Origin of the sequence: Streptomyces sp. NBC_00057, from assembly GCF_045041165.1 — a bacterium.
GTDB lineage: Bacteria > Actinomycetota > Actinomycetes > Streptomycetales > Streptomycetaceae > Streptomyces.
This window is the reverse complement of record NZ_CP108256.1, coordinates 5,151,516-5,264,816: the sequence shown is the minus strand read 5'-3', so window position 1 is coordinate 5,264,816 and position 113,301 is coordinate 5,151,516. Positions and strand designations below refer to the sequence as shown.

Genomic DNA, 113,301 nt, shown 5'->3' with positions numbered 1-113,301 from the left:
CAGGCAGAAGGGGAGCTTGACGAGGAAGACGGCATGCCAGCCGAAGTGGTCGAGGAGCAGGCCGCCGACGGCCGGTCCGGTCACCGCGCCCAGTGGGCCCAGGGTCGCCGGCACGCTCATCGCCCGCCCCCGTAGCTGGGGTCGCACCGAGCGCATGGCGAGTACGGGCATCAGAACGAAGAGGGCTGCCCCGAACGCACCCTGCACGAGCCGGGCGGCGATGAGCCAGGCCGCCCAGGGTGCGGCGGCGGCCAGTGCGCTGGACAGACCGAAGCCGGCGGTGGAGACAAGCACGGCGGAACGCATCCCGCCGCCGTCCAGCCATCGGCCGACGGGCAACAGCAATGCGACAACGGGGAGTTGGTAGCCCAACACGGCCCACTGGGCGATCGCGGCGGACACGTGCAGCCCGTCGGCGATGTCGGCCAGGGCCACATTGACGATGTTCATGTCGAGCATCGCCACGAACGACAGCAGGCCCGCCACGGCCACCAGCAGCCAGCGATCCTCACCGAGAGATATGTGACCGGGCCGTTCCGAGCCGGAATCATGATGCGTCATCCATCCGCCCCTCACCGTCGCGGGTGGGCTGCCGGTCGGCAGCCTCGTCCCACAAGTCGGAGGGATGCCGGGATGAGTTCCCGATCCTGTCCACAAACGTGGCGGGTGAGGGGAGTTACCTGTGTTGGCGGCGGGGCGGACTGCCGCTCATGGCCGTTTCCACCGCCCAGTACAGCAGGACGCTCGTCACGGCTCCAGCGGCACAGCCGATCAGGGTGCCGGTCACATCACCGGCGACGGAACCCAGCCGGCCGTACCCGCCGACCGGAACAGCCGCCGTGGCCACCAGCAGCGGGTTGATGTGGACGTGCCGAATCTGCCAGGCGCCTGCGCACCGCGATCGTCGAGGCCGGGTTCGGCGTCGACGGCACGGTCGCCGCCTGAGTACGCGAAGAGGCCGGCAGGACACATAACCATCCCGCCCAGCCTCTTCGTCATCCGCCCGCGTGAGTCTCCGCGGCCGCGGGCGGCCCCGCCTGGGCCGGTGTCCGGTGGTCGAAGGCGATCAGCGGCTCCCCGGTCAGGGGGTGGTCGACCACCGCCGCCCGCACCCCGAACACCTCTGCCATCAGAGCGGGCGTGAGGACTTCGCGGGGCGGACCGGAAGCCACCACGGCTCCGGCATGCAGCACGTGCAGCCGGTCGCACACGGAGGCGGCGGCGTTGAGGTCGTGCAGCGACACGAGTGTCGTACGGCGCTGGGCGCGCAGCAGGGCGAGCAACTCGACCTGGTGGCGGACGTCGAGGTGGTTGGTCGGTTCGTCCAGGACCAGGACGTCGGGGTCCTGCGCGAACGCCCGTGCCAGCAAAACGCGTTGGCGCTCGCCACCGGACAGGGCCGTGAAGCGGCGTCCGGCGTACCCGTCCATGCCGACGTCGGTGAGGGCACGGGCGACAACGTTGCGGTCGGTGGCGTCCTCCCCGGCGAAGGCCCGCTTGTAGGGCGTACGGCCCATGGCGACGACCTCGCGCACGGTCAGCTCGAAATCGCTGCCCCGTTCCTGCGGAAGCGCGGCCACATGGCGGGCCGACCGGGCCGGGGTCATCTCCTGGATGTCGGTCCCGTCCAGCAGCACCCGCCCGGCCGCCGGCTTCAGATGCCGGTAGACCGTCCGCAGGAGCGTGGACTTGCCGCTGCCGTTGGGCCCGACCAGGCCCGCGATCTCGCCCTCGGCCGCGATCAGGTGGGCGCCGGACACGACCGTGCGGCCGGCGTAGGCGACGTGCAGGTCCTCGATGTCGATTCTCAACTGCCGCTCCCCAAGCGCCGGTCCAGCAGATACAGCAGGGTCGGAGCCCCGATGAGCGAGGTGACCACGCCGACCGGCAGCTCCTGCGTGTCCATTGCCGTACGGCAGACGATGTCGACCGCGACCAGCAGCAGGGCGCCGAACAGTGCCGAGATGGGCAGCAGGCGGCGGTGGTCGCCGCCGATGACCAGGCGGCAGACATGCGGCACCATCAGCGCGACGAAGGCGATCGCGCCCGAGACCGCGACCAGGACACCAGTCAGCACGCTGGTCACCGTGAACAGTTCGCGGCGCAACCGCGTCACATCGATCCCGACGCCGGCCGCCGTCTCGTCGCCCATCAGCAGTGCGTTCAGGCCGCGGGCGCGGGCCTGGAGCCAGAACCCGGCTGCCGGAACCACGACCGCGGGCACCGCGAGCAGCTCCCAGTTCGCCCCGCTGAGGCTGCCCATGAGCCAGAACAGCACGCTGTGGGTCTGCTGCTCGTCCCCGGCCTGGAGCACCAAGTAGCTGGTGAAGCCGGACAAGAACTGCCCGATCGCCACCCCGGCCAGGACCAGCCGGAGCGGGGCGAAGCCTCCGCCGCGGCGAGCGACCGCCCACACCAGTGCGAAGGTGGCCAGTGCGCCCGCAAAGGCGGCACCGGACAGGCCCAGCCCCAGCGCCCCGCCCGCCCCGAGGCCGAGCACGATGGCGGCGACCGCCCCGAGGGAGGCACCGTTGGAGATACCCAGCAGGTAGGGGTCGGCCAGCGGGTTGCGCACCAGCGCCTGCACCGCCGTACCGACCAGCCCGAGTCCCGCGCCGACGAGCGCGGCCAACAGGGCACGGGGCACACGGAGTTGCCACACGATGAGGTCGTCCGTGCCGGGGCGTGGCGCCTCTCCGGACAGCCGACGCCACACCACGCTCCACACCTCGCCGGGCGGGATGGACGTCGAGCCCCAGGCCACGGCAGCCGTCAGCGCGGCCAGGAGTGCCACGCCCAGGACGGCCGCCAGCGGTCCGGCGGGCAGACCGGCACGCGCCTCTGCCGTGGTGGCCTTCCGGCGCACCGGCGTGAAGGCCACGGTCAGCCGACCTTGCCCGGGTGGAGCGTCTTGGCGATCGTCTCCACGGTGTGGGCGTTCTCGACGCCCGCGATGGTGGTCTGCTCGGAGCCGATGCGCAGGAAATGGCCCTCCTTGACCGCCTTCAGCCCCTTGGTGGCCGCGTTGGACTTCAGCCACTTCTCGGCCTCGTCGAACGCCTTGTCGTTCGCCGCCTCGCTGCCCCGGTTGCGGACCCCGAGCTGGATCCAGTCCGGGTTCTTGGCGATGACGTCCTCCCAGCCGACCTGCTTGTAGTCGCCGTCGCAGTCGGCGAAGACGTTGCGGGCGCCGGCCAGGGTGATGACCGCGTTGGCGACCTGGCGGTTGCAGACGACGGTGGGCTGCTTGGTGCCGGCGTCGTAGTCGAAGAAGAAGTACGTGGGCCGCGCGCTCTGCGCCGTACCGCCGACCGCCTGCTGGACGGCGTCCGTCTTCTCCTTCATCCCTGCGACGAGTTCCTTGGCCTTGGCGCTGGTGCCGGTGACCGCGCCGAGGGTGGTGATGTCGGCCTCGACCGCCGACAGGTCGGTCACGGCGCTCTTGCTCGTCGCGGCGCAGGCGGTGGACTTGAGGTAGATGTGCCTGATCCCGGCGGCCTTGAACTCCTCCTCCGTCGGCGCGTCCCCCATCCCGCCGCCCATGTTCATGTTGGCGAAGGTGTCGATGTAGAGGTCGGCGCCGGAGCCGAGCAGCTTCTCCTTCGGGATGACGGTGTCGCTGAGCACCTTCACCTTCTGCGCCTGCGCGTCCAGGTCGTCGGGCAGGGTCCCCTTGCCCGGCGGGAAGCCGGTGCCGATCACCTCGTCACCGGCCCCGAGACGGAGCAGCAGCTCCAGGCTGGATGCGTTGCTGGTGACGATCCTTTTCGGAGCGCTGGAGAAGGTGGTTCTGGCGCCCATGCAGTCGGTGGCGGAAACGGGGTAGTCGCCAGAGACGGCCTTCCCGGCACTCTCGTCCGCCGTGTCCTTCTCCCCGCCGCCGCAGCCGGCTGCCAGCAGGCCGCCCAGCACGACGGCCGCCGTACCGCCCCACACACGAGAACGCATCGAACAACTCCCGGATCCACTCGGCACGCGGGCGAACCTCCGTCACCCGGTCCAGTAGTCGGGACGAACGCGCCCTGAGTTCCCGGCCAGTTGAAGATCGGACTCAGTTGAACCGCTCGCGGTGACTCGCGCGGCGAGACACGCAGCACCCGCAGGAAGGCGTGGCGCCCCAGAACCTCCGTTCCCACCCCCCGCACACCCACCGACAGGACCCACTCCCGCTCACCACGACTCACTTCAACGCAGCAAACCGGCAGCAGCTCGCAACCCCGTCAAAGAGTGGGATCACCACGACGTGCCGCTGTCCGCTCGCATGTGAATGTGCCGTCGGCCCTCGCTTCTGGATCAGGTGCTGACGAGGGTGCCGGTTCCGGCTGCTTCCCGCCGACGCCGACACCCTCGTACGGGTTGGGCTCAGGCCGCCGCCAGCGCGGTGGGCTCCTCCGCCTCGTCCAGCAGGCCCATCAGGGTCGCCCGGGCGCGGGCCACGCGGGAGCGGACCGTGCCGACCGGGCAGTCGCTGACCTCGGCCGCCTCCGCGTAGGGGAGACCGACCAGCTGAGTGAGGATGAACGCCTCCCGGCGTTCGTCGGGCAGAGCGGCCAGCAGGTCCAGAAGGGCGATGCCTTCGTCGAAGCCCGGCAGATCCTGGGGCTGGGCCAGTTCGACGGCCAGCTGCCAGTCCGGTGCGTCGGACAGCCGGGGCCGGGCGGCGGCGTACCGGTAGCTGTCGATGACGGCCCGGCGGGCGATGGACAGCAGCCACGCACGCGCCGAGGAACGGCCCTCGAACCGGTGCAGACTGCCGAGCGCGCGCAGGAACGTGTCCTGGGCGAGGTCGTCGACAGCCTGGGGGTCGCCGCACAGGTGGGCGACGAAACGCTGAACGTCGCGCTGCAGGGCGCGCACGAACTGCTCGACGGCGTCCGCGTCACCGCCTCGGGCGGCCAGCGCCCACGCGGTTATCGATTCGTCAATTGATGCCGCTTTATCCGTTTTGCTATGCAAATCAAGCGGGGCAGAGGTGATCACGTGGCGTCCTTCTCGGAATCCGTGATCCGGACCGGGGCGCGCAAGGGCGCGAGCGGTCCGGTGAGTGGGGAGACGGCCCTACAACGCGCGGGCGCGACGGCGTGATGACGCTACGGCGCCTGTGCGGGCGTACGGCCGAGGCCCGAGGCGCGCACGGGCAGCCTCGGGAAACCAGTTGTCTTTAGACGACAACCGTCCCCACAGGAGGACCCCGAGAAGAGATCGCGTAGGCGAGAAGGAGAAGGCTCGGTGCCCGGTCCGAGCGAGGACACGCGAGACGGACGCGAGGGCCACCCGGGGCGGCGGGCAGAGCAAGCAGCAGCCGAAGTGGTGCCGCCAGCCATCCGGCCACGGCCCGCAGGATGCGGAAGGCGGCCTTCTCCCCACACGCCAGCCACAAGCCGCTCAGAAGCGCGGCGAGGAGGTGGGCGGCGAGCATCCCGAACGACGACGAGCCGCCGCCACCGTCCATGGAGTGCCCCATGTGGGTCATGTGATCCATGGGGCCCATGCCCATGTGGGTCATGTCCATGGAGTCCATCTGCATCGACCCCATGCCCATGCCCATGTGCATGGACCCCATGTCGCTCATGTCCGTGGAGGCACTGCCGCCGGATGCCGACTGGGCCAGTGAGAACGCCCAGTGCAGCGCCGTCTGTGCGGCGACCACGACGGCCACGACCATCGGCAGCCCGCGCTCACGACCCGCCAGGCACCAGCCGACGGCACCGGTCACGGCAACACCGGCGGCCAGTGCCCACGCGGGCACGTAGGAGCCGGACATCATGACGTGGCCCAGGGCGGCAAGCAGCACACATACGGCCGCGAACACCGCGGCCCGTATCGTGCGAGAACACCACCCAGCGCTCATAGCGCCTCATCCTCGCATCCGGGCATCGCTCGTCATGTGTGGGTAGGGATATTGCCCCGCCCTCCGCATTCAACCGACCGGATGTGATCCAAGCCACTTCAGTGCGCTGGAACTGGCCGGCATTCCCATCCGACTTCTCTTGCTGACCAGGTCTGCGACCGGAGCCCGCGCACGCTCCGGTCAGGCCGCCCGCACGCCTCCCCGCTGGACCAGGTCTGCGCCGACGTCACCGCCGCCACCCGCCGTGTCCTCACCCGAGGCAGCAGCCCCGACCCAGCGCTCCTCACCGGCCCAGGCGCAGGCATGCCTGATCGCCTGCCGACGCAGCCGCGACCTGTGTGAGCAGCACGCCCAGCACCACGAGCACTGCCGCCTCTGCGCCGACGCGACCGGCCGGGCCGCCGATGCGTGCCGGGAGGTGCTGGTGGCCCTCGGTAGCTGACCGACCGGCCTGATGTTCAGGAGGCTCGGCCGCTCGGGCGGACCACGACTGCGAGGGTCTTGATCGCCCCGCTGCGCTCGAAGTGGAGTGTGAACGGGACGAGGCTGCCCGCCCGCCACCCCTCCTTGGGCCGCAGAGTGACGGCCGGCCCCTGGGGTGACATGGAGAGCTCGCTGCCCGCGCGGACAGTGGCCGAGGCCATGCTTTCCCGGTAGGCGGCTCCGCTTCCGGTCATGCGGTGGCGGCTGAGCTCGATCTCGCCTCCCGTCCCGGAGGACGTCACCCCGACCAGCCGGTCGTCGGCGCCGCCGGTGTTGGTGATGTCGAAGAAGGCAGCGGTCTGCGTGCTGTCGCCATACGGCAGGAAGACCCGCCCGGACGTGACGGCGATGCGGGCCGGGCTGCCCGCCTTCCCGGCCGTGGCCCAGGTCGTCAGTCCCCCGAGGGCGAGGCTGAACGCGGCGATGGGCGCGATGGCAGCGAGCAGGCTGTCGATGAGCCGGCGGCGGGTGGGCCGCCAGAGGTTCTGTCCGTTCATCGGGTACGCCTCCGGGCGGGCGAGGGCTGCCAGGCACGCAACCGCAGGCTGTTGGCGACCACCAGCACCGAGCTGGCCGACATCGCCGCCCCTGCGAGCATCGGATTCAACAGGCCGACCATGGCCAGCGGGACGGTGACGGCGTTGTAGCCGAACGCCCAGACCAGGTTGGCGCGGATCGTGCCCAGTGTGCGCCGGGCGAGACGGACCGCGTCCGCGAGCGCCTCGATGTCGCCGCGTACGAGCGTGACGTCGGCGGCCCCGATCGCCACGTCCGTGCCGCTGCCCATGGCGATGCCGAGGTCGGCAACGGCCAGGGCTGCGGCGTCGTTCACGCCGTCGCCGATGACCGCGACGCGGTAGCCCTCCTCCTGGAGATCCCGTACGAGGTCGGCCTTGTCCACCGGGGTGCAGCGGGCGTGCACCTCGTCGATGCCCAGGGCTTTCGCGACGGCCTGGGCAGGTGCCTCCCGGTCACCGGTGGCCAGCACGGGGCGTACGCCGAGACGCCGCAGCCGGTCGACCGCACGGTAGCTGCCGGGCCGTACGACGTCTCCGACCTCGATCAGGGCCTCCGTCACGCCGTCCACGAGGACGATCACGGGCGTGTGTGCGGCGGCTTCGGCGACCGCCATCGCGTCGACGAGCGCGGCGGGCAACTCGTCGTCCGGGGCGAGGACTTCGACCAGCCTCCCCTCGACCCGGCCGCGCACGCCTCGCCCCGGCAGCGCACGGAACCCGCCCACATCAGGCAGCTGCTCGTCCGACTCCCGCCGCGCATACGCGGTGATGGCCCGGCCCAACGGGTGTTCCGAGCCCTGCTCGACGGCTCCCGCCAGCCGCAGTACGACATCACGACCGAGCCCGTCCGACACAGCGGTGGCCCGGGCGACGTTCATGTGACCGGAGGTGAGCGTGCCGGTCTTGTCGAGGACCACGGCGTCGAGGTGCTGGAGTCCCTCCAGGGCCTGCGGACCGGTGACGAGCACGCCCAGTTGGGCCCCGCGCCCGGTCGCGGCCATCAGTGCGGTCGGGGTCGCCAGGCCGAGCGCGCACGGACAGGCCACGACCAGGACAGCCACGCACGCGGTGATCGCCGCCTGCGGATCGGCCCCTGCGCCCAGCCAGAACCCGAGCGTCGTGACGGCCAGCGCCAGCACGACGGGCACGAAGACACCGGCCACCGAGTCGGCCAGTCGCTGCGCCCGCGCCTTGCCCGCCTGCGCCTCGGTCACCAGCCGGGTGATCCGGGCCAGCTGCGTGTCCGCGCCGACCGCGGTGGCCCGCACGAGCAGCAGCCCGCCGGCATTCACGGCCCCACCGACCACGGCCGAGCCCGGCCCGACCTCGACGGGTTCGCTCTCCCCGGTGACAAGGGACAGGTCGACCGCTGAACTGCCCTCGGCCACCTGCCCGTCGGTGGCGACCCGCTCCCCGGGACGCACGACGAAGACCTGCCCGACGCCCAACTCCTCAATGGCGATGCGTCGTTCGTGGCCGCTCTCCCGTACGGAGACTTCCTTGGCGGCGAGCCCGGCGAGCGACCGCAGCGCCGACCCGGTCCCACGCCGGGCCCGTGCCTCCAGAAAACGGCCCGCCAGCACGAACAGCGTTACGCCGACGGCCGCTTCGAGGTAGATGTGCGCGACGCCCTCCGCAGCGGAGGGCACGAGGCTGAACGGCATCCGCATGCCGGGATCGCCGGCCCCGCCGAGGAACAGCGCGTACACCGACCAGGAGAAGGAGGCGGCCACGCCGAGCGAGACCAGGGTGTCCATGGTGGCCGCCGAGTGCCGCAACCCCCGGACCGCGCGCACATGGAAGGGCCAGGCGCCCCACACGGCGACGGGCGCGGCGAGAACGAAGCACAGCCACTGCCAGTTACGGAACTGCAGACCGGTCACCATCGACAGCACGAGCACCGGTAGCGCGAGCAACGCGGTGATCAGCAGCCGGTCGCGCTCCTGCCTGACGCCCTCGGACTCGTCACCGTCCTCGCCCTGTCGCTTCTTGGGCGGCTGGGGGAGCGCGGCCGTGTAGCCGGCCTTCTCCACGGTCTCGACGAGTTCCTGAACGCTGATCTCCACCGGATGGCTCACCCGGGCGCGCCCGGTGGCGAGATTGACCGTCGCCGTGACGCCGTCCAGCTTGCCGAGCTTCTTCTCGACGCGCTTCACACAGGCCGCACAGGTCATGCCGCCCACGGTCAGGTCGGTCGTCACCGGAGCGGTCACGGATTCCGCGCCCATCAGTGGCCTCCCCCGTGCGTGCCACCCATGTCCATGTCGTCCATGTCCGCGCCGCCGCCCCCGCCGCCGTCGCCCCGACCTCCGCCGGTGCTCGTTCCGGTGCCGTGCATGCCGGGCGCCACCGGACCGGCGACCGCCCCGACGGCGTACGACACCATGAACATCAGCGCCAGCAGCAGGAGGAAGCCGCAGAGCGCGGGCGGGGGCGCGAACCTGTGCAGCACCGCACCCGCGCCGGAAGAGGATTGCCGGGACTCGTCCATCAACCGCGTCTCCAGGTGACGTGGCACGGCGTCGGCCGATTCGAGCCGTGCTGTTTCAGGAGTCGGACGAGGCTGGAGGGAGGTTCCCGGGAACGGCATGTGGGGCGCATCACATGCCACTCCACGTTCGTGTGCGCACCGAACGGACCGGTGTCCTGCCGACGGGGCGTCGCTGCCGCCATGCACCGCCATCGCGGCGTGCGTCCGAACGGCATCGAAAGCAGTGGGTCAGCCGGCCCATCGTCCGGAGAGGAAGGTGACGGCGAAGACGGTCATCAGGGGTGCTGCGATGACGAGGTAGGCGGTCTTGACGCGGGCGTTTCGCAGGCTCCAGGCAGCGAGGCCGGTCCACAGGGGCCACCACAGGAGGGTCGCGCGGGGGATGGAGGTGTACCAGTAGGAAGTGCCAAGGGCCCACAGGCTGAGGCCGATGTACACGGCTTCCGGCCAGCGTCGCTGTCGGATCAGCAGGCCGCACAGGCCGATGCCGACCAGCATGGCGAGGAGTTCGGCCTGGCTCATCAGGGCGTACCCGGTGCTCTGGGAGTGCCCGAAGGCGGCGTGCCAGGTGTTCTGCCAGGCTTCCCAGGGGGCGTGGAAGTCGCGGTACCAACCGCGTTCCTCGGCGTGTTTCCAGGCCATCCAGTCGCCGGTGTGCGTGTGCAGGTACCAGCTGTAGAGAAACGGCGGGAGGGCGGGCAGGGTCAGCCAGGGAAGACGTCGCCAGTGGGCGGGGGTGCGGGCGGTGACCAGGAAGTGGACCGCGAGAGCCGCGGCGAGGAAGAGGCCGCTGACACGGACGGTGGTGGCCAGGCACGTCAGGACGGCTGCGAGCGGCCAGTTGAGGCGCTGGGCGGCCAGCCAGGCCGGCAGGGCCAGGGCGAGGAAGAGCGCTTCGGTGTACCCGGCGGCCAGGAAGACCGCGCACGGGGAGAGCAGGAAGAACAGGGCCGCGCGCTGGCCCGCGTCGTCCTGCGGCAGGTGCAGCCGGGCGATCCGGCCCAGGGCCAGCACGGCGACGCCTCCGGCAACGAGGGAGATCAGCGCACCGGCCGCGGGCCAGCTCGGAATGATGGTGTGGACGGCCCGCAGCACGAGGGGGAAGCCGGGGAAGAAGGCTTCCCTGTTGTCCCAGCCGGATATCCAGGGGCCGGACTGTCCCGGGAAGTAGCCGTCCTGGGCTATATGCAGGTAGTGCCACCAGTCCCACCGCTGCCACGGTGAGAAGAACGAGGCGGCGTGGCGGGTCTGGCGGTCGTCGGCGAACAGCCAGCGAGTGCAGTAAGCAATGATCCAGATGCCCACGCGCGTCAGCAGGTACAGCCACAGCACCTCGCGGTCGGCCGGCTTGAGCCGGAGAAACAGCCGCCGGAGAAACAGCCGGCCGAAGGATGTCGTGCTCGGTGACGGCGTATCGCGCGGCGGCCCGGGAGCGGGCCTGGTCCGGGCGGGCGGACGCTCACGCTGCCGGTGGGAGGATGAAAGGCTCACAACAAAATCTCCTGGGTCGGATGTGCGCGTGCCGAACAGCCCCGGGCAGGCGTCACCCGGGGCACGGGAGGCGGAGGTCAGCGGGGCGGGTCGCTCTGGCTGCGGGTGGGAGTGGCCAATGCCCCCGATGCGCTCCGACCGGGGGAAGGGCTCCCCATCGGCGGCAGGCTGGTGCGGGGCGAGGAGGGCAGGGAGGACGCAGGAGAGGGCCGGGGGGAGGAAGGGGTGGTGGCCGGGACGGTGGTGCTGGTGCTGGTGCTGTCGGGCAGGAGCGCGGCCACGGCCGCACCCGTGCCGGAGAAAACCAAACAGACTCCGACAGCCAGCGCAAGGATCCGGCGCCTGCGCACTTGCTCCGCGCGCTCGGTGATGATCGAGAGCGGAGCGGAACGGGCGCGGGACTGGCCGGTGGCGGCCGCCTCCTTGAACAGGGACCGCAGCGGGTCTTGGGGTTCAGACACGGGGCCCCTCCTCTGTACGCGGATCCTGCAGACGATGTGAGAGCGTGGCCCGGCCCCGGGCCAGATGCGTCTTGACGGTGCTGGCCGCCAGACCGGTCTCCGCGGCGATCTGCTCGACAGTCAGATCGCATACGTAGTGCAGGGCCAGCGTGCGGCGCTGTTTGGGCGGCAGATCCCGCAGCACTTCCACCAAGGCCACCGACTCCGGTCCGGGAGCCTCCACATGGGGCGGGGCACCACTGCGCTGCCAGGCATCCGCCATACGGCGCCGCCCGCGCCACCGGCTCACCGCCAGTCGCCAGGCGACCGTACGGATCCACGCCTCGGGCTGCCTGTCACGGTCGAGCTGACGCCGTCGGCTCCAGCCCTTGACGAAAGCTTCCTGCACCACGTCCTGCGCCTCGTGCTGGTCGCCGAGCATCACAAACAACTGCCCCGTCAGCCGGGCGGCCGTCTGCGCATAGAACTCTTCGAACTCCTCGACGGTCAACAATCAGCTCCTGGATCTCCTCGTTCTCACCGGGCATACGCCCGGCACCCCGCATCCGGACGACACCGAAACCGAAATGGTCAGCGTGACGGTCATCACACAGACCCGACGGTCCGGGGCATCGGATTGCGGTTCACTCAGCCGGCTCCCACAAATGATCGCCTGTGAGCGTTCCGTGAAGAACCCGGAACCCGCCCCGTTTCCGCAGGTGAGCGCATGCAGAAGTCCCCCGGAGCCCGCGCGTTGCGCGACGGGGTTCCGAGGGACTGCCGCCTTTCGAGGCCCTGGAAGCCCACTCCATGCCAGGCAGACGCCAAAGGGTCGTCGCAACACTCGAGTGTTGCGACGACCCTTTGGTGAGCCAGGGAAGTCCAGGGCTTCCGCCCCGGCGTCGGTCCGCACGGCGGTGACGGTGACGCCCCGACCGGCGCGGCCGGCCTTCGTCGGCGCCTCGACGAGGCGCACGCGGGGGTCAGACAGCCGCGGAAGCGGCCTGCGAGGTCACCTGCTGGATGACCTCGGTGAGCGCGGTGACGACCTCGGCGTCGTCGGCGGGGTGGGTGTCGGCGAAGCGCGTCACGGAGCCCGGGATGGACAGCTTGACGTCCTCCAGGACCACACCGCCCGCGATCCCGGCGGACTTGCGGGCGTCGTCCTGCGCCCATACGCCGCCGTACTGACCGAAGGCGGTGCCGACCACGGCGACCGGCTTGCCGGAGATGGCACCGGCACCGTACGGGCGGGACAGCCAGTCGATGACGTTCTTCAGGACGGCCGGCATGGTGCCGTTGTACTCGGGCGAGAACAGCAGGAACGCGTCGGCCCGGCCCGCCACCTCGCGCAGCCGGGCGGCAGCGGCCGGGACGCTTCCCTCGACGTCGACGTCCTCGTTGTAGAAGGGCACGTCGGCCAGGCCCTCGTACAGCTCGATGTCGGCACCCGCGGGGGCGTGCTTGACGGCGGCTTCGGCGAGCTGACGGTTGTGCGAGCCGACGCGGAGGCTGCCGACGAGCGCGAGGATGCGTACAGACATGAAGAACTCCCGGAAGGCGGAATCTGCGGAACAAGCGGACCGTGGTCCGTTGAAAGTTGTACCACTTAAGCGGACCGAGGTCCACTTAAGTCTTCCGGGCGCTACCCTGAGCCCATGACCGGTCACGTTCCCCCGCCGCTCAGGCCGCCCGACCCCGGCGAGGCGCGGACGAGTCTCCCGCTCGCCCCGACCGGTGAGCCGCCGCAGCTACGGGCGGACGCGGCACGCAATCGCACACGCCTGCTGGACGCCGCTTCCCGGCTTCTGACCGAGTGCGGAGCAGCGAACCTGACCATGGAGTCGGTGGCCGCCGCCGCAGGGGTGGGCAAAGGCACCGTCTTCCGGCGCTTCGGCGACCGAGCCGGACTCCTGCTCGCGCTCCTGGACCATCGGGAAGAGCAGCTCCAGGCCGCCTTCCTCTCGGGTCCGCCGCCCCTGGGCCCCGGCGCCCCCGCGGCGGAGCGTCTGCACGCCTTCGGGCCCGCCGTCCTGCGCCACGAACACGATCACCACCCCCTGATCCTGGCCAGCCGGACCGACCCGCTGCGCAACTACACCGTCCCGGCCCACCATCTGCGGCTCAGCCACATCACGATGCTGCTGCGTCGGGCGGACGTGGCCGGCGACCCGGAGCTGCTCGCACACACCCTGCTCGGATCCATCGACACCGCCCTGGTCCACCACCTCACCCAGGAGCGCGACATTCCGCTGGAGCGCCTGGAGGAGGGCTGGCACCACCTGGTCACGCGACTCGGGGCGACCCGGTAGGACGGCAGCGGCAGGTCTCCGAGCGACGCCTCACGGGCGCCCCGGTCCGCCGCAGCCAGGCTTGCGGGCGTACCGTTCGGGCCGACGGTCACGGGGCGGGGCACGATGCACCTCCGGTGAGCGACGTACCGCCTTCTTCCTCCACGGTCCCGCCTGTTCCTCGGCCGGGCGAGGGAGTGCTTCCGTGGCCGGGCGGGGGAGCGCCGTGCCGGACCGGGGGCAGATCGAGCCATCGGGCCGTACCGGGTGTGATCACATGGGTATGGCCTCCCAGGACGACCCGGACGGCCGGGTGGTGCGAGTCCGGTACGGCGATCCGTAGGCGCTGGGCACGGATGCGCAGGTCCACGTCCCAGTGGCGGCGGAATCTGATGCGTACCCCGAGTTTCGAGAGCTGTGGCAGCGTGGCCGGCGCGAGCCACAGTGCGTCGTCGCGGGTCTCCAGCCCCGTCATCCCGCGCTGTACGAAGTCGAGGGTGCCCGCCATCGCACCCAGATGGATGCCTTCCTCGGTGGTGCCGCCCTGGATGTCGGCCACGTCCCCGGTCAGCGCCTCCTCGCAGTACTTCCACGCCACCTCGCGGCGCACGCGGGCCAGCACCCAGGCATGGACCAGGGAGCTGAGCGTGGAGCCGTGGCTCGTACGGGCGAGGTAGTAGTCGACGGTGGCGCGCCAGATGTCTTCGTCCAGCACATGCCCGAGCTGCCGGAAGAGGCCTGTGAGTTCCTCCGGCGAGAAGAGGTAGCCGAGCATCAGTACATCGGCCTGTTTGGACGCCTGGTAACGATTGACGGTGTCGCCCTCCGCCTCCAGGATCCGGTCCAGCCGCCGGATGTCCCCGTACCGCCTCCGGTACCCCTCCCAGTCGAGCTCGGCCAGCTCCCCGTAACCGGCGAACTGGCTGATGACACCCCGGTGATACGGCACATGCAGCCGGTGGGAGATGTCCTCCCAGCGTTCCGGTTCATCGGGATCGAGCCGGATCCGGTCGAGGAGCTGCCGGCGTCGTGTCTCGGACAGGGCGCGGTACAGCTCCGTCGAACGTGACAGAACCCAGGCCGCTGTCACGTTCGTGTACGCGTTGTCGTCGAGGCCTGCCGCCTCGGTTCCCGGATAGGCGTCGTGGTACTCGTCCGGTCCGACGACACCGCGGATGCGATACCGGGCCAGGGACGCGTCCCATTCGGCGCTGTCCGCCCAGAACCTGGCGATCTGCAGCAGCATTTCCGCGCCCTTGGAGTGCAGGTACTCCGTGTCGCCGGTGGCCTGGCAGTACTGCCAGACGTTGTATGCGACGGCCGAGCCGACATGGTGCTGCAGCCGGGAGCGGTCGGGCAGCCAGCGCCCCGAGCGCGGGTTGAGATGGAGTTCCTGGGTCTCCTCACGTCCGTTGTCGGCGCTCTGCCAGGGATACATCGCCCCGGCCCTGCCCGCCTCGCTCGCCGCTCGGCAGGCTGCGGGCAGCCGCCTGTGGCGGTAGTCGAGAAGTCCTCGGGAGACTTCCGGGAGATGCAGATTCAGGAACGGCATCACGAACAGCTCGTCCCAGAAGACATGGCCCCGGTACGCCTCACCGTGCAGCCCTCTCGCCGGTACCCCCACATCGAGTCCGGCGGTGTGCGGGGAGAGCGTCTGCAGTACGTGGAAGAGGTGCAGCCGGAGAATGCGACCCGCTTCGCCCGGGACCTCCAGCCGGACCTGCTGCCACAGATCCGCCCAGGCCCGCTGGTGCGAGGAGAGCAGATGCGAGAAGTCCGGGGCTCTTCGAACCTCGGCCACGGCTGCCCGCAGGGGGCTGCCGATCGCCAGGTCGCGCGAGGTGTACAGCGCCACCGTCTTATCGACGACGGCGTCGGAGTCCGGGCTCAGCGGGAGCATCAGCCGTTGGAAGACCGCCTTCGCCGTGTGCCGGAAACCCGGGCCGACCGACTGTTCCTCCCCTTCACCGCCGCACCCGGCCAGTGTGCGGGCCGCCAGCGCGACACCGATGCCCGACTCCACCGTGCGGCACCTCAGCGACACCGCACCGTCCTCCTCCGCCGCGGTCACCCAGCCGGTCAGGTGCCGGTTCGACAGATCCCGGTACCGCGCGACGCCGGAGTTGCGGACGTCGCCGTCGATCCCCGCCTCCACCTCGATCGCGCCCTCCCATCCCTCCGCCCGGAACACCGTGTGCAGGGCGGCGAGATGCGGATCACCCATGTGCACCAAGCGGCACTGCTCCACATGCAGCCGCCGGCCCGCCCCGTCCTCGTAGACGGATCGGCGGGTCAGCGTGCCCCCGCGCAGATCGAGTGACTGGCGGTGTTCCACGAGGTGCTCGTGATCCGGGGAGAGCCATGGTCCCGGGGCGGTACCGGCGGGGTGGATGCGGTAGCGCAGCGGCAGCCAGTTCGGCAGGTTGACCAGGTCCTCGTTCTCCACCCGGCGGCCCCGGACCGAGGAGGTCAGCCGGTTGTAGCAGCCCGCCGCATAGGTGCCGGGGTAGTGCGACCGGCCCTCGGACGTCTCGGACGCGGCTCCGCGGGTGGCGAAGTATCCGTTGCCGAGCGTGCACAGCGCCTCGCGCAACCGTTCCTTCTGCGGGTCGTACCCCTCGTACGACCAGGTCCAGGCCCGCGCCATCAGTCGTCCCCGGCCGTCAGCAGGTCCCCCGGATCGGGCACCACGATGTCGGCACCGTGGCGGCGCAGCTCGGCGGCGCCGGCGGGGGTGCCTGTGCGGTTCACGCCGACCACGAGTCCGAAGCCGCCGCGGCGCCCGGCCTCGACCCCGGCCAGCGCGTCCTCCACCACGGCGGTGTCCCGGGCCGGGGTCCGCAGACGCCTCGCCGCTTCGACGAAGAGCGAGGGGTCCGGTTTCCCGGGCAGCCGCAGCCGACGCGCCTCGTTTCCGTCGACCACGGCGTCGAACCGGTCGATGAGGCCGGCCCGCGCCAGCAGTTCCGTCGCGTGCCGGGACGCGGAGACGGCGGCACAGGGCACCCGCTCGCCGCGCAGCACGCCGAGGAGACGGACCGTGCCGGGCCAGACGTCGACCGGGTCGGTGCGCAGGCTCTGCGTGAACAGCTCGTCCTTGCGGGCGGCGATCGCCCATATCGTCGCGGTTCCCGGTGGGTCGTCGGGGCTGCCTTCGGGAAGATCCAGTCCCCTCGATGCCAGGAAGGCCGCCGCGCCGTCCTTCCGCGACCGGCCGTCGACGTGGCGCAGATAGTCGTCGGCGGCGTCGAACGGCCGCTGCCCCTCGACGGCCGACAGACAGTCGTCGAACGCCTTCTTCCAGGCTGCGGCGTGTCTCCGGGCGGAGTCGGTGATCACTCCGTCGGTATCGAAGACCACGGCCCGCACGGAGCGCAGGCACGGTGCCAGGGACGGTGCGGCTGCCATGACCGGGGCGGTCCCTTCGTCAGGGGCTCCTCTTCATGGCACCACGGTTCCGGTGCACGGGCGCGTCGTGGACTCCGTACGGCATCGCGACCGAGCGGCCCCCCAAAACCGCGCATATCGTTCACAACAGGCAGTCGCGGCCGGGCACGTGCGGCCGCCGCAGCCCTCCGGGGACCCGCCACGGACGGAGGATTCCATGTCAACGACCAGGAGTCTGCTCGACGTGCTCCCGCCCGACGGCCGGACACGCCTGCTCGACGAGGCGGCCCGCGAAGTGCCTCTGGCCCTCGACGAACGCCTCTTCGAAGAGGGCAGACGGGCCGACCACTTCTGGATCATCCGCTCCGGACAGGTCGAGGTCGACATCCATGTGCCCGGCCGTCGTGCGGCGGTCATCGAGACGCTGGGCCAGGACGATCTGCTGGGCTGGTCCTGGCTGTTCACCCCGCACGTGTGGCACATGGGTGCGCACGTGATCCGGGCGGGACAGGCCGTGGAATTCGATGCCGCTGCCGTCCGCTCGTTGTGCGAGGCCGATGCGAAGCTGGGCCGGGCGGTGTACAAGTACGTCGCCGAGACGGTGGCGGAGCGCCTGTACGGAACACGGACAAGACTGCTGCAGCTGTACGGTCCCCGGAGCGAGGCCCTTGAGGACTGAAACGGTCCGAGGCGTGGGACCCTCCGGGGTGCGGGACCCTCCGGGGTGCGGGACCCTCCGGGGTGCGGGACCGTCCGGGAGCGGGACCCTCCGCGGCGTGACCGAGGGATGAAAGGCCCATACCACCCGGCCGGTATCTGTTCCATGCTGAAGAGACCATCGACCGTTCCCGATCTCCGGGAGTTCCGATGCTCAGCCAGACACTCGACGACGCAACGCTGGCCGGCCTCGTCGCCGATGCCACCGCCGCCCCGTCCATGCACAACGCCCAGCCCTGGCAGTTCCGCTACACACGCGCCGGCCGGACCCTCACCCTCGTGGCGGACCTCGACCGCGCGATGCCCGAGGCCGACCCCGCCACCCGTGCACTGCACGTGGGCTGCGGCGCGGCCCTGCTGAACCTGCGGGTGTCCGCCGCCCACCACGGCCTGGACGCGGTCACCGCACCGCTGCCCGACCCATCGGCCCCGGCCGTACTGGCCACCGTCCGTCTCGGCGTCCGCCCCGACGCTCCGCGGGAACCTGCGGATGAAGCGCTCGCCGCTCTCCACCCTGCGATCCGGGACCGGCACACCAGCCGCTATCCGTTCGACGAGCAGCCGATCCCCGAGGACATCCGTACGCAGTTCGCCGACGCGGCCCGTATCGAGGGCGCGGACTTCGCGTTCCTGGCCCCGCCGCATCTGCAGACCGTGCTCGAACTGATCCGGGACGCCGAGGGGTACGACCGCGGGGATCCGGCACGGGAGGCGGAGCAGGAGCACTGGACCCGGAACACGAAGACCGAGGCGCCCGTCGACGGAATCCCGGATTACGCCTTCGGCCCCCGCGACGCCTCCGAACGAGCGACCACCCGCGATTTCGCGGGAACCGGCGTCCTCCCGGGCCGGGCACGCGTCCGGTTCGAGAAGGAGCCGCAACTGGCCCTGCTGAGCACCCCGGGCGACCACCCCATGGACTGGCTGAGCGCAGGACAGGCGCTGGAGCGCGTACTGCTCACCGCCACGCTCCACCATGTGTCCACCTCGTTCGCGACCCAGCCCATCGAATGGCCGGACCTGCGGTGGCTCCTGCGCGACCCGGTCTTCGGCACGGGGCACGCCCAGATGATCCTCCGCCTGGGATACGGGCCCACGGGACCGCGCACACCACGCCGTCCCTTGGACCAGGTGCTGACGATCGAACCGTAGAAACATCCGGACATACGCCCGGACACGCGCCCGAGCAATTCGCCCGAGTCCGAGGTGGACCGAGCACGGAAGGCGGTGGGAGCGATGCAGCTCCCCGTAGTCGTCGGAGTGGACGGATCTCAGGGCAGTCTCCGTGCCCTGGACTGGGCAGCGGCGGAAGCGGCACGCTCGGGGCTTCCCCTGCGCGTCGTCCACGCGTCGCTGTGGGAGCGCTACGAAGGCATACGCCCCGCCTCCGACACCGAGCGTCCCACCGAACAGGTCCTCGCCGAGCATCTCGTCGCCGCCGCCCAAGAACGCGCGCAACGGCTCGGCCCCGAGGTGCGCGCGGTGGCTTCCGTGCAGCCCGAGGACCCGGTGGCCGCACTCGTCAGGGAGAGCCACGAGGCAGCCCTCGTCGTCCTCGGCTCCCGCGGCCGGGGCCGGATCGCCGGGATGCTCCTGGGGTCCGTCAGCCTCTCGCTCGCCGGCCGGTCCCACTGCCCGGTCGTGGTGGTCCAGGCAACGGCGCCGGGCATCCCGCCGAAATCCGGCCGCGTCGTCGTCGGGATCGGCGACGCCGCAGGGCCCTCGGCAGCCGCCGCCTTCGCACTCGCCCAGGCGGCATCGCGCCACGGTGAGCTGATCGCCGTGCGCGCCTGGCGCCGCCCCGCCCACGAGGCCATGACCCATCCGCTCCTCTCGGGTTCCCAGGCTTCCGCACACCACCAACAGGCCGAGGAACACCTCGAAGAGGTACTGGCGGTGCTGGACCGCACCGGTTCCTCCGACGTCACCATCCACAGGTCGGTGGTGCAGGGACCGACACACCAGGAATTGATCGAAGCCGCCGCAGGTGCCGAACTGCTGGTCGTCGGCGCCCGGCGGACCGGCGGATGGCACGGATTCCATCTGGGCCCGGTGAACCACGCGATGCTGCACTACGCGCCCTGCCCGGTCGCTGTCGTCCCCGATGCGTACCTTTCGTCCCGAGCCTGAGATGTACCGGACCTGACGCCGGTCGGGGAAGCGCTGCGGTCAGCAGTCGAGGAGTTCGGGCACGGCATGACCGACCCCATGGGCGCGAGCGAGTGTCGGTCCCCGGCCGTACGGTTCTCCTCGTACCGATGCACTCATGTACGAGTCGATGTACTCGTGTACGAGGGGGAGGGGCGATCCATGGCCAACAATGCCGCCGCACGTCTTGTCACCACGCTCACCGCACCGCTGGACAGCAATCAGGGCGCTGCGGACGCCCCGCACCTCCTGCAGTGGCCCGCGCATCAGGAGGACATGCGGCCCGCATCCGGCGACGAGCAGCCCGCCCCCGGCCGGCGTCTGCTCCTCCGGCGCAACGACACCGAGTTGGTCGCCGTCGACCCGGACACCGAGGGCGCCCCGGCGATCCGTTTCCCCGCGCCCTGGCCCCGCCGCTTCGGTACCTGCACGGTGGCGCCGAGCGGTGATCTCGCGGTCTTCGCCGGGGTGCACGCGCTGCGCGCGGTGGACCCGACGGGCGCGGTGCGCTGGGAGGTCCGGCACGGCTGCTGGGACGGCAGCTGCCGCACGCTCCACACCACGTACGAGGAGTACGCGGCCGGCCGTTCGCATCTGCACGCGGACAGCGGCTCGGCCGTGTTCTCGGCGGACGGGACACTGGTGTGGGCCCACATCCGCGGCCCCGTCGCGGCGGCCGGACCCGACCCGGAGGCCCTGGACGAGTGGCTGGTCGTCGACGCCGCCGACGGGCGGGTGCTCGGCCGGACGGACGCGGAGACCGTGGCTGCGGGTTCGGACCATGTCCCGCATCCGGACCCCTCCCGGATGGGGCTGAGCGTCGGCGAGGGCCAGGACGGGGTGCCGATGCTGTGGGGCCGGTGGGACGGCGAGAAGCTCTCCGTCGAGCGGTTCTGCGACGACAAGCGGATCCTGATGGCGGTGAGCCCGTCGGGCGAGCGCTTCCTGACGGTGACTCATTACGAGGAGACGCTCGGCGTGCACAGGGTCGACGACGGTTCCGTGCTGTGCGAACTCGACATCGAGAACGCCGTTCCCCGCCACCCCGGGGCCGATCCCGACGACCAGGACGCCAATGAGACGCTCTGGGACTACGAGTGCGGCTTCCTCGACGAAAAGACCGTCATCGCCGGTACGTCGGAGAGCGACGAGGAGTACGGCGAGCAGCGCCACTGGCTGGTGAGCACGGACGCGGCGCAGATGCGGGTGACCGCGCAGATCACGTACCCCTTCCCGATATCCGGCAGGGTCACGGCCCTCGGCGACGGCACCTGGTACACGGTGTCGGAGGCGGGCGACGCCGTGCATGTGTGGAGACGGTAGGCCGGGCCGGAGGCATCGGCCCAAGGCCCCCGCCCGCAATCACCCGCATTCGGCCATTCATTGGCCGAAGAATGATCTTCAGCTGACCTGCCGATCCTGCCGATGCAGAAGACATCTATGTTGTTCCGCGCCGTGAGGAGGCCTGCCATGGACGACACTCTGCTGGCCCTGTCCATCCCCGTGCTGGTCTTCGCCGGCGGTATCTACGCGGCGTGCGAGAGCTGGTGGCGGCGTCGGCACCCCGCGCCGCCGTCCCCGTACACACATCAGGCGGCGCGGCTGGCAGAGCGCGCGATGCTGGTGGACGCCGAGGACGTCGTCGACGGCGCTTACACGAGGCTGGGCGGCCTCTACGACAGCCCGGGTTCGCCGGACACGCACCCTCCGGCCCTCGGCGTCACGCGCCGGGAGGCCGCCGGCCCGGATCCCGGCCGGTCAGCGCCGGCACCTGCTCGAAGGGGCTGGCCCCGTCCGGTCGCCCCTGCATGCCGGAGCTGACCGGCGCTTGAAGAAACACGACACTGCCCCCACGGAGTTCCGCGCATCATAGGATCGCCGCCATGGCAGGTCCTCGACGCGACACCCGGGGCATCGTCGACGCCCCCGAACTCTTCGCGCAGGTACGTTTCCGCCGCCGCGAGCCCGCCCCCGCGCTGCGGCCGTACCTGGAGCACTACTGGCTCATCGACTGGGATCTGCCGAAGCCGTACGCCTCCCATCTGGTGCCGCACCCGTCCGTGAATCTGGTCTTCCAGCAGTACGGGACCGGCGAGGACCACGGCGCCGGGTTCGCAGAGGTCTCGGGCATCGGTCTGGAGCTCTTCACGCAGAAGCTGGAGGGCCGGGGTCGGGTCTGCGGGGTGCAGTTCCGGCCCGGCGGTTTCCGCCCCTTCGCACCGGACCGGCCGGTGTCTCAGTGGACGGGGCGGCGGCTCCCCGCGGACGAGGTGTTCGCCCCGCCCGCCCCGCCGTCGGCCGTGCTGGATCCGGCGGACGAGGGCGCGCGGGTGGCGGCACTCGACGCGTATCTGCTGGCGCTCGGCCCAAAACCGGACCCGCAGGCCGAACGTGCGATGGCCCTGGTCGACCTGGTACGCACTGACCGCACGGTGCGCCGCGTCGACGAGCTCGCCCGCATCGAAGGGCTGTCGTCGCGCTCGCTCCAGCGGCTCTTCGCCGCGTACGTCGGCGTCGGCCCCAAGTGGGTCATCCTTCGCTATCGCATCCACGAGGCGCTGGAGCGGGCCGAGTCGGACCCGGAGGTGGACTGGGCGGCACTCGCCGCGGAGCTCGGTTACAGCGACCAGGCCCACCTGATCAGAGACTTCACGGCCACGGTCGGTGTCCCGCCGACGGCGTTCGCCCCACGCTGACTGCCGGAGGGGCCCCTCTGATCACCCGAGCCCCATCCGGCTGTCAGTGCCGCGTCCTACAGTTTCGGCATGGAACGCACCGCTTCATCGTCCGTACGGATCGAGCCCTGGTCGGACGCCGACCTGGAGCTGCTCCGCCGTGCCAACGCACCGGAGCTGATGGACCATCTGGGCGGCCCCGAGACGGAGGAGCAGCTCATAGCGCGTCACGAGCGCTACGCGGCGATGAGCGCGGACCGGACGGGCAGGGGCAGGATGTTCCGCATCGCCCTGGCCGGCGGGGACGAGGCCGTGGGCACGATCGGTTTCTGGGAGCGGATCTGGCAGGGCCGGGAGGTGTACGAGACGGGATGGGCCGTCCTTCCCGGATACCAGGGCCTGGGCATCGCGACGGCCGCCACGACGGCCGTCGCCGAACAGGCCCGCGCCGAGCACAAGCACCGCTATCTGCACGCCTATCCGTCCGTCGACAACGGCGCGTCGAACGCGGTGTGCCGCAAGGCGGGCTTCACCCTGATCGGCACGTGCGACTTCGAGTACCCGCCCGGCAATGTGCTGCTGACGAACGACTGGCAGCTGGGCCTCACCCCGGACGCCCCGGACGCGGGACGCTGAACCTCGGCCCACGCCGAGGCCCACGCGGGGCCCGAGCCATGAGCTCAGTCCAGATCAAGGACCTTGTCGAAGTTGAACGCGACGATGCCCAGCCGCTCCCGCAGATAGAAACGGTGGGCGTCGGTGCGCTGCGTGCCCGAGTCCAGATTGAGGTGCAGACAGCCGGCCTCCCTGGCCCGCCCTTCGAGATGCCCGAGGAGCCGGCGGCCCACACCGGTGGAACGGGCGCCTTCGGCGGTGACCAGGTCGTCCACGTACAGCATCCGGATCTGGCTGGTGTTGTCGACGATGCGCCAGCCGGCCGCGCCCACGCAGGCGCCCTCGCCGTCGTAGGCGGCGCTGAACCTCAGTCCCTGTGCGTGCCCCTTCTCGTACACCTCCCGGAAGAGGTCCTCGGTGAGGTGCGGGCGGAGTTCGCGCAGGACGGGAAGCAGGTCGGCGGCCAGTCGGGCATCGCCGGGTTCGAGGTCGAGGATCTTCATGCGGGAACTGTAGGCGCCGGGCCGCCCGGTGCCGCCTTCCACGTCCTGGACGAGGACGACAGGGGCGTGGGCGGGCGCATCACCGCGCACTACCGCTTCGTGCCGTAGCCGCCCACGGCCCGCCCTCCGGAGCCCTGCCCCCGGGCCCGCCCGAAACCGTTTGACGGACCGGCGACGCGGAGAAGCTGACCGGCCACCCGGCCCGCACCTTCGCCACCAGGGCCGAGGAACACACGGCCGCCTTCCGCCCCTGACCGTGCACCCCGGCGCCGAAACCCCTGGCTGACGCACCCCGCGCGATGACATCCTGACGAGGTGAACGGACCGGAGATCCACCTCGAAGTCGACCCCGAACTGCGGCTCTTCGTCGCCCATGAACGCCGCAGGGGACGCTCTGCCGTGACCACCGACGGCTCCTCCACTCTCGGCCATGTCGTGGAGTCGCTCGGCATCCCGCTCACCGAGGCCGGACAGCTCCTGGTCGACGGCCGCCCCGTACCCGTCTCGCACATCCCGGGGGCGGGCGAACTGGTCGAGGTACGCGCCGTGGAACGCCCCCAGCGCGTCCCGGGCGCACCCCTGCGGTTCCTGCTCGACGTCCACCTCGGCACGCTCGCCCGGCGGCTTCGGCTGCTGGGTGTCGATGCGGCGTACGAGAACGAGGACATCGGTGATGCCGCGCTGGCCACCCGGTCGGCGGACGAACGCCGTGTACTGCTCTCCCGGGACCGCGGGCTTCTGCACCGGCGGGAGATCTGGGCCGGGGCGTACGTCTACAGCGACCGGCCGGAGGACCAACTGCGGGACGTGCTGGAGCGGTTCACACCGCATCTGGCCCCCTGGACCAGATGCACCGCCTGCAACGGCCCGCTGAAGGCGGCCGACAAGGACTCCGTCAGCGACCATCTGGAGCACGGCACCCGGCGCTCGTACGACGTCTTCGCACAGTGCACGGAGTGCAACCGCGTCTACTGGCGGGGTGCCCACCACTCCCGCCTGGACGCGATCGTCACGAAGGCGCTCCACGACTTCGCGCCCACTCCCCCGGACGACACCGAGGAGAACGAGCACGACCGGGCGCCGTCAAGCCCGTCCGGGGCCGGAGACTGACGGGGCCCCCTCCCGCAATGCCGTGACCTGCAGTGCACTCAGCTCGACCGTCCGCCGCATATGGGCAATGAGCAGAGCCACTTCGTCATCGTCGTACGCCTCGAACATCGCCGCCCATGCCCCGTTCAGCCGCTCCCACACCGCACCGATCTCCGCCATCCGCTCCGGGACGGTCGTGACGAGCACCCGCCGCCGGTCGGCCGTGTCACGCTCGCGCGTCACATAGCCACCGTTCCTAACCAGTGTGCGTAAGTGAGTCCTGGACCCACTGTTGCGTGCTGGGCGCGTCCCGAACGGTTTTGGATGCGCTGGGTTGCCGCTTTCTCGTCCCGTTCGGCGGCACGTCTCTGGGGGCGTGGTCCGTTGCGGGTGGGCGGGTTCCCTCGCGCCCCCGGGTGCCTGGTCCGGCCTGGACGGTCCGATGCCCCGCACGATCACTCCGGTCGTGTGGGGGCGGTGCCGTCCGACGCCGGACCGGGTGCCCGAGGGCGCGTCGTCCGATCGCGATGCCGGCGGCATCATGACGGGACATTCTGCGGTGCGGGGTGGCCAGTGGCTTCTGCCAGTGCTGGGCACCCCACTGGGAGGTGTAGGCGGGGTCGACCGCGATGATCGCGAGGCCCTGTTCGGCGGCCATGGAGACCAGCCGGGCCTTGAGCTTTCCGGTCGGGATGCCGGAGATCAGCTGCCTAAACCGCTTCCGGCGGCCGTGCTTCTCGCGGGTCTTCTCAGTGGTGAAGTCGAGGTCTTCGATGGCGATCGCGGTGACACCGGCCTGCTTGGCCCAGTGCAGCAACTGGGTCAGTGCGTGGCGGATCTGTGCGTCGCGGTGCGTGGTGGTGCCGGACAGGTCGTAGGGGAAGCGGTGCGGGTCGCCGACCGGATTGCCGTGCCGGTCAAGCCGGTAGGCGGCGAAGTGGTCGGCATTGGTGTCGACGCCGATCATGCCCCGGGCGCGGGCGGTGGCCAGCGGGATGGTCTTCACGACGGGGCGTTGCCAGGACGCGGTGGGGTACCAGCGGCCACGGTCGGTGTCGAGGTGGATTCGGTAGGCCACGGCCCGGTTCGCTTCGGTGCGGTCGGCCCACTCCACGCCCCGGTGCGCAAACGCCGCGGTCGAGGTGAGGGTGTACCGGCCGTGCTTGGCGTTGGCCAGGTGTGCGAGCGGGGCGGGCAGTTTGATGCTGACCTTGCCGTCCGGGGTGACGCGGATTGTTTCGTTCCCGTACCGTTTCCCGGACTCGCCGTCGGCGGCGATGAACCAGCGTTCAGCTTCCCAGCGCTCCCGCCACTGCTCTTCGGTCAGCCGGGCCCGAGTGAGGTGGTGGCGGGTGTTGAGAAGGCGTCTGCCGCCCCGCACGACCCGGACGCGTCCGGCCTGCCGGTCACGGACCGCGGTATCGTGCCGGGCTTCCAGCGCCGCGAGGCGGCGGGACTTGTGGAACCACTCGCCCTTGGAGCGGTAGCCACCGGCCGCCCGCTTCGTTCCCGGCGCGCCGATGGGGAGGGACAGGCGGTGCCGCAGCGTCCCGATCCCGGATTCCAGATTCCGGATGTGCGCCGCCTGGCAACGGCGCGCCAGCGCCCACTGATCGTGTGTGGCTTTGGTGATCGCACCGGCGATCCGCGACGACGACTGTGCGGTCAGGTCCCGCTTGCGCGACGCCCAGGTGTCCGCGCTGTGCTCCAGACCATCCGCACAACGGGCCCTGAGGTCGCGGGAAGCGAGCGCGCCCTGGTGCTCACCGACCGCACGCAGGACTATCTCGTCCTGGGGGGTGAGGTGCTTGAGACGGTCCCGGACCGCCACCCCACAGGGCCTGGGCGCCACGAAGGACCCGGCCAACTCCCGCACACCACCCACCACAACACCCCCTCCCCAGACTGGAAACCTGCCACCTGCCCAACGAGCAGCAGACGCCAAGGTCACCCATTCGGCCCCAGAACCCCCGTTCCCACCCCCACACACCCACCGACAGGACCCACTCCCGCTCACCACAACTCACTTCAACGCAGCAAACCGACAGCAGCTCACAACCCCGCTCCAGCCGGTCGACCAGCCGGGTCGCCGACCCCGTGGTGAGCCCGGTCATCTCCGCGATGCGGCCCGTGGTGACCGGCGCCGTCTCCAGACTGAGCAGATTGAGGCACTGCAGATCGGTCGGGTGGAGCCGCAGATGGTCCGCGACGGCCTGGTTGAAGAGGGCGTACGCGGCCATGTAGCGGCGCGACTCGACAGTCAGCTCGGCCATCAGCGCGCTGCGGCGGGACCGGGATTTCTGCGGCATGCAGAGAGTGTACGAAGCAGATAACACCCCTCGCGGCCGCGCTACGGCCGCTCGGCGGTCAGATAGCGCTGAAAGCCGCAGTTCAAGGGCGAACTGCAGCCCCTGCGCCGCGTCCGCGCGCAGCGCACCCGTCCGGCACAGCACGGTCAGCCGGTCCGCTTGCAAACAGCCCCCGGAAGCTCCTGCCGCACCGGGAGCCGCACCGGCGTACGCACCCGCACGGTCACACCGGCCGGGTTCGACGGACCGCGGTTCCGGCTCTCCGTCCGGACCCCCGAGCCCCGTACCCCGTGCCCTCTCCCTCGCCGCCCATGGCACGCTGATTCCATGGTCGTCGCCCGCTCTGTCGCTCTGTTCGTCATCGCCGCACTCTTCGAGATCGGCGGCGCCTGGCTCGTCTGGCAGGGCTTGCGTGAGCACCGGGGCTGGATCTGGATCGGCGCGGGCGTCATCGCGCTGGGTGCCTACGGTTTCGTCGCCACGCTCCAGCCGGACGGCGAGTTCGGCCGCATCCTCGCCGCGTACGGCGGTGTCTTCGTCGCGGGCTCGATCGCCTGGGGCATGGTCGCCGACGGCTACCGCCCCGACCGCTGGGACGTGATCGGCGCGCTGATCTGCCTGGCCGGCATGGCCGTGATCATGTACGCCCCGCGCAGCCGCTGACCGCGCACCTGCCTATCCTGGCCCCGTACCGATCAGCTGCCCGAGGAGTCCGCCATGGCCGCCGTCCCGATCGCCGTCATCACCGGAGCGAGCAGCGGCATCGGCGCCGCGACCGCCCGGCAGTTGGCCGCCGCCGGCTACCGCGTAGTCCTGACCGCCCGCCGCAAGGACCGCATCGAGGCGCTCGCCGCCGAGATCAACGAGGCGGGCCACCAGGCAACGGCCTACGCCCTGGATGTCACCGACCGCAATGCGGTGGACGAGTTCGCCACGGCGTTCCGTACCCTCGCCGTCCTCGTCAACAACGCCGGCGGCGCACTCGGCGCCGACCCCGTCGCCACCGGCGACCCCGCCGACTGGCGCCAGATGTACGAGACGAACGTCATCGGCACGCTCAACATCACCCAGGCCCTGCTCCCCGCCCTCACCGAGAGCGGCGACGGCACGATCGTGATCCTCTCCTCCACCGCAGGCCTCGCCACCTACGAGGGCGGCGGCGGCTACGTGGCTGCCAAGCACGGCGAACACGTCCTGGCCGAGACCCTTCGCCTGGAGATCGTCGGCACCCCGGTCCGCGTCATCGAGGTCGCCCCCGGCATGGTCAAGACGGAGGAGTTCGCCACGACCCGCTTCCGCGGTGACACCGAGAAGGCGGCAAAGGTGTACGCGGGCGTCGAGGCCCCCCTCACCGCCGACGACGTGGCCGACACCATCACCTGGGCCGTCACCCGCCCCAGCCACGTCAACATCGACCTCCTGGTGGTCCGCCCCCGCGCCCAGGCCTCCAACGCCAAGGTCCACCGCACCACCTGACCCGCACCGCCTGAGCCCGGCGAAGACCCGAAAGAGCCCGGAGACCGGAAGGAGCCCCGGACACACCACCCGCGTCCGGGACTCCTCCGTTCAGAGGTCCTTCCATCCGGAGGCCCTCCGTTCAGTCGCGCGCAAAAGGCCTCAACCCTTCACACACACAACCTGCTTGAGCTTGGCGACGACCTCCACCAGGTCCCGCTGCTGCTCGACGACCTGCTCGATCGGCTTGTACGCGGCCGGAATCTCATCCACGACGCCGGAGTCCTTGCGGCACTCCACGCCCCGCGTCTGATCCTCCAGGTCCCGCGTCGAGAAGCGCCGCTTCGCAGCGTTCCGGCTCATCTTCCGGCCGGCGCCGTGCGAGGCCGAGTTGAAGGACTTCTCGTTCCCGAGGCCCTTCACGATGTACGAGCCGGTGCCCATCGAGCCCGGGATGATCCCGAAGTCCCCGGAACCCGCACGGATCGCCCCCTTCCGCGTGACCAGCAGGTCCATGCCCTCGTACCGCTCCTCCGCCACATAGTTGTGGTGGCAGGAGATGACCGGATCGAAGGTGACCTTGGCCTTCTTGAACTCCTTGCGGACCACGTTCTGGAAGAGCGCCATCATGATGGCGCGGTTGTGCTTCGCGTACTCCTGCGCCCAGAAAAGGTCGTTCCGGTACGCCGCCATCTGCGGGGTGTCGGCGATGAATACGGCCAGGTCACGGTCGATCAGGTCCTGGTTGTGCGGCAGCTTCTGCGCCTGCCCGATGTGGAAGTCGGCCAGTTCCTTGCCGATGTTCCGCGATCCGGAGTGCAGCATCAGCCAGACCGAACCCGACTCATCGAGGCAGAACTCGATGAAATGGTTGCCCGATCCGAGCGTTCCCATCTGCTTCGTGGCACGTTCCTGACGGAACTTGACCGCATCGGCAACCCCGTCGAACCGCCCCCAGAAGTCGTCCCAGCCCGGCGCCCGGAAGCCGTACAGCCGGTCCGGCTCCACGGCCTCGTCATGCATGCCGCGGCCCACCGGAATCGCCTGCTCGATCTTCGACCGCAGCCGGGACAGGTCGCCCGGCAGGTCATTGGCCGTCAGGGAGGTCTTCACCGCGGACATTCCGCAGCCGATGTCCACGCCGACCGCCGCCGGACAGACCGCACCGTGCATCGCGATCACCGAACCGACCGTCGCCCCCTTGCCGAAGTGGACGTCCGGCATGACGGCGAGACCCTTGATCCAGGGCAGGGTGGCCACGTTGCGCAGCTGCTGCATCGCGACGTCCTCGACCGAGGCCGGGTCGGCCCACATGCGGATGGGAACCTTCGCGCCCGGCACCTCTACATACGACATAGTTCCTCGATTCCCCCGAAAAGCCTGAAAGCGCAAAACCGGTGCCAAGGTCGGCAAATGAGTCGGTCGACCGGCATTCACAGCGGCGCGTGCGATACACATTGTGTCCACCGGTCGCCATCGAGCGGCAACCGTTTTTCGCACGAAGGGAGCCCAGGACCGTGCGACGAATGGCGTACGTACCCGGCACCGCGCTACTGGCAGCGCTTGTCGTCGGCTGCAGTGCCAGCACCGGAACGGGTGGCTCCGCCCCCGACAGCAAGCCCGGCGAGGCGACCGTCGCCGCGGCGGCCCCCGGCAAGTACCGCACCCTCCCCGACCCTTGCCGCGCCGTTGCGCCGTCCGCGCTGAAGGACCTGCTTCCGGGCGCCGCCGAACTCCCCGAGGACCAGCAGAAGAAGGTGTACGAGGGCACAGCCACCGTCACCTACGACACGGACCGCAGGGTCGGCTGCCGCTGGAAGTCCGATGCCCCCGACTCCTCGCACACCCTCTTCATCGACTTCGAGCGTGTCGTGTCCTACGACCCCTCGGTGAGCGACGACGACCGCGCCCGGGAGGTGTACGCGAAGAAGGAGACCGCCGCCGGTCTGTCCTCGCCCTCCGCCACACCCAGCAGCACGAAGGACGCGGAGAAGCAGACATCCCCCTCCTCGGAGTCCGGGGCGGACTCCGCCTCGCACGCCCTGTCCGGCCCGGCCTCCGAAGACGGGAACGCGGACGAGCCCGCAGGCGAGAGCGCCGACGAGAACGGCAGCGCAGGCAGCGACACCGACGGCAGCGCAGGCAGCGCCGACGAGAGCCTTCTGCCACGCACCCTCGACAACCTCGGAGACAGTGCATTTCTGGACGATCTGCTCACTCGGGCAGGTTCCACCGCGCAGAACCGCACGGTGAGCGTGGTATTCCGCACATCGAACGTCATCGTGACCGTCAAGTACACCGAGCAGCCGGCCGTCTCCACCGTGCGCCCCGACAGCAAGGAACTGCAGGACAAGGCCCTGGCGCTGGCCCGGAAGCTGGTCGACAAGTTCAGCGAATAGCCCCGCCCGGGGCACCCCGGACCGGTGTCGCCCACACCCGCCGAGTGCCCGACCGAAGCGGCATCCGGTCGCCGTCCGTCGTACCGTGGCCCTCCGGAACACCCGCCGGACCACCCGCCGACCGCCCGCGCCGACCACCTGGCAGCCCGCCCGCCGCGCCACCCGAGTGAAGGAACCATGCACCGTTCAGCCCCGCGACTCTCCCGCATACTCGCCTGCGCCGCCGTTCCGGTGATGCTCGTCGTCGCCGGCTGCTCGTCGGACTCCGGCGACAAGAAGGACCCGGGTTCGTCCTCGTCGTCCGCCACGCCGAGCGCGAAGAAGTCGGAAGCGACCGTCGAGCCGGCGAAGTTCGCCGCGCTGCCCGACCCGTGCAAGTCGATCAGCACGAAGACGGTCACCTCCCTGGTCCCCAGGGCGAAGTCCAAGGGCGGCACGCCTGCCGAGTCCAGCGACACCGCGTACCGCGCGGGCTGCTCCTGGAACGGCCTCGACGACAACGGCGTGAAGGGTTCCCAGTACCGCTGGCTCGACGTCGGCTTCACCCGCTTCGACTCGGACCAGTCCCTGGGCAGCGGCGCCAAGCGCGCGCAGCAGGACTACGAGAAGCAGGTCGCCAAGGCCAAGGCGACCGAGGGTGCGAAGAAGGTCGCCGAGGCGCCCGTCTCCGGCATCGGCGAGCAGGCCACCAAGATCACGTATGACCTCACCAAGACGAGTGAGGACTTCAAGTACGCAACGGTCGTGGCCCGTACCGGGAACGTCGTCGTCACCCTCACCTACAACGGTGCGGGTTACGCGGGCTCGAAGACTCCGTCCGCCGACGACATCCTGAAGAGCGCCGAGAAGGCGGCCAAGGAGGCAGTGGCCTCGGTCGCCGCCGCCGACACGAAGTCGGACGCGCCGAGCGGGTCGGCCGAGCCCAGCGGGTCGGCCAAGTCGAGCGGGTCGGCCAAGTCGAGCGGGAAGGCCAAGCCCAGCGGGAAGGCCACGGAAAAGAAGACGAGCTAGCCGACGCGGCAGGGCCTGCCCCAACGCCCCTGCCCAGAAGCAGTTTCACGAAGCCCGGTCCTCCCCCGAGTACCGGGCTTCGCCCCTCCCCGCGCAACACGCCGCTCCCTCATGTGCCAGGCTGTGCCCGCCAGAAGTCGGAACAGGACATCGAAGCAGAGCTTCGGCGCAGGACGTCGGACAAGGGAAACGGGGAGGGGAACGCGGGTGGCCGCGATGCAGCTGACACGCACCCACCGGATACTCATCGGGCTCGTGGTCGCCGGTGCGGTGCTCATCGCCGCGATCGGTTTCGCGGGTTCGTACGCGGCGGTGCGCGAGCTCGCCCTGCAGAAGGGCTTCGGGAACTTCTCGCTGGTCTTCCCGATCGGCATCGACGCCGGCATCTGTGTCCTGCTCGCCCTGGACCTGCTGCTGACCTGGATGCGCATCCCGTTCCCGCTGCTGCGCCAGACGGCCTGGCTGCTGACCGCCGCGACGATCGCCTTCAACGGCGCCGCGGCCTGGCCCGACCCGCTCGGCGTCGGCATGCACGCGGTCATCCCGGTGCTGTTCGTGGTCTCCGTCGAGGCCGCCCGGCACGCCGTGGGCCGGATCGCCGACATCACGGCCGACAAGCACATGGAGGGCGTGCGGCTCACCCGCTGGCTGCTCTCCCCCGTGCCGACGTTCCGGCTGTGGCGGCGGATGAAGCTCTGGGAGCTCCGGTCGTACGAGCAGGTCATCAAGCTCGAACAGGACCGGCTCATCTACCAGGCCCGCCTCCAGGCCCGCTTCGGCCGCAACTGGCGCCGCAAGGCACCCGTCGAGTCCCTGATGCCGCTGCGCCTGGCGAAGTACGGCGTTCCGCTGGCCGAGACCGCCGGGGCCGGCCTCGCCGCCGCAGGCATCGAACCGGCCCTGCTGCCCCCGGCCCCCGCCCCGGTCGAACCGGGCGAGTTCCAGCCCGAGTTGCCGTACGCCGAGCCCCACCCCCAGCACCAGCACCAGCAGCAGCACCAGCAGTACGAGCAACAGCAGCAGCACACCCACCCCTCCGACCCGGCCGCCGCCGAGGAGTGGCCCCAGGAGGGCCCCGGCTCGCACGAGAGCCCGTGGTTCGCGGCGCCCCAGGTGCCGGACGACGCGTACGAGAGCGCGTACAACCCGACGTACGTCGAGGGCCTGGAGCCCACCCCGGTCATGGTCCCCTCGGGCCCCGGCGGCCGCACCCGCCCCCTGGGCAACGTGGGCACCATCGGCGCCGTCCCGGGCCCCCGCGCCGCGGAACCCCAGCCGGAGCCCCGGCCCGAGGGGCCCCAGCCGGAACCCCCGCCCGAGCGGCCCCAGCCGGAACCCCGGCCCGTGCAGCAGCAGGAGCCCGACCCTTCCGAATGGGCCGAGGCCGAAGTCGAGTTCAGCAAGATCGCGTACGAGGTGTTCACCGCGTACACGCACGCGCACCAGGACTACCCGAGTGCGGAGGTCCTCGACATACACCTCTCGGACGGCCACAACGTCAGGCACCCCCGCAGCGCGGCCCTGCTCCGCCGCCTCCTGCCGGGGTTCAAGCAGCGCTTCGACAACGAGATGGCGGAGAACCACATCGCGTAGGACCCCGCCCGGCCCGTCCGGCGTTCGAGGACGGAACCGGCAACGACAAAGGGCCGTCACCCGAATCACCGGGTGACGGCCCTCCGTATCGAGTACCCCCTACGCGCCCAGCAGCCTCCGCACCCGGTCCGCCCCCACGGCCAGCAGCAGCGTGGGCAGCCGCGGCCCCGTGTCCCGGCTGACCAGCAGCCGGTACAGCAGCGCGAAGAACGACCGCTGAGCGGCCTTCAGCTCGGGCGTCGGCTTGGCGTCCGGCTCCAGGCCCGCCAGGATCTTCGGCACGCCGTAGACCAGCGTGGTGAGCCCGTCCAGCGACCAGTGCGAGTCCAGCCCTTCCAGGAGCAGCCGCAGCGACTGACGGCCCTGCTCGTCCAGCGAGCCGAGCAACTCCTTGTCCGGCTCTTCGCGGACGATCGTGCGGGCCTCGGCCGGGACCTGGCTGGTGATCCAGTTCTCGGCGCGGTCGAGCCGGGGCCGGGCCTCGTCCAGCGCGGTCAGCGGGTTCTCCGGGTCCAGCTCGCTCAGGATGCGCAGCGTCTGCTCGTCGTGCCCGGCCGTGATGTCGACGACCGAAGCGAGCGTGCGGTACGGCAGCGGGCGCGGCGTACGCGGCAGCTCACCGGCGGCCGTGCCGATGGCCCTCGCGTACGCGGCGGCATCGGCCGCCAGCACCGAGCCGTCCGCGACCTTGCGCGCCAGCGAGTCCCACTCGTCGTAGAGCCGCTGGATCTCCTGGTCGAAGGCGATCTTGAAGGACTGGTTGGGCTTGCGGCGCGCGTACAGCCAGCGCAGCAGCGGCGCCTCCATGATCTTCAGCGCGTCGGCCGGGGTCGGCACGCCGCCCTTGCTGGAGGACATCTTCGCCATGCCGGAGATGCCGACGAAGGCGTACATCGGGCCGATCGGCTGTACGCCGTCGAAGACCTCGCGGACGATCTGGCCGCCGACGACGAACGAGGAGCCCGGCGAGGAGTGGTCCACGCCGCTCGGCTCGAAGATCACGCCTTCGTACGCCCAGCGCATCGGCCAGTCGACCTTCCAGACCAGCTTCCCGCGGTTGAACTCGCTCAGCCGGACGGTCTCGGCGAAGCCGCAGAACGTGCAGGTGTAGTTCAGCTCGGTGCTGTCGTCGTCGTACGACGTGACGGTCGTGAGGTCCTTCTCGCAGTTGCCGCAGTAGGGCTTGTACGGGAAGTAGCCGGCCGCGCCGCCGCTGCCGTCGTCCTCGCCGGCCGCGCCGGAGCCCGCCTCGGCCTCCAGCTCGGCCTCGTCGACCTTCTTCTGCTGCTGCGGCTTCTTGCCCTTGCCCGCGGCCGCCGGGTCCTTCTTCGTCCGGTACCGGTCGAGGACGGCGTCGATGTCGGCGCGGTGCCTCATCGCGTGCAGGATCTGCTCGCGGTACACGCCGGCCGTGTACTGCTCGGTCTGGCTGATGCCGTCGTACTCGACGCCCAGCTCGTCCAGCGCGGCGGTCATGGCGGCCTTGAAGTGCTCGGCCCAGTTCGGGTACGTGGACCCGGCCGGGGCGGGCACCGAGGTCAGCGGCTTGCCGATGTGCTCGGCCCAGGACTCGTCGACACCCGGGACACCGTTCGGAACCTTGCGGTAGCGGTCGTAGTCGTCCCAGGAGATCAGGTGCCGGACGGTGTATCCCCGGCGGCGGATCTCGTCGGCGACCAGGTGCGGGGTCATGACCTCGCGGAGGTTGCCCAGGTGGATCGGGCCCGACGGGGAGAGACCGGACGCGACGACGACCGGTTTGCCAGGCGCACGACGCTCCGATTCGGCGATGACATCGTCCGCGAAGCGGGAGACCCAGTCGGTCTCGGTGCTGCTCTGACTCTGAGCCACGGTCTGCACGTCCTTCTCTCTTGTAGGACTCGTAGGAACACCCTTGTGGGACTCGGTAGGGGCGCCACCCATTCTCCCAGGTCCCACCGGCAGCGCGAAAACGGCTTTGCTCGCCGTGGAATACTGGGTGTGATCCCTTGTACCCCTACGGAAACGGCAGCCAGCCCATGGCCTCGGTCAATTCCCTCGCTTCCACGCTCCAGCAGCAGCTGGCGGACGCCCTGACGGCAGCGCTGCCGGATGCCGGCACCGCGGACCCGCTGCTGCGACGAAGCGACCGGGCCGACTTCCAGGCCAACGGCATCCTGGCCCTCGCCAAGAAGCTCAAGGGCAACCCGCGCGAGCTGGCGTCCCAGGTCACGGCCGCGATCCCGGCGGGCGGCCTGATCAAGGAGATCGAGGTCTCCGGCCCCGGCTTCCTGAATGTGACGCTCTCCGACAGGGCGATCATCGAGACCCTCGCCGCGCGTGACGCGGACGACGAGGGCCGGCTCGGCGTCCCGTACAACAGCGCCGCGGGCACCACGGTCATCGACTTCGCGCAGCCGAACGTGGCCAAGGAGATGCACGTCGGCCACCTCCGTTCCGCGGTGATCGGTGCCGCGATGGCGCAGATCCTGGAGTTCACGGGCGAGACCGTGGTCCGGCGGCACCACATCGGCGACTGGGGCACCCAGTTCGGCATGCTCATCCAGTACCTGATCGAGCACCCGGGCGAGCTGAACCACGAGACCGACGGCGGCGCGGCGGACGGCGAAGCCGCCATGTCCTCCCTGAACCGGCTCTACAAGGCCTCGCGGGTGCTCTTCGACTCCGACGAGGAGTTCAAGGCCCGCTCCCGGGACCGGGTCGTCGCGCTCCAGGCCGGTGACGAGGAAACCCTCTCCCTGTGGCAGCGCTTCGTCGACGAGTCGAAGATCTACTTCTACTCGGTCTTCAACAAGCTCGACATGGAGATCCGCGACCCCGACATCGTCGGCGAGTCCGGCTACAACGCCATGCTGGAGGAGACCTGCCGCATCCTGGAGGAGTCGGGCGTCGCCGTCCGCTCCGAGGGTGCGCTGTGCGTGTTCTTCGACGATGTGAAGGGCACGGACGGCAACCCGGTGCCGCTGATCGTCAAGAAGTCGAACGGCGGCTACGGCTACGCGGCGACGGACCTCTCCGCGATCCGCGACCGGGTGCAGAACCTCAAGGCGTCCACCCTGCTGTACGTGGTGGACGCGCGGCAGGCCCTGCACTTCAAGATGGTCTTCGAGACGGCCCGCCGCGCCGGCTGGCTGAACGAGGACGTCAAGGCCGTGCATCTCGCCTTCGGCACGGTGCTCGGCAAGGACGGCAAGCCGTTCAAGACCCGTGAGGGCGAGACGGTCCGGCTGGAGGACCTGCTGGACGAGGCGATCGACCGGGCATCCACCGTCGTGCGCGAAAAGGCGAAGGACCTGACCGACGAGGAGATCACCGAGCGCGCCACTCAGGTCGGCATCGGCGCGGTGAAGTACGCGGACCTGTCGACGTCGGCCGCCCGCGACTACAAGTTCGACCTGGACCAGATGGTGTCGCTGACCGGCGACACGAGCGTGTACATCCAGTACGCGCACGCCCGGTCCCGCTCCATCAAGCGCAAGGCGGGCGAGCTGAAGTCCCAGCCGCACCCGGAGCTGGAGCTGGCCCCGGCCGAGCGCGCGCTGGGCCTGCACCTGGACCAGTTCGGCGAGGTCGTGGCCGAGGTCGCCGCCGCGTACGAGCCGCACAAGCTGGCCTCGTACCTCTACCAACTGTCGTCGCTCTTCACGACGTTCTACGACCAGTGCCCGGTGCTGAAGTCCGACGTCCCGGGCGATGTGGCCGAGAACCGCCTCTTCCTCTCGGACCTCACCGCCCGCACCCTGCACCAGGGCATGGAGCTGCTCGGCATCAGGACCCCCGAGCGCCTCTGAGCCCCGTCCGCACGTGCAGGCACCGGCCCAGTGGCCGTGACCGTTACTCCTTGGTCACCCACTGGGCCGTGTCGTGTCGGTACATGTACGTCGGCCGCGTCTTGATGCTGCTCGTACGGAACGGCTTCCCGCCGTCGTCGATGCGCAGCGTCCCCTCCCGGCCGCCGCTGCTCCACTCCAGCTCCAGGTACCAGCTGACGTCGTGCCCTTCGACGTGTGCGTTGAGGTCGAACACCTCCACATCGGTGGAGGACACCCGGAACGGGAAGTCCTTCGGCGGCACCCGCACGTCCCCCTGCTGCCCCGCCACCGGGGTGAGGGTCGGCCGGGTGTCGTCGAGGTCGACGTCGAAGGACTGCGGTGTGATGCCGCTCCCGCAGCCTTCCCCCATCGAGTACGCCGACCACGCCAGCGGCGCCTTCCGGGACAGCGTCCGCACATGCAGTCCGTTCAGCACGACGGCCTGCCCCGACTTCCCCTGCACGGTGAGTTCGAGCAGCAGGTTGCCGCCGTCCACCCCGCCGAGCGCCCTGGCCCAGCCGCGGGTGTCCTGTGGTGCGGGTGGCGGAGGCACGTCGTTCGGTTTCTGGTCCAGCACGTAGTACTTGCCGCAGGGCTCTTCCCAGTTGTACGAGCTGATCGTGGCGCTCAGCGGCACGCCCCCACCCGTCTGCGCACCCGGCCCTGCTCCCGGTCCCGCGCTGTGCCCGGTGGACGCTGAGGCGGAAGCGGCCCCCGGCCCCGGGGACGGAGTGGTCGCGGCACCGGACTTGCCGGGCTTGCCCGACGGATTCGGTTTGCTGGGCGACGCGGAGACGCTCTCGCCGTAACTGGGCAGTACGGGTACGCCGTTGTCCACGCCGTCCACGGCGGGAGCACGGCTGAGGCCGCCGGTGTCCGTGCCCGAGAGATTACTGAGGACGATCGTGGTGGGCACGGTGAGCGCGACGACGGCGACGGCCGCGAGCAGGACGCGCGCCCGCGGGGAGGACCAGAACCGCCGGGGCCGGCTCGCCCCGGCCATCACGACCTCGAGCGCGGGCGTGTGGCCGTCCTTGTCCTCGCCTCCGTCCCGGTCCTCGGGCGAAGCCACAGCCTCAGCCGCGGCTGCCTGCTCGGGAACAGACTCGGAATCAGAAACGGGAGCCGGAACGGAAACAGGAGCCGGAACAGAATCGGGAACGGAAGCAGGACGCCGTCTCGCCGCATCGGCCACGATCCACCGCCGGTGCAGCTCCACCAGCTCGTCCGGGCTCGCCCCGCACAGCCGACCCAGCCGCTCCACCGGCGCGTACTCATTGGGTACGGCGTCACCGTTGCAGTACCGGTGGAGCGTCGATGTGCTGACGTGCAGTCTTCCGGCGAGAACCCCGTAGCTGTGCCCCGAACGGTCCTTCAGTTTCTTCAGCAGAGCCGCGAATTCCTCGGCCTCCGGCGTCGCCACTACGGCGTTCCCCCTCCTGGTGCGTCCCGGAACACCGTTCCAGGGACGTGGAATCTGCCCAGGTCACAGTACGCGCAAGCATTCCAGCTTCCCCAATGGGCCGTTCGGCGTTGCGGCCGGAATCCGCCGTCCCGCAGTCTGTGACCACACCGCAGAGACCACCGGGACGACGCAGTGCGAACACATCTCCGCATCGAGCTGATCGATGCCGTGGCAATCGGCGTAGTGATCGTGTCGACCACGATCGTCATGGTCCTGATCTGCCATCACTGACTGAACAACCTCACCAACACATACGGGGAGTACCACCACCATGCGCAGCAACCGCATCCGCACCACCGTCCTCGCCGCGACCGCCCTCCTGGCCGCCCTCTCGCTCACCGCCTGCAGCGACAACGGCAGCGGTGACAACGGCAAGTCGGGAGCGGCGGCTCCGGCAGGGAGCACCGCCGACCAGCAGCCCCCGGCCGCCACCGCGCCGGACTCGGGCAAGGACACCAAGAACACCGGCGGCACGTCGTCCAACACCCCCGCCAAGAACACGGCGGCCGACTCCAAGGACTCCACCTCCGGCACGGGCGGCCAGAAGAGCAACACCGGCGCCACCGGCAACAAGGGCACCGGCAACAGCTCCCCCGTCACCTGCACCGGCTCGAACACCAAGGTCACCGTCAGCAAGGTGAGCCGCCCCATCAACCACCTGCTGCTCACGGCGACCAACACCGGCTCCGTACCCTGCTACGCGTACCACGCGCCGGCACTCCGCTTCGACGACGCCCAGGCCGCCTTCCCGGTCCTCCGTGACAGCATCCCGCAGGCCGTGGTCACCCTTGCGCCGGGCCAGTCCGCCTACGCCTCCATCGGACTGTTCGGTGAGCCCGACGGGCAGGAGCTGCACAAGGGCACCCACCTCACGGTGTACTTCACCGGCAAGAGCAACCAGGGCTCCACGGGCGCCCCCGCCGAGCTGACGCTCCCCGCCGGCACCTCCTGGGGCGACAACGGCTTCGTCACCTACTGGCAGAGCGACATGGCCGACGCCCTCATGTACTGATCCTTCAGCACGCGCGGGGCCCGCTTCCGGTGCCGTCACCGGGGGCGGGCCCTTGCTCACGTGCCGCGGATCACTTGTCCTTGGCAGCATCAGTACGATCCGCTCGTCCGCACCGCAGATCTCGCGCAGCAGGTGCACGGTCTCCGCCTGGTACACGTCCCGGGAGGAGGGCACCAGCTCGGGCAGACCGGGCTCGCGGTACTCAAGCAGTTCGCGCAACTGCTCGTCGATGCGCAGCGCACCCAGCGCGTGATGCCTGGCCACCATGTGCCGGTGCGGGTCGGGGCCGGGCCGCAGTGCGTCCAGCCGCAGCAGCAGCCTGGACAGCGCGGCGGTGGCGGTGGCGGTGGCGCGGACCGCGTCGCTCAGCTCGGAGTAACGTTCGGGCGCCACACCGTGTTGGCGCTCCGGTAGGGCGCGGTCGCCTCGATCGCGGCGTCGGCGAAGGGCGCCTGGCCGGGGTGGTGCGCCGCGAGGTACGCGCGCACCAGGCGCAACGCGGGAAGTCCCGAACCGCCCGAGCCCGGCACGTCCAGGCCGGCGCACCGCACCCGGCCACCGTCCGCGTTGTGAGCGCGCAGCAGGCGGAGCATGTCGTGCATCTCGCTGGACTCGCCGAACCGGAAGGTGAATCCGTCCCGCCCCACCGTCCCGACGTCGCCGGGGTCGCCGCGGATCCAGTCGTCGACGAGGTACCCCTCGGCAAATGCCCGGCGCCCCGACATGACACCGGGCCAAGTCTCCATCCTCGCAGGCTGGTTACGGATAGCATCGACTTAAACACAGGAGGCTATGAGCATGTCCGAACTCCTCAACCAAGCCGCACAGCTTGGCCCCTATCTGGCTACCGCGCTCGCTTCGTTCGGCCAGTCCGTACTCGCCGCCGCGCAGGACCGCGCGGCCGACGGAATCGTGGAGCGGGGCCGCGCCCTGCTCGGCCGGGCGCTGGACCGCACGCCGGACACCGCCGAGGCCGACACCATCCGCGCGCTGCCCCCCGCCGAGCACACGGCCCTCGCGACCGCGCTCGCCGAGTGGTACGACGCGCCGGACGGCGACCGGAGCGCGGCGTCCCTCACCGAGCACATCGAGCGCATCGCACGCGCCGCCACCCCCAGTACCACCGTCAACATCGGTACGGGCGGGACGGGCGGAGGGGCCGGGATCGGGCAGATCATCGGCAACGTCCAGTTCGGCACGGCGCGGGGCGGGAACGACCGGCCATGAGCCGGCAACAGCCCGGATCCCAGCACAACATCGGCACGGGTGGGACCGGAGGAGGGCCCGGGATCGGGCAGATCATCGGCAACCCCCTCTTCATCGGGACGAGCAGCCGGGAGCGCGATCACCGCTCACTCGTGTGGAACTGGGTGCCCAGTGCGCTCGTCTTTCTCTCGCTCGTCATCGCGCTGGCCCGTGAACCGGAGGGCCCCCGTGCCCAGTTCCTGCCGGTGTACGCGGTGTTGCTGGTGTCGTTCCTGATCGCGTTCCTCCGGGCCACCGTCGGTGTCGACTGGTCCCGGGCGGCGCGCGCGGCGGTCTCCTGGGTGTCGGTCGTCATCGCGGTCCTCGGCTGTCTGGCGATGGAGGACCTGCGGGAGCACGGAGAGGTCGATGTCATGGGCCGGATCACCCTCACGCCTTCGAAGAACCTGACGGACGGGGAGCAGTTCGTCGTCGTGATCAAGGACGGGCCACCCCGCGGCCGGCTGAGGCTCGCTCTCGACGCCGACGAGGCCAGGGGCGCGGGCGACGTCCAGCGATGCCGGCCCGACACCCGCTTCGTCCTGCCCGGCCCCGACGGCGGGACAGATGACGCCTCCGGACTCAACACCCGGCACGAACTGCCGGTCCGCGACACCCCCGCCCGGTTCTCCATCACGCTCAGAACCGGTGAGGACTGCCGGATGGACGTGTCGGCGGCCGAAGCCGTTCTGCATGACTGAACACGACTGGTCAAGGAGACATATGCGACGCCGGCACACCTGGCTCGCCGCCCTGGCAGCGAGCCTCGCGCTCACCGCGGCAGCCTGCTCACAGGCGCCCGAGCCCACCTTCCTCGGCAAGGACCGGATCAACATCGGCTTCAAGAGCGACCAGCCCGGCACGGGAGACGCACCGGAATACCACACCACCGGCTTCGACTACCGCGTCGGCAAGCGGATCACCGACAAGCTGGGCGTCGATATGGCCGAGCGGTACGTCTCCTCCGCCGACCGGATCCCCTCGCTGACCAAGACCAAGAAGAACGACCTGGTCATCGCGACGTTCTCGATCACATCGGTCCGAATGGAAGCGATCGACTTCGTCGGCCCCTATCTCAAGAACCAGCAAGGCATCCTGGTCGGCAAGTCCTCGGGCATCAAGGGCCTGTCGGATCTCAAGGACAAGCCGATCTGCACGTACAAGGGCACGACTTCCGCCACATTGCTCAGACAGCTGAACATTGGCATCCCGGTCGAGAAGGACACCGCGTCGCAGTGCATCAAAGCCATGCTCAACGGCCCGGAGGAGACCCGCCCCGTCGCCATGTCCACCGATCAGCTCATCCTCTACGGTTTCGCTGATCAGCACGCCTCGGAGGGGCTGCATGTCCTCCCGGACCTCACCTTCGGTCCCACCCAGATGTACGGCATCGCTCTGCCCAAGAAGCATCGCGACGACTGTGCCCGGCTGCTGGAGATCGTCAAGGACTATGTGGGCAGCAATGACTGGCTGGAAGACCTCAGAACGTCGCTGCCCCAGGCCATAGAGAACAACACGAGCTGGGCAACGGACTACCTGCCGTCCGAGGAGTCCATCCTGCAGAACTCCTGCACAGATCCCTCGGATTCATGACGCCCGCAGAAACCGCACGGCCGCACGGTTCGCCGCCCTCGTACGTCGCCGCAGCGGAGACAAGACCACCGATCCGTCCTGCCCCAGTTCATCGATGCTCTGAGGGGTGTCGCGCCGAGCTGGGCTGGGAGCCGGGCAAGGGCTCTCCGTCTGATCAGGCATCCCAGGCGCGAGGGCGGTTCAGCGCTTCCCATTCGGGGCGGAGTAGTGAGAACACGGCGAGGTCGTGGCGGCGGCCGCGATGGAGACAGGCGGCGCGGCTGATGCCTTCGTGTACGAAGCCGGATTTGGCGAGGACAGCGAGGGCGGGGGCGTTGTCAGTGTGGGTCTCTGCCGTGAGGCGGTGCATGGGGAGTTCGCCGAACGCCAGGTCCACCAGCGCGTCGAGGGCGTCGGTGCCGTGGCCGTGCCCGCGATGCTGAGGGGCCACCATCAGCTCGACCTGTGCTGTGCCGTTGACGATGTTCTGGCCGCTCAGTGCAATATGTCCGATAGGGGTGCTGTCAGGGAGCAGGATGAGGAAGTCGTCGCGATCGTCGTCACTGTCGCGCTCGATGCGCTCGCGCATCGCGGTGAGGGAGCGCGGCCAGATGCCGATTTCATAGGCGGTTACCGGGTCGGACCGCCAGCCGTGCAAGAGCTCGGCGTCGTCTATGTCGACTGCCGCGAGACCGACAGACTTGGCTCGCCAGGAAAGTTCCCTTTCAGCCTCTGCGTCATGCTCGTTGCCCGCGATCCCGGTGTCTTCGGTCATGGGCGGATGCTATGGGTGCTTTCAAGTCGGGACCACCGGATTTTTCTGTTCAGCAGCACATCCGATCAACTGACCAACCCATCAAAGAATCACGCTCCAGCGCCGTGACCGGCAATGTTTGCGACGGGGCAAAGCTTGCCGGGAGGGGCACTAGCATCGGCCGCATGGCGATGTTCGTACACCTGACACCCTCGGCGAACGCGGCGCGCATCCGCCGTTCCGGGATACGGGCCGTCAGCCACGGCCGCGAAGCATCACTGCCACGGGGCCTCTACTGCTTCCCCGTCCTGCCCTCGTACACCCTCACGCACCAGTGGCTGCGCGAACTGGCCAGGCGCGGCGGCCCACGCGGTCTCGTAGCCGTGCACATCCGCCTGCCGGACGACGAACCCGTCACCGTGGGCCGCTACAACGCCGACCCCGGAATCACCACAGCCGCCGAAGCCGTCCGCCGCGTCGCTGCCCTGGACGACCCGCGCGGCTGGGAAGTGTTCGTCCCCAGGACCGTCACCAGGCGCGAAGTGCACCGCATCCGGATGGTCAGCCAGGTCACCGGCTGGCGGTACTTCCCCGACTCGAACGGCAAGACGCCCTGCACCTGCTTCGGTTGCCGGATACGCGGCGAATACGGCTCACAACGCCTGCGGCAACGCCGCCCGCACCCCCTCGACGGCCCCGCCCCCGCCTCCCCGGTCCTCCTCCGCCGGATCGCCGCAGCGGGAAACCCCGGCGACCCGGCCCAACTAACCGAGACGCTCCGCTGGTTCGGGATGCGCCGACGCGGACCGGTCGACCAACTGGCCCACCTCGCGGACCACCCGGACCCACAGGTCCGCGTGGCCCTGGTCGAGGCGGTCGCCCACTGGTCGGCACCGGGCGTCGGCGTGCTCCTTCAACGCCTCTCCCAGGACCCCGAAGCGGATGTCCGGGAGGCCGTCGAGTTCGCCACGCCCGAGCAGGAGCCCTGACCGAACTCGCACCACACGATCTTGCCCGGGTTCCGCTCCCCGACCCCCCACACATCCGCCAGCGCTGCCACGATCACCAGCCCGCGCCCCGACTCCCCGTCCGGATCCCGCACGCCCGGCTGCCCGTCCCCGCTGTCGTGGACCTCCACCCGCATCAACCGCCCCTCCTCACGCAACAGCAGCCGCACCAGATACCCCCGCCCCGGCGGCACCCCGTGCACCAGCGCATTCGTGGCCAGCTCGCTCACACACAGCAGTACGTCATCCAGCCGCGCACCGAACCCCCAGTCGGCGACCGCTCCCCGTACGAACTCTCTCGCGGCAGACACCGATCGGCGCTCACGCCGGTAGAACCGCTCACGCAGCAGCGAGAGTTGCATCGTCTCGTTCATGGGACGAGAGTCACACTCTGTTACTACGCTGCCGCAGTATGCGCACCCGTACAGATTTCTTGTACGGGCCGTGCGCGCGTGACGTACGCATGTAGGTGGGAGTTCGATCCGTATGCACCCCAGGAAGCGGCAGCGCAAGAACGCGTCGGCAATGAAACTCGTGGGCAAACTGGTCGGCGTGTTCCGCGTCGCGGCCGGCCTGACCCAGGCCCAGCTCGCGGACCGGGTGGGCCACCAGGTGGAGACGATCGCCTCGATCGAGCAGGGCAGACGTGCGCTGTTGCCGGAACTGGCACGTCGATTGGACGAGTTGCTGGAGACCAAGGGGGCGCTGGAGACGGCGGTGGGCAACATGCCGGAGGTGGACCTGATCCCGGCGTGGGTCGAGCAGTACCTGGACCTGGAACGGGAAGCCCTGGCACTGTCCTGGTACGACAACCAGGTGCTCCCCGGACTCCTCCAGACGGAGCCTTACGCCCGAGCCGTCTTCCGCAACCGCGTACCGGTCTTCGGCGAGGACGAGATCGCCATCCAGACCGCGGGCCGCCTTGAGCGTCAGGAGATTCTGCACCGCACCACGCCCCCGACCATCAGCTTCGTCGTCTGGGAACCGGTCCTGATGCTTCAACTCCTGGACAACGAGGGGTATGCGGAGCAGCTACGCCACCTTCGGACGTGTGCCGCGCTCCCCGGCATCTGTCTCCAGGTCCTGCCGCTGAACAGCCGCACCCACGCCGGACTCGACGGCCCCTTCATCCTGCTGGAGACACCGGACTTCCAGCACGTCGCCTACTCCGAGACGCAGCGCGGCAGCTTGCTCGTCTCCGACCCCGACGAGGTCAGCATCCTCGCCCAGAAATATGCGATGCTGCGAGCTCAGGCCCTCAGCCCCGAAGACACCGTGGGCCTGTTGGACCGTCTGCTGGGAGAGCTATGAGCAGCACCGCACGTGAGTGGTTCAAGTCCAGCTACAGCGGCGATGAGGGCGGACAGTGCCTCGAAGTCGCCTACGAATGGCGCAAGTCGAGCTACAGCGGCAGCGAAGGCGGCGCCTGCGTCGAGATCGCCGCACACCCCACCGCCATCCACATCCGCGACTCCAAGAACCCCAACGGCCCCAGCCTCACCGTCGCGCCCGCCACCTGGACGGCCTTCGCCGGTTTCGCCGCCGACCGGCGACTCGTCTGAGCCCACCGGAGGGATACCACCGCCATGGCTGTCATCCACCACACCACCCTGACGCCCACCAAACTGGAACTCCTCGCCTCCTGGCTGCCCGCGCAGCCCTGGTACCGCGGCAAGTCGGGGCAGCAGCCCGAGCTGGCCAGGACCGGCGGATTCCGCCTGGACGACCCGGAGGGCGAGGTCGGCATCGAGTTCATGGCGGCCACCGACACCTCGGGCGACCAATCGGTCACGTATCACGTGCCGTTCAGCTATCGCGGCGCACCGATCCCGGGTGCCGACGAAGCGCTCATCGGCACGACCGAGCACGGGGTGCTGGGGAAGCGGTGGGTGTACGACGGGACGCGTGACCCGGTCCTCGTCGCCCAGCTGTTCGCGCTGATCGTCGGCGAGGCCGAGCCGCAGATGCAGGGCATGAGCGACACCCCCGACCCGTCCGTCACCGGTTGGTTCGCGGAGACCGGAGCCAGGGCGGCGATCGCCTCCACGACCGTGACCGACGACCCGAGCGGTACGGACATCCTGGTGGAGACGGCCGACGGACGCCGGCTGACCATCCACATCAACCGCGTTCTCCAGCCCGGCCAGGACATCGAGGGGCAGGCACTCGGCCACATCACCGCAGACGCGCCGCTGCCCGACGGCACCACGGCGCGCACCGCGTTCGCCGTCGTTCGCGCACACCCGTAGTCCAAGGCCCGCGCCACCGGCCGCGCCCCACCGCTGTCAGTGGCCGCGTCTAGAGTCGCGGTCATGGCGACGCTCCCGAACCCGCTCCCGTCCCTGGCCACGTCAGGGCTTCAACTCCCTCCCGGCTCACTGGTGGACGTCACGATCGACGGCACCTGGCACGAACCGCTGCTCTGGTACGCCGACGAGCCCGCGTCCCCCGGGACGTGGGCCGGGCTGCGCGATGCGGGACGGCCGGTCGGGCTGCTTCCCGTACTGATCGACGGCGGGAGACGCGACCAGTGGCCCGACACCTGGGACCTCGACCCGGACAGGACGTCATACCCGGGTGATCACGACGCCGAGGAGGTGCTCGGCGAGTACTGGGCGGACTGCGCGCCCGAAGAACTCGACGCCGCCGACGGCGAATGGCCGGGCCTGGCGCCCTCCCCGGCCGCCGACGGGCCCGACAACCCGGACCACCTGGCGGTCGAGATCGCGGACGAGTGCACCGGCCCGGACGGCTGGTTCCCCGGCACACGGGCGGCGCTCGTCCCGGCCCGGCGCAGTGCGGACATCCCGGCGGCGATCGGCTGGTCGGGCCCGGTCAACTACGAGGACGACGTGGCCCGGCTCTGTGCCGTGCTCCGCTCCTGGGAGGACCGCTTCGGCATACGGGTCGTAGTGATCGGCTTCGACACCCTGACCGTCTCGGTCGGACGGCCGCCCACCACCCTGGCGGAGGCACGGGCGCTCGCCGCCGAGCACTTCGCGTTCTGCCCGGACAACATCGATCAGAACCCGCCGTACGACCTGGACGTCTACGCCGAGAAGATGCTGCTGAACCAGGAGACCTGGTCCTTCTGGTGGGACTAGGGCCTGTCCGGCGGATCTTGCCGCGGTTGCGGGCCCTGGCACGCCCATCTGCACACAGAAGGTGACGGCCACCCGTCTCCGGCCTGATCCCGCCGGACAGACCCTAGCCAGCTCCCCCACCCACGCACGAAGATCGCTCAGTGACTGATGACGAACTGTTCGAGGCCGTCCGCGCTCGCGTGAAGGCGGGACAGCCCACCGACTTGACCTCAACTTTGACGACACCCGAACCCGCCGCGCTGGACACGGTTGAGGATGCGGAGCGCACTACCGGCTTTCGGCTACCGCCGCTGGTCCGTCGCCTTTACCTGGAGATCGCCGACGGCGGCGTCGGTCCGTTCGATGGTTTCTCGCCCCTGCACGACGAGGAGCTGGGTGTGTTCAACGGCTATCTCGACTACCTGAACGCCGAGCTGGCCCCGGAGGATCCGCCCGCCCCGCCGCCGGGCGTGCTGTTCTTCTGCGACTTCGGCTGCGCGATGTGGGCGCTGCTCGACTGCCGTCATCCCGAGGGCCAGATGTGGTGGTGGGAGGAAGGCGACCGCCACAAACTTGACCTGACCTTCCCCCAGTGGATCCAGGCATGGCTCGACGGGCACCTCACCCACAAATACATGGAGGCACGGAAGCTGCGGGACGAATCCTGGGTCGGACCGTGGGCCAACGAACAGCCCTAGTAGGGGCCGGTGTTAGGTTCTGTCCGGCGGATTAAGGCATCGTAGGCTCCAGGGCATGCACAGCACCCTGACGGCGCATGCCCGTTGTCTCTACGGAGACGAGTACCGACCCACGCCGGAGTGCGGCCTCGAACACCGAGAACTGGATGCCATGCCACCACGGCCATGATGACGTACCCGGGCGACCACGACGCCGAGGCCGTGCTCAGCGAGTTCTGGGAGGCGAACGCACCCGACGAACTCGACACGGAAAGCGAGTGGCCGGGCATGGCGCCCACCCCGTCCATGTCCAGCCCCGATGCCCCGGACGCACTCGCGGCCGCGGTCGCCGACCAATTCGCCGATCCGGGCGAGCCGTTGGCCCGGCTGCGGGTGGCTCTGGTCCCCGCAGCCGCAGCGCTGACATACCGGCGGCGACGCGGGCCCTGGCCGCCGAGCACTTCGCGTTCTGCCCGGACAACATCGACCAGTCCTCGCTGACCACCCTGGAGGCCTACGCCGAGAAGGCATTGCTGAACCAGGACACACATGGTCGTTCCGGTGGGACTGAGTACGACAACTCATGTGGCGCTCACGGGTGCCGAGTTGACTCGTACACATGCCCGAGACAGTCACGAGCACCCGCCCACCGCACACCTGGGTCGCCTCGCTGATCTCCACGATCGTGACGCTTCCGCTCGCGTTCTTCGCCCTGGTCCACGTCATGTTGTCGCCGATATCCTGCGACTACTGCGCTGAAGCAGAAGCCCACCGGTTCGATGCGAGTTTCCCTGCCGCGTGGACGGTGTTCGTCTGCGGCCTGGTGGTGGCGCTGATCGCGCTGGTCGCGAGCTGGATGTTCAGCAGGCGCAGGCCGCCGGCCAGTCTCGCGCTCGCCGTGCTCGCACCCGGCACGGTGTTCGTCGCGTGGGTGACATTCATGGCTCTGGTCGACTGGCCCTGAGTCCCCGGAGGCGTACCGCTGCCGCTCGGACAGCTGCGGCGTCACGGGACCTTGAGCAGGTCGCGAAGTTCGCTCACGTAGGCGCGGACATCACGTTCGATCGCGGGCTCGGTGACGGCATCCGGGGTGACGGCTGAGCCGTGGGCGGCCTGGCGGCAGGGGCGGCAGAGCCCGTCGGGAAGCGCGTCGGGGCGGCCGGGGGTGCCGCACTGGGTGCACTCGACCATGACGCGGTGGGCAGGGACGACGGGGGCTTCCGGGGCGGCGGGCAAGGCGGGTGGGATCTTGTCGTTGAGCCGACGGCGCAGGAAACCGACGGGCGAGTCGACCTGAGCGGGAAGTCCGGCGGTGAGGGCCTGGGTGAGGTAGTCCGTACTCACGCCGCGTGCAAGCCATTCGGTGGCGCGTCCCTCCAGCGCCTCGCAGTCAGCGGCGGACAGGGCCACCCTGTGGTCCAGGCGCCCGAGTTGCGCCAGGGCCAGGTACGCGGGCGACGGGTGCTCCGGCAAGGGGCAGCCCGGGTTCGGCCGCGAAAGTGCGGCAGGTTCGGAGAGTGCGGGCCCCGCTTCGGGCTGGGGCGCTGTGACCGGCACGGGGGCCGGAAGCGACTCGTCGGCAGCGGCCCCAGGTGCCGGAACCGGGGACTCCGTGAGAGCCCAGCGCGACGGGAATGTGGTCGTCGGCGGTTCAGGCTCACCCTCAGCCCCGGCCCGGTTGTCCTCGGCGGCAAGGTAGTCGGCCCACCATTCGTTGTCGCGCGCGGTGCGGGACCAGAACGTGCGGAAGACCCACCGAACCTGGTCGCCCTCGCCCACCAGGCGACGCACACGACGCAGGTGACCGGCCACCGACAGGGCGGTCAGGGCACTGCTGACGGCTTGCTGCCCGTAGAGCGGCAGCTGCTTGGCCAGGGCCTTCACATTCATCGCCGCGCCGTCGGGCAGGTGGTCGACAAACCCGGCGACATACCGCTCCCGCTCGGGCAGCAGCGCGAAGTCGTCGGCGCGACGGGGCTGTTGGTCCGGGGCGGACCGCTTGCCGTAACCGGGCTTGGCCATCGGGTACGGGAGCGAGGATGCGGGCGCGCACAGGGCAGGGCTAAAGTTCTGGGTAGCCACGAGATCGCTCTTTTCGATCTTGGGGTGAGACCCCGGCACGGTGCTGCTAACACCGCGTCGGGGTCGTTTAGTTCTCGCACCGTAAGCAGTCACAACGCCACGCTGCAAGTCGGTCACGATTAGTCATACTTGCTGGCCGTGACGGGTCAGGGAGGTGGGGAGGTTTTCCCAACCCCCCTTACCTGCCTACCGGTTACAGAAGCCGCTCGAATCCCGGAACCCGAATCCCGGAGCTCGCATCCCGACGCCCGGATCCCGAAGCTCAACGCTCGGCCACCGCCCCGCCTCGTCCCCCGCACGAGTGAACCGATACGCCCGGGTCTCGAAACCCGGGTCTCGGAGTCCGAGGCCCGGGTATCGAGCGCCGGCCCCCCAGCGCGACGTTCGACGCATACGTAACGTTTGCGGCCCCGGCCCGACGTCCCCGAGAGGAACTCAGCATGCCCCCGGCCCCGAGCCCGGACCACCCCCACCACCTCATCGAGGAGTTCCGCGCCCTGCCCGCCTCCAGCGACCGCAAGCGCGAGATCGTCGCGGAACTGAACGACACCCCCGACGCGCTGCCCTTCCTGATCGCGGTCGTCGCAGACCCGCAGGAGTACGACCTCGCCCGCGTCGAGGCCGCCACGACCCCGCGCCTTTGGCCCCCGTCGGACCCGGCCACCGCCCGCACCGCCGCCCGCGCCCTGCTGGCCGCCCTGAACGACCCCGAGGAGGACCTGGTCCGCCAGTACGCGGCCGAGGCGCTCGGCCCCTACGCCGACGAACCGGCGGTCCATGAGGCCCTGGCCGCCTCCCTGGAACCGGACGAGGACCCCCTCGTACGGGACAACGCCCTGGCCGCCGTCGCGGAGGCGGGCCCGAGCGATGCCCGTACCGACGTGCTGCGCGCCCTCACCCAGGACCGCGACCTCGGCCGTGCGGCGGCCCGCATCCTGACGGCGTGGGGCCGGAAGCCCGATGCGTAGGGCAGGCGTCCGCTACCCGATCGTGAAACTGTCCACGATCATGTAGTCGCCCGTCTTCATGACACCCCTGAGGGTGTGCGCCCCCGGGGCCAGCCCGGTCCTGCTGAAGACGGTCTTCTGATGCACGCGCGTGGCGTTGTAGGTGTCGATCGTGCCGACGGACCGGCCGTCGAGGAAGAGCTCGATCTCGCCCTCATCGGTGTTGACCTGGGTGAGGAGATCGATCGCGGTCCCGTTGAAGGCGAGCTCGAAGGAGTCCCCCTTGACCTGGGTGGCGTGCACATCGTCGGCCCAGCCGCCCGCGCCGCCCCGGAACCTGTTCTTCCAGTCCCAGCCGGTGCCGGTATAGACGACGCCGGAGGTGTTGTTGATCTGTTGGACTCCGGTGGGCTTGCGCACGGTCACCTGGGCGGACGACTGATTGCGCCAGACCTTCAGCGGGACATCGGCGCCGGGCGCGGCCTGGTTGTACACGAGCCAGAAACTGTTGCGGTCGGTGACCGGCCGGCCGTCGATCTCCCGGATGACGTCATTGGCGCGCAGCCCCTGCCGGTACGCCTCCGAGGTGCTCGGCACGGAGGCCAGATGCAGACCGTCGGTGTCGGTCAGCCCCGTGGCGGACTTGATCGCGTCGGAGTAGATCCGCGTCACCGGCACGCCCAGCAGCGGCTCCGGAAGGGCGTCGAGGGTGTCGGTGTCGGGGGTCTCCGTGGGCCAGGTGAGCGGCGGCGGGGTGGGGGCACCGGCCCTGCCGAAGCGGTCCATCGTGATGTTGTGGAAGCCGAGGGCCAGGGCGGGCGAGTCGGACTGGACGGTGTAGTCGAGCTTTGCCGGGTCGACGAAGGGAGAGGAGCCGGTGAACTTCGGGTCGGCGATCACCGAGCGGGTGTCCAGCCCGTTCGCCCGCCAGGCGTCGTTGACGCCCTGGACGGCCTTGCCGTTGTTCCAGAACAGGTTGTCGTTGATGGCGGGCCTGCTCCTGGCCATGTCGACCTGGATCAGGCTGTAGGGGGTGTCAGTGATGAAAATGTTCTTCTCTACGGCATCGCCGCTGTCCGCGAACCAGACGTGGAAGTGCGCGCCGCCGTTGACGAAGACGTTGTTGCGTACGGTCCGGTGGAAGCCCTCGCGGAGCTTGACCCCGCCGTTGAGCAGCAGGTTGTCCTCGATGAGGTAGTTCGAGCTGCCGTCGTCGAGGTCGATGTCCCAGTGCGAGGAGTGCCGGATCCGGTTGTGGCGGATGACGGTGGTCTCCATCGCGTCCAGCTTCGCGTACGACTTCTTCGTCGCGTCGTCGGCGGCCAGCGGCCAGAAGCGGTCCCGGCCCCAGGAGTTGAAGGGGCCGTGGTCGGACGTCTCCTTGACGCAGTTGAAGATGTCGTTGTTCTCGATGAGGTGGCCGCCCCAGGTGCCGTCGTTGATGTCGATGCAGGCGCGGGGACCGTCGTGAAGGGTGTTGCCGTCGACGTTGACGCGACGGCTCATCGAAATCTGCACGCCGGAGGTCTGCTTCTCGAACTGTCCGTTGTCGTGCAGGTAGTTGTCGCGGATGCTGATGTCGCGGGGGTAGTTCTCGGTCTTCGGGCCGGGCCGGGTGTCGCTGATGGTCCGGCGCATGCTGTCCCAGGTGGAGGGCTCTCGGACCGCGTCCGGGTTGCCGATGACCGCGACGTCGGAGGCCCCCGAGTGGCTGAACTCATTGCCCGAGACGATGTCGTGGCTGTTGTACCCGTCGATCAGGAGCGCGTTGCCGCCGAGCTGGTCGAAGTGTGAGTCGCGTACGGAGACGTTCTCGGTGTTCTTCAGATGGACCGCTGCCGCTCGCGCGAGAGCCCAGTCGCCGAGCTGGAGCTTCTCGTACGGCGTGTTGAAGAGCGTGCGGTGGGTCTGGGTGAAGGTGAAGCCGGAGAAGGTCAGATGGCGAACGGCGTCGCCCGGCCCGTTGCCCGCCACCCGGATCAGTTCGTTCTGCTCGGCCGTCTCGACACGGGCGCGGGCGGGGTCGACGCCCGCCGGGGGATAGAAGTAGAGCTTCCCGGCGGGTTTGTCGTAGAACCATTCGCCGGGTGCGTCGAGCTCCTCGAAGACGTTCTCGACCATGCGGTACGCGGCGTGCAGGCCGCTGCCCCGGTTGTTGTCGCCGACCCAGGCCAGCTCAGGTGTACCGTCCGCCTTCACACCGGTGACCTTGAAGGAGTTCCCGCCCCACATCCCGTCGTGCAGACCGCGTACGAGTGCCGTCGTCGGGTTCTTCCAACGAGCCACGCGCTCGGGGGAGATGGCGTCCGCCGCGTACCCGCCGAGGATCGCCGTGCTCGGGTCGTAGTCGGGGTAGCGGGCGAGCGTCTGCCGCTGCCCGTCGACGAAGAGCCCGTCGAAGTCGAGGCCGGCTCCGATGTCCGCGACCTTGACCGTGCCGGAGTAGGACCTCCAGCGAGGTGCGAGCGAACGGCCGCCACTGATGACGACGCGTTCGCCGGGCGCCGCGACGTACCGGACCGGAGCCTTGGCGGTACCGGAGTCGCCGGCGGTGAAATTCAGCGTGGACCGCAGCCGGTACGTACCACCGTGCACCACGACATCGACCGGTCTCCTCTCCCGCACGCCCTTGCGCAGCAATGTACGCACAGCCCTCTGGGCCCGTTCCAGTGTCCGGAACGGCTTCGCCGCCGATCCCTTGGCCCGGTCGCTGCCGGTGGGCGATACGTGGAAGACGACCGCTGCGTCGCCCTTGCCCTGGGCGGAGGCGGGGACGACCGGCAGTACGGCCAGCCCGGCGCCCAGCGCGGCGGTGGCCACGACGGCAGTCAGCGCCGAGGCCGGGTTTCGGCGGCTGGGACACGAACCTGGGACAGTGCGCACGGGCACTCCTCATCGACGGTCAGGCCTGATTGACGTACCACGAAGCCAGGCATCCCATGTCTGTGCGCAACTTTCCCGCATTACAGGGGACTACCGCGCCGAAAGCTATAAATACATCGGATGACCGTCAAGAGGTTGGGCCGCCTCAGTCCGCCGGAGGGACACGCCGAAGAGGAAAACCGGCACCGTTTCGTCCCGCGCCCAGGACCCCCACACACACGAAGGCCCGGCCCCGTAGTGAAGTCCACGGGCCGGGCCACTTCGACGAGACCGGGCTCAGCGCTGCCCCAGCCGCTGTGCGACCTCCGTCGCCCAGTACGTCAGGATCATCTGCGCACCCGCCCGGCGAATGCCGGTCAGGCTCTCCAGAATGGCCGCGTCCCGGTCGATCCAGCCCTTCTCGGCGGCGGCCTCGATCATCGCGTACTCACCACTGATCTGGTACGCGGCAACCGGCACGTCCACCGAGTCGGCGACCTTCGCGAGGACGTCGAGGTACGGTCCGGCCGGCTTGACCATGACCATGTCGGCGCCCTCCTCGAGGTCGAGCGCCAGCTCGCGCAGGGACTCACGGGCGTTCGCCGAGTCCTGCTGGTACGTCTTGCGGTCGCCCTCGAGCGAGGAGCCGACGGCCTCGCGGAACGGCCCGTAGAACGCCGACGAGTACTTCACCGTGTAGGCGAGGATCGAGACGTCCTCGTGGCCCGTCTGGTCGAGCGCGTCGCGGATGACGCCGACCTGGCCGTCCATCATGCCGCTGGGGCCGACCACATGGGCGCCCGCGTCGGCCTGGACCTGGGCCATCTCGGCGTACCGCTCCAGCGTCACGTCGTTGTCGACGCGGCCGTCGGCGGTCAGCACGCCACAGTGGCCGTGGTCGGTGTACTCGTCCAGGCACAGGTCCGACATGACGACGAGATCGTCACCGACCTCCTCGCGCACCGCGCGCAGAGCGACCTGAAGGATGCCGTCCGGGTCCGTGCCCGCCGTGCCCCGGGCGTCCTTCTTCTCGTCCGCGGGAACGCCGAAGAGCATGATCCCGGAGACCCCGGCCGACACCGCCTCGACGGCGGCCTTCCGCAGGGTGTCCAGGGTGTGCTGCTGGACGCCGGGCATGGCCGAGATGGCGACGGGCGCGTCGACACCCTCGCGTACGAACGCGGGCAGGATCAGATTCGCCGGGTCGAGCCGTGTCTCGGCGACCATGCGCCGCATCGCCGGGGTCGTCCGCAGCCGCCGGGGGCGGGAGCCGGGGAAGTTTCCGTACACAGTCATGCTTCGAGACTAGACCCGTACACATCACCGTCTTACCGACACCCGTGCCGGAAAAACGGGCAGGGGCCCGGCCGCCGAAGCAGCCGGACCCCTGACACCGTCAACCGGGCCGATCAGGTCGTCGTACGACGCCGCCGCGCACCGGGACGCCGCTCGCTCGGCCGCGTCACCGGGTCACCGGCCTCCTTCGCCGCCTCCCGGCGCTGCGCACCGAACTCGGCGAGGGCCTCGGCCAGCTTGTGCACCGAAGGCTCCGGCGACAGGACGTCGACGCGCAGGCCGTGCTCCTCGGCGGTCTTGGCCGTCGCCGGGCCGATACACGCGATGACCGTCACGTTGTGCGGCTTGCCCGCGATGCCGACGAGGTTCCGTACGGTCGACGACGAGGTGAAGAGCACCGCGTCGAAGCCGCCGCCCTTGATGGCTTCACGCGTGTCGGCGGGCGGCGGCGAGGCGCGGACCGTGCGGTACGCGGTGACGTCGTCGACCTCCCAGCCCAGCTCGATGAGCCCGGCCACCAGCGTCTCGGTGGCGATGTCGGCGCGCGGCAGGAAGACACGGTCGATCGGGTCGAAGACCGGGTCGTACGGCGGCCAGTCCTCCAGCAGACCGGCGGCGGACTGCTCACCGGACGGCACCAGATCCGGCTTCACACCGAAGTCGACGAGCGCGGCGGCGGTCTGCTCGCCGACTGCCGCGACCTTGATCCCGGCAAAGGCACGGGCGTCCAGCCCGTACTCCTCGAACTTCTCCCGGACTGCCTTCACGGCGTTGACGCTGGTGAAGGCGATCCACTCGTAGCGGCCCGTGACCAGGCCCTTGACCGCGCGCTCCATCTGCTGGGGCGTACGAGGCGGCTCGACGGCGATCGTCGGAACCTCGTACGGCACGGCACCGTACGAACGAAGCTGGTCGGAGAGCGACGCAGCCTGCTCCTTGGTACGCGGGACGAGCACCTTCCAGCCGAAGAGCGGCTTGGACTCGAACCACGCGAGCTGGTCGTGCTGGGCTGCGGAGCTGCGCTCACCGACCACGGCTATGACGGGCTGGTGCCCGTCCGGCGACGGGAGGACCTTCGCCTGCTTCAGGACCTGGGCGATCGTCCCGAGGGTCGCCGTCCAGGTGCGCTGGCGGGTGGTCGTACCGGCCACCGTCACGGTCAGCGGGGTGTCGGGCTTGCGGCCCGCCGAGACCAGTTCACCGGCGGCCGAGGCCACCGAGTCGAGGGTCGTCGAGACGACGGCCGTGGCATCGCTCGCGCCGACCTCGGTCCAGCAGCGGTCCGAGGCGGTACGGGCGTCGACGAACCGGACGTCGGCGCCCTGCGCGTCACGCAGCGGCACACCGGCGTACGCGGGCACGCCCACGGCGTTGGCGACACCCGGCACGACCTCGAAGGGGATACCGGCGGTGACGCAGGCGACCATCTCGGCGCCGGCGTTCCCGTCCAGTCCCGGGTCGCCCAGGACGGCACGGACGACCCGCCTGCCGCCCTTCGCTGCCTCCATGACAAGATTGACCGCATCCCTGAGAACGGGAACACCGGCGGCTGTTGACTGCGCGTCAACAACCGTCAGCTCAGGCGTGCTTACGCCTGCCCGCGCATGGCAGCGAACGACGCCGAGAACGTCCGGCTCGGCGACAAGGACGTCCGCGCTCGCGAGCGCCTCGACAGCGCGCAGAGTCAGCAGTCCCGGGTCGCCGGGACCGGCGCCGAGGAAGGTGACGTGCCCTTGTGCGGACAGGGCCGGAAAGTCGGATGCGGCGTGGCCGGTGGGGCTCAAAGTGCTCGCTCCCCCATAAGACCGGCCGCACCCTTGGCGAGCATCTCGGCCGCGAGTTCGCGACCGAGGGCCGCCGCGTCGTCGTGCGACGTGGGGACGGGACCGGTGGTGGACATCTGTACCAGCGAGGAACCGTCGGTGGAACCGACGACACCGCGCAGGCGCAGTTCGTTGACAGCCTGTCCGTCGACCAGGAGGTCGGCCAGCGCACCCACAGGTGCGGAGCAACCGGCCTCCAGGGCGGCGAGCAGGGCACGCTCGGCGGTCACGGCGGCCCGGGTGTACGGGTCGTCGAGCTCGGCGAGCGCGGCGGCGAGGTCTGCGCTGGTCGCAGCGCATTCGATCGCCAGTGCTCCCTGGCCGGGAGCGGGCAGGACGGTGTCGACCGACAGGAAGTCGGTCACCTCACCGATCCGGCCGAGGCGGCTGAGCCCGGCCGCGGCGAGTACCACCGCGTCCAGCTCCCCGCTTCGTACAAATCCGATACGCGTATCGACGTTCCCCCGGATCGGCACGGTCTCGATGTCGAGGCCGTGGTTACGGGCGTACGCGTTGAGCTGCGCCATGCGGCGCGGCGAGCCGGTGCCTACGCGGGCACCGGACGGCAGCTGCTCGAAGGTCAGCCCGTCCCGCGCCACCAGTACGTCGCGCGGGTCCTCGCGCACCGGTACGGCGGCCAGCACGAGGCCCTCGGGCTGGGCGGTCGGCAGGTCCTTGAGCGAGTGGACGGCGAAGTCCACCTCGCCGCGCAGCAGCGCGTCGCGCAGCGCCGCGACGAACACGCCGGTGCCGCCGATCTGCGCGAGGTGCTCCCGGGAGGTGTCGCCGTACGTGGTGATCTCGACGAGCTCGACGGCGCGCCCGGTCACCTCGCTGACCGCGTCGGCGACGAGGCCGGACTGCGCCATGGCGAGCTTGCTGCGCCGGGTCCCCAGCCTCAGCGGCTTGGTGGCCCCCGCGCCCAGGGGTGAGTTGTCGGTCATGACCGCCCTCGATTCGGGTCGTTCAGGTCTGCCCGGGAGACGGCGGCGACCGTCTGCGGGTCGAGGTCGAAGAGTTCCCGCAGCGCATCGGCGTACCCGGCGCCGCCGGGCTCGCTGGCGAGCTGCTTGACCCGCACGGTGGGCGCGTGCAGGAGCTTGTCGACGACGCGGCGCACGGTCTGCGTGATCTCGGCGCGCTGCTTCTCGTCCAGGTCGGGGAGGCGTCCGTCGAGCCGCGCGATCTCGCCCGCGACCACTCCGGCGGCCATCGTGCGCAGGGCGACGACGGTCGGGGTGATGTGGGCGGCGCGCTGGGCGGCGCCGAAGGCCGCGACCTCGTCGGCGACGATGGTGCGTACCTGGTCCACATCGGCGGCCATCGGGGCGTCCGCTGACGCCTCGGCGAGCGACTCGATGTCGACGAGACGCACACCGTCGAGGCGGGCGGTGGCTCCGTCGATGTCGCGCGGCATGGCGAGGTCGAGCAGGGCGAGGCGGACCGGGCCGGCGCCCTGGGCGGGCACGGTGGCCCGGCGGACGGCCTGGCGCACCGAACCGACGGTGCCGTTCTCCACCCAGGCGGCGTGCCGGTCGGGGTCGGCGGGCGGCGCGGGGACGGACGCGGCGGGCACCTCGTACGCGGGGTCGAAGGCCAGACCGAGCGCTCCGGCGACGGCCTCGGCGGTCAGCACGAGACCCGTCGCGCCGGTGCACGAGACGACGACATCGGCACGTGTCAGTTCGTCGGAGACCGCGGCCATCTCCACGGCGTGAGCGGCCACGCCCGTACTGCCGGGTTGGCCCAGGATCTCGACGAGCCGGTCGGCACGGGCCCGGGTCCGGTTGGCGACGACGATCTCGGCGACACCGGTACGGGCCAGGGTGGCGGCGGCCAGCGAGGACATCGAGCCGGCGCCGATCACCAGGGCACGCTTGCCCCTGGCCCAGTCGGCGACATCCGCACCGGCCGCGAGCTGTTCGAGACCGAAGGTGACGAGCGACTGCCCGGCCCGGTCGATCCCGGTCTCGCTGTGGGCGCGCTTGCCGACCCGCAGGGCCTGCTGGAACAGGTCGTTCAGCAGTCGGCCGGCGGTGTGGAGCTCCTGCCCCAGCGCCAGGGCGTCCTTGATCTGGCCGAGGATCTGGCCCTCGCCGACGACCATCGAGTCCAGCCCGCAGGCCACCGAGAAGAGGTGGTGGACGGCCCGGTCCTCGTAGTGCACATAGAGATACGGAGTGAGTTCGTCCAGCCCGACGCCACTGTGCTGGGCGAGGAGCGTGGACAGCTCGGCGACGCCCGCGTGGAACTTGTCCACGTCGGCGTACAGCTCGATGCGGTTGCAGGTGGCCAGCACGGCGGCCTCGGCCGCGGGCTCCGCGGCGAGGGTGTCCTGGAGGAGCTTGGCCTGCGTCTCGGCAGCCAGCGAGGCCCGCTCCAGTACGGAGACGGGGGCGCTGCGGTGGCTCAGCCCTACGACGAGAAGACTCATGCCGGCATCACGGCGGGCATGTCCCCGTCAGGTCCCTTCCGGCCGGCGGCGGCCGCGCGCACGGGCGGTGCGGACGGGTCCGGGCTGCTCTCGGTGACATCCTCGCCGGCCTTGCGCTGCTCGTGGAAGGCGAGGATCTGAAGCTCGATGGACAGGTCGACCTTGCGCACGTCGACGCCGTCGGGCACGGAGAGCACCGTCGGTGCGAAGTTCAGGATGGAGGTGACGCCCGCGGCGACGAGCCGGTCGCAGACCTGCTGAGCGGCACCGGCCGGGGTCGAGATGACACCGATCGACACGCCGTTGTCGCCGACGATCTTCTCCAGTTCGTCGGCGTGCTGGACGGGAATCCCGGCGACGGGCGTTCCGGCCATCGCGGGGTCGGCGTCGATGAGTGCGGCGACCCGGAAACCACGGGAGGCGAAGCCGCCGTAGTTGGCGAGCGCGGCGCCGAGGTTGCCGATACCGACGATCACGACCGGCCAGTCCTGGGTGAGCCCGAGTTCGCGGGAGATCTGGTAGACGAGATACTCGACGTCGTACCCGACACCACGCGTCCCGTAGGACCCGAGGTAGCTGAAGTCCTTGCGCAACTTGGCAGAGTTGACCCCCGCCGCCGCGGCGAGCTCCTCGGACGAGACCGTGGGGACCGAGCGCTCGGAGAGCGCGGTCAGTGCGCGCAGGTACAGCGGAAGTCGGGCGACGGTGGCCTCGGGAATTCCTCGGCTTCGGGTCGCCGGTCGGTGATTTCGGCCAGTTGCCACGGTGCTCCTGCGGGATGAGCGGGGCTGCAGGCGGCCGTATGTCCCAAGGCCGCCCCGTCGAATGCAGGCTATGTCTTTGTGAACGCGTGCACAAAGATGGTGTCCGTTTTGTCCGGTCAAAGTGACCGGGGTCACGCACATTCGTCGCGCGATCCCGGAACCAAGGATCGCATCAGCCCGTTGCAGGCCCGAAGGGGGCAAAGCAGTACACACTCCTCACAGCCACTCCCCCGAGAGCACTCAAAACGCCCATGATGGTAACCGCGTTTTCCTCACGAATGCAGTGCGCTGCGCAGCCTCGCCGGGTCCACCCGCCAGAACGTGTGCTGTTCGTTATCAATCAGGACAACCGGGATCTGCTCCCAGTACTCCCGGTACAGCTCCTCGTCCTGGGTGATGTCCTTCTCCTCCCAGGACGCGCCGGTCTCCGCACAGACCTCCCGCACCACCGCCCTCGCGTCGTCGCAGAGGTGACATCCGGGCTTCCCGACCAGGGTCACCACCCGGTCCGCGGGCTTCTTCTTCGTACGTCGCAGCAGGGCACTCATGCCCTCATTCTGCGCCGGAAGGGGACCGCCCCTCCGAGCCGGAAGGGGACCACTTCCACCCTTGATCCGAAACGCCCCGAATCGCCCGTTCGACAAATCGGCAGCCGAGAGTTCACGGCACGGCATCCCGGCAGGTCGGGAAGGGCCGAACCAACTGGCTATGCTCACGACATGGCCGCTCTTGGATGGCTCACACCCCGTAGGCGCCCCGCAACAGCACGGAGCGTGCTGGCAGGCGAGGCAGCAGCTGAGGCAGCGCGGAAGTCCTCCCTCCCCGACGATCAGTCCTTCGCCGCCGACCAGGACACCTCTGTCCTCACCACGACCGAGGAACCGCCCTTCCCCGTCGTCGGCGACGACCGGGCCGCCGCCTTCTTCGACCTGGACAACACCGTGATGCAGGGCGCGGCGATCTTCCACTTCGGCCGCGGCCTGTACAAGCGGAAGTTCTTCCAGCGCCGCGAGCTGACCAGGTTCGCCTGGCAGCAGGCCTGGTTCAGGCTGGCCGGCGTCGAGGACCCGGAACACATGCAGGACGCCCGCGACAGCGCCCTGTCCATCGTCAAGGGCCACCGCGTATCCGAGCTGATGTCCATCGGCGAGGAGATCTACGACGAGTACATGGCCGACCGGATCTGGCCCGGCACCCGCGCCCTCGCCCAGGCCCACCTCGACGCCGGACAGCGGGTCTGGCTGGTCACCGCAGCCCCGGTGGAGACCGCCACGATCATCGCCCGTCGCCTCGGCCTGACCGGCGCACTCGGCACGGTCGCCGAATCCGTCGACGGCGTCTACACCGGCCGTCTGGTCGGCGAGCCGCTGCATGGCCCCGCGAAGGCCGAGGCGGTCCGCGCCCTGGCGGCGGCCGAGGGTCTGGACCTCGACCGCTGCGCGGCGTACAGCGATTCGCACAACGACATCCCGATGCTGTCCCTGGTCGGACACCCGTACGCGATCAACCCGGACGCCAAGCTCCGCAAGCACGCCCGCGCGCTCGACTGGCGGCTGCGGGACTACCGGACGGGCCGCAAGGCGGCCAAGGTCGGCATCCCGGCCGCGGCCGGCGTGGGCGCCCTCGCAGGCGGCACCGCGGCCGCGGTCGCCCTGCACCGCCGCCGCCGCTGACGCACACCCGTTCGAGCCCCCGCCCGATCCCGCCGGGGGTCGCCGAGCCACGCCCGGACGCCTGCCGCCAATCGGGACCCCTTACCCACCGACCGCTCCCGCCAGTCGGATTGCTTGCACCCGACCACAACCCGTCGCGACCGCAGGCAGATCGCGAAGTAATCCGATCAATAACCGGTCACGATGTGCTACTTGATGCATCGATTAGTCGCTACAGAAACGACGTAATCGATGATTTTAGCAACTGGGCGTAGCACTGCTTGTACGAAGCGTTATTCTCCTCAGACGCATTCCGGAACCCACCACTCACTACGACGAGTGACGGTTTCGCACTGCACGTGATGGAAGCTCTGCCTCTGGGAGTCCCGTGTACCCACACGTCGGGGTTGACGCCTCGGGCCTGGCTACGCTGCGCGCAACGGTCGCCGACCGCTTGCGCGGCTTCGTCCCCACCGCGTACGCCGTACCCGCATTTGCCACCCCTGCACCTGTCGGCCCTTGCTACGCCCTGGCCGAACGCGGTGCGGCGGTCGGAAGACGCAGCAACCGCGGCGCAACTACTACGTCCACCGTTCGCCGGCCAACCGCCGACAGCGACAGCGCGCGCATGATGGATCTCGTCGAGCGCGCACAGGCCGGCGAGGCTGACGCCTTCGGCCGCCTCTACGACCAGTACAGCGACACCGTCTACCGCTACATCTACTACCGCGTGGGCGGCAAGGCGACGGCGGAGGACCTCACGAGTGAGACCTTCCTGCGCGCCCTGCGCCGCATCTCCACGTTCACCTGGCAGGGCCGCGACTTCGGTGCCTGGCTGGTCACGATCGCCCGCAACCTGGTCGCCGACCACTTCAAGTCCAGCCGATTCCGCCTGGAGGTGACCACCGGCGAAATGCTCGATGCCAACGAGGTCGAGCGCAGCCCGGAGGACTCCGTCCTGGAGTCTCTCTCCAACGCCGCACTGCTGCAGGCCGTGCGCCGACTCAACCCCCAGCAGCAGGAGTGCGTGACCCTGCGTTTCCTGCAGGGCCTCTCGGTCGCCGAGACCGCCCGGGTCATGGGCAAGAACGAGGGCGCGATCAAGACCCTCCAGTACCGCGCCGTCCGCACCCTGGCCCGGCTCCTTCCGGACGATGTCCGCTGACCCCACTCCCGGCCGAATCGCTCTCGGCGATATGTTCGTCACGCACTGGTCCGATCATCCTTCGTGCGTAACCCAAGTGCCGCGCCCCTCGTTGTGCCGGTTGCAGGCCCCCTGTCGTCACCCCATGTCCGCCGACACTCACTCTTTCGTGTGGAAGCGCTCAAGGTGTGCAACCATCCGGACCCTCAGGGGAGTCGACCGTCATGACGAGAGGAGGTGCCGCCAGTGATCGCAAACGTTTCGGCACACCGGCGGGCGAACGCCTTCGCCCAGGCCCTGGAGGAGCAGTCGCTCCGCGGTGCGGCGGCCGTACAGCCCGAGGAACCGGCCGAACCGGCCGCCCACGGAACGCTGTTGGCCCTGGCGAACGGCCTCGGTGAGCTGCCGCGGCCAGAGTTGGATCCCGAAGTCAAAGTGGTGCAGCGAACCCAGCTCGTCGCCGCCATGGAGGCCATGTTCGCCGAGGGCGGTGCGTCCTCGGGCCCTACGGTGCCCGAGCAACGGACCAAGGGGGCCCACCGGGCCTCCCCGCTCCGGAAATTGCGTCCGCGCTCACGCTGGACGAAGGGTCTCGCGGCCGGCGGACTCACCATCGGTGTGGCGGCGGGAGCCTTCGGCGGAGTGGCCGCTGCCAGTTCCGACGCCCTGCCGGGTGATTCGCTGTACGGGCTCAAGCGCGGCATGGAGGACATCCACCTCGGCATGGCCAGCGGCGATGCCGACCGCGGCGAGGTCTACCTCGACCAGGCATCGACCCGGCTCAGCGAAGCCCGCCGGCTGATGGAGCGCGCCCGCTCCGGCGATCTGGACCATGAACAGCTCGGCGAGGTCAGGCGCACACTCAACGGCATGACGCACGACGCCACCGAGGGCCACCGTCTGCTCCACTCCGCCTACCAGCGGGACGGCGCCATCGGCCCGATCCAGACCCTGGAGTCCTTCTCCCGCTCGCACCGCGACAGCTGGAGCAGCCTGCGCGACCGGCTGCCCGTACAGCTGACCGATGTCGGCGACCAGGTCAGCTCGGTCTTCGACGCCATAGACGAAGAGGTCGAACCGCTGCAGTCGCTGCTGCCCCGCACCCCGGACAGGAGCAGCGGTTCCCAGCAGTCGGACGAAACGGAACAGGGCACGGGACCGTCCCATACGGACCAGTCCTCGCCCTCGTCACCGGAGGCCTCACAGGGCCGTACGGGCGACAGTGCCTCGCCCCATCCGTCCGACTCCGGCAGCACCCCGTCCGACGGCCTGATCACCGGCACCACGGACGGTCTCCTCGGCTCCCCGCCCCCGGGCACCACCCCGTCCACCGACGGCCGTTCCAGCCCCCCGCCCACCCCGGACGTAACCCTGCCCCCGCTCCTCCCCGGCCTGCTGCCTGGCCTGGGAATCGACAGCGAGGACACGAACGACTAGCGCAACCCTCAGTCGCCGGACGGGCATTCAGCAACATCAAGCCCGCCCGGCGACTGAGGACATGGCGCCCCCGGTACTCCTCGCGCGCACCCCTCAGAAGAACACCGACCTCCGCTGCACCAACAACTTGTACAGCGTGTGCTGAATCTGTTCCCGCACCTGATCCGTCAGATTGAACATCAGCATCGGGTCCTCCGCCGCCTCCACCGGATACCCACTCGTGGAGATCGGCTCCCCGAACTGGATCGTCCACTTCGTCGGCAACGGCACCGCCCCGAGCGGCCCCAGCCAGGGAAACGTCGGCGTGATCGGGAAGTACGGAAACCCCAGCAGCCGCGCCAGCGTCTTCGAGTTGCCGATCATCGGGTAGATCTCCTCCGCCCCCACGATCGAGCACGGAACGATCGGCACCCCGGCCCGCAACGCCGTGGAGACAAAGCCACCCCGCCCGAAGCGCTGCAGCTTGTACCGCTCGCCGAACGGCTTGCCAATGCCCTTGAAGCCTTCCGGCATCACCCCGACGACCTCGCCCCGCCGCAGCAGCCGCTCCGCGTCCTCCGCACAGGCCAGCGTGTGCCCGGCCTTGCGGGCAAGCTCGTTGACCACCGGCAGCATGAAGACGAGATCGGCGGCGAGCAGCCGCAGATGCCGCCCCGCCGGATGGTTGTCATGCACGGCGACCTGGAGCATCAGCCCGTCGAGCGGCAGCGTCCCCGAGTGGTTGGACACGATGAGCGCCCCGCCGTCGGACGGGATGTTCTCAATGCCCCTCACCTCGACCCGGAAGTACTTCTCGTACATCGGCCGCAGCATCGACATCAGGACCTGATCGGTCAGCTCCTTGTCGTACCCGAACTCGTCGACGTCGTACTCACCGGTGACCCGCCGCCGCAGAAACGCGAGCCCGCCGGCGATCCGCCGGTCCCAGCCACCGCGCTCGGCCCCCTCCAGGGGCTGCCCGGCCTGCTGGGGCTCCTCCTGCGGCAGCGAGGCGTCCTGCTGCCCAGGAAGGGCGCTGACGGCCGCAGTGCCGACCACGGAGGCCGCCGAGGGCCCCTGGCCCCGGCTGCCACCCCCTGCGGACCGGCGTCGCGCAGAGCGCGGCGAGCCGCCCGACCGCGAACGGTCGTCGTCGAACGGAATGACCTTGGCATCCGCCATCGTCGGTGCGCTCCTCTACCTGGCGCTGGGGGTCGGGTGTGTGTCGCCCGCCCCGGTGGTCCCCGGAACATCGCCGGCCGCCCCGGCGAACGGCATGGCGGCCAGTCGGTCGACCGCCCTGCCCAGCGCCTCCGGCGGCAGCAGTCCCGGCCCCTGGCTGCGCGCAAACTCCGCAAACGTCTCCGCGGTACTGAACTGCGGGTGGAAACCCAGGGTCTCGCGCATCTGGACGGTGGAGACCACCCGGCCGTGGGTGAGCAGCCGGATCTGCTCCGGCGAGAAGTCCGTCATGCCGACCGTACGCAGCGCCTGGCCGACCCAGGTGACGGCGGGCAGCAGCAGCGGCATCGTCGGCCGCCCCAGCCGCCGCGAGCACTGCGAGAGCAGCAGCACACCGTCCCCGGCAATGTTGAAGGTGCCGCTGTTCAACGTCCCGCGCCTCGGTTCTCGCGAGGCGATTCCCAGTACGTCGACGACATCGTCCTCGTGCACGAACTGGAGCCTCGGGTCGTATCCGAACACCGTCGGCAGCACGGGCAGCGACAGATAGTCGGCGAGCGGTGAATCCGCCTCCGGCCCCAGGATGTTCGCGAACCTGAGCACGCACACGGCGACGTCCGGCCGACGGCGCGCGAAGCCCCGTACGTACCCCTCGACCTCCACCACGTCCTTGGCGAAGCCCCCGCTCGGCAGGGACTTGGGCGGGGTGGTCTCGGTGAAGACCGCAGGATCGCGGGGCGCGGAGCCATACACATTCGTACTGGATTTGATCACCATCCGCCGCACGCTCGGCGCCTTCTGGCAGGCACCGAGCAGTTGCATGGTGCCGATGACATTGGTCTCCTTGACCGTCGTCCGGCCACCCGTGCCGACCGTCTTGGCGGAGACATCCAGATGGACGACCGTGTCGACGGAGTGCTCGGCAAGGACTCTGGCGATCGCGGGCTGGCGGATGTCCGCGCGGACGAAGTCGGCGTCGCCCAACTGGTGTCCGGGCACGACCGCGTCCACGGCGATCACCCGGTCCACTTCCGGATCACGCTGGATGCGCCGCACGAAGCGGCCGCCCAGTTGCCGGGCCGCTCCCGTGACCAGCACGACCTTCCCCAAGATCAGCGCCTTCCGTCGAAAGGTTTCCCCTGGCCGTCACCGTAGCGGGTGGATGTTGCCCTGCGATGACCGCACGGCGGCCTTCTACCGAGTCTTTGGCCCGAATGCGCGTACGTGCCGCCCCACAACGCACCGCAGCCCTCCCGCCATGTCGGCGGGAGGGCTGCGGATTCACGAACTGCGTTCGCTTACTTCTTGTTGCGACGCTGAACGCGCGTGCGCTTGAGCAGCTTGCGGTGCTTCTTCTTGGCCATCCGCTTGCGCCGCTTCTTGATAACAGAGCCCACGACTACCCTCGCTCACTTCTTCTTCACTGGTGCGGGGCGTCTGGGCCCACACGACCTACGTCGGCCTAGCCTACCCGCCACCGCGTGAGGTACGTAATCCGAGGTGAACCTCAGGCGGACTCCACCCCCACAAAGGACTCGCGGAGATACTCGTGAACCGCTTGCTCCGGAACCCGGAAGGACCTTCCCACCCGGATCGCCGGCAGATGACCGCTGTGCACCAAGCGGTACACAGTCATCTTCGACACCCTCATGACCGAGGCGACTTCCGCCACAGTCAGAAACTTGACCTCGTTGAGAGGCCTCTCGCTGCCAGCAGCCATGACCCACCTGTACCTTCCGCACGAGACGCGCACCGGCTTCCCCTCCGGTGACTCTTCGTCGTTGTGCGCTCACTCCCCAGATTAGGGGCGTGTGATGCGAGTGGGGAAGAGGAGAGACGATCGGCCGCCTACTGTGACAGACACGCCCGATTGAGTACATAGCGAGTGAGCGGCCGGTAGTAGGCCGACCGCACGGCATCGTCGAGCGGAACGGCGACCGACACCCGCCCCTCGGCCTCCCCGACGAACAGCGCCGGATCGTCCGTATCCGCGAGCCCGATCGCCTCGATGCCCAGCTGACCTGCCCCGCAGACCCATCCGTGGTCCCCGACGACCAGTTCCGGCAGCCGCCCGCAACCTTCCGCGACCGCCTCCAGAGCTACCCGGACCGGCAACGGCGAATGGGTGTGTGCGCCGGTGTCACCACCGGGAGCCCGCACGCCGGGTTCGCGCACCATCGCGACACCTCGTACGTAGTCGAGGCTGTACCTGCGTACGCCGAACCGGGCCGTTATGTCGATACATCTCCCCTGCGCGGGGGTGAGTACGGGGCACCCGGCCGCCGACATGGCGTCTGCCAGCTCTGCGTAGAAGCCGAGCAGCCGGTGCGGATGACCGGTGCCGAACAGCACCGGCGCCCGCCGGACCGCCGCATACGACAGCCTCATGGCAAAGGCATCCAGACCTGCCAGAGTCCGCTCCGGATCAATCACATCAGGGCCCGAGACATGAGCAGGATCGTCCGAAACCCCGCACTTGTCGGCCATGAGACGAAGAAGATCGGCCTCTTTCCAGCCCCGTTCGGGGTCGAGGCCGAGCATCACCCGCGGGTCGCGGGCCGCGAAGAGCCGATAGCTCCGCAGACTCACTTCCCTCGATGTGGCCACGGACCCGGCCAGCCGGGCCGCCAGCAGATGCGCACGCAGCGCTCCGGTGCTCAACACCCCACCGATGCTCCCCGAATCACCCGGACGGGGGGCCAGAAGCCCGGTTACGCCCCACAGTTGGCGTAACCATTCCTCGCCACCGCACGGAAACGGGCACACCGCGACCGCCCCACCCGCCTCAGGTCAGCAGCCCCCGCAACGGGAACGCCGCCCGCCTGGTCGCCAGCACCGCCTGATCCAGCCGGTCCGCGGGGTCGTACCCCTCCTCCCACGACTTCCAGGAAGGAGTACGCCCGTCCGTCATCCGGGCCGGCCCCAGCTGCCGCGTCCGGGCATAGACCTCGTCCCGCCACGAGGACGGAATCACCGACTCCGGGTCCACCGGCGCATGCGCGGCGATCCCCACCAGATGCGTCCAGGACCGCGGCACCACATCGACCACCGCATATCCGCCCCCGCCGAGCGCCACCCAGCGCCCGCCCTCCGCGTACTCGTGGGCGAGATCGTGACAGGCCGCCATGACCACCCTCTGCGCGTCCAGCGACACCGCGAAATGAGCGAGGGGATCCTCGAAATGCGTATCGGCCCCGTGCTGACTCACCAGCACCTGCGGCCGGAAGTCCGCCAGCAGCTCCGGCACCACCGCATGGAACGCCCGCAGCCACCCCGCGTCCCCCGTACCGGCCGGCAGCGCCACATTCACCGCACTGCCCTCACCCGCCCCCGAGCCGGTCTCCTCCGGCCAGCCGGTCTGTGGGAAGAGCGTGCGCGGGTGCTCGTGCAGCGACACGGTCAGCACCCGCGGATCCTCCCAGAAGGCCGCCTGCACCCCGTCCCCGTGGTGGACGTCCACATCGATGTACGCAACCCGCTCGGCACCCAGCTCCAGCAGCCGCGCGATGGCGAGCGCCGGATCGTTGTAGATACAGAACCCCGCCGCACCGCCCGGCATGGCGTGGTGCAGCCCGCCCGCGAAGTTCACGGCATGCGCGGTGTCACCGCGCCACACCGCCTCGGCCGCAGCCACCGACTGCCCGGCGATCAGCGCCGACACCTCATGCATCCCCGCGAACGCGGGATCGTCCACCGTCCCGAGACCGTAGTTCTGGTCGGCGTGCTTCGGATCCGCCGAGGCGGCGCGTACGGCGGCCACATAGTCCTCGCGGTGCACGAGCCGCAGCGTGGACTCCCCGGCGGGCTTGGCCGCCACCACATCCACCGCACCGTCCAGCCCGAACGCCCGCACCAGCCCCATCGTCAGGGCGAGTCTGACGGGGTCCATCGGATGGCTTTCCCCGAAGTCGTATCCCGTTACTGCGTCATCCCACATCAACTGTGTGCGGCCGCTCATGCCCGCCACCGTATCGGGCACGCTCCGTACCGAACGACTTGGCGTACACGAGGGTCGCAAGCACCAACACCATCGGCACGAGCATCGCCCCCCGGTAGCTCCAGGCGTCCCCGAGCGCCCCCACCAGCGGCGACCCCACCAGGAATCCCACGTAGTTGAAGACATTCAGCCGCGCGATGGCCGTATCACTCGCCCCTGGGAACATCCGCCCGGCAGCGGCGAACGTCTGCGGCACGATCACACACAGCCCGAGCCCCAGCAGGGTGAACCCGAACATCCCGACCCACGCCCCACCGGCCACCGCCACCACACCGAACCCGGCAGCAGCCAGCACACTCCCGAACCGCACCACGGCCACAGCCCCGAACCGCCGCACCCCGAAGTCCCCGACAGCCCGCCCCAGCAGCGTCGTCACCATGTAGACGTTGTACGGAACGGTCGACAGCTGCTCCGAGCTCCCCAGCACGTCCTGCAGATACTTGGCGCTCCAGTTGGACACCGTCGAGTCCCCGATGTACGCGAAGCTCATCACCAGACAGAGCGGCATCAGCAACTTGAAGGAGACCGAGGCGGCCCCCTTCCCCGGCACCTCTCCCAGGCCCTTCTCCACCGACGCGCCGTCGACGTACCACCGGCTGCCGATGAACGCGACGGGCAGCAGCACAACAACCGCCGGCAGGTACGAGACCAGCAGCGAGAGATCCCAGTGCGCCCCGGCCCACGCCATGGACGCCCCGGCGATCCCGCCCAGGCTGTACGCGGCGTGGAACCCGAGCATGATGGAACGCCCGTACGCCCGCTGAAGACTGACCCCCATCATGTTCATGGAGGCATCGAGCGCCCCGACGGCAAGCCCGAACACACCGAGCGCCAGGGCCGCCTCCCACAACGCGTTCCCGGCCCCGACACCGAGCAGCGCAAGCAGCACAACGGGCTGCGCCCACCTCAGTACACCCCCGGGCCTCACCCGCGCGACCACCTTCTCGGTGACCACACTGCCCACCCCGGCCAGGATCGGCACCGCGGCCAGGAACAACGGCAACAGCCCGTCGGATATCCCGTACCGGTCCTGGATGGCGGGAATCCGCGTCACGAGCAGAGCAAAGGTGACTCCCTGCACGAAGAAGCTCAACGCGAGGGAGGCCCTGCCGTGCCGCAAACGAGCGTCTGTCATGGCCGCGAGCGTAGGGCCAGTCTCTACCCATGGGTAGATGGATCAGGCGAGCAATTCCCGCAGTTGACTCATGTCGGAGAAGTGCCCGATCACCCCGGCGAGCCGGTCCGCCGGCATCATCGATGTAAACCCGTACACATCCATCCCCGCGGCCCTGGCCGCCTCCACTCCGAGCGGGCTGTCTTCGATGACGACGCACCGCTCGGGAGGTACGCCCATCCGCTCGGCGGCGTGCAGGAACAGATCGGGCGCCGGCTTTCCCTGCCCCACATCCTCCGCGCTGAAGATCCACTCCTCCTCGAACCACTGGTCGAGCCCGGTCTTGCGATGCCCGACCCTGATCCGCTCATGGTTGCTGGAGGATGCGACGCAGTAGGCGACCCCGTCGGCGACAAGCTTGCCCAGCACATCTTCGACACCCGCCACCGGCTCCAGCTCCTGCTGGAACGCAGCGAAGACCCGCGAGTGAAGCGTTTCGTCGAAGTCCGCGGGCAGCTTCTCCCCGGTCCTCTCCTCGACGAGATCGTGCACCCGGTGCACGGCAGCCCCCATGTAGTCGCGAACACACTCCTGGTACGAGGTGGGGTGACCGAGCTCTGTGAGGTACTCGGCCAGGATGGTGTTGGAGATCGGCTCGCTGTCCACGAGCACACCGTCGTTGTCGAAGATGACCAGTTCGTAGCGCATGGTTCGAGCCTAGACGCTCAGAACGCAGAAAAGCCCCGTGCCACAAGGGCACGGGGCTTTCCCGTAAAAGGAGTTCGGCGGCGTCCTACTCTCCCACAGGGTCCCCCCTGCAGTACCATCGGCGCTGAAAGGCTTAGCTTCCGGGTTCGGAATGTAACCGGGCGTTTCCCTAACGCAATGACCACCGAAACACTATGAAATTAACCAACACCGGAACACAACACGGCCGTTCGTTATTTCAGAACTAACACAGTGGACGCGAGCAACTGAGGACAAGCCCTCGGCCTATTAGTACCAGTCAGCTCCACCCGTTACCGGGCTTCCACATCTGGCCTATCAACCCAGTCGTCTACTGGGAGCCTTAACCAATCAAGTTGGTGGGAATACTCATCTCGAAGCAGGCTTCCCGCTTAGATGCTTTCAGCGGTTATCCTTTCCGAACGTAGCCAACCAGCCATGCCCTTGGCAGAACAACTGGCACACCAGAGGTTCGTCCGTCCCGGTCCTCTCGTACTAGGGACAGCCCTTCTCAATATTCCTACGCGCACAGCGGATAGGGACCGAACTGTCTCACGACGTTCTAAACCCAGCTCGCGTACCGCTTTAATGGGCGAACAGCCCAACCCTTGGGACCGACTCCAGCCCCAGGATGCGACGAGCCGACATCGAGGTGCCAAACCATCCCGTCGATATGGACTCTTGGGGAAGATCAGCCTGTTATCCCCGGGGTACCTTTTATCCGTTGAGCGACAGCGCTTCCACAAGCCACTGCCGGATCACTAGTCCCGACTTTCGTCCCTGCTCGACCCGTCGGTCTCACAGTCAAGCTCCCTTGTGCACTTACACTCAACACCTGATTGCCAACCAGGCTGAGGGAACCTTTGGGCGCCTCCGTTACTCTTTAGGAGGCAACCGCCCCAGTTAAACTACCCATCAGACACTGTCCCTGATCCGGATCACGGACCCAGGTTAGACATCCAGCACGACCAGAGTGGTATTTCAACGACGACTCCACAACCACTGGCGTGGCTGCTTCAAAGTCTCCCACCTATCCTACACAAGCCGAACCGAACACCAATATCAAACTGTAGTAAAGGTCCCGGGGTCTTTCCGTCCTGCTGCGCGAAACGAGCATCTTTACTCGTAGTGCAATTTCACCGGGCCTATGGTTGAGACAGTCGAGAAGTCGTTACGCCATTCGTGCAGGTCGGAACTTACCCGACAAGGAATTTCGCTACCTTAGGATGGTTATAGTTACCACCGCCGTTTACTGGCGCTTAAGTTCTCAGCTTCGCCGACCCGAAAGTCAGCTAACCGGTCCCCTTAACGTTCCAGCACCGGGCAGGCGTCAGTCCGTATACATCGCCTTACGGCTTCGCACGGACCTGTGTTTTTAGTAAACAGTCGCTTCTCGCTGGTCTCTGCGGCCACCCCCAGCTCATGGAGTAAATCCAATCACCAGTGATGGCCCCCTTCTCCCGAAGTTACGGGGGCATTTTGCCGAGTTCCTTAACCATAGTTCACCCGAACGCCTCGGTATTCTCTACCTGACCACCTGAGTCGGTTTAGGGTACGGGCCGCCATGAAACTCGCTAGAGGCTTTTCTCGACAGCATAGGATCATCCACTTCACCACAATCGGCTCGGCATCAGGTCTCAGCCTTAACGTGTGACGGATTTACCTACCACACGGCCTACACCCTTACCCCGGGACAACCACCGCCCGGGCTGGACTACCTTCCTGCGTCACCCCATCGCTTACCTAGTACAAGTCTGGTTCGTCGGCTCCACCACTACCCTCAACTCCGAAGAGATCGGGCCGGCTTCACGGACTTAGCATCGCCTGATTCAGTATTGGGCGTTTCAAAGCGGGTACCGGAATATCAACCGGTTGTCCATCGACTACGCCTGTCGGCCTCGCCTTAGGTCCCGACTTACCCTGGGCAGATCAGCTTGACCCAGGAACCCTTAGTCAATCGGCGCACACGTTTCTCACGTGTGTATCGCTACTCATGCCTGCATTCTCACTCGTGAACCGTCCACAACTCGCTTCCGCGGCTGCTTCACCCGGCACACGACGCTCCCCTACCCATCCGTACTCCCGTTGGGGATACATGTACGAATGACACGACTTCGGCGGTACGCTTGAGCCCCGCTACATTGTCGGCGCGGAATCACTTGACCAGTGAGCTATTACGCACTCTTTCAAGGGTGGCTGCTTCTAAGCCAACCTCCTGGTTGTCTCTGCGACTCCACATCCTTTCCCACTTAGCGTACGCTTAGGGGCCTTAGTCGATGCTCTGGGCTGTTTCCCTCTCGACCATGGAGCTTATCCCCCACAGTCTCACTGCCGCGCTCTCACTTACCGGCATTCGGAGTTTGGCTAAGGTCAGTAACCCGGTAGGGCCCATCGCCTATCCAGTGCTCTACCTCCGGTAAGAAACACACGACGCTGCACCTAAATGCATTTCGGGGAGAACCAGCTATCACGGAGTTTGATTGGCCTTTCACCCCTAACCACAGGTCATCCCCCAGGTTTTCAACCCTGGTGGGTTCGGTCCTCCACGAAGTCTTACCTCCGCTTCAACCTGCCCATGGCTAGATCACTCCGCTTCGGGTCTTGAGCGTGCTACTGAAACGCCCTATTCGGACTCGCTTTCGCTACGGCTTCCCCACACGGGTTAACCTCGCAACACACCGCAAACTCGCAGGCTCATTCTTCAAAAGGCACGCAGTCACGACTGCATGTGCAAGCACATACAGCGACGCTCCCACGGCTTGTAGGCACACGGTTTCAGGTACTATTTCACTCCGCTCCCGCGGTACTTTTCACCATTCCCTCACGGTACTATCCGCTATCGGTCACCAGGGAATATTTAGGCTTAGCGGGTGGTCCCGCCAGATTCACACGGGATTTCTCGGGCCCCGTGCTACTTGGGTGTCTCTCAAACGAGCCGTTGATGTTTCAGCTACGGGGGTCTTACCCTCTACGCCGGACCTTTCGCATGTCCTTCGCCTACATCAACGGTTTCTGACTCGTCTCACGGCCGGCAGACCGTGAAAGAGAGATCCCACAACCCCGCATGCGCAACCCCTGCCGGGTATCACACGCATACGGTTTGGCCTCATCCAGTTTCGCTCGCCACTACTCCCGGAATCACGGTTGTTTTCTCTTCCTGAGGGTACTGAGATGTTTCACTTCCCCTCGTTCCCTCCACACTGCCTATGTGTTCAGCAGCGGGTGACAGCCCATGACGACTGCCGGGTTTCCCCATTCGGACACCCCCGGATCAAAGCTCGGTTGACAGCTCCCCGGGGCCTATCGTGGCCTCCCACGTCCTTCATCGGTTCCTGGTGCCAAGGCATCCACCGTGCGCCCTTAAAAACTTGGCCACAGATGCTCGCGTCCACTGTGCAGTTCTCAAACAACGACCAGCCACCCATCACCCCACCCCTGAGGGCGAGTTCACTGGGGCCGGCAACTGAAGGCGACCTCACGGCCGTACCCTCAGATACCCAACAACGTGCCCGGCACAACCGATCCCTTCCCACGTTCCACGCCGAAGCAGTACTAGTGAAAAACAACCTGTCGTGCCGAATAGTCAACGTTCCACCCATGAGCTGACCACCGTCGAACATTTGCCGACGTAGTGGCTCTGGATTCCTTACGGAATCTAGATGCTCCTTAGAAAGGAGGTGATCCAGCCGCACCTTCCGGTACGGCTACCTTGTTACGACTTCGTCCCAATCGCCAGTCCCACCTTCGACAGCTCCCTCCCACAAGGGGTTGGGCCACCGGCTTCGGGTGTTACCGACTTTCGTGACGTGACGGGCGGTGTGTACAAGGCCCGGGAACGTATTCACCGCAGCAATGCTGATCTGCGATTACTAGCAACTCCGACTTCATGGGGTCGAGTTGCAGACCCCAATCCGAACTGAGACCGGCTTTTTGAGATTCGCTCCGCCTCGCGGCATCGCAGCTCATTGTACCGGCCATTGTAGCACGTGTGCAGCCCAAGACATAAGGGGCATGATGACTTGACGTCGTCCCCACCTTCCTCCGAGTTGACCCCGGCAGTCTCCTGTGAGTCCCCATCACCCCGAAGGGCATGCTGGCAACACAGAACAAGGGTTGCGCTCGTTGCGGGACTTAACCCAACATCTCACGACACGAGCTGACGACAGCCATGCACCACCTGTATACCGACCACAAGGGGGGCACCATCTCTGATGCTTTCCGGTATATGTCAAGCCTTGGTAAGGTTCTTCGCGTTGCGTCGAATTAAGCCACATGCTCCGCTGCTTGTGCGGGCCCCCGTCAATTCCTTTGAGTTTTAGCCTTGCGGCCGTACTCCCCAGGCGGGGAACTTAATGCGTTAGCTGCGGCACCGACGACGTGGAATGTCGCCAACACCTAGTTCCCAACGTTTACGGCGTGGACTACCAGGGTATCTAATCCTGTTCGCTCCCCACGCTTTCGCTCCTCAGCGTCAGTAATGGCCCAGAGATCCGCCTTCGCCACCGGTGTTCCTCCTGATATCTGCGCATTTCACCGCTACACCAGGAATTCCGATCTCCCCTACCACACTCTAGCCTGCCCGTATCGACTGCAGACCCGGGGTTAAGCCCCGGGCTTTCACAACCGACGCAACAAGCCGCCTACGAGCTCTTTACGCCCAATAATTCCGGACAACGCTTGCGCCCTACGTATTACCGCGGCTGCTGGCACGTAGTTAGCCGGCGCTTCTTCTGCAGGTACCGTCACTCTCGCTTCTTCCCTGCTGAAAGAGGTTTACAACCCGAAGGCCGTCATCCCTCACGCGGCGTCGCTGCATCAGGCTTTCGCCCATTGTGCAATATTCCCCACTGCTGCCTCCCGTAGGAGTCTGGGCCGTGTCTCAGTCCCAGTGTGGCCGGTCGCCCTCTCAGGCCGGCTACCCGTCGTCGCCTTGGTAGGCCATCACCCCACCAACAAGCTGATAGGCCGCGGGCTCATCCTTCACCGCCGGAGCTTTCAACCCCGTCCCATGCGGGACAGAGTGTTATCCGGTATTAGACCCCGTTTCCAGGGCTTGTCCCAGAGTGAAGGGCAGATTGCCCACGTGTTACTCACCCGTTCGCCACTAATCCACCCCGAAGGGCTTCATCGTTCGACTTGCATGTGTTAAGCACGCCGCCAGCGTTCGTCCTGAGCCAGGATCAAACTCTCCGTGAATGTTTTCCCGTAATCGGGACACACATCACGAGAGCGGAACGATCAGCCGGAATAAGACCGATCGTTCACAGCGTCCTCGCTGTGTAAATTGCCTACCGGAACCGTGAGGCCCGGCAGGACTTTCAAAGGAACCACCAACCTGCCGAAGCAGGCCGGGGTATCAACATATCTGGCGTTGACTTTTGGCACGCTGTTGAGTTCTCAAGGAACGGACGCTTCCTTTGTACTCACCCTCTCGGGCTTTCCTCCGGGCTTTCCCTTCGGTCTTGCATTTCCGACTCTATCAGACTCTTTCGTGTCCGATTCCCGGTCGAAGCGGCCCCCTGCGGAGCAGGAGAATTTTTACTGCGCTTTCCAGTTCTTCGCTTTCGCGTTTCCCTTTCCGGCGAGTCCGACTCTATCAGATCCTTTCGGGCCTGATTCCCAGTCAGCGGGTTTCGTCTTCCCGGCTGTTGGGCCGTTCCGACGAGTGAGACTTTAGCGAATCCTGGGCCTCGACGCTAATCGGGGTCGCGCTCCTTCGAACGCGGATTCTTCATTTCGCAAATGCGCACAGAAAGTCTGGCGACAGATGTCGCTGACCAGATGTGGTTACTGCGGAATGGCTGCCCGGGGACCGACCGGAGTCGGCGCTCACGTCGGACAACCCGGAGAACACTACGGATGTGGGCGTGTCGTGTCAACCTCGGGCCTGCCCGGGTTCTGATGGGAGGCCAGGCGGTAGTCGCGGGGGCTGGTGGAGAGGTGGGTGGCGAAGTGCTGGCGCATGGTGATCTCGCTGCCGAAGCCGGTGCGGCGGGCGAAGGAGCGGGGGACATTCCGACGTGCGCGGCGAGGTCGGCGGCCGTGTGGGGTTCGGCCGGACGGGTCAGGGCGAGGGCCCGTACCGAGGCGAGGGTGTCGGCGTCGCGGTCGGTGTGGGGCGTGGGGTGCTCGATGAACTGGGCCTGGGTGCCGGTGCGGAAGGGGGCCGTGACCGTCGAGCGGGCGATCGTCGCGGCCGTCTCCGCACCGTGGGCCGTACGTACGAGATGGAGGCAGAGGTCGATGCCGGCCGCGGTGCCCGCTGACGTCCCGATGTTGTTGCCGTGGAGGAGAACGCGGCGCTGGTCGTGATGGAACGTGAACTCCGCCTTCTACGGGACGCCCGATCTCGGGGTGCGGCAGATCGTGGTGGCCGGGATCCAGACCAATATGTGCGCCGAGACGACGGCGCGGATGGGCGGGAACCTCGGGTACGAGGTGTTCTTCGCGCTGGATGCGACGTACACCTTCGACGGGGTGGGGCCGTGGGGGTGGACGCTGGACGCGGATGAGCCGGCGCGGGCCACCGCCGTGTCGTTGTACGGCGGTGGGTTCGCGAAGGTGGTGCGCAGTGCGGAGCTGATCGAGGCTGCCGGGTAGCTGTCAGCCGTTGCCGGAGGCGAGTTCGCGGCTGCGGTCGCGGGCTGCTTCGAGGGCGGCGATGAGGGCGGCTCGTACGCCGTGGTTCTCCAGTTCGCGGATGGCGCTGATGGTGGTGCCGGCCGGGCTGGTGACGGCTTCGCGGAGCTTGACCGGGTGTTCGCCGCTGTCGCGGAGCATCACGGCGGCGCCGATGGCGGCCTGGACGATCAGGTCGTGGGCCTGGGCGCGGGGCAGGCCGAGCAGGATGCCCGCGTCGGTCATCGCCTCGACGAGGAAGTAGAAGTACGCCGGGCCCGAACCGGAGAGGGCGGTGGCCGCGTCCTGCTGGGACTCGGGGACGCGCAGGGTCTTGCCAACGCCGCCGAAGATCGCCTCGGCGGTGGCGAGGTGTTCGGTGGTGGCGTGGCTGCCCGCGGAGATGACGGACATGCCCTCGTCGACGAGGACGGGGGTGTTCGGCATGACGCGTACGACCGGGGTGCTCGCGGTGAGGCGGTCCTCGATGAAGGCGGTTGTGATGCCTGCGGCGGCGCTGATGACCAGGCGGTCGGCGGTGACGTGCTCGGCGAGCTCGTCCAGGAGCCGGCCCATGTCCTGGGGCTTGACCGCGAGGATGAGGACGTCGGCGCGCTTGGCGGCCTCGGCGTTGGTGACGGAATCGACGCCGTAGCGGCTGTGGAGTTCCTCGGCACGCTCGGAGCGGCGGGTGGTGACCAGCAGGTTCGCCGGGCGCCAGCCTGCCCGGATCATGCCGCTGAGCAGGGCCTCGCCGATTTTTCCGGTGCCGAGGACGGCAACTGTCTGGGTCATGCGGTTCACCCTCCGGGCGGTGCTCGCGGTTCTCGGTGCGTCGTGCTGACGGTTCTCGGTGCTCGTGTCCGTCATCCTCGCACCGGGGCCGGTCAGGCGGTACGTCGGCGGAGCGTGGCCGCGCCGAGAGTGAGGACGAGCAAAGCGCAGCCCGCGACGACCAGGACGTCGCGGATGAAGTCGCCGGTGACGTCGGTGTGATGGAGGACCTCGTTCATGCCGTCGACCGCGTACGACATGGGCAGGACGTTCGAGATGGCTTCGAGGACGGTCGCCATCCGGTCGCGTGCGATGAACAGTCCGCAGAGCAGAAGCTGCGGGAAGATCACGGCCGGCATGAACTGGACGGCCTGGAACTCGGATGCGGCGAAGGCGGAGACGAAGAGGCCCAGTGCCGTGCCGAGCAGGGCGTCGAGCAGGGCGACCAGAAGCAGCAGCCACGGTGAGCCGGTTACCTCCAGGCCGAGCGCCCAGACCGAGAGTGCGGTGGCCAGGAGGGACTGGACGATCGCGACGGCGCCGAAGGCAAGGGCGTAGCCGCCGATCAGGTCGCCCTTGCCGAGCGGCATGGCGAGGAGGCGTTCGAGGGTGCCCGAGGTGCGTTCGCGCAGGGTGGCGATCGAGGTCACCAGGAACATCGTGATCAGCGGGAAGATGCCGAGGAGCGAGGCGCCTATGGCGTCGAAGGTTCGGGGGCTGCCGTCGAACACGTACCGGAGCAGCGTGATCATCACGACCGGGATCAGGAGGAGCAGCGCGACGGTGCGGGGGTCGTGGGTCAGCTGGCGCAGGACGCGGGCGGCGGTGGCGAGCGTGCGGGCGGGGCTGAGGGGTGGCGCGGCCGGATGGGGCTGCGGGTGCGGGGTGCTCATCGGACGGTCTCCTGACGGGTGGCGGCTTCGTCGACCAGGTGGAGGAACGCCTCTTCGACGGTGGCGGCGTGGGCGGCGGTGCGCAGCGCCTCGGGGGTGTCGTCGGCGAGGATCTCGCCCTCGCGCATGAGGAGCAGCCGGTGGCAGCGCTCGGCCTCGTCCATGACGTGGGAGGAGACGAGGAGTGTGGTGCCGCGGTCGGCGGCGAGGGCGTGAAAGAGGTTCCACAGGTCTCGGCGGAGTACCGGGTCCAGGCCGACGGTCGGTTCGTCGAGGACCAGGAGTTCGGGGGTGCCGAGCAGGGCCACGGCGAGGGAGACACGGGTGAGCTGGCCGCCGGAGAGGGTGCCGGCCAGCGCGTCGGCGTGGCTGGTCAGGTCGACCTCGGCAATCGCGCGGGTGACGGCGGCGCGGCGGGTGTCCCGGTGGCGGCGGCCCGGCTGGAGGATCGCCGCGAAGTAGTCGAGGTTCTGCCGGACGGTCAGGTCGGTGTAGACGGACGGGGCCTGGGTGACGTACCCGATGCGCGGGCGGAGGGTGGGGTGTCCGGCGGGGCTGCCGAGCACGTCGAGGGTGCCGGTGACCTTGGCCTGGGTGCCCACGACGGCACGCATCAGGGTGGATTTGCCGCAGCCGGAGGGGCCCAGGAGGCCGGTGATCCTGCCGGGTTCGACGGTGAAGTCGAGGTCGCGGAGGACGGTGCGGTTGCCTCGTACGACGGTGAGGCCGCGGGCCTCGATGGCGACGCCCGGAGAATTCATCATGTGATGAATTTTGATCCTGGCGGTGTCGGTCCGTCAAGGTTGCGTGCGGTCCGGCCTGTGGGGCGGTGGGGGTCTGCGCGGTGCGGCGTGGTCCTTTTCCGACTTCGTGTGCCGACTTTGCCGCTTCGCTCTACGGGCCCGGTGCAGTTCTTCCGCCATGCCGGGGCCCGGTTCGACTGCGGTGACCCGCGCGCCCCGGTCGTGGAGAAGTCGGGTGGAGATACCCGTGCCCGCGCCGACGTCGATGGTGCGGGCACCACGCAGGGGGCGGCCGGCCAGTTCCTCGACGGTGTCGAAGAGAGCGGGCGGGTAGCCGGGGCGGGCCGCGGCGTACTGGGCGGCTGCGCGGCCGAAGGAGAGGGCGCGGGGTGGGGCCGGGGAGACGGGTGAGGAGGTGCGTGCCCGGAAATCGGAGTCGGAGCCGGAAGGAAGCATGGGCCATCGTGACCCGCGCGGGGGCCTTGCGCCGGTGCTCGCGGGACGTGACCCGCGCTTGTGGGGCCCTGCGCTCGTGGGGCCCTACTTGCGCTTGGGCCGCTTTCCCTTGGTGGTCTTGCGGGCGGCCGGGTTTCCGGTGCGGGCCGAGCGGCGCTTCGCGTAGCGGGCCAGGGCCGTATCGAACTCCGTGCGGCGCAGTTGCTCGCCCGGTGCCTCCTTGAACGTACGGAGGAAGTACGCGATCAGTGAGCCGACGAAGCCGATGGTCTTGAGGCCGCGCAGATTGGCCTCGCGCGCCGGATCGGCCGGGCGGCGGCTGAAGCCTTCCCACGTCTTGCGGAAGGCGATGGCACTGCAGATGGCGAACATCAGGACGACCAGGATGCCGACGAGGTTGCCGACGCCGGCGATCTCCAGTCCCTGGAAGGCGAAGCGGAGTACGAAGCAGGCGGCGACCGCGGCCGCGAGGGAGCCCACCGCCGCCCCGACGCGTCGCAGCCCGTAGCCCCCGTCGTGGTCGACCCAGGTCGTACCGAAGAAGAGCAGGGGCTCGGGCTGCGGGCCGGGCGCGGTGCTGCCGGGCGTGGTGCCGGGGCCGGGGGCTTCGCTGTTCTCGCTCACGAGGTCGATTATCCCCGGGCGGTCCCGGTCCCGATCGCCGTCCCCGTCACAGTCCCGGTCGCCGTCCCGTCGCGGTCCGGGTCAGTCGCAGCGCGGGGCGATGTAGCCGTCGCTGCCCGTGTGGACGTAGGCGTCCGCCACGAACTGGCCGTTGGCGATGTTGTCCCAGAGGTTCGAGGTGCCGTACGGGCCGGTGACCCGCTCCCCCGGCTTCTGGCAGTAGACCGGAACGCTCATTCCGTACGGAAGCGTCCTGACGATGCCGTACTGGGTGCCCGGTCCCGTGCGGACGTTGACCCGGTAGCCCGGTGCGATGGGGTACCTGGTGACGTCGTCGGTGCCGGCGAGCGCGGCCACGTCCTCGGCCGCGTCGGTGGTGCCGGTGGTGATGTCGGTGTGCTCATCCATGGCCATGAGGCCCTCCCCCGTTGAGAGACGGTGTGTACGACGCGCAGGCTACAAGCCCCGCCCGTTTCGCACGCACCATCGACTAGGCTCCGTGCGTCGCGCTTGCGGACGAACACACGGGGGTGGGCGATGCCGCCGCTGCGAGGTACCGGAGCCAATCCGGAAGCGGAGCATCCGGAGTACGCCGGTCACTACCGCCTTGAGGCATGTCTCGGCGCGGGCGGCATGGGTGTCGTGCACCTGGCGCGCTCCGCCTCGGGGCTGCAGCTCGCCGTCAAGGTGGTGCACCGGCACTATTCGGCGAACCCTGAGTTCAGGGCACGCTTCCGGCAGGAGGTCGGGGCGGCGAGGCGGGTCAGCGGGGCCTTCACGGCACCGGTTGTCGATGCCGATCCGGACGCCGCACGGCCATGGATGGCCACTCTGTACGTACCCGGCCCCACGCTCTCCGACCAGGTGAAGCGGAACGGGCCGATGGCCCCCGCCGAACTGCGCAGACTGACGGCGGGACTTGCCGAGGCGCTGCGCGACATCCATCGGGCCGGAGTGATCCACCGTGACCTCAAGCCGAGCAATGTGCTGCTCTCCGACTCCGGGCCCAAGGTCATCGACTTCGGGATCTCCCGGCCGTACGACAGCGATCTGCGCACCGAGACGGGCAAGCTGATCGGCTCGCCGCCGTACATGGCGCCCGAGCAGTTCCAGCGGCCGCGTGAAGTCGGGCCCGCCGCGGACGTGTTCGCCCTGGGGGCCGTGCTCGTCCATGCGGCGACCGGCCGGGGGCCCTTCGACTCCGACAGCCCGTACATCGTGGCCTACCAGGTGGTGCACGACGAGGCCGACCTGGCAGGGGTGCCGACCGATCTGGCGCCACTGATCGGCCAGTGCCTGGCGAAGGACCCTGCGGAGCGGCCCACTCCGGACGGCATCATGGCGGCGCTGCGCCCTCCTTCGTACGACGCCGCCGCGTTCATACCGTCGCAACGGCGGGCGGGTGCTGTCGAAGCCCCGGCGGTGTCGGGGCCGGAGATCGCGACGGGGGCGGATGCGGATGCGGACACGCATGTGGGCGCGGGCGCGGCGGCGCGGGGCAGGAAGGCGACCGCGAGCGGCGGCGGCAAGCGGCGGTGGCTGGCAGCCGCTGCGGCGCTGCTCGTCATGGGTGCCGGTGGGGTGTGGGCTGCCGGGGTGGTGGGCGACTCAGGTGGCTCGGGTGAGTCGGGGGAGTCAGGCGGCACGAAGGGCTCGGCAGCGGCATTCGCGCCGTGGCGGACGCCGCTGCCGGCCTCGGGCAGCTCCACGCCGGTCTGTTCCTCGGCGGGCGGTGCCGGCGAGGAGGCGTCCGTCCCGTCCGCCGCGCTGTACTGCGCGGCGGACGGGATCGGCGCCGCGCGGTTGGACCCCGCGGACGGCCGGGTGCTGTGGTCCCGTCACGGCCCCGCCGTGGACACCCCGTCGGTCGGCGTGGTGTCGGTCTCCGGCGGTCTGGTGCATACGGCGGTGCCGGGCGGGAAGCTCCGGGCGTACGACCCGGCCCAGGGCGAACAGGTCTGGGAAGCGGATCTCTCCCCGTACCTCGGCGCCCCCTTCGCCGCGGGTGACACGCTGCTGCTGGTCAATGAGGACGGCACGACCGACGCGCTCGACTCCGCGACCGGCGTGTCCCTCTGGCGGCATCCGCTCACCGGGCACCAGCGGCCGGACTACGCGCTGTACGACGAAGGATCGGGGCTGGCCTACGCATTCGAGCACTCGGCCTACGGGTCCACCACGCTGGTCACGGCCGTCGATGCGGCAACGGGGCACGCGGCGTGGCAGCGGCGGCTGGACGGAATGCTCACTCCGGTGGGGACCTCGGACGGTGCCCTCGTCCTGACGTCCATGAACGGGGACGCCCAGACCGTCGGGCTCGTCCGCTACGACCCGGAAGGCAAGAGCGTCGCACGGGTGGCGCTGCCGTTCCGGATGAACGAACCGGAGGTCGTGGTGGGCGGGGACACCGCGTATCTGCTGGCACACGGCGGGACCCTGGTCGCCGTCGACACGCGCCCGGCAGGCGACGGAGCTGTTCGCTGGCAGCTGGAGACCGCTGCCGGGCGGACGTCGGCGCCCGTTCTCGCCTCCGGGAACCGGCTGTACTTCTCGGCGGCGGACGGACGGTTGCTCGCCGTGGACACCGAGCGCGGAACGCTGCTGGGCCAGACGAGCCCCCGGCTCCGGGACGGGAAGCTCACGTACGCATCGGCGCTGCCCGCCCCTGTCGCCGCCGGCCGGACCGTCTTCGGTACCGCGCCCGACGGGTCCGTGTTCGCCGTCGACGGACAGGACGCCGCTCACTGGTGAGAGCGGGGTCCTTCGACAGCGTCCGCGGCTGCCTCGGTCAGCCTTTGTTCAGCCGAGCTTGGACACGTCCCGCACCGCGCCCCGGTCCGCGCTCGTCGCCATCGCCGCGTACGCGCGCAGCGCCGCGCTGACCTTGCGGTCACGGTCCTTCGGCGCGTACACGCCGTTCAGCGCCTCGCGGCGGGTGGTCAGCTCGGCCTCGGGAACGAGGAGCTCGATCGAGCGGTTCGGGATGTCGATCCTGATCCGGTCGCCGTCCTCGACCAGCGCGATCGTGCCGCCCGACGCCGCCTCCGGCGATGCGTGGCCGATCGACAGGCCCGACGTGCCGCCGGAGAAGCGACCGTCGGTGACGAGCGCACAGCTCTTGCCGAGGCCGCGGCCCTTCAGGAAGGAGGTGGGGTAGAGCATCTCCTGCATGCCGGGACCGCCTCGCGGGCCCTCGTAACGGATGACGACGACGTCGCCCTCCTTGATCTCTTTGCGGAGGATCTTGTCGACGGCCTCGTCCTGCGACTCGCAGACGACCGCCGGGCCCTCGAAGGTCCAGATCGACTCGTCGACGCCCGCCGTCTTCACGACGCAGCCGTCCTCGGCAAGGTTTCCCTTCAGGACCGCGAGACCGCCATCCTTGGAGTACGCGTGCTCCAGGTCGCGGATGCAGCCACCCGCCGCGTCCAGGTCGAGGGTGTCCCAGCGCTCGGACTGCGAGAAGGCAGTCGCGGAACGTACGCATCCGGGGGCCGCGTGCCACAGCTCGACGGCCTCGGGGGACGGCGAGCCGCCTCGGACGTCCCAGTTCTTCAGCCACTCGCCGAGGGTGGCGGAGTGCACCGAATGCACGTCCTCGTTGAGCAGACCGCCGCGGTAGAGCTCACCGAGGATGGCCGGGACGCCGCCCGCCCGGTGGACGTCCTCCATGTAGTAGGTGCCGCCGGGGGCCACGTTGGGCGCAACCTTCGACAGGCAGGGGACGCGGCGCGAGACCTCGTTGATGTCGTCGAGGTCGTAGGCGAGCTCGGCCTCCTGCGCTGCGGCGAGCAGGTGCAGGATCGTGTTGGTGGAGCCGCCCATGGCGATGTCCAGCGCCATGGCGTTGTCGAACGCGGCGCGGGTGCCGATGGAGCGCGGCAGGACCGTCGTGTCGTCCTGCTCGTAGTAGCGCTTGGTGATCTCGACGACCGTGCGGCCGGCGTCCTCGTACAGCGCCTTGCGGGCGGTGTGTGTGGCAAGGACGGAGCCGTTGCCGGGGAGGGAGAGGCCGAGGACCTCGGTCAGACAGTTCATCGAGTTGGCGGTGAACATGCCGGAACAGCTGCCGCAGGTGGGACAGGCGTTCTCCTCGATACGGAGGATGTCCTCGTCCGAGACGTTCTCGTTGACGGCGTCGCTGATCGCGTTGATCAGGTCGAGTTTGCGGACCGTGCCGTCGACGAGGGTGGCCTGACCGGCCTCCATCGGACCGCCGGAGACGAAGACCGTCGGGATGTTCATGCGCATCGCGGCCATCAGCATGCCGGGCGTGATCTTGTCGCAGTTGGAGATGCAGATCAGCGCGTCCGCGCAGTGCGCCTCGACCATGTACTCGACGGAGTCGGCGATCAGGTCGCGGGAGGGGAGCGAGTAGAGCATCCCGGCGTGGCCCATCGCGATGCCGTCGTCGACGGCGATGGTGTTGAACTCACGGGGGACGGCGCCTGCGGCCCTGATGGCGTCGGAGACGATCCTGCCCACCGGGGCGAGGTGGGTGTGGCCGGGGACGAACTCGGTGAAGGAGTTGGCGACAGCGATGATCGGCTTGCCGATGTCCTCGCTCGCTACGCCCGAGGCCCGCATAAGGGCGCGGGCGCCCGCCATGTTGCGGCCGTGGGTGACAGTGCGGGACCTCAGCTGGGGCATCGTCTCTCGCTCCTTCGACAGAAAAGACTGCTTCCGAGCCTACGCCTCCGACTCCAAGATCTGGACACGGTGTCCGGTATGCGGGATGGGGTGCTCGGTGGGTGGGCCGGGGATTGGGGGTGCGGTGGGGGTGCGGTGGGGGTGCACGGCGAGTGGACCGCTGCGCGGGGCTGGTCCCCTACCCGCCCCTTTCCGGAACCGGGGCTCTGCCCCGGACCCCGGCCTCAAGTGCCGGGGGGCTCGATGTAGCTGGGGGCAGCCGACGAGGCTGAAGTGTCAGGGTTCCGTCAGGTAGCGCTGCAGTGTCGGTGCGACCATCTCGATGATCTTCTCCGGGGGCGCCGAAGCAAGTGGTTCCGCCCGGATGACGTAGCGCAGCATCGCGATCCCGAGCATGTGCGAGGCAGCCAGTTCCGCGCGGAACGTCGCGTCCGGTACGTCCAGTGCCTCCGCGATGCGTTCCAGGAGGCGGCGCAGGACGAAGCCGCGGAGGACCTTCGCCGCCGCCTCGTGCGTCAGTGCGGACCGCATGATCGCCAGCAGGGGTGCCCTGGACGCCGGGTTCTCCCATACGGCGATGAAGTAGCGGGCCAGCCGCTCCCCCAAGCCGTCCGTGCCGCTGCCGAGGATGGCCGGGATCACCAGGGCCGGCTCGAAGGAGAGCTCGATGGCGGCCGCGAAGACCTCGTCCTTCGTGCCGAAGTAGTGGTGGACGAGGGCGGAGTCGACGCCTGCCGCCTTGGCGATGCCCCGGATCGACGTCTTGTCGTAGCCGCACTCCGCGAACTCGGTGCGGGCCGCCTCCAGGATGCGGGTGCGGGCGTCGGGGCCGGTGGTCTCGGCCGTACGGGAGGGGCGGCCGCGGCGCTTGGGGGCGGGACCGGTGGGATCGGTGGGGTCGGTGGGGCCACCGGTCATGGGCGTGGCGCCTCGGCCGAGGGCGACGCCAGGTGGAGCCGGGTGAAGGCCAGCGCCTCCGCCAGGTCGGCCTCGCGTTCGGCGGTGGACATGGCGCGCCGGGTGTTGACCTCGATGACGACATGGCCGTCGAAGCCGGTGCGGGCCAGGTGTTCCAGGAGTTCGGCGCAGGGCTGGTCGCCGCGGCCGGGCACCAGGTGCTCGTCCTTGTTGGAGCCCTTGCCGTCGGCGAGATGGATGTGGGCGAGCCGGTCGCCCATCCGGTCGACCATCGCCATGCCGTCCGTGCGGGCCGTCGCGGTGTGCGACAGGTCCACGGTGAAGTGGCGGTAGTCGTTGTTGGTGACGTCCCAGTCGGGGGCGTACGCCAGCATCTCGCGGTCCCGGTAGCGCCAGGGGTACATGTTCTCGACGGCGAACCGCACATCGGTCTCGTCCGCCATGCGCCAGATCCCGGTGACGAAGTCGCGCGCGTAGTTGCGCTGCCAACGGAACGGCGGGTGGACGACGACGGTCGTCGCCCCGAGCTTCTCGGCGGCGGCACGGGCCCGCTGGAGCTTCACCCACGGATCGGTGGACCAGACGCGCTGCGTGATCAGCAGACAGGGCGCGTGGACGGCCAGGATCGGCATCCGGTGGTAGTCCGAGAGCCGTCGCAGCGCCTCGATGTCCTGGCTGACGGGGTCGGTCCACACCATGATCTCGACACCGTCGTAACCAAGACGCGCGGCGATCTCGAAGGCCGTCGCCGTCGACTCCGGATAGACCGAAGCCGTCGACAGGGCGACCTTCGCATCCGGGATGCGCACCACTGGTTCTGCCACTGGGACAGCGTACGGGCAGTGTGACGCCGCGCCGAGAGACCCGGGCGGGAAGTGAGGAGGGCCATGGCGGGCATCCGGCCGCCCCGGCGGTGCTCAGCTCGGCGCGGCCTACTCCGTCGGCTCCGTCGGCATGTGGTCCAGACGGCGCAGGATGACGCCCTCACGCAGCGCCCAGGGGCAGATCTCCAGCTCTTCGACCCCGAACAGATCCATGGCCCCCTCCGCCACCAGCGCCCCGGCCAGCAGCTGCGCGGCCCGGCCCTCGGAGACCCCGGGCAGGGTGCCGCGCTGCTCGACTGTCATCGCGGCCAGCTTCGGCACCCACTCCTCCAGCGCCTTGCGGGTGAGGGCGCGCTGCACGTACAGGCCGTCGGTGGAACGTGCGGCACCCGCGATCCTGGCGAGCTGCTTGAACGTCTTGGAGGTGCCGACGACATGGTCCGGGCGCCCGAGGCGGGTGAATTCCCCGACGCTCCGGGCGATCCTGGCCCGCACATGGCGGCGCAGCGCCTTCACCTCCGCCGGGTCCGGCGGATCGCCCGGCAGCCACCCGGCGGTGAGCCGGCCGGCCCCGAGCGGCAGCGACACCGCGGCGTCCGGCTCCTCGTCCATGCCGTACGCGATCTCCAGCGAGCCGCCCCCGATGTCCAGGACCAGCAGCCGCCCCGCCGACCAGCCGAACCAGCGGCGCGCGGCGAGGAAGGTGAGCCGGGCCTCCTCCGCACCGCTGAGGACGGCGAGGTCGATGCCCGTCTCTTCCCGCACCCGGGCCATCACCTGGTCGGCGTTGCTCGCCTCCCGTACCGCGGACGTGGCGAACGGCAGAACGTCCTCGCACCCCTTGTCCTCGGCGGCCTGGAGCGCATCGGTGATCGTCGCCACGAGCCTGTCCACACCGTCGGGGCCGATCGCCCCGTCCCCGTCGAGAAGTTCGGCCAGGCGCAGCTCCGCCTTGTGTGAGTGCGCGGGCAGGGGGCGGGCACCGGGGTGCGCGTCCACCACCAGCAGATGCACCGTGTTCGAACCCACGTCGAGGACTCCGAGTCTCATACCAGGAACGCTACCGGGACCGCGGACTTACTCTTGGCGCGTGCCAAAGACGAAAAAGGCGAAGCCGGGCAAAACCACGAAGAAGCAGAAAACGAAGCAGGAGATGCAGCAGCAGGAAGTGAACGGGCCGAACCGGTCCGAAGACGAGACGGGGATCGACTTCGCACGCGCCTGGGTCGAGTTCCCGGACCCCGCGGACGACGAACAGATCTTCCGCTGTGACCTGACCTGGCTGACGTCCAGGTGGACCTGCATCTTCGGCAGTGGCTGCCAGGGCATCCAGGCGGGCCGCGCGGACGACGGATGCTGCACGCTTGGCGCGCACTTCTCGGACGAGGACGACGAGAAGCGGGTGGCGAGCCATGTCGAACGGCTGACCCCTGATCTGTGGCAGTTCCACGAGGTCGGTACGGAGACGGGCTGGGTCGAGGTCGACGACGACGGGGAACGCCAGACGCGGCGCTGGAAGGGTTCGTGCATCTTCCAGAACCGTCCCGGGTTCGCGGCCGGCGCGGGCTGCTCGCTGCACATCCTGGCGCTGCGTGAGGGCAAGGAGCCCCTGGAGACCAAGCCGGACGTCTGCTGGCAGCTGCCGATCCGGCGTACGTACGACTGGATCGACCGGCCTGACGACACGCGCGTGCTCCAGGTCTCGATCGGCGAGTACGACCGCAGGGGCTGGGGTCCGGGCGGCCACGATCTGCACTGGTGGTGCACATCGGCGACTTCGGCGCACGGGGCCGGGGAGCCGGTGTACGTGTCGTACCGCCCGGAACTCATCGAGCTGATGGGCAAGAAGGGGTACGACCGGCTGGTCGAGCTGTGCGAGGAGCGCCTGTCCTCGCTGCTGCCGATGGCGCCGCACCCGGCGGATCCGGCGTGACGGCTGAGGCGTAGCAACTGGGGCGTGGCGGCTGAGGTGCCTTCCGGTGGCTCGGCCGGTCACGTCGCGCGGGCTGCCGCAGCCGCGGACGGACTGTTTCAGCCCATCGGTGTCGTGGCGCCCGTACCCGGGGCGGTCGGGGTCGTGGAGTCGGACGGGTCCGGGGACGGCGTCGGATCGGTCGGGGACGGATCCGTCGGGTCGGGGGTCGGGTCGGTCGGCTGTGAGGACGGGGGCGGATCCGACGGTACGGACGGGCCCGAGGGGGTGGAGGGGTCGGCCGTACCCGGGTGGCCGGGGCCGCCGGGTGACGGTGCCGTCGCCCCGTGTCCCCGGATCGCCACGACCGAACCGGAAGGGGAGAGGGCGATGCGTGCGCTCCAGGAACCGGCGGGTTCCCGCAGGTGGTCCACGAGGACGCGGATCGTGATGCTCGCGCCTGCGGCGAGCGTGCCCGAGGAGCTGCTGAGGCGCAGCCAGGACGCATCCGCGCGGGCCGACCAGGCGACGGGTGCGTCGCCCGAGGCGGTCAGGCGGATGAGTGTCGTGCCGCCGGACGAGCGGGCCTCGACGGCGAGCCCGCCGATGCCGCCCCGCACCGGACCCGAGCTGATCACCTCGGCCGAGACGTCCGGGGTGTGGCCGTCCTTGAAGCGGGCGCCGGGCTGGGGACGGGCATTGCCCGCGTTCTCGTAGTGGCCGTCCTGGGTGCCGTCGAGGTCGTGGCGGACGTCCGTCTCGGTCGCGGTGACCGAGGAGCCGTCGTGGCCCTCGCCGGTCTGCGGCGCGCCGCGGTAGGCCGTCCACAGCGCGATCACCGGGGCGGCGACGACCGTCGCCACCACCGTCGTCGTCACGACCCTGGCCCGCAGCCGGTCCCGGCGAGCGGCGTGGTCCTTCGGGTCCATGGGGAAGCCCGCCCGGTCGAAACGCGGGCCGGCGGACCGGTTCCGCTGGGCGTGGACCATCGCGACGTATGCGGAGGGCCGTGGCGCCTCGACGACCGGCAGCGCGGCAGCCGGGGTGACGGCCGCGCCCGGCCAGGGGCCCTCGGCGCCGGCCCGCTCGGCGGCGCGGCGGCAGCGGGGGCAGTCGTCGACATGACGGACGAGTTCGCAGCGCAGGGTCGCGGAGAGCAGGACGCGGTGGTCGCCGGTGAGCCGGGCGACGGTGAGGCAGTTGCCGCTCTCGACGACGGCGAGGGCTGCGCGGGTGCGTTCCACCTCGCAGGCCGCGGCGGCCAGGAGCTCGCGGGCGGTCGCCGGTTCGAGGCCCAGGACGGAGGCGACGGCGCGCGGGGCGAGGCGGTGGCGCACGGCGAGTTCGAGCGCTTCGCGCTGTTCGGGGGTGGTACCTGCGGCTTCCGGCCAGGCCAGCTGAGCGAGTTCACGGCGGTGCGCCTCGGCGGCGGCTTCGGATTCGGGGGCGTTGCCCGCGGGGCCGCCGCCCGGCGTGAACGGGGCGGCCTCAGTGGCCTTCGCGACGACGGCCGGGGACGTACGGCGACCCGCGCGCGCCCCCTGGGTGACCGTCCCGCCCGGCTGCTTGCCCGGAGGTCCTCCCCCCGCCCGCTTCGCCTCGCGCTGCGTCTCCTGCTCGGCCGACCGTCTTCCCGACAGCTTCCCGGCATTGTGGCGGTGCGCCTGACGGCCCTGTTTCTGCTCGGCGAGCTTGCGCAGACACGTCCATCTGGCCAGTGCATACAGCCAGGATTTACGTTCCTCCTCGCCCGCCGGGCACCGGCCGTCCTGCCGTTCCGCGATCGCGAGCACACCGCCGAGCGCCTCGGTGGCGGCATCGTGGTCGCAGAGCACGGAGAGGCAGTAGGTGAACAGGCCATCGAGATGCGGTTCGTAACGTGCAGGCGGCCGCCGCGGCGAAGGCTGCGCCGAAGAGTGGGGCGCACGGCGCCGCGCCCGGTGTGCGCCGGTGGTGTGCGTGGGGGGCTCCAGCCTGCTGCTCGTCACCTGGCGACCGTAGGCAGCACAGAGCATGCCCTCAGCGCCCCTGCGGCACATTTAATCCTTACGGGTGAACGTATCGCTCAAAGGGGGACAGGGATCCCCGGTCCAGGAGACGGAATCCCTTATTTCTCCGGAGCGCCGGGCCGATCCGGGGCCACTGACGGGCGCGCGCCCGCGCCGGGGCGGTGTCGGCGGACCGCGCCCGGCGGCATTGTCGGACCCCACCTATACGGTTGCGCCATGGCTGCCCGTACGAAATCCGCGAAGGACCGGCCGTCCTACCGCTGCACCGAATGCGGCTGGACGACCGCCAAATGGCTCGGCCGCTGCCCCGAATGCCAGGCATGGGGGACGGTCGAGGAGTTCGGCGGCGCCCCCGCCGTGCGGACCACCGCGGCCGGCCGGGTCAGCACCGCCGCACTCCCCATCGGCCAGGTCGACAGCCGGCAGGCCACCGCCCGGTCGACCGGTGTCGGCGAGCTGGACCGGGTGCTCGGCGGCGGTCTCGTGCCGGGTGCCGTCGTGCTGCTCGCGGGCGAGCCGGGCGTCGGGAAGTCGACGCTGCTGCTGGACGTGGCCGCGAAGGCGGCGAGCGACGACCACCGCACGCTCTATGTCACCGCCGAGGAGTCCGCGAGCCAGGTCCGCCTGCGCGCCGACCGGATCCGGGCGATCAACGACCATCTGTATCTCGCCGCGGAGACCGACCTGTCCGCGGTCCTCGGCCATCTGGACGCCGTCAAACCGTCGCTTCTCATCCTCGACTCCGTACAGACGGTCGCCTCGCCCGAGATCGACGGGGCGCCCGGCGGCATGGCACAGGTCCGGGAGGTCGCCGGTGCCCTCATCCGGGCCTCCAAGGAACGCGGTATGTCCACGCTGCTGGTCGGCCATGTCACCAAGGACGGGGCGATCGCCGGGCCGCGGCTGCTGGAGCATCTCGTCGATGTGGTGCTGTCCTTCGAGGGCGACCGCCATGCCCGCCTGCGGCTCGTACGGGGCGTCAAGAACAGGTACGGCGCGACCGACGAGGTCGGCTGCTTCGAGCTGCACGACGAGGGAATCACCGGCCTCGCCGACCCGTCCGGGCTGTTCCTCACCCGCCGCGACGAACCCGTGCCCGGCACCTGCCTGACCGTCACCCTGGAGGGCAAGCGGCCGCTCGTCGCCGAGGTGCAGGCGCTGACGGTCGATTCCCAGATCCCTTCGCCCCGGCGCACCACCTCGGGTCTGGAGACGTCCCGGGTGTCGATGATGCTGGCCGTTCTGGAGCAGCGCGGCCGGATCAGCTCGCTCGGCAAGCGGGACATCTACAGCGCGACGGTCGGCGGTGTGAAGCTCTCCGAGCCCGCCGCGGACCTCGCGGTCGCGCTGGCGCTGGCCAGTGCCGCGAGTGACACACCACTCCCCAAGAACCTGGTGGCGATCGGCGAAGTAGGTCTCGCGGGCGAGGTCAGAAGGGTTACGGGAGTCCAGCGCAGGCTGGCCGAGGCGTACCGTCTTGGCTTCACGCACGCGCTGGTTCCGACCGACCCGGGGAAGGTCCCGGCCGGTATGAAGGTCACGGAAGTCGCCAACATGGGTGATGCACTGAGAGTGCTCCCGCGCCGGTCTCACGCACAGGCCCCACAGGAGGAGAACGCGCGCCGGTAGACTTTGCCCTGGTCTCGCCCGTCCGTACGAACGGTATGAGGGACGTAAGGGCACCGCAAACCTGTGACCGGAGGAGTGCAGTGGCAGCCAGCGACCGGGCAGCATCGCCCGGAAAGTCCGGCCAAGGCACCGGTAACGAGGCGCTGATGCGCGCCTCGTTGACCGCCGTCGCGCCCGGAATGGCCCTGCGGGACGGCCTGGAGCGCATCCTCCGTGGCAACACCGGCGGGCTGATCGTCCTGGGCATGGACAGAACCGTCGAGTCGATGTGCACCGGCGGATTCGTGCTGGACGTGGAATTCACCGCGACGCGTCTGCGCGAGCTGGCCAAGCTCGACGGGGCACTGATCCTCGACAAGGACATGACCAAGATCCTGCGGGCCGGTGTGCAGCTGGTCCCGGACGCCTCCATCCCCACCGAGGAGACCGGCACCCGCCACCGCACGGCGGACCGGGTCTCCAAGCAGTGCAACTTCCCGGTCGTCTCGGTCTCGCAGTCGATGCACCTCATCGCGCTGTACGTGGACGGGGAGCGCCGGGTCCTGGAGGAGTCCGCCGCGATCCTCTCCCGCGCCAATCAGGCACTCGCCACCCTGGAGCGGTACAAGCTCCGGCTCGACGAGGTCGCGGGCACCCTCTCGGCTCTGGAGATCGAGGACCTGGTGACGGTCCGGGATGTGACGGCCGTCGCACAGCGGCTGGAGATGGTCCGCCGGATCGCGACCGAGATCGCGGAGTACGTGGTGGAGCTGGGCACCGACGGCCGACTCCTCTCGCTCCAGCTCGACGAGTTGATCGCGGGCGTCGAGCCGGAGCGAGAGCTGGTCGTGCGCGACTATGTGCCGGAGCCGACCGCGAAGCGGTCCCGTACGGTCGCCGAAGCACTGACCGAACTCGACGCGCTCTCCCACACGGAACTGCTCGAACTCCCCGTCGTGGCACGGGCACTGGGGTACAGCGGCTCGCCGGAGACGCTGGATTCGGCGGTCTCGCCGCGCGGCTTCCGGCTGCTGGCGAAGGTGCCGCGGCTGCCCGGGGCGATCATCGACCGGCTGGTGGAGCACTTCGGCGGCCTGCAGAAGCTCCTTGCCGCCAGCGTGGACGACCTCCAGACGGTGGACGGGGTCGGCGAGGCGCGTGCAAGGAGCGTGCGCGAGGGGCTGTCGCGACTGGCCGAGTCGTCGATTCTCGAGCGGTACGTGTAGCGGTACGCGCAGCAGACACAGGCGGTGTCGGGGCCCGGGAGGCCGGGCCCCGAAGTATTTTCCCGGGCCCGCTCCCATGGGTTCCCAGCCTTTTCCCAGCCCTTTTCTCAGTCCTTCGCGAGTACGAACGAGGCGCGCTGCACCGGTTCGCCCGGCGCCTTCGCCTCGACCAGGTACGTACCGGGCCCCGCGGTTTCCGCGAGCGGCGTCGCACACTGCGGGGCGCTCTTCTTGCGGTCCCACTCCACGGTGTGGACGATGGTCGAGCCCGCCGGGACCTTCAGCAGCAGGCTGCCCGCGTTGCGCGGGCAGTCCTTGGAGGACCACACCTGGCTGTCGTCGCCACCGGCCTCGGTGATGGTGAGTACCGCGCTCTTCGGCCCGAAGTCGGCCTTGCAGGTGGTGGACGAGGTGTTCTTGGCGATCAACCGGAACTTCGGCTTCTCGCCGGGGCTGTAGCTGAGTTCGGTGCTCAGGCTCAACTGCACTGCGTCGGCGGCGCAGTCGGGGAGCGAGGAGTCTGCCGGGACCTGCTGTCCGGTCGTCGCGCCGATTCCGCTCGCGCCGCCGGCTCCGGTGTCCGATCCGCTGCCGGTGTCCGTGCCGCCGTCACCGTTACCGCCGTCGCTCGCGCCACCGTCGGAGCCCGCGCCCGTACCGCTGTCGTCTCCGCCGCCGCTGCCCGAGTCGCCCGACTCGTCGCGCCCGCCCGGCTGTTGGCTGATGGCCGGACCCGACGGGGAGGGGCCGGGAGTGATGGAGCGTGCGGGACCCGATCCGCCGGGCCGGGAGTCGTCCGTGTTCCTCTTGCCGCCACCGGAGGTGACGGCCCACACGATCAGCAACGCGAGCAGCGCAACCAGCGTCGCCGCTACGGCCCTCCGTCGCCAGTAGATGGTGGAGGGAAGCGGCCCGATCGGATTACGCAAAGATCCCACGGCGCAAACTGTACGAGAGATCGGCGCCAACTCCCGCCCCACCCGCCGCCCGGCCCTGAAGTTTTGCGGATCATCATCTCGGGACGCTCTGCTCCAGCCCCGTACTTCCGCCGAGTTGGGCCCCGTGGATCGCCCAAGGTGACCACCCGGTTTTGTTGACTACCCTCTGTCACATGGATAGTTCATCTACTGCCCCGCTCTACCGGGACATCACCGACTTCGCGCATGACATGCCGTCATGGGTGCAACACCTGGCCGAGATATGGACGGAGCTCGGACTCCTGGTCTTCGGCGTCCTGTTCATCACCGGGTGGTGGCGTGCCCGACGGGCGGACGACGGCGCCCTGGCGCTGGCGGTGCTCGCACCCATTGCGACGGCCTTCGCCTATGTGGGCAGCGAGGTGCTCAAGTCGATGGTGGACGAGGAACGCCCGTGCCGGGCGGTCGTCGGGGCGGCGGCCTCGCTGGTGCCGTGTCCGCCGACGGGCGACTGGTCGTTCCCCAGCAACCACTCCGCGATCGCCGGCGCGGCCGCCGTCGCCCTGGCGATCGCCCGGCCCCGGCTGGCCTGGCTCACCGTGCCGCTGGCCCTGCTGATGGCCTTCTCGCGGGTCTTCGTCGGGGTGCACTATCCGCATGACGTGGCGGTCGGTCTGCTGCTGGGTGCGGTGGTGGCCGCCGTGGCGGTCGCTGTGCTGTACCGGCCGGCACGGTCGCTCGTCCGGACGGTGCGGGGCAGCGGGGCGCCCCTGGCCGTCTGGGCATCGGGCCCGGGGGCGGCGGCCGGCCGGTCCAGGCGGCGGGGCAAACGGCACTGACGGCCCGGGGGGAGTCTCCTTGGGCCGGTTGCCGGATATCGCGGGACAGACGGGTGGCAATATCACCCCAAGGGCCCTAAGGAGGAGCGACACCACCGTGCGCGGAGCCATCGTCTGCGCTTCCGTGTCAGGATCGGCGATGCGATGACTGCCATGACTGCGACACAGACGCCCCCCGCCTCCCTCCACGCTCCCGTCATCGGGTGGTTCGAACAGCACGCCCGCGATCTGCCCTGGCGCCGCCCCGAAGCGGGCGCCTGGGGTGTGATGGTGAGCGAGTTCATGCTGCAGCAGACCCCCGTCAGCCGGGTCCTCCCGGTGTACGAACAGTGGCTGGCCCGCTGGCCGCGCCCGGCCGATCTGGCCGCCGAGCCGCCCGGTGAGGCGGTCCGCGCCTGGGGCCGGCTCGGCTACCCCCGCCGGGCGCTCCGCCTGCACGGGGCCGCGCAGGCAATAACTGAACGGCACGGCGGCGACGTACCGAGCGAGCACGGTCAGCTGCTCGCACTGCCCGGGATCGGTGAGTACACCGCGGCGGCCGTGGCCTCGTTCGCGTACGGACAGCGGCATGCCGTACTCGACACGAACGTCCGCCGGGTGTTCGCCCGGGCCGCGACCGGCATCCAGTACCCGCCGAACGCGACCACCGCCGCCGAACGCAAGCTCGCCCGGGCCCTGCTCCCCGAGGAGGACGAGCGGGCCGCCCGCTGGGCCGCCGCGACTATGGAGCTCGGTGCCCTCATCTGCACCGCCAAGAACGAGGACTGCACACGGTGTCCGATCGCCGGGCAGTGCGCCTGGCGGCTGGCCGGGAAGCCCGCCCACCAGGGGCCCCCGCGGCGCGGTCAGACCTACGCCGGCACGGACCGGCAGGTGCGCGGACGGCTGCTCGCCGTGCTGCGCGAGGCCGTGGCACCGGTGCCGCAGTCGGCACTGGACGCGGTGTGGGACGAACCGGTGCAGCGAGCCCGGGCGCTGGACGGCCTGGTCGCGGACGGCCTGGTCGAGCCGCTGGCCGGCGGCCAGTACCGGCTGCCGCTGAGCTGAAGGTCCCTGCCGCCCTCTCCCCCGCTGTTACACAACCGATGGACAGCCGTGCGTCAGCGTATGGCTGCTCCGCACAGCCCCGTGACAACAGCTCCGTAGCGTCAGCGACGTCAGCCCGGCCGATCGATGGCTGACGGCGGTTCTACGGGGATCTACGGGGACGGAGGCGGTTGGAATGGCGCAGGGCGAGGTGCTCGAATTCGAGGAGTACGTACGCACTCGGCAGGAGGCACTGCTGCGCAGTGCACGCCGACTGGTCCCCGACCCCGTGGATGCGCAGGACCTGCTGCAGACCGCCCTGGTCCGTACGTACGGCCGCTGGGACGGCATCGCCGACAAGTCCCTCGCCGACGCGTATCTGCGCCGCGTCATGATCAACACCCGTACCGAGTGGTGGCGGGCCCGCAAGCTGGACGAGGTTCCCACCGAGCAGCTGCCCGACGCCAGCGTCGATGACGGCACCGAGCAGCGCGCCGACCGCGCCCTGCTGATGGATGTGCTGGGCGTACTGGCTCCCAAGCAGCGCAGCGTCGTCGTGCTGCGACACTGGGAGCAGATGAGTACGGAGGAGACGGCTGCGGCGCTCGGCATGTCGGCCGGTACGGTGAAGAGCACGCTGCACCGTGCGCTGGCGCGACTGCGCCAGGAGCTGGAGAGCCGTGAGGCAGCGAGCAGGGAGGCCCGGCTCCGGGAGGAGCGGGGCCTGACGGCGGCCGACCGTGCTCCGGCCGTCGGCGCTCCGGTGCGTGCGCGGGCAACGGCGCAGGTACGGGCGCAGGCGGGCAGGCGTATGGACGAACGGGGGCGGGAGCGGTGCGCGGCCTGACAGCCAGCGGTAACGGCGACGGGGACCGTGGCGGCGGAAGAGACGGCGGTGGCCGCTGGACCACCGGCAGTCGTGGCCGTGTCCTGACCGGCTGGGCGGCGAGCACCACGACCCTGGTCGGGCTCGCCGCTTTCGGGTTGCTCGCCGTCGGCTGCTCCACCGGCGGTACCGGCACCCGGGACGAGGGTCCGGCAGGCACCCAGTCGGTCGCTCAGGTCACGCCGAGCGCCGATCCGACGTCCACGGCGAAGCCCACGCCCCGGATCGATCCCGTGGCGCTGCTCAAGCGGGACACCAAGGTCAGCGAGCGGGTCAGGACGGATCTGAAGCCCTGCAGCGGCTCCGAGTACCCGGTGGACACCTCGTACGGCACCATGACCGGGGGCCCCTCGGCCGACGTCGTGGTGAACGTGATGACCTGCGGCGATTCGGTGGGCGTCGGAACCTACGTGTACCGCCAGCGGGGCAACGGCACGTACGCGAACGTGTTCGCCATCGAGCAGCCCGCGGTGTACGGCACCATCGACCGCGGTGATCTGGTGGTGACGGCCCAGGTGTACGAGAAGAAGGACTCGGTCGCGTACCCCTCCGGCGAGGAAGTGATCACCTACCGCTGGGCGGACAACCGGTTCAGCGAGCACGACCGGGTGCACAACGACTTCAACCGAGCCGTCGGCGATGGGGAAGCCGGTCTTCCGGAATCCGCCGGACCGGCGGGGAACTGAGAGCAGTCCGATGGCCGAGACCCACGTCCTGTTCGTCGAGGACGACGACGTCATCCGCGAGGCCACCCAGCTGGCGCTGGAGCGCGACGGCTTCGCGGTCACCGCGATGCCCGACGGACTGTCGGGTCTCGATGCGTTCCGGGCCGACCGTCCCGACATCGCCCTGCTCGATGTGATGGTGCCGGGGCTCGACGGGGTCAGCCTCTGCCGTCGTATCCGCGACGAGTCGACGGTCCCGGTGATCATGCTGTCGGCCCGGGCCGACTCGATCGATGTGGTGCTCGGCCTGGAGGCCGGCGCCGACGACTACGTCACCAAGCCCTTCGACGGGGCGGTCCTGGTCGCCCGGATCCGTGCCGTGCTGCGCCGCTTCGGTCATGCGTCGGGCGGGCAGCCGGGCAACGGGGAACCGGAGTCGCAGCCCGTCGGCGGGGTGCTGGTCTTCGGCGATCTGGAGATCGACACCGAGGGCATGGAGGTCCGCCGGGGCGGCCGGCAGGTGGCGCTGACCCCGACCGAGATGCGGCTGCTGCTGGAGTTCTCCGCCGCGCCCGGCACGGTGCTCTCCCGCGACAAGCTCCTGGAGCGGGTCTGGGACTACGGGTGGGGCGGTGACACCCGGGTCGTGGATGTCCATGTGCAGCGGCTGCGCACAAAGATCGGCCAGGACCGTATCGAGACGGTCCGCGGCTTCGGCTACAAACTCCGGCCATGAAGCGGTTCGCCCTGCGGACAGGTGTCCGCTGGAAGATCAGCATCGCGATCGCGGCGGTCGGCGCGCTGACCGCGGTCGCGCTCAGCTTCGTCGTCCACAACGCCGCCCGGGTCTCGATGCTGGAGAACGCGCGCGAGGTCCAGCTGGAGCGGCTGACGTACGCACAGCTGCTGTACGAGGCGAAGAAGACGCAGAAGGCCGATCCCCGGTTCGGAGCCAAGCTCAACGACCCGACGATGCCGCGCAGCCTGCGCGCGGAGACCAACAGGAACCGGCGCGCCACGCATGTCGAGGAGACCAGGAACGGGGTGCCCGATGTATGGGCGGCCGTGCCGGTCGGCAACGGCGATGTGCTCTCGCTTCACACCCGTTTCGCCGACCGCAGCGCCACGATCATGGGCGATCTCGACCGGGCGCTGATCATCGGCTCGGTCTCGGTGGTGTTCGGCGGCTGCGCGCTGGGCGTGCTGATCGGTGGGCAGCTGTCGCGCCGGCTGCGCAAGGCGGCGGCCGCGGCGGGCAGGGTCGCGCAGGGCAATACGGATGTACGTGTCAGGGAGGCCGTCGGCGGTGTCGTCCAGGACGAGACCGATGAGCTGGCCCGCGCGGTGGACGCGCTGACGGACGCGCTGAACGAACGCATCGAGGCGGAGCGCCGGGTCACCGCGGACATCGCGCACGAGCTGCGTACCCCGGTGACCGGTCTGCTGACGGCGGCCGAGCTGCTGCCGCCGGGCCGCCCCACCGAGCTCGTACGGGACCGGGCGCAGGCGATGCGCACCCTGGTCGAGGATGTGCTGGAGGTGGCTCGGCTGGACAGTGCGTCGGAGCGGGCCGAGCTGCAGGAGATCGCGCTGGGCGAGTTCGTCAGCCGGCGGATCGCGCTGCTGGACCCGGATGTGCGGGTGCAGGTCGTCCACGAGTCCTGGGTCAGCACCGATCCGCGCCGGCTGGAGCGGATCCTCGGCAATCTGCTGGGGAACGCCGCCAAGCACGGTGCCACTCCGGTGGAGGTCACGGTCGAGGGCCGGGTGGTGCGGATCCGCGATCACGGTTCCGGGTTCCCGGCGGCGCTGCTGCGTGAGGGCCCGAGCCGGTTCCGTACCGGAAGCAGCGACCGGGCCGGACACGGGCACGGCCTGGGGCTGACGATCGCGGCCGGTCAGGCGCGGGTCCTCGGGGCCCGGCTGACCTTCCGCAACGCGGCGCCGGAAGGGGCGGCGAACGGCGCGGGCGGGGCGATCGCCGTGCTGTGGCTGCCCGAGCACGCACCGACGAACACCGGCAGCTTCCCGATCCTGCGCCTGTCCGAACAGCGCACGCCGAACAGCGGCGACGGGCAGAGCGCGGAGTCCGGCCGCAGGCAGTCCGGCGGCTGAACCGGATACGGAAGGAGGCTCCCGGGGCGCGCGCCGGGAGCCTCCTCGTACACGGCTCGTGCACCGCTCGTGCGGCGCGACGGATCAGACGGCCTCGGGCTGCTTGGGGCCGGCGACCGCAGCCGGCTCCTGCGCACTGTCCGACGACACGGTTTCTGGGCCCGCTCCCCGCAGCGGGACCTCCTTGACGAACACCGACGCGAGCAGGGCGATCACTCCGACCGAGGCGCCCACCAGGAACGCGATGTGGGTGCCGGACGACACCGCGAACTGGTACGCCTCACGCATCTCGTCCGGCAGCTTAGCCAGGCTCGCCGCGTCCAGCTGCGCGGACTTCGCCGTGGCTCCCCCGCCGCCACGGGCCGCCATCTCGTCCTGCACCCGCCCGGTGAACAGCGCACCCATGATCGCGACACCGAAGGAGCTGCCGAGCGTACGGAAGAGGGTGGTCGCGGAGGAGGCGACTCCCATGTCCTTCATCTCGACGCTGTTCTGCGCGACGAGCATGGTGATCTGCATCAGGAAGCCCATGCCCGCACCGAGCACCGCCATGTAGATGCCCGAGGTGAACCGCGTGGTGCCGGTGTCCATCTGCGAGAGCAGGAACAGGCCGGTCACCATCAGGACCGAGCCCACCACGGGGAAGATCTTGTACTTGCCGGTGCTGGTGGTGACCCGTCCCGCGATCAGCGAGACGACCATCATCGACAGCAGCATCGGCAGGAGCAGCAGACCCGAGTTGGTCGCCGACGCGCCCTGGACGGACTGCTGGAACAGCGGCAGGAAGAGCACCGCACCGAACATCACGAAGCCCGACATGAAGCCGACGACGGACATCAGGGTGAAGTTGCGGTTGCGGAAGATGTGGAGCGGAATGATCGGTTCTGCAGCCTTCGTCTCGACGAAGAGGAAGCCGACGAGCGAGGCGACACCGATCGCCATGAGCTCCATGATCACAGCGGAGTTCCAGTCGTACTCCGAACCGCCCCAGGTGGTGACCAGCACGATCGCGGTGATGCCGAGGGTCAGCAGACCCGCGCCGAGGTAGTCGACCTTCGCCTTGGTGCGCTCCCGCTTGGGCAGATGAAGCACGGCGGTGACCATGACGAGGGCGACCGCGCCCAGCGGCAGGTTGATGTAGAAGCTCCAGCGCCAGCCGAGGTGGTCGGTTATGGTGCCGCCGACCAGCGGTCCGCCGATCATGGCGATCGCCATCACACCGGCCATCATCCCCTGGTACTTGCCTCGCTCGCGGGGCGGCACCAGGTCGCCGATGATCGCCATGACGCCGACCATCAGGCCGCCCGCGCCGAGTCCCTGGACCGCCCGGAAGCCGATCAGCTGACCCATGTCCTGGGCCATTCCGCTCAGTACCGAGCCGATCAGGAAGAGCACGATGGACGTGAGGAAGATGCCCTTGCGCCCGTACATGTCGCCGAGCTTGCCCCAGATGGGGGTGGAGGCCGCGGTGGCCAGGGTGTACGCGGTGACGACCCAGGACAGATGCTCCAGGCCGCCGAGATCACCGACGATGGTCGGCATGGCGGTGCCGACGATCAGGTTGTCCAGCATGGCGAGCAGCATCGTGATCATCAGGGCGAGCATCACCACCTGGACGCTGCGCTGCCGCTTCTCGGGTTTCTCGGCAGGCTGGTCATCCGCCTTTCCGTCCGCCGCCTTCTTCAGGTCCGACATGGTCCCCACTTCCCCTGATCCCCTGTGCGTGGCGGGCACTTACTTGCCGCCCGGCTAGTTGACTACACTGGGGAAAGTAGACCCGTAACTAGCCGGGCGTCAAGTAAGTATCGAGGAGAGCGCCATGGGCAGCACACCGCAGCCGCGCCGGGGCAACACGCGCCAGCGCATTCAGGACGTCGCCCTGGAACTCTTCGCCGAACAGGGCTACGAGAAGACCTCGCTGCGTGAAATCTCCGAACGGCTGGATGTCACCAAGGCCGCGCTGTATTACCACTTCAAGACCAAGGAAGACATCCTGGCCAGCATCTTCGACGACCTGAACCGGCCGGTCGAGGAGCTGATCGAGTGGGGCAGGGGCCAGCCCCACAGCCTGGAGACGAAGAAGGAGATCCTGCGCCGCTACAGCGACGCGCTGGCCGCCGCCGCCCCGCTCTTCCGGTTCATGCAGGAGAACCAGGCGACCGTGCGGGAGCTCAGCATCGGGAAGACCATCAAGGACCGTGTCGTCGGTCTGGTCGATCTGATCAAGGAACCTGATGCTCCGCTGACCGACCAGGTGCGCTGCTTCACCGCGCTCTTCACGATGCACGCGGGCATGTTCGCCCTCAAGGACTTCGAAGGCGACCCCGAGGAGAAGCGCAAGGCCGTCCTCGAAGTCGCCTTCGATCTGGTCACCCGGGCGCACAGCCCGGGGTCCGTCGAGTAGGGCCGGACAAGCCCTGAGGGGTGCGTCCCGGTCGGGTCAGACCATGACGCCTTCCTTGTGCAGGAACGAGACCGGGTTGATCGCGGAACCGTAGTTCGGCGTGGTCCGGATCTCGAAGTGCACGTGCGGGCCGCTGGAGTTTCCGGTGTTGCCGGAGAGGGCGATCTTCTCGCCCGTCTTCACGGTCTGGCCGATGTGCACATCGATCCGCGACAGGTGGGCGTACTGCGAGTACACGCCGTTGCCGTGGCTGATCACGATGGCATTGCCGTACGCGGGGCCGTCACCGCCGCCGTTCGGACCGGCCTTCACGACGGTGCCACTGTGCGCGGCCCCCACTTTGGTGCCGATCGGCACGGCGAAGTCCTGGCCGGAGTGCTTGTGGGCCCAGCGGGCGCCGTCATTGCCGAAGCTCGCGCTCAGCACGTAGTGACGCACCGGGGTCTCCCAGGCGGCAGCCTTCTTCACGGCCGCCGCCTTGACCGCCGCCCGTTCGGCCTTGGCCGCCTTGGCCGCTTTGCCCTGCACGGCCGCCTGCTTGGCGACCGACTCGGCCGCACTGGTGTTGATCAGGTTCGCGGCGTCGGGGGCACCCGCCGTGCCGGCCGCAAACGCAGCGCCCACACCGAGAACCATCGACGTCCCCAGACCGGCTGCCACGACGGCGCCACGGACACGGGACAGGGACGGGCGACGGGAGTGGAACGAAATGCGCTTCGACATAAGCGGAGAACCTCCGGAGATGACTGGACCCGACGCTTCCGCCGGGCTGGTCATCCCTTGGTAACCCGCACCCCCACCAATGCCCAAACACCCCATCTACGAACAAAAGCCGTAGCCGAGGCCTTGGGAATTCACGGGCACAGGTTTCGCGCACCCCGTTTCCGGACTCATCGAAACTCTTGTTCCGGACAGGTTTAACCCCAGCTCCAAACCGCCCTAATCGGACTAAACATAGCGATTCGGGCTTCTCTCCTTCCGTACCCGAAAACCCCTCTCCACCCAGGGGCAAAGGCCCCCGCCGCGATCACGGCATCTGCCTCTATCGCCCCTAGTAGGCCCCGAACGGACTGTGCGCCTTGTCACGGCCGGCGGGTCCTGAGGCCGTCCGATTCGGGACCTTCGGCCTGCAACCTGACTACGCTGACACGGCGACCAGCTCAGCTCCCTGGGGGACAGGCCATGGCCAGTGACGCCGCAGGCACCAGCGACATGGACGGTATCGAGCGCGCCGACGCCGTCGAGTCGATCCGCAACCAGCTCATCGACGCCGCGGGCCGCGCCACCGGCCGCCCCGTGGCCTTCGAGGTCGGCGACATCCAGATGGAGTTCACCCTCGAACTCCGCAAGGAGATCAAGGGCGGCGCCAAGGTGAAGGCCCGGGTGGTCGACGCCGGCGCCGATGCGTCCCGTACGACGGGCCGCACCCACAAGGTCGCGTTCACCCTGAACCGCGCGATGCCACGACCGGCGAGCCCTATCGGATCGGCCACCAGGACGAGGGCAGCACGGCGCACTTCGGCCGCGGGGCGGCGCAGCCATGAGCAGTACGCCGCCCACGGCTCCCGTGTCGCCGACGGCGCGTACGGTCGTCGTCCTCGGCTCCGGGGCCGTCCAGGGCAGCGGCGCCCTGCTCACCGACCGTCTCGTACTGACCTGCGCCCATATGGTGAAGGGAGGCATATCTGAGTCTGGAGGCCCAGCGAAACCCCACAGGACCGGCTTCGCAGGTTCTCCGGTCACCCGAGCGGATCGACGCGCTGCTCTCCGACCGCCCCGGGTACTGCTGCGGGACGACGCGGGCGCCGGGAAGACCACGCTGCTGTGGTGGCCGGCCGCACATGCCTCGGCCCGCACGCTGGGCCCACAGCTGGCCGAGCTCAACGGCCTGGTGCCGTTCGTCGTCCCGCTGCGCACCCTGCGCGCCCAGGGCGGCACCTTCCCGGCTCCACGCAGTTGCCCTCCGCGGCGCGGCCGGTGATCGACGAGGCCCCGGAGGGCTGGGCCGGCCGGGTCCTGGAGTCCGGCCCCCTCCGTCGAGGGCCTGATACTTCGTGCCGGCTCCGGTTCGGCCGCAGGGCTCGGGCAGATCCCCCGGATCTTCCCCTCACTCAGGACGTTTCTGTTCACCCCGCCCCTGCAGGACTCTGCCTCAGCAGCCAGGGGCGGAGAGATCGACCTCTCCCCGCTCGAAGTCCTGCCCGGCCTCCAAGTCACCGTCATCGGCAATCACGAACTGACCGGCGGCGAAGGACTCGATGTGCGCCACTGACGACAGCACCGCAGGCACGGCGGCGCGGCAAAAGGGGCTGCCCCGGACCGTTCTCACGGTTCCGGGGCAGCCCCTTCAGGTGCTCAGGCGCTCGGGGGCGTCCTTACACGTCCTTCGACATGTTCGGGCCCGCGCCGCCCGCCGCCTGCTCGATCGGGGGAACGTCCGGCAGAGCCGACTTCTCCTCGCCGCGGAAGGTGAACTTCTTCTCCTCACCCTCGCCCTCGGTGCCGACGACCACGATGTGACCGGGGCGCAGCTCACCGAAGAGGATCTTCTCGGAGAGGATGTCCTCGATCTCGCGCTGGATCGTCCGGCGCAGCGGCCGGGCGCCCATCACGGGGTCGTAGCCCTTCTTCGCCAGGAGCGACTTGGCTTCCGAGCTCAGCTCGATGCCCATGTCGCGGTCCTTCAGGCGCTCGTCCACCTTGGCCAGCATGAGGTCGACGATCTGGATGATGTCTTCTTCGGTGAGCTGGTGGAAGACGACCGTGTCGTCGACACGGTTGAGGAACTCGGGGCGGAAGTGCTGCTTGAGCTCTTCGTTGACCTTGTTCTTCATTCGCTCGTAGCCGGTCTTGACGTCGCCCTGGGCTGCGAAGCCCAGGTTGAAGCCCTTGGAGATGTCCCGGGTCCCGAGGTTGGTCGTCATGATGATGACCGTGTTCTTGAAGTCCACGACCCGGCCCTGGGAGTCGGTCAGGCGACCGTCTTCCAGAATCTGGAGCAGGGAATTGAAGATATCGGGGTGAGCCTTCTCGACCTCGTCGAAGAGGACGACGGAGAACGGCTTGCGGCGCACCTTCTCGGTGAGCTGGCCACCCTCTTCGTAACCCACGTAGCCGGGGGGAGAACCGAAGAGGCGGGAAACCGTGTGCTTCTCGCTGAACTCCGACATGTCGAGGGCGATCAGCGCGTCCTCGTCGCCGAAGAGGAATTCGGCGAGCGTCTTGGAGAGCTCCGTCTTACCGACACCGGACGGGCCGGCGAAGATGAACGAGCCACCGGGGCGCTTCGGGTCCTTCAGACCGGCTCGCGTACGACGGATCGCCTGCGAGAGGGCCTTGATGGCGTCCTTCTGGCCGATGACGCGCTTGTGGAGCTCGTCCTCCATGCGCAGCAGACGGGAGGACTCCTCCTCCGTCAGCTTGAAGACCGGAATGCCGGTCGCGGTGGCCAGGACTTCGGCGATCAGCTCGCCGTCGACCTCGGCCACGACGTCCATGTCGCCGGCCTTCCACTCCTTCTCGCGCTTGGTCTTCGCGGCGAGAAGCTGCTTCTCCTTGTCGCGCAGGGACGCGGCCTTCTCGAAGTCCTGCGAGTCGATCGCGGACTCCTTGTCGCGGCGGACGCCCGCGATCTTCTCGTCGAACTCGCGGAGGTCCGGCGGCGCGGTCATCCGGCGGATGCGCATCCGGGAACCGGCCTCGTCGATCAGGTCGATCGCCTTGTCCGGCAGGAAGCGGTCCGAGATGTACCGGTCAGCCAGCGTCGCGGCCTGGACCAGCGCCTCGTCCGTGATGGAGACGCGGTGGTGGGCCTCGTAGCGGTCGCGCAGACCCTTGAGGATCTCGATGGTGTGCGGCAGCGACGGCTCCGCTACCTGGATGGGCTGGAAGCGGCGCTCGAGAGCGGCGTCCTTCTCCAGGTGCTTACGGTACTCGTCGAGCGTCGTGGCGCCGATGGTCTGCAGCTCGCCGCGGGCCAGCATGGGCTTGAGGATGCTGGCGGCGTCGATCGCGCCCTCGGCGGCGCCCGCACCCACCAGGGTGTGGAGCTCGTCGATGAACAGGATGATGTCGCCGCGGGTGCGGATCTCCTTGAGGACCTTCTTCAGGCGCTCCTCGAAGTCACCGCGGTAGCGGGAGCCGGCGACCAGCGCACCGAGGTCGAGGGTGTAGAGGTGCTTGTCCTTGAGGGTCTCGGGCACCTCGCCCTTGACGATGGCCTGCGCCAGTCCTTCGACGACCGCCGTCTTGCCGACGCCGGGCTCGCCGATGAGAACCGGGTTGTTCTTGGTACGGCGGGACAGCACCTGCATGACCCGCTCGATCTCCTTCTCGCGCCCGATGACCGGGTCGAGCTTGGATTCGCGAGCGGCCTGGGTGAGATTCCGGCCGAACTGGTCGAGCACCAGGGACGTGGAGGGCGTGCCTTCCGCGGGGCCGCCCGCTGTTGCCGCCTCCTTGCCGCCCGAGTAGCCGGAGAGCAGCTGGATGACCTGCTGCCGCACCCGGTTCAGGTCGGCGCCCAGCTTCACGAGGACCTGGGCTGCGACACCCTCGCCCTCGCGGATCAGGCCGAGCAGGATGTGCTCGGTGCCGATGTAGTTGTGGCCGAGCTGGAGGGCCTCGCGGAGCGACAGCTCCAGGACCTTCTTGGCCCGGGGCGTGAAGGGGATGTGCCCGGACGGGGCCTGCTGGCCCTGGCCGATGATCTCCTCCACCTGCTGGCGGACCGCCTCGAGCGAAATCCCGAGGCTCTCCAGGGCCTTAGCGGCGACACCCTCACCCTCATGGATAAGGCCCAGGAGGATGTGCTCGGTGCCGATGTAGTTGTGGTTGAGCATCCGGGCTTCTTCCTGAGCCAGGACGACAACCCGCCGCGCGCGGTCGGTGAACCTCTCGAACATCGTTAATCGCTCCTCAGAGCGGTCAGGCAGTAAGGGGTCGGTCCCCTCCCTGTCCTTCCGCAGCTTAGTCCCGCAAGCGGGGACCGCTCATTCCAACTGCCGACACCGTCCTTGGCCTCCTGCCCCGAACGCCGACATCTGCTCCAACCCGATGGTGCGAGACGATGTTCCCGCAGGCCAGGCAGATACCCCTTTCACCAGTACGCCGATGGCGAACGTGAGATGCCCGAGCCTGCGTGTCGCCCCTCCCCACTAGGGATGTCTTACCCGCAATTACAGACAGTCCATGCGGCGCACGCCGGTTCCCTCCGCTACGGGCGAACATCTTCGCGCTCCCGAATACGTCTCTACGCCCCCATCTCGGACACACTGGGCACTCGACTGCAGACCCTGCGTAACCCCTGGGGTGACTCGGCCGTTCTCCTGACATGGCCATCACCGCCCCATCCACCCTGCCGTCGCTCGCCGACGAGCAGGAGGGCCACGCCGAGTGCGCACGGTGGGCGCAGTGGTACGAGCGCGAGCTCGGCTGGGCAACGGAGGGCACCACACCGGTGCGGTTGCTGACCGGGCTGCGGTTCGACGTCCTGGAGGTGCCTGCGGCCGCCGGCCATGCGGCGCTGCGGCGGGTGGGCCGCACCGGACCTGTGGCGCTGGCGGGCTCGCGGATGAGCCTGCTGGTGACAGCCGGAAGCGCCGACGAACTGCCCGGGCTGCTCGACTGGCTGGAGTGGGGCGGGGTCGCCCTCTCGCTGACCGCCATCGGTACGGGCGGTCGGATCACTGCGCCGACGCCGCCCGGTCGGGTGGCGGGCCGGTCGGGGGCCGCCGTATGGCTGCGGCCCCCCGGGCTGCGGCACGAGGGAGAGCCGGAGCTCCCGGCCCTCGTCGGCCTCGGGAGCAGGGGTGGGGATGCTCCCGATCTCGTACGGCTCGTGGACGCGGTGGCGACGGAATGCCACCGGGTCCGGTTGATGCGCGCCCGAACGGGGCGGTCGACCGATGAGTCGACAGCTCAGCCGTTGGCCTTCTCGTAAGCCTCACGGATCTCCGCGGGAACACGGCCGCGGTCATTCACATTGTGGCCGTTCTCGCGCGCCCACTTACGGATCTCCGCGGTGTCCTTGTTGCCACCCGTAACGGCACGGCCCTTGCCACGGCCGGCCGCTGCACGGCCACCCGTACGCCGGCCACCCTTGGTGTACGGCTCAAGAAGACCACGGAGCTTGTCCGCGTTGCTCGTGGTGAGGTCAATCTCGTACGTCTTGCCATCCAGAGCGAACGTGACTGTCTCGTCCGCCTCGCCACCGTCGAGGTCATCGACAAGAAGGACCTGAACCTTCTGTGCCACCAGATTTCCTTTCATCGAAAATGCAGTACGCGGAAAGGAAACCGCTTTTCCCCGGAAAACACAAACCCCCGGGAGAGGTTCAGGATCCCGAGAAGACGGGAAACATGTGCGATTCGGACATAGGGCTACGGCTTCTTGCGGCAGTCACAGGTGCAGAAGCATCCGACTGTTGCCCAAGGTGTTCGGCTTCACTCGTTCGAGACCCAGGAACTCTGCTACACCCTCGTCATAGGAACGCAGCAGCTCGCTGTAGACATCTCCGTCGACCGGTGTCTCTCCGATCTCCACGAAGCCGTGCTTCGCGAAGAAGTCGACTTCGAAGGTGAGGCAGAAAACCCGCCGTACGCCCAGCCAACGGGCGGTCTGCAACAACTTGTCCAGCACTTGATGCCCGACTCCCGCACCCCTGATGCTGTGATCGACCGCGAGAGTGCGCACTTCGGCGAGGTCTTCCCACATCACATGCAGCGCACCGCAGCCGATGACCCGGGCGTCCTCGTCGCGTTCTGCGATCCAGAACTCCTGGATGTCCTCGTAAAGCGTCACCGTGGCTTTGTCGAGCAGGATGCCTTCGCGTACGTACCCGTCGAGGAGACGGCGGACCGATGCCACATCGCTGGTCCTGGCACGGCGGACTGTGATGGCCATGTTTATAACCGACGGCTCGGTACGGAAATCGGTATGCGGAAGCTCTGAGGGCATACCCAGACGCTATCGCCCGGTCTCCGGGTCCGCGTCATCGGCCGGATCTTCGGCCGCTTCATGGGGCGCTTCATCCGCCGCTTCATCGGATGGCAGCTCGGAGGCCCCGTGCAGGTTGGGCAGAACGATCCGCATGGCGTCCTTGAGGGCCTCGCGCTGCTCGGCGGACATCATGCCGAAGAAGGCGACAAGAGCGGCGGCGGGGTTGTCGCTGTGCGACCAGGCCTCGTTCATCAGTGCGGCCGAGTAGGCGGCGCGGGTGGAGACCGCCGTATATCGATATGCGCGGCCGTCGACTTCCCTGCGCACCCAGCCCTTCTGATGGAGATTGTCCATTACCGTCATGACGGTGGTGTAGGCGATGGAGCGTTCCCGCTGAAGGTCCTCAAGGACTTCCCGCACGGTGACCGGACGGTTCCATTGCCAGACCCGCGTCATCACGGCGTCTTCCAGATCTCCCAATTGGCGGGGCACAATGTCACTTTAGTGCCAGATGCCGGGAATGCTCGGCTATTTACGCAGCAAAAGGGCACACGACTCTTGACAAGTCGTGCGCCCTTCGCATGCCGCGAGGTCCGGGGGGAAGTCAGACGCCGTCGCTACGCGGCGCCTGCTGGACCGACTCGGCGTGGCCGATCGCCATGTCCACGGCCGCGTCCTCCTTGGCCTTGTTGGGACCGCCCTGGCTCTTGACGATCGTCACGACGAGGCCGATGAAGAAGGCGGCCATCACCACGGGGGGCACGAGCGCGGATACGTAGTCCATGGCATCCAGAGTAGCGAGGCCGGTACCGACTTCCGCGCACCCCCTCCGCGTTACGACGGGGCTATCCCGCGGCCCGCTGCTGCGGTGGCGGAACCGGGCGGCGGGGCGGGAAGACCTCCGAGGGCTTCGGCGCCGGACGCTCGGACGGCGGGGCCGGCCGGGGCGGGGCCGCCGGGGTCTTCGGCCGTTCGGGTTCGGCGTCGGCGGCCCGGCCGCCGGGCAGGGCGAGGAGTCGGCTGCGGGGTGCGGGGGCCGCCGACGGTGCGGTACGTCCGGCGAGGCGGGCCCGTACCGACCGCTCCGCGAGCACCTGACAGCGCTCCAGAAGCGCGGCGGCCACCGGTCTGTGGCGCAGGGCGCGCAGCGCGGCCAGGTCATCGGGACGGGGGTCGTATCCGCCCGCCAGGGCGTCCTGGAGAAGCTCCAGATAGCCGCTGACGGAGCCGGGGAGGGCGTTGCGGTAGCGGACGAGGTCGGCGAGGAGGAACGTGCGCAGCCGTCCCGCCTCGCCGACCGCCTCGTCGACGGCGCCTGCCAGCCGCAGGCATTCCTGGACGTCCTCGTCGGGCAGGGGCGTGGGGTGAAGGGCGATGGCGAGGGCGCGTCGGAGCACACGCAGCTCGTCCGCGCTGAACGCCATACCGCCGCGTGATCCGTAAGGCGTGGGCATGACGCGACAATACGTGCTAAATGGACAAAATCGGCTTAACTGGTCGTTGACGGCGCGGCGGAGGCCCCCGTTCGACCGAACCGTTCCCGCAGGTACGCCCCGTATCCGCCTACATCCGGGACACGTTCCGCTCGTACACCAGGCGCAGACCGATGAGGGTGAGCCAGGGCTCGTGCTCGTCGATGACTGAGGACTCGCCCAACACCATCGGCGCAAGGCCGCCCGTCGCGATGACGGTGACGTCGTCGGGATCGGCCGCCAGCTCCTTCTTCATCCGTGCGACGACACCGTCGACCTGGCCCGCGAAGCCGTAGATGATGCCCGACTGCATCGCCTCGACCGTGTTCTTGCCGATCACGCTGCGCGGCCGGGCCAGCTCGATCTTGCGGAGCTGTGCGCCCTTGACGCCCAGTGCCTCGACCGAGATCTCGATGCCGGGGGCGATGACACCGCCGGTGTACTCGCCGCGGGCGGAGACCGCGTCGAAGGTGGTGGCCGTGCCGAAGTCGACGACGATCGCCGGACCGCCGTACAGGTCGACGGCGGCGACCGCGTTGATGATGCGGTCCGCGCCGACCTCCTTCGGGTTGTCCATCAGAATCGGCACCCCGGTCTTGATGCCCGGCTCGACGAGGACCGCGGGGACGTCGCCGTAGTAGCGGCGGGTCACCTCGCGCAGCTCGTGCAGGACGGCCGGGACCGTGGAACAGATCGCGATGCCCCCGATGCCGTCGCCCAGTTCCTCGCCGAGCAGCGGGTGCATGCCCATCAGGCCCTGGAGCAGCACCGCGAGCTCGTCCGCGGTGCGGCGGGCGTCGGTGGAGATCCGCCAGTGCTCGACGATCTCCTCACCGTCGAACAGGCCGAGGACGGTGTGGGTGTTGCCGACGTCGATGGTGAGCAGCATCAGACGCCGGCCCCGTCGGTGTCGCGGAAGTCCAGGCCGATGTCGAGGATCGGCGAGGAGTGGGTGAGCGCGCCGACCGCCAGGTAGTCGACGCCCGCTTCCGCGTAGGCGCGTGCGGTGTCGAGGGAGAGCCGGCCGGAGGACTCCAGGACCGCGCGGCCGCCCACCAGGGCAACCGCCTCGGCCGTCTGCAGCGGCGTGAAGTTGTCCAGCAGGATCAGGTCGGCGCCCGCGTCGAGGACCTCTCGGACCTGCTGCAGGGTGTCGACCTCGACCTCGATCGGTACGTCCGGGAACTCATCGCGCACACGCTTGAAGGCCTCGGCCACGCCGCCTGCCGCGACGACGTGGTTGTCCTTGAC

At 69.3% G+C, this 113,301-nt stretch carries 107 protein-coding genes, 3 rRNA genes and 5 pseudogenes (2 of these 115 running past the window's edge); 47 read left to right on the top strand and 68 right to left on the bottom strand.

Annotated elements, in window-relative coordinates:
* The 6 genes from OG953_RS24780 to OG953_RS24755 all read right to left on the bottom strand — a co-directional run.
* Nucleotides 1-561: the beginning of an MFS transporter gene (locus tag OG953_RS24780; RefSeq protein ID WP_405686960.1), read on the bottom strand. It extends 840 nt beyond the left edge of the window; only the first 561 of its 1,401 coding nucleotides appear in the window; its start codon is at nt 559-561; its stop codon lies off the left edge, out of view.
* A 434-nt stretch (nt 562-995) separates the two neighbouring features.
* Nucleotides 996-1,811 carry an ABC transporter ATP-binding protein gene (locus tag OG953_RS24775; protein WP_405686958.1) on the bottom strand — a complete coding sequence of 272 codons (816 nt, stop codon included), beginning with the start codon at nt 1,809-1,811 and terminating at the stop codon, nt 996-998.
* On the bottom strand, nt 1,808-2,881 hold the full coding sequence (locus OG953_RS24770; protein ID WP_405686957.1) for a FecCD family ABC transporter permease: 1,074 nt from the start codon (nt 2,879-2,881) through the stop codon (nt 1,808-1,810). The genes OG953_RS24775 and OG953_RS24770 overlap by 4 nt, the downstream gene beginning before the upstream one ends.
* A gap of 2 nt (nt 2,882-2,883) precedes the next feature.
* Entirely contained in the window at nt 2,884-3,948 is a 1,065-nt protein-coding gene (locus OG953_RS24765; protein ID WP_405686955.1) for an ABC transporter substrate-binding protein, read from the bottom strand.
* A gap of 414 nt (nt 3,949-4,362) precedes the next feature.
* Nucleotides 4,363-4,980 carry a sigma-70 family RNA polymerase sigma factor gene (locus tag OG953_RS24760; RefSeq protein WP_405686953.1) on the bottom strand — a complete coding sequence of 206 codons (618 nt, stop codon included), beginning with the start codon at nt 4,978-4,980 and terminating at the stop codon, nt 4,363-4,365.
* 181 nt (nt 4,981-5,161) lie between these two features.
* Complete coding sequence (locus OG953_RS24755; RefSeq protein ID WP_405686952.1) at nt 5,162-5,851, bottom strand: hypothetical protein; 690 nt, start codon at nt 5,849-5,851, stop codon at nt 5,162-5,164.
* A gap of 244 nt (nt 5,852-6,095) precedes the next feature.
* Here OG953_RS24755 and OG953_RS24750 point away from each other — a divergent pair, with 244 nt between their 5' ends.
* On the top strand, nt 6,096-6,293 hold the full coding sequence (locus OG953_RS24750) for a hypothetical protein (protein ID WP_405686951.1): 198 nt from the start codon (nt 6,096-6,098) through the stop codon (nt 6,291-6,293).
* A 16-nt stretch (nt 6,294-6,309) separates the two neighbouring features.
* On the opposite strand, the gene OG953_RS24745 is transcribed toward OG953_RS24750, so the two are convergent.
* The 7 genes from OG953_RS24745 to OG953_RS24715 form a co-directional block, all read right to left on the bottom strand.
* Nucleotides 6,310-6,831, bottom strand: a complete 522-nt coding sequence (locus tag OG953_RS24745) for a copper chaperone PCu(A)C (protein WP_405686950.1) — start codon at nt 6,829-6,831, stop codon at nt 6,310-6,312.
* A complete protein-coding gene (locus OG953_RS24740) occupies nt 6,828-9,080 on the bottom strand; it encodes a heavy metal translocating P-type ATPase (protein ID WP_405686948.1) in 2,253 nt (750 codons plus the stop codon). Before OG953_RS24740 ends, OG953_RS24745 begins: the two co-directional genes overlap by 4 nt.
* Complete coding sequence (locus OG953_RS24735) at nt 9,080-9,343, bottom strand: hypothetical protein (protein WP_405686947.1); 264 nt, start codon at nt 9,341-9,343, stop codon at nt 9,080-9,082. Before OG953_RS24735 ends, OG953_RS24740 begins: the two co-directional genes overlap by 1 nt.
* Before the next feature lie 228 nt (nt 9,344-9,571).
* The gene (locus OG953_RS24730) at nt 9,572-10,834 is read right to left on the bottom strand and encodes a mannosyltransferase family protein (protein ID WP_405686946.1); all 1,263 of its coding nucleotides are present in this window, start codon (nt 10,832-10,834) and stop codon (nt 9,572-9,574) included.
* Nucleotides 10,835-10,911: 77 nt separating this feature from the next.
* Nucleotides 10,912-11,295, bottom strand: a complete 384-nt coding sequence (locus OG953_RS24725) for a hypothetical protein (protein WP_405686945.1) — start codon at nt 11,293-11,295, stop codon at nt 10,912-10,914.
* Nucleotides 11,288-11,785: a SigE family RNA polymerase sigma factor gene (locus OG953_RS24720; protein WP_405686943.1), complete on the bottom strand. Its 498-nt coding sequence runs from the start codon at nt 11,783-11,785 to the stop codon at nt 11,288-11,290. The genes OG953_RS24725 and OG953_RS24720 overlap by 8 nt, the downstream gene beginning before the upstream one ends.
* A gap of 472 nt (nt 11,786-12,257) precedes the next feature.
* On the bottom strand, nt 12,258-12,818 hold the full coding sequence (locus tag OG953_RS24715) for an NAD(P)H-dependent oxidoreductase (protein WP_405686942.1): 561 nt from the start codon (nt 12,816-12,818) through the stop codon (nt 12,258-12,260).
* Nucleotides 12,819-12,932: 114 nt separating this feature from the next.
* Between OG953_RS24715 and OG953_RS24710 the strand changes: the two genes are divergently transcribed.
* On the top strand, nt 12,933-13,586 hold the full coding sequence (locus OG953_RS24710) for a TetR/AcrR family transcriptional regulator (protein ID WP_405686941.1): 654 nt from the start codon (nt 12,933-12,935) through the stop codon (nt 13,584-13,586).
* Nucleotides 13,587-13,674: 88 nt separating this feature from the next.
* Here the strand turns inward: OG953_RS24710 and OG953_RS24705 are convergent, their stop codons facing one another.
* Nucleotides 13,675-16,212, bottom strand: coding sequence for a glycoside hydrolase family 65 protein (locus tag OG953_RS24705; RefSeq protein WP_405686940.1), 2,538 nt, complete (start codon nt 16,210-16,212; stop codon nt 13,675-13,677).
* Entirely contained in the window at nt 16,212-16,973 is a 762-nt protein-coding gene (locus OG953_RS24700) for an HAD family hydrolase (protein ID WP_405686939.1), read from the bottom strand. Before OG953_RS24700 ends, OG953_RS24705 begins: the two co-directional genes overlap by 1 nt.
* A gap of 196 nt (nt 16,974-17,169) precedes the next feature.
* Between OG953_RS24700 and OG953_RS24695 the strand changes: the two genes are divergently transcribed.
* From OG953_RS24695 to OG953_RS24665, 7 genes are all read left to right on the top strand, one after another.
* Nucleotides 17,170-17,631 (top strand): cyclic nucleotide-binding domain-containing protein, encoded by a 462-nt coding sequence (locus tag OG953_RS24695; protein ID WP_405686938.1) that lies wholly within the window; start codon nt 17,170-17,172, stop codon nt 17,629-17,631.
* Nucleotides 17,632-17,819: 188 nt separating this feature from the next.
* Nucleotides 17,820-18,821, top strand: coding sequence for an Acg family FMN-binding oxidoreductase (locus OG953_RS24690; protein WP_405686935.1), 1,002 nt, complete (start codon nt 17,820-17,822; stop codon nt 18,819-18,821).
* Between the two features lie 84 nt (nt 18,822-18,905).
* Nucleotides 18,906-19,799 (top strand): universal stress protein, encoded by an 894-nt coding sequence (locus OG953_RS24685; RefSeq protein WP_405686933.1) that lies wholly within the window; start codon nt 18,906-18,908, stop codon nt 19,797-19,799.
* Nucleotides 19,800-19,979: 180 nt separating this feature from the next.
* A complete protein-coding gene (locus OG953_RS24680) occupies nt 19,980-21,140 on the top strand; it encodes a hypothetical protein (protein ID WP_405686932.1) in 1,161 nt (386 codons plus the stop codon).
* Nucleotides 21,141-21,287: 147 nt separating this feature from the next.
* Entirely contained in the window at nt 21,288-21,638 is a 351-nt protein-coding gene (locus OG953_RS24675; RefSeq protein ID WP_405686930.1) for a hypothetical protein, read from the top strand.
* Between the two features lie 62 nt (nt 21,639-21,700).
* The gene (locus OG953_RS24670; protein WP_405686928.1) at nt 21,701-22,513 is read left to right on the top strand and encodes a DUF6597 domain-containing transcriptional factor; all 813 of its coding nucleotides are present in this window, start codon (nt 21,701-21,703) and stop codon (nt 22,511-22,513) included.
* A 69-nt stretch (nt 22,514-22,582) separates the two neighbouring features.
* A complete protein-coding gene (locus OG953_RS24665) occupies nt 22,583-23,128 on the top strand; it encodes a GNAT family N-acetyltransferase (RefSeq protein ID WP_405686927.1) in 546 nt (181 codons plus the stop codon).
* Nucleotides 23,129-23,172: 44 nt separating this feature from the next.
* On the opposite strand, the gene OG953_RS24660 is transcribed toward OG953_RS24665, so the two are convergent.
* Nucleotides 23,173-23,610 (bottom strand): GNAT family N-acetyltransferase, encoded by a 438-nt coding sequence (locus OG953_RS24660; RefSeq protein ID WP_405686926.1) that lies wholly within the window; start codon nt 23,608-23,610, stop codon nt 23,173-23,175.
* A 315-nt stretch (nt 23,611-23,925) separates the two neighbouring features.
* Here OG953_RS24660 and OG953_RS24655 point away from each other — a divergent pair, with 315 nt between their 5' ends.
* On the top strand, nt 23,926-24,720 hold the full coding sequence (locus OG953_RS24655; protein WP_405686925.1) for a Mut7-C RNAse domain-containing protein: 795 nt from the start codon (nt 23,926-23,928) through the stop codon (nt 24,718-24,720).
* Here OG953_RS24655 and OG953_RS24650 read toward each other — a convergent pair.
* The 3 genes and pseudogenes from OG953_RS24650 to OG953_RS24640 form a co-directional block, all read right to left on the bottom strand.
* Complete coding sequence (locus OG953_RS24650; protein WP_405686924.1) at nt 24,694-24,942, bottom strand: hypothetical protein; 249 nt, start codon at nt 24,940-24,942, stop codon at nt 24,694-24,696. The two genes, OG953_RS24655 and OG953_RS24650, sit on opposite strands and share 27 nt — an antisense overlap.
* A 13-nt stretch (nt 24,943-24,955) precedes the next feature.
* Nucleotides 24,956-26,584: an IS200/IS605 family accessory protein TnpB-related protein gene (locus tag OG953_RS24645; RefSeq protein ID WP_405692035.1), complete on the bottom strand. Its 1,629-nt coding sequence runs from the start codon at nt 26,582-26,584 to the stop codon at nt 24,956-24,958.
* 175 nt (nt 26,585-26,759) lie between these two features.
* Nucleotides 26,760-27,008 (bottom strand): annotated as a pseudogene (locus tag OG953_RS24640) (MarR family transcriptional regulator); the annotation flags it as partial.
* A gap of 327 nt (nt 27,009-27,335) precedes the next feature.
* Here OG953_RS24640 and OG953_RS24635 point away from each other — a divergent pair.
* Both OG953_RS24635 and OG953_RS24630 read left to right on the top strand, forming a co-directional pair.
* Nucleotides 27,336-27,671, top strand: coding sequence for a YnfA family protein (locus OG953_RS24635; protein WP_405686922.1), 336 nt, complete (start codon nt 27,336-27,338; stop codon nt 27,669-27,671).
* 54 nt (nt 27,672-27,725) lie between these two features.
* Nucleotides 27,726-28,484 (top strand): SDR family NAD(P)-dependent oxidoreductase, encoded by a 759-nt coding sequence (locus tag OG953_RS24630; RefSeq protein ID WP_405686921.1) that lies wholly within the window; start codon nt 27,726-27,728, stop codon nt 28,482-28,484.
* A 141-nt stretch (nt 28,485-28,625) separates the two neighbouring features.
* On the opposite strand, the gene OG953_RS24625 is transcribed toward OG953_RS24630, so the two are convergent.
* Nucleotides 28,626-29,819, bottom strand: coding sequence for an RtcB family protein (locus OG953_RS24625; RefSeq protein ID WP_405686920.1), 1,194 nt, complete (start codon nt 29,817-29,819; stop codon nt 28,626-28,628).
* Nucleotides 29,820-29,989: 170 nt separating this feature from the next.
* Here OG953_RS24625 and OG953_RS24620 point away from each other — a divergent pair, with 170 nt between their 5' ends.
* From OG953_RS24620 to OG953_RS24610, 3 genes are all read left to right on the top strand, one after another.
* Nucleotides 29,990-30,862, top strand: a complete 873-nt coding sequence (locus OG953_RS24620) for a DUF3558 domain-containing protein (RefSeq protein ID WP_405686918.1) — start codon at nt 29,990-29,992, stop codon at nt 30,860-30,862.
* A 177-nt stretch (nt 30,863-31,039) separates the two neighbouring features.
* Nucleotides 31,040-31,873: a DUF3558 family protein gene (locus OG953_RS24615; RefSeq protein WP_405686916.1), complete on the top strand. Its 834-nt coding sequence runs from the start codon at nt 31,040-31,042 to the stop codon at nt 31,871-31,873.
* A 207-nt stretch (nt 31,874-32,080) separates the two neighbouring features.
* Entirely contained in the window at nt 32,081-33,466 is a 1,386-nt protein-coding gene (locus OG953_RS24610; RefSeq protein ID WP_405686915.1) for a DUF2637 domain-containing protein, read from the top strand.
* 99 nt (nt 33,467-33,565) lie between these two features.
* Here the strand turns inward: OG953_RS24610 and lysS are convergent, their stop codons facing one another.
* Nucleotides 33,566-35,326 carry a lysine--tRNA ligase gene (lysS, locus tag OG953_RS24605; RefSeq protein ID WP_405686913.1) on the bottom strand — a complete coding sequence of 587 codons (1,761 nt, stop codon included), beginning with the start codon at nt 35,324-35,326 and terminating at the stop codon, nt 33,566-33,568.
* A gap of 158 nt (nt 35,327-35,484) precedes the next feature.
* Between lysS and argS the strand changes: the two genes are divergently transcribed.
* On the top strand, nt 35,485-37,257 hold the full coding sequence (argS, locus tag OG953_RS24600; protein WP_405686911.1) for an arginine--tRNA ligase: 1,773 nt from the start codon (nt 35,485-35,487) through the stop codon (nt 37,255-37,257).
* A 43-nt stretch (nt 37,258-37,300) separates the two neighbouring features.
* On the opposite strand, the gene OG953_RS24595 is transcribed toward argS, so the two are convergent.
* A complete protein-coding gene (locus OG953_RS24595; protein ID WP_405686910.1) occupies nt 37,301-38,701 on the bottom strand; it encodes a helix-turn-helix domain-containing protein in 1,401 nt (466 codons plus the stop codon).
* Nucleotides 38,702-39,014: 313 nt separating this feature from the next.
* Here OG953_RS24595 and OG953_RS24590 point away from each other — a divergent pair, with 313 nt between their 5' ends.
* Nucleotides 39,015-39,755, top strand: a complete 741-nt coding sequence (locus OG953_RS24590) for a DUF4232 domain-containing protein (RefSeq protein WP_405686909.1) — start codon at nt 39,015-39,017, stop codon at nt 39,753-39,755.
* A 365-nt stretch (nt 39,756-40,120) separates the two neighbouring features.
* On the opposite strand, the gene OG953_RS24585 is transcribed toward OG953_RS24590, so the two are convergent.
* The gene (locus OG953_RS24585; RefSeq protein WP_405686908.1) at nt 40,121-40,501 is read right to left on the bottom strand and encodes an erythromycin esterase family protein; all 381 of its coding nucleotides are present in this window, start codon (nt 40,499-40,501) and stop codon (nt 40,121-40,123) included.
* 52 nt (nt 40,502-40,553) lie between these two features.
* Between OG953_RS24585 and OG953_RS24580 the strand changes: the two genes are divergently transcribed.
* Genes OG953_RS24580 through OG953_RS24570 form a run of 3 tightly spaced genes read left to right on the top strand, consistent with a single transcriptional unit; the run spans nt 40,554 to nt 42,593 of the window.
* Nucleotides 40,554-40,982: a hypothetical protein gene (locus OG953_RS24580; RefSeq protein WP_405686906.1), complete on the top strand. Its 429-nt coding sequence runs from the start codon at nt 40,554-40,556 to the stop codon at nt 40,980-40,982.
* Nucleotides 40,979-41,701, top strand: a complete 723-nt coding sequence (locus OG953_RS24575; RefSeq protein ID WP_405686904.1) for a hypothetical protein — start codon at nt 40,979-40,981, stop codon at nt 41,699-41,701. Before OG953_RS24580 ends, OG953_RS24575 begins: the two co-directional genes overlap by 4 nt.
* A 22-nt stretch (nt 41,702-41,723) precedes the next feature.
* Entirely contained in the window at nt 41,724-42,593 is an 870-nt protein-coding gene (locus OG953_RS24570; RefSeq protein WP_405686902.1) for a transporter substrate-binding domain-containing protein, read from the top strand.
* Between the two features lie 154 nt (nt 42,594-42,747).
* Here OG953_RS24570 and OG953_RS24565 read toward each other — a convergent pair whose 3' ends face one another.
* Nucleotides 42,748-43,347, bottom strand: a complete 600-nt coding sequence (locus OG953_RS24565; protein WP_405686900.1) for a GNAT family N-acetyltransferase — start codon at nt 43,345-43,347, stop codon at nt 42,748-42,750.
* Between the two features lie 164 nt (nt 43,348-43,511).
* Between OG953_RS24565 and OG953_RS24560 the strand changes: the two genes are divergently transcribed.
* Nucleotides 43,512-44,315 carry a HEAT repeat domain-containing protein gene (locus tag OG953_RS24560; RefSeq protein WP_405686898.1) on the top strand — a complete coding sequence of 268 codons (804 nt, stop codon included), beginning with the start codon at nt 43,512-43,514 and terminating at the stop codon, nt 44,313-44,315.
* Here OG953_RS24560 and OG953_RS24555 read toward each other — a convergent pair.
* Nucleotides 44,240-44,707 carry an ATP-binding protein gene (locus OG953_RS24555; protein ID WP_405686896.1) on the bottom strand — a complete coding sequence of 156 codons (468 nt, stop codon included), beginning with the start codon at nt 44,705-44,707 and terminating at the stop codon, nt 44,240-44,242. The two genes, OG953_RS24560 and OG953_RS24555, sit on opposite strands and share 76 nt — an antisense overlap.
* A gap of 151 nt (nt 44,708-44,858) precedes the next feature.
* Between OG953_RS24555 and OG953_RS24550 the strand changes: the two genes are divergently transcribed.
* From OG953_RS24550 to OG953_RS24520, 7 genes are all read left to right on the top strand, one after another.
* On the top strand, nt 44,859-45,644 hold the full coding sequence (locus tag OG953_RS24550) for a Scr1 family TA system antitoxin-like transcriptional regulator (RefSeq protein ID WP_405692033.1): 786 nt from the start codon (nt 44,859-44,861) through the stop codon (nt 45,642-45,644).
* Nucleotides 45,641-45,895 (top strand): DUF397 domain-containing protein, encoded by a 255-nt coding sequence (locus OG953_RS24545; protein ID WP_405686894.1) that lies wholly within the window; start codon nt 45,641-45,643, stop codon nt 45,893-45,895. Before OG953_RS24550 ends, OG953_RS24545 begins: the two co-directional genes overlap by 4 nt.
* Before the next feature lie 24 nt (nt 45,896-45,919).
* Nucleotides 45,920-46,582 (top strand): maltokinase N-terminal cap-like domain-containing protein, encoded by a 663-nt coding sequence (locus OG953_RS24540; RefSeq protein ID WP_405686892.1) that lies wholly within the window; start codon nt 45,920-45,922, stop codon nt 46,580-46,582.
* A gap of 63 nt (nt 46,583-46,645) precedes the next feature.
* Nucleotides 46,646-47,437, top strand: coding sequence for a DUF4253 domain-containing protein (locus OG953_RS24535; protein WP_405686890.1), 792 nt, complete (start codon nt 46,646-46,648; stop codon nt 47,435-47,437).
* A gap of 140 nt (nt 47,438-47,577) precedes the next feature.
* A complete protein-coding gene (locus OG953_RS24530) occupies nt 47,578-48,114 on the top strand; it encodes an SMI1/KNR4 family protein (RefSeq protein WP_405686888.1) in 537 nt (178 codons plus the stop codon).
* 165 nt (nt 48,115-48,279) lie between these two features.
* Nucleotides 48,280-48,594 (top strand): hypothetical protein, encoded by a 315-nt coding sequence (locus OG953_RS24525; protein ID WP_405686886.1) that lies wholly within the window; start codon nt 48,280-48,282, stop codon nt 48,592-48,594.
* A gap of 118 nt (nt 48,595-48,712) precedes the next feature.
* On the top strand, nt 48,713-49,057 hold the full coding sequence (locus OG953_RS24520) for a hypothetical protein (protein ID WP_405686884.1): 345 nt from the start codon (nt 48,713-48,715) through the stop codon (nt 49,055-49,057).
* Nucleotides 49,058-49,098: 41 nt separating this feature from the next.
* Here the strand turns inward: OG953_RS24520 and OG953_RS24515 are convergent, their stop codons facing one another.
* Nucleotides 49,099-50,175: a MarR family transcriptional regulator gene (locus OG953_RS24515; protein WP_405686882.1), complete on the bottom strand. Its 1,077-nt coding sequence runs from the start codon at nt 50,173-50,175 to the stop codon at nt 49,099-49,101.
* A gap of 440 nt (nt 50,176-50,615) precedes the next feature.
* Between OG953_RS24515 and OG953_RS24510 the strand changes: the two genes are divergently transcribed.
* Nucleotides 50,616-51,143, top strand: a complete 528-nt coding sequence (locus tag OG953_RS24510) for a HEAT repeat domain-containing protein (RefSeq protein WP_405686881.1) — start codon at nt 50,616-50,618, stop codon at nt 51,141-51,143.
* A 12-nt stretch (nt 51,144-51,155) separates the two neighbouring features.
* Here the strand turns inward: OG953_RS24510 and OG953_RS24505 are convergent, their stop codons facing one another.
* The 7 genes from OG953_RS24505 to OG953_RS24475 all read right to left on the bottom strand — a co-directional run bounded on the left by OG953_RS24505 (nt 51,156) and on the right by OG953_RS24475 (nt 60,849).
* Nucleotides 51,156-54,005: a right-handed parallel beta-helix repeat-containing protein gene (locus OG953_RS24505; protein WP_405686879.1), complete on the bottom strand. Its 2,850-nt coding sequence runs from the start codon at nt 54,003-54,005 to the stop codon at nt 51,156-51,158.
* A gap of 276 nt (nt 54,006-54,281) precedes the next feature.
* Nucleotides 54,282-55,280 (bottom strand): porphobilinogen synthase, encoded by a 999-nt coding sequence (gene hemB / locus OG953_RS24500; RefSeq protein ID WP_405686878.1) that lies wholly within the window; start codon nt 55,278-55,280, stop codon nt 54,282-54,284.
* Nucleotides 55,281-55,393: 113 nt separating this feature from the next.
* Entirely contained in the window at nt 55,394-57,064 is a 1,671-nt protein-coding gene (locus OG953_RS24495) for a uroporphyrinogen-III synthase (RefSeq protein WP_405686877.1), read from the bottom strand.
* The gene (gene hemC / locus OG953_RS24490; protein ID WP_383066869.1) at nt 57,061-58,047 is read right to left on the bottom strand and encodes a hydroxymethylbilane synthase; all 987 of its coding nucleotides are present in this window, start codon (nt 58,045-58,047) and stop codon (nt 57,061-57,063) included. Before hemC ends, OG953_RS24495 begins: the two co-directional genes overlap by 4 nt.
* On the bottom strand, nt 58,044-59,537 hold the full coding sequence (locus tag OG953_RS24485) for a glutamyl-tRNA reductase (protein WP_405686876.1): 1,494 nt from the start codon (nt 59,535-59,537) through the stop codon (nt 58,044-58,046). Before OG953_RS24485 ends, hemC begins: the two co-directional genes overlap by 4 nt.
* Nucleotides 59,534-60,301, bottom strand: coding sequence for a redox-sensing transcriptional repressor Rex (locus OG953_RS24480; protein ID WP_405686874.1), 768 nt, complete (start codon nt 60,299-60,301; stop codon nt 59,534-59,536). The genes OG953_RS24485 and OG953_RS24480 overlap by 4 nt, the downstream gene beginning before the upstream one ends.
* 272 nt (nt 60,302-60,573) lie before the next feature.
* The gene (locus tag OG953_RS24475; protein WP_405686872.1) at nt 60,574-60,849 is read right to left on the bottom strand and encodes a glutaredoxin family protein; all 276 of its coding nucleotides are present in this window, start codon (nt 60,847-60,849) and stop codon (nt 60,574-60,576) included.
* Between the two features lie 171 nt (nt 60,850-61,020).
* Between OG953_RS24475 and OG953_RS24470 the strand changes: the two genes are divergently transcribed.
* The 3 genes from OG953_RS24470 to OG953_RS24460 all read left to right on the top strand — a co-directional run bounded on the left by OG953_RS24470 (nt 61,021) and on the right by OG953_RS24460 (nt 64,534).
* Nucleotides 61,021-61,974 carry an HAD family hydrolase gene (locus OG953_RS24470; protein ID WP_405686870.1) on the top strand — a complete coding sequence of 318 codons (954 nt, stop codon included), beginning with the start codon at nt 61,021-61,023 and terminating at the stop codon, nt 61,972-61,974.
* Between the two features lie 367 nt (nt 61,975-62,341).
* Nucleotides 62,342-63,118 carry an ECF subfamily RNA polymerase sigma factor, BldN family gene (locus OG953_RS24465; RefSeq protein WP_114245171.1) on the top strand — a complete coding sequence of 259 codons (777 nt, stop codon included), beginning with the start codon at nt 62,342-62,344 and terminating at the stop codon, nt 63,116-63,118.
* A 225-nt stretch (nt 63,119-63,343) separates the two neighbouring features.
* Nucleotides 63,344-64,534: a DUF5667 domain-containing protein gene (locus OG953_RS24460; protein WP_405686868.1), complete on the top strand. Its 1,191-nt coding sequence runs from the start codon at nt 63,344-63,346 to the stop codon at nt 64,532-64,534.
* A 93-nt stretch (nt 64,535-64,627) separates the two neighbouring features.
* On the opposite strand, the gene OG953_RS24455 is transcribed toward OG953_RS24460, so the two are convergent.
* The 12 genes and pseudogenes from OG953_RS24455 to OG953_RS24400 form a co-directional block, all read right to left on the bottom strand.
* Nucleotides 64,628-65,695, bottom strand: coding sequence for a lysophospholipid acyltransferase family protein (locus OG953_RS24455; RefSeq protein ID WP_405686867.1), 1,068 nt, complete (start codon nt 65,693-65,695; stop codon nt 64,628-64,630).
* Between the two features lie 15 nt (nt 65,696-65,710).
* Entirely contained in the window at nt 65,711-66,805 is a 1,095-nt protein-coding gene (locus OG953_RS24450) for an NAD-dependent epimerase/dehydratase family protein (RefSeq protein WP_405686865.1), read from the bottom strand.
* A gap of 188 nt (nt 66,806-66,993) precedes the next feature.
* The gene (locus OG953_RS24445) at nt 66,994-67,092 is read right to left on the bottom strand and encodes a 30S ribosomal protein bS22 (protein WP_003948845.1); all 99 of its coding nucleotides are present in this window, start codon (nt 67,090-67,092) and stop codon (nt 66,994-66,996) included.
* Nucleotides 67,093-67,202: 110 nt separating this feature from the next.
* The gene (locus tag OG953_RS24440; RefSeq protein ID WP_014046653.1) at nt 67,203-67,415 is read right to left on the bottom strand and encodes a helix-turn-helix domain-containing protein; all 213 of its coding nucleotides are present in this window, start codon (nt 67,413-67,415) and stop codon (nt 67,203-67,205) included.
* A gap of 128 nt (nt 67,416-67,543) precedes the next feature.
* Nucleotides 67,544-68,359 (bottom strand): phosphatase, encoded by an 816-nt coding sequence (locus tag OG953_RS24435; RefSeq protein WP_405686864.1) that lies wholly within the window; start codon nt 68,357-68,359, stop codon nt 67,544-67,546.
* 121 nt (nt 68,360-68,480) lie between these two features.
* Nucleotides 68,481-69,653 (bottom strand): acetoin utilization protein AcuC, encoded by a 1,173-nt coding sequence (locus tag OG953_RS24430; protein WP_405686863.1) that lies wholly within the window; start codon nt 69,651-69,653, stop codon nt 68,481-68,483.
* Complete coding sequence (locus tag OG953_RS24425; RefSeq protein ID WP_405686861.1) at nt 69,622-70,827, bottom strand: MFS transporter; 1,206 nt, start codon at nt 70,825-70,827, stop codon at nt 69,622-69,624. Before OG953_RS24425 ends, OG953_RS24430 begins: the two co-directional genes overlap by 32 nt.
* A 42-nt stretch (nt 70,828-70,869) precedes the next feature.
* Complete coding sequence (locus OG953_RS24420; RefSeq protein ID WP_405686860.1) at nt 70,870-71,514, bottom strand: HAD family hydrolase; 645 nt, start codon at nt 71,512-71,514, stop codon at nt 70,870-70,872.
* Nucleotides 71,515-71,586: 72 nt separating this feature from the next.
* Nucleotides 71,587-71,703, bottom strand: a 5S ribosomal RNA gene (gene rrf / locus OG953_RS24415).
* Between the two features lie 79 nt (nt 71,704-71,782).
* Nucleotides 71,783-74,906: ribosomal RNA gene (locus tag OG953_RS24410) — 23S ribosomal RNA — on the bottom strand.
* Between the two features lie 296 nt (nt 74,907-75,202).
* Nucleotides 75,203-76,728 (bottom strand): 16S ribosomal RNA (locus OG953_RS24405).
* The 16S, 23S and 5S rRNA genes sit together here, the layout of an rRNA operon.
* Nucleotides 76,729-77,385: 657 nt before the next feature.
* Nucleotides 77,386-77,828: pseudogene (locus tag OG953_RS24400) on the bottom strand (AraC family transcriptional regulator); the annotation flags it as partial.
* 19 nt (nt 77,829-77,847) lie between these two features.
* Here OG953_RS24400 and OG953_RS24395 point away from each other — a divergent pair.
* Nucleotides 77,848-78,132 (top strand): annotated as a pseudogene (locus OG953_RS24395) (isochorismatase family protein); the annotation flags it as partial.
* 3 nt (nt 78,133-78,135) lie between these two features.
* Here OG953_RS24395 and proC read toward each other — a convergent pair.
* The 6 genes from proC to OG953_RS24365 all read right to left on the bottom strand — a co-directional run bounded on the left by proC (nt 78,136) and on the right by OG953_RS24365 (nt 82,054).
* Entirely contained in the window at nt 78,136-78,945 is an 810-nt protein-coding gene (gene proC / locus OG953_RS24390; RefSeq protein WP_405686859.1) for a pyrroline-5-carboxylate reductase, read from the bottom strand.
* 92 nt (nt 78,946-79,037) lie between these two features.
* Complete coding sequence (locus tag OG953_RS24385; protein ID WP_405686857.1) at nt 79,038-79,817, bottom strand: ABC transporter permease; 780 nt, start codon at nt 79,815-79,817, stop codon at nt 79,038-79,040.
* Nucleotides 79,814-80,581: an ABC transporter ATP-binding protein gene (locus OG953_RS24380; protein WP_405686855.1), complete on the bottom strand. Its 768-nt coding sequence runs from the start codon at nt 80,579-80,581 to the stop codon at nt 79,814-79,816. The genes OG953_RS24385 and OG953_RS24380 overlap by 4 nt, the downstream gene beginning before the upstream one ends.
* Nucleotides 80,582-80,614: 33 nt before the next feature.
* A complete protein-coding gene (locus tag OG953_RS24375; protein ID WP_405686854.1) occupies nt 80,615-81,016 on the bottom strand; it encodes a class I SAM-dependent methyltransferase in 402 nt (133 codons plus the stop codon).
* 84 nt (nt 81,017-81,100) lie between these two features.
* Nucleotides 81,101-81,640: a hypothetical protein gene (locus tag OG953_RS24370; RefSeq protein ID WP_405686852.1), complete on the bottom strand. Its 540-nt coding sequence runs from the start codon at nt 81,638-81,640 to the stop codon at nt 81,101-81,103.
* 81 nt (nt 81,641-81,721) lie between these two features.
* Nucleotides 81,722-82,054 (bottom strand): SH3 domain-containing protein, encoded by a 333-nt coding sequence (locus OG953_RS24365; RefSeq protein WP_405686851.1) that lies wholly within the window; start codon nt 82,052-82,054, stop codon nt 81,722-81,724.
* A gap of 123 nt (nt 82,055-82,177) precedes the next feature.
* Here OG953_RS24365 and OG953_RS24360 point away from each other — a divergent pair, with 123 nt between their 5' ends.
* Entirely contained in the window at nt 82,178-84,391 is a 2,214-nt protein-coding gene (locus tag OG953_RS24360) for a serine/threonine-protein kinase (RefSeq protein WP_405686849.1), read from the top strand.
* A gap of 48 nt (nt 84,392-84,439) precedes the next feature.
* Here the strand turns inward: OG953_RS24360 and ilvD are convergent, their stop codons facing one another.
* The 4 genes from ilvD to OG953_RS24340 all read right to left on the bottom strand — a co-directional run bounded on the left by ilvD (nt 84,440) and on the right by OG953_RS24340 (nt 89,082).
* Nucleotides 84,440-86,290, bottom strand: coding sequence for a dihydroxy-acid dehydratase (ilvD, locus tag OG953_RS24355; RefSeq protein WP_405686847.1), 1,851 nt, complete (start codon nt 86,288-86,290; stop codon nt 84,440-84,442).
* Between the two features lie 276 nt (nt 86,291-86,566).
* Entirely contained in the window at nt 86,567-87,208 is a 642-nt protein-coding gene (locus OG953_RS24350) for a TetR family transcriptional regulator (protein ID WP_405686845.1), read from the bottom strand.
* Complete coding sequence (locus OG953_RS24345) at nt 87,205-88,032, bottom strand: sugar phosphate isomerase/epimerase family protein (protein WP_405686843.1); 828 nt, start codon at nt 88,030-88,032, stop codon at nt 87,205-87,207. Before OG953_RS24345 ends, OG953_RS24350 begins: the two co-directional genes overlap by 4 nt.
* Before the next feature lie 108 nt (nt 88,033-88,140).
* Entirely contained in the window at nt 88,141-89,082 is a 942-nt protein-coding gene (locus OG953_RS24340) for a Ppx/GppA family phosphatase (protein ID WP_405686842.1), read from the bottom strand.
* A gap of 40 nt (nt 89,083-89,122) precedes the next feature.
* Between OG953_RS24340 and OG953_RS24335 the strand changes: the two genes are divergently transcribed.
* Nucleotides 89,123-89,965: a hypothetical protein gene (locus OG953_RS24335; RefSeq protein WP_405686841.1), complete on the top strand. Its 843-nt coding sequence runs from the start codon at nt 89,123-89,125 to the stop codon at nt 89,963-89,965.
* 98 nt (nt 89,966-90,063) lie between these two features.
* Here OG953_RS24335 and OG953_RS24330 read toward each other — a convergent pair whose 3' ends face one another.
* A complete protein-coding gene (locus OG953_RS24330; RefSeq protein WP_405686839.1) occupies nt 90,064-91,932 on the bottom strand; it encodes a BACON domain-containing protein in 1,869 nt (622 codons plus the stop codon).
* A gap of 237 nt (nt 91,933-92,169) precedes the next feature.
* Between OG953_RS24330 and radA the strand changes: the two genes are divergently transcribed.
* Both radA and disA read left to right on the top strand, forming a co-directional pair.
* The gene (gene radA / locus OG953_RS24325) at nt 92,170-93,582 is read left to right on the top strand and encodes a DNA repair protein RadA (RefSeq protein ID WP_266360532.1); all 1,413 of its coding nucleotides are present in this window, start codon (nt 92,170-92,172) and stop codon (nt 93,580-93,582) included.
* Between the two features lie 80 nt (nt 93,583-93,662).
* A complete protein-coding gene (gene disA, locus OG953_RS24320) occupies nt 93,663-94,787 on the top strand; it encodes a DNA integrity scanning diadenylate cyclase DisA (protein WP_114245192.1) in 1,125 nt (374 codons plus the stop codon).
* Nucleotides 94,788-94,894: 107 nt separating this feature from the next.
* Here the strand turns inward: disA and OG953_RS24315 are convergent, their stop codons facing one another.
* The gene (locus OG953_RS24315; protein WP_405686836.1) at nt 94,895-95,725 is read right to left on the bottom strand and encodes a hypothetical protein; all 831 of its coding nucleotides are present in this window, start codon (nt 95,723-95,725) and stop codon (nt 94,895-94,897) included.
* 173 nt (nt 95,726-95,898) lie between these two features.
* On the opposite strand from OG953_RS24315, the gene OG953_RS24310 reads away from it, so the two are divergent.
* The 6 genes from OG953_RS24310 to cseC all read left to right on the top strand — a co-directional run bounded on the left by OG953_RS24310 (nt 95,899) and on the right by cseC (nt 101,235).
* The gene (locus OG953_RS24310; RefSeq protein ID WP_405686835.1) at nt 95,899-96,543 is read left to right on the top strand and encodes a phosphatase PAP2 family protein; all 645 of its coding nucleotides are present in this window, start codon (nt 95,899-95,901) and stop codon (nt 96,541-96,543) included.
* A 144-nt stretch (nt 96,544-96,687) separates the two neighbouring features.
* On the top strand, nt 96,688-97,590 hold the full coding sequence (locus tag OG953_RS24305; protein ID WP_405686834.1) for an A/G-specific adenine glycosylase: 903 nt from the start codon (nt 96,688-96,690) through the stop codon (nt 97,588-97,590).
* A gap of 175 nt (nt 97,591-97,765) precedes the next feature.
* Nucleotides 97,766-98,416, top strand: coding sequence for a SigE family RNA polymerase sigma factor (locus tag OG953_RS24300; protein ID WP_093894040.1), 651 nt, complete (start codon nt 97,766-97,768; stop codon nt 98,414-98,416).
* Complete coding sequence (locus OG953_RS24295) at nt 98,404-99,141, top strand: hypothetical protein (protein ID WP_405686832.1); 738 nt, start codon at nt 98,404-98,406, stop codon at nt 99,139-99,141. Before OG953_RS24300 ends, OG953_RS24295 begins: the two co-directional genes overlap by 13 nt.
* A gap of 10 nt (nt 99,142-99,151) precedes the next feature.
* Nucleotides 99,152-99,856 (top strand): two-component system response regulator CseB, encoded by a 705-nt coding sequence (cseB, locus tag OG953_RS24290; RefSeq protein ID WP_405686831.1) that lies wholly within the window; start codon nt 99,152-99,154, stop codon nt 99,854-99,856.
* Complete coding sequence (cseC, locus tag OG953_RS24285) at nt 99,853-101,235, top strand: two-component system sensor histidine kinase CseC (RefSeq protein ID WP_405686830.1); 1,383 nt, start codon at nt 99,853-99,855, stop codon at nt 101,233-101,235. Before cseB ends, cseC begins: the two co-directional genes overlap by 4 nt.
* 84 nt (nt 101,236-101,319) lie before the next feature.
* On the opposite strand, the gene OG953_RS24280 is transcribed toward cseC, so the two are convergent.
* Complete coding sequence (locus OG953_RS24280; RefSeq protein WP_405686828.1) at nt 101,320-102,930, bottom strand: MDR family MFS transporter; 1,611 nt, start codon at nt 102,928-102,930, stop codon at nt 101,320-101,322.
* A gap of 124 nt (nt 102,931-103,054) precedes the next feature.
* Between OG953_RS24280 and OG953_RS24275 the strand changes: the two genes are divergently transcribed.
* Complete coding sequence (locus tag OG953_RS24275) at nt 103,055-103,639, top strand: TetR/AcrR family transcriptional regulator (RefSeq protein ID WP_405686826.1); 585 nt, start codon at nt 103,055-103,057, stop codon at nt 103,637-103,639.
* Nucleotides 103,640-103,675: 36 nt separating this feature from the next.
* On the opposite strand, the gene OG953_RS24270 is transcribed toward OG953_RS24275, so the two are convergent.
* The gene (locus OG953_RS24270) at nt 103,676-104,362 is read right to left on the bottom strand and encodes a M23 family metallopeptidase (protein WP_405686824.1); all 687 of its coding nucleotides are present in this window, start codon (nt 104,360-104,362) and stop codon (nt 103,676-103,678) included.
* A 459-nt stretch (nt 104,363-104,821) separates the two neighbouring features.
* Here OG953_RS24270 and OG953_RS24265 point away from each other — a divergent pair.
* Nucleotides 104,822-105,183 (top strand): annotated as a pseudogene (locus tag OG953_RS24265) (trypco2 family protein).
* A gap of 135 nt (nt 105,184-105,318) precedes the next feature.
* Nucleotides 105,319-105,667 (top strand): annotated as a pseudogene (locus tag OG953_RS24260) (ATP-binding protein); the annotation flags it as partial.
* A gap of 124 nt (nt 105,668-105,791) precedes the next feature.
* Here OG953_RS24260 and OG953_RS24255 read toward each other — a convergent pair.
* Complete coding sequence (locus tag OG953_RS24255) at nt 105,792-105,920, bottom strand: hypothetical protein (protein WP_405686822.1); 129 nt, start codon at nt 105,918-105,920, stop codon at nt 105,792-105,794.
* Nucleotides 105,921-106,014: 94 nt separating this feature from the next.
* Nucleotides 106,015-108,543 (bottom strand): ATP-dependent Clp protease ATP-binding subunit, encoded by a 2,529-nt coding sequence (locus OG953_RS24250; RefSeq protein ID WP_093894034.1) that lies wholly within the window; start codon nt 108,541-108,543, stop codon nt 106,015-106,017.
* 428 nt (nt 108,544-108,971) lie between these two features.
* Between OG953_RS24250 and OG953_RS24245 the strand changes: the two genes are divergently transcribed.
* Nucleotides 108,972-109,580 carry an SCO3374 family protein gene (locus OG953_RS24245; RefSeq protein ID WP_405686820.1) on the top strand — a complete coding sequence of 203 codons (609 nt, stop codon included), beginning with the start codon at nt 108,972-108,974 and terminating at the stop codon, nt 109,578-109,580.
* On the opposite strand, the gene OG953_RS24240 is transcribed toward OG953_RS24245, so the two are convergent.
* The 7 genes from OG953_RS24240 to nadC form a co-directional block, all read right to left on the bottom strand.
* Nucleotides 109,559-109,894 (bottom strand): Lsr2 family protein, encoded by a 336-nt coding sequence (locus tag OG953_RS24240; RefSeq protein WP_093894032.1) that lies wholly within the window; start codon nt 109,892-109,894, stop codon nt 109,559-109,561. The two genes, OG953_RS24245 and OG953_RS24240, sit on opposite strands and share 22 nt — an antisense overlap.
* Before the next feature lie 144 nt (nt 109,895-110,038).
* The gene (locus OG953_RS24235; protein WP_405686819.1) at nt 110,039-110,542 is read right to left on the bottom strand and encodes an amino-acid N-acetyltransferase; all 504 of its coding nucleotides are present in this window, start codon (nt 110,540-110,542) and stop codon (nt 110,039-110,041) included.
* A 63-nt stretch (nt 110,543-110,605) separates the two neighbouring features.
* On the bottom strand, nt 110,606-111,070 hold the full coding sequence (locus OG953_RS24230) for a BlaI/MecI/CopY family transcriptional regulator (RefSeq protein ID WP_405686817.1): 465 nt from the start codon (nt 111,068-111,070) through the stop codon (nt 110,606-110,608).
* A gap of 112 nt (nt 111,071-111,182) precedes the next feature.
* Nucleotides 111,183-111,362 carry a hypothetical protein gene (locus tag OG953_RS24225; protein WP_405686815.1) on the bottom strand — a complete coding sequence of 60 codons (180 nt, stop codon included), beginning with the start codon at nt 111,360-111,362 and terminating at the stop codon, nt 111,183-111,185.
* A gap of 61 nt (nt 111,363-111,423) precedes the next feature.
* A complete protein-coding gene (locus OG953_RS24220) occupies nt 111,424-112,002 on the bottom strand; it encodes a hypothetical protein (RefSeq protein ID WP_405692031.1) in 579 nt (192 codons plus the stop codon).
* 139 nt (nt 112,003-112,141) lie between these two features.
* Complete coding sequence (locus OG953_RS24215; protein ID WP_405686813.1) at nt 112,142-112,939, bottom strand: type III pantothenate kinase; 798 nt, start codon at nt 112,937-112,939, stop codon at nt 112,142-112,144.
* Nucleotides 112,939-113,301 carry the 3' end of a carboxylating nicotinate-nucleotide diphosphorylase gene (gene nadC / locus OG953_RS24210; RefSeq protein ID WP_405686811.1) on the bottom strand. It continues 681 nt past the right edge of the window, so only the last 363 of its 1,044 coding nucleotides appear in the window; its start codon lies off the right edge, out of view; it ends in the stop codon at nt 112,939-112,941. Before nadC ends, OG953_RS24215 begins: the two co-directional genes overlap by 1 nt.

Bases quoted from the DNA above. Each gene is read 5' to 3' on its own strand.
- OG953_RS24475 (WP_405686872.1), bottom strand. From the start codon at position 60,849: ATGAGTGCCCTGCTGCGACGTACGAAGAAGAAGCCCGCGGACCGGGTG.
- OG953_RS24570 (WP_405686902.1), top strand. From the start codon at position 41,724: ATGCGACGCCGGCACACCTGGCTCGCCGCCCTGGCAGCGAGCCTCGCG.
- OG953_RS24590 (WP_405686909.1), top strand. From the start codon at position 39,015: ATGCGCAGCAACCGCATCCGCACCACCGTCCTCGCCGCGACCGCCCTC.
- OG953_RS24615 (WP_405686916.1), top strand. From the start codon at position 31,040: ATGCACCGTTCAGCCCCGCGACTCTCCCGCATACTCGCCTGCGCCGCC.
- OG953_RS24430 (WP_405686863.1), bottom strand. From the start codon at position 69,653: ATGAGCGGCCGCACACAGTTGATGTGGGATGACGCAGTAACGGGATAC.
- OG953_RS24745 (WP_405686950.1), bottom strand. From the start codon at position 6,831: ATGAACGGACAGAACCTCTGGCGGCCCACCCGCCGCCGGCTCATCGAC.
- OG953_RS24360 (WP_405686849.1), top strand. From the start codon at position 82,178: ATGCCGCCGCTGCGAGGTACCGGAGCCAATCCGGAAGCGGAGCATCCG.
- OG953_RS24705 (WP_405686940.1), bottom strand. From the start codon at position 16,212: ATGGCGCGGGCCTGGACCTGGTCGTACGAGGGGTACGACCCGCAGAAG.
- OG953_RS24575 (WP_405686904.1), top strand. From the start codon at position 40,979: ATGAGCCGGCAACAGCCCGGATCCCAGCACAACATCGGCACGGGTGGG.
- OG953_RS24700 (WP_405686939.1), bottom strand. From the start codon at position 16,973: ATGGCAGCCGCACCGTCCCTGGCACCGTGCCTGCGCTCCGTGCGGGCC.
- argS (WP_405686911.1), top strand. From the start codon at position 35,485: ATGGCCTCGGTCAATTCCCTCGCTTCCACGCTCCAGCAGCAGCTGGCG.
- proC (WP_405686859.1), bottom strand. From the start codon at position 78,945: ATGACCCAGACAGTTGCCGTCCTCGGCACCGGAAAAATCGGCGAGGCC.
- OG953_RS24675 (WP_405686930.1), top strand. From the start codon at position 21,288: ATGGACGACACTCTGCTGGCCCTGTCCATCCCCGTGCTGGTCTTCGCC.
- OG953_RS24235 (WP_405686819.1), bottom strand. From the start codon at position 110,542: ATGGCCATCACAGTCCGCCGTGCCAGGACCAGCGATGTGGCATCGGTC.
- OG953_RS24340 (WP_405686842.1), bottom strand. From the start codon at position 89,082: ATGAGACTCGGAGTCCTCGACGTGGGTTCGAACACGGTGCATCTGCTG.
- OG953_RS24540 (WP_405686892.1), top strand. From the start codon at position 45,920: ATGGCTGTCATCCACCACACCACCCTGACGCCCACCAAACTGGAACTC.
- OG953_RS24420 (WP_405686860.1), bottom strand. From the start codon at position 71,514: ATGCGCTACGAACTGGTCATCTTCGACAACGACGGTGTGCTCGTGGAC.
- OG953_RS24580 (WP_405686906.1), top strand. From the start codon at position 40,554: ATGTCCGAACTCCTCAACCAAGCCGCACAGCTTGGCCCCTATCTGGCT.
- OG953_RS24225 (WP_405686815.1), bottom strand. From the start codon at position 111,362: ATGGACTACGTATCCGCGCTCGTGCCCCCCGTGGTGATGGCCGCCTTC.
- OG953_RS24765 (WP_405686955.1), bottom strand. From the start codon at position 3,948: ATGCGTTCTCGTGTGTGGGGCGGTACGGCGGCCGTCGTGCTGGGCGGC.
- OG953_RS24550 (WP_405692033.1), top strand. From the start codon at position 44,859: ATGAAACTCGTGGGCAAACTGGTCGGCGTGTTCCGCGTCGCGGCCGGC.
- OG953_RS24535 (WP_405686890.1), top strand. From the start codon at position 46,646: ATGGCGACGCTCCCGAACCCGCTCCCGTCCCTGGCCACGTCAGGGCTT.
- OG953_RS24215 (WP_405686813.1), bottom strand. From the start codon at position 112,939: ATGCTGCTCACCATCGACGTCGGCAACACCCACACCGTCCTCGGCCTG.
- OG953_RS24710 (WP_405686941.1), top strand. From the start codon at position 12,933: ATGACCGGTCACGTTCCCCCGCCGCTCAGGCCGCCCGACCCCGGCGAG.
- OG953_RS24485 (WP_405686876.1), bottom strand. From the start codon at position 59,537: ATGAGTCTTCTCGTCGTAGGGCTGAGCCACCGCAGCGCCCCCGTCTCC.
- OG953_RS24280 (WP_405686828.1), bottom strand. From the start codon at position 102,930: ATGTCGGACCTGAAGAAGGCGGCGGACGGAAAGGCGGATGACCAGCCT.
- OG953_RS24375 (WP_405686854.1), bottom strand. From the start codon at position 81,016: ATGCTTCCTTCCGGCTCCGACTCCGATTTCCGGGCACGCACCTCCTCA.
- OG953_RS24425 (WP_405686861.1), bottom strand. From the start codon at position 70,827: ATGACAGACGCTCGTTTGCGGCACGGCAGGGCCTCCCTCGCGTTGAGC.
- OG953_RS24525 (WP_405686886.1), top strand. From the start codon at position 48,280: ATGATGACGTACCCGGGCGACCACGACGCCGAGGCCGTGCTCAGCGAG.
- OG953_RS24755 (WP_405686952.1), bottom strand. From the start codon at position 5,851: ATGAGCGCTGGGTGGTGTTCTCGCACGATACGGGCCGCGGTGTTCGCG.
- OG953_RS24555 (WP_405686896.1), bottom strand. From the start codon at position 44,707: ATGAACGAGACGATGCAACTCTCGCTGCTGCGTGAGCGGTTCTACCGG.
- hemB (WP_405686878.1), bottom strand. From the start codon at position 55,280: ATGACTGTGTACGGAAACTTCCCCGGCTCCCGCCCCCGGCGGCTGCGG.
- OG953_RS24715 (WP_405686942.1), bottom strand. From the start codon at position 12,818: ATGTCTGTACGCATCCTCGCGCTCGTCGGCAGCCTCCGCGTCGGCTCG.
- OG953_RS24245 (WP_405686820.1), top strand. From the start codon at position 108,972: ATGGCCATCACCGCCCCATCCACCCTGCCGTCGCTCGCCGACGAGCAG.
- OG953_RS24380 (WP_405686855.1), bottom strand. From the start codon at position 80,581: ATGATGAATTCTCCGGGCGTCGCCATCGAGGCCCGCGGCCTCACCGTC.
- OG953_RS24350 (WP_405686845.1), bottom strand. From the start codon at position 87,208: ATGACCGGTGGCCCCACCGACCCCACCGATCCCACCGGTCCCGCCCCC.
- OG953_RS24560 (WP_405686898.1), top strand. From the start codon at position 43,512: ATGGCGATGTTCGTACACCTGACACCCTCGGCGAACGCGGCGCGCATC.
- OG953_RS24630 (WP_405686921.1), top strand. From the start codon at position 27,726: ATGGCCGCCGTCCCGATCGCCGTCATCACCGGAGCGAGCAGCGGCATC.
- OG953_RS24305 (WP_405686834.1), top strand. From the start codon at position 96,688: ATGACTGCCATGACTGCGACACAGACGCCCCCCGCCTCCCTCCACGCT.
- OG953_RS24695 (WP_405686938.1), top strand. From the start codon at position 17,170: ATGTCAACGACCAGGAGTCTGCTCGACGTGCTCCCGCCCGACGGCCGG.
- OG953_RS24270 (WP_405686824.1), bottom strand. From the start codon at position 104,362: ATGTCGAAGCGCATTTCGTTCCACTCCCGTCGCCCGTCCCTGTCCCGT.
- OG953_RS24545 (WP_405686894.1), top strand. From the start codon at position 45,641: ATGAGCAGCACCGCACGTGAGTGGTTCAAGTCCAGCTACAGCGGCGAT.
- OG953_RS24670 (WP_405686928.1), top strand. From the start codon at position 21,701: ATGGCAGGTCCTCGACGCGACACCCGGGGCATCGTCGACGCCCCCGAA.
- OG953_RS24470 (WP_405686870.1), top strand. From the start codon at position 61,021: ATGGCCGCTCTTGGATGGCTCACACCCCGTAGGCGCCCCGCAACAGCA.
- OG953_RS24455 (WP_405686867.1), bottom strand. From the start codon at position 65,695: ATGGCGGATGCCAAGGTCATTCCGTTCGACGACGACCGTTCGCGGTCG.
- OG953_RS24365 (WP_405686851.1), bottom strand. From the start codon at position 82,054: ATGGCCATGGATGAGCACACCGACATCACCACCGGCACCACCGACGCG.
- OG953_RS24250 (WP_093894034.1), bottom strand. From the start codon at position 108,543: ATGTTCGAGAGGTTCACCGACCGCGCGCGGCGGGTTGTCGTCCTGGCT.
- OG953_RS24660 (WP_405686926.1), bottom strand. From the start codon at position 23,610: ATGAAGATCCTCGACCTCGAACCCGGCGATGCCCGACTGGCCGCCGAC.
- OG953_RS24685 (WP_405686933.1), top strand. From the start codon at position 18,906: ATGCAGCTCCCCGTAGTCGTCGGAGTGGACGGATCTCAGGGCAGTCTC.
- OG953_RS24520 (WP_405686884.1), top strand. From the start codon at position 48,713: ATGCCCGAGACAGTCACGAGCACCCGCCCACCGCACACCTGGGTCGCC.
- cseB (WP_405686831.1), top strand. From the start codon at position 99,152: ATGGCCGAGACCCACGTCCTGTTCGTCGAGGACGACGACGTCATCCGC.
- OG953_RS24565 (WP_405686900.1), bottom strand. From the start codon at position 43,347: ATGACCGAAGACACCGGGATCGCGGGCAACGAGCATGACGCAGAGGCT.
- OG953_RS24625 (WP_405686920.1), bottom strand. From the start codon at position 29,819: ATGTCGTATGTAGAGGTGCCGGGCGCGAAGGTTCCCATCCGCATGTGG.
- OG953_RS24620 (WP_405686918.1), top strand. From the start codon at position 29,990: ATGGCGTACGTACCCGGCACCGCGCTACTGGCAGCGCTTGTCGTCGGC.
- OG953_RS24740 (WP_405686948.1), bottom strand. From the start codon at position 9,080: ATGGGCGCGGAATCCGTGACCGCTCCGGTGACGACCGACCTGACCGTG.
- cseC (WP_405686830.1), top strand. From the start codon at position 99,853: ATGAAGCGGTTCGCCCTGCGGACAGGTGTCCGCTGGAAGATCAGCATC.
- OG953_RS24680 (WP_405686932.1), top strand. From the start codon at position 19,980: ATGGCCAACAATGCCGCCGCACGTCTTGTCACCACGCTCACCGCACCG.
- OG953_RS24440 (WP_014046653.1), bottom strand. From the start codon at position 67,415: ATGGCTGCTGGCAGCGAGAGGCCTCTCAACGAGGTCAAGTTTCTGACT.
- OG953_RS24735 (WP_405686947.1), bottom strand. From the start codon at position 9,343: ATGGACGAGTCCCGGCAATCCTCTTCCGGCGCGGGTGCGGTGCTGCAC.
- OG953_RS24510 (WP_405686881.1), top strand. From the start codon at position 50,616: ATGCCCCCGGCCCCGAGCCCGGACCACCCCCACCACCTCATCGAGGAG.
- OG953_RS24665 (WP_405686927.1), top strand. From the start codon at position 22,583: ATGGAACGCACCGCTTCATCGTCCGTACGGATCGAGCCCTGGTCGGAC.
- OG953_RS24635 (WP_405686922.1), top strand. From the start codon at position 27,336: ATGGTCGTCGCCCGCTCTGTCGCTCTGTTCGTCATCGCCGCACTCTTC.
- ilvD (WP_405686847.1), bottom strand. From the start codon at position 86,290: ATGCCCCAGCTGAGGTCCCGCACTGTCACCCACGGCCGCAACATGGCG.
- hemC (WP_383066869.1), bottom strand. From the start codon at position 58,047: ATGACCGACAACTCACCCCTGGGCGCGGGGGCCACCAAGCCGCTGAGG.
- OG953_RS24385 (WP_405686857.1), bottom strand. From the start codon at position 79,817: ATGAGCACCCCGCACCCGCAGCCCCATCCGGCCGCGCCACCCCTCAGC.
- OG953_RS24220 (WP_405692031.1), bottom strand. From the start codon at position 112,002: ATGGCGTTCAGCGCGGACGAGCTGCGTGTGCTCCGACGCGCCCTCGCC.
- OG953_RS24690 (WP_405686935.1), top strand. From the start codon at position 17,820: ATGCTCAGCCAGACACTCGACGACGCAACGCTGGCCGGCCTCGTCGCC.
- OG953_RS24275 (WP_405686826.1), top strand. From the start codon at position 103,055: ATGGGCAGCACACCGCAGCCGCGCCGGGGCAACACGCGCCAGCGCATT.
- OG953_RS24310 (WP_405686835.1), top strand. From the start codon at position 95,899: ATGGATAGTTCATCTACTGCCCCGCTCTACCGGGACATCACCGACTTC.
- OG953_RS24585 (WP_405686908.1), bottom strand. From the start codon at position 40,501: ATGGAGACTTGGCCCGGTGTCATGTCGGGGCGCCGGGCATTTGCCGAG.
- OG953_RS24300 (WP_093894040.1), top strand. From the start codon at position 97,766: ATGGCGCAGGGCGAGGTGCTCGAATTCGAGGAGTACGTACGCACTCGG.
- radA (WP_266360532.1), top strand. From the start codon at position 92,170: ATGGCTGCCCGTACGAAATCCGCGAAGGACCGGCCGTCCTACCGCTGC.